Source organism: Paenibacillus sp. FSL K6-2441 (genome assembly GCF_037964765.1).
GTDB lineage: Bacteria > Bacillota > Bacilli > Paenibacillales > Paenibacillaceae > Fontibacillus > Fontibacillus phoenicis.
This window is the reverse complement of sequence record NZ_CP150174.1, coordinates 4,175,343-4,290,685: the sequence shown is the minus strand read 5'-3', so window position 1 is coordinate 4,290,685 and position 115,343 is coordinate 4,175,343. Positions and strand designations below refer to the sequence as shown.

Sequence of the window (115,343 nt, the reverse complement as noted above, 5' to 3'; positions counted from 1 at the left end):
ACATCCTCCAGCGTTGTATTTTCATACACCACACCTCCATGGGAGGTGACATACGCCAGCAATTCGTTTAAGTATTGAAGCGGATGGAATTGGGCCTGATTTTTCATCACGACGGCCCCTCTGGCTTGCAGCGGCAACTCGATCGTATCCCGCCATTCACCAGGCAGACCTAAGCGTTCATAAGCCCGCCATTCCGCTTCCAGCTTGTGGAGCTGCTCGTCCGAATCCGCATACAAATAAGCATCCTCCCGGCGGAACTTACACTCTATCTTCCGCTCCTTCACGGTTTCGCCGATCCAACGCAGCGCCTCCTCATTCGCTTCAAAATACAGCCGTGCGCCTTCCTCACCAAAATGGTTGATCAGCTTGTCGTAAATAAGGCCGTGCTGCGCCGTGATTTTTGCGGTTGTATACCCGGTTGTGCCGTCCAGGACCTTACCGGCCTCCAGGATGGTGACCTTTACACCGGCTTGCACCAGCAAATAAGCAGTGGTGATTCCAGTGATCCCGGCGCCAACCACGGCAACGTCGGTATCGATGTCCTCGGTCAGCTTGCTAAAGTCCGGCAACGGAGTTGTTTTGCGCCACAGCGATTCAGGGAATCGCGGAAGTCCGCCGGACATAAATGGGGTGTCCTCCATTGAGGCTTCCTCCTGTCATATGGTTTTTCCTTAAAAATGGGAGCCGTTTCGGATACATTATTTCCCGCTTAGGGACAGAAAAACCGCTTGAGATTCTCGGAAGGCCCTGTCGATCTCTGTCGCATGAAAAAGGAATGAAAAGCAAATAATGGAGAGAAGAGATGCAGACAGAATAGGAGTTGCTAATCATGCTGCGCCACTTATCCCGCGGCCGCTCCGGCCAGCAGAACAAAAGCAACAGACAACCTCGAATTACCGGGGATTTGCAGCAAATGCTGGACCGCATCATGGAGGAATCCGGAAACAGCCCGGATATTGTCATCCGTCATCTCAAGCTTGGCGGTCCAGTTCAGGCACCCGCGAAGGCGGCGATCGTCTATTTGAACGCCCTCAGCGACCAGCAAGCGATCAATAATTTCGTGATCAAGCCTTTAATGGAGCTGGATCCCGAGAAAGTTAACGTTTATCCCGCCGACCGACTCATCCAATACATTCTCGAGGATGCCTTGTCCTTGGGAGAGACCAAGGTAGTGAAGGAATGGAACGACATCATGCTGGCCGTTCTATCCGGTGACACCGTGCTGCTGGTGGACGGTAGTGATCAGGGAATCATTTCCGGCACGGCGGGCGGGGAATGGAGAGCGGTTAATGAGCCTTCCTCGCAGCTGGTTGTGCGCGGGCCCAAGGACAGCTTCGTGGAATCGATTGCGACCAACATCTCCTTGATCCGGAGGCGCATTAAGTCACCGGATCTATGGCTGGAGTCGTTGAAAATCGGCTCCGTGACCCACACCCACGTGGCGATGATGTATATGAAAAGCAGTGCCGACCCGAATGTAGTAGCCGAGATTCGCCGGCGGCTCCAGCAAATTCGCATCGATGGCATCCTGGAATCCGCTTATATCGAGGAGTTTATCCAGGATAAGACCATTACCGCGTTTCCGACGGTTTATAATACGGAACGCCCGGATGTCGCCGCAGGCAACTTGCTTGAAGGACGGGTGGTTATTCTCGTCGACGGTACGCCGTTTACGCTGATCCTGCCTACTGTCTTTGCCCAGTTCATGCAATCGCCGGAGGATTACGCTCAACGCTTTGACATCAGCATTCTGATGCGTGTTATCCGCTACATATGCTTTGTGATTTTGCTGCTAGGTCCGGCGGTTTATATTGCCTTGACGACCTTCCATTATGAGATGATTCCTACACTGCTGCTGGTCAGCTTAATGGCTCAGCGCGAGGGAGTGCCGTTTCCGGCTTTCGTAGAGGCCATCATCATGGAGGTCGTTTTTGAGATTTTACGTGAGGCAGGGGTACGGATGCCGCGGGCGATTGGGCAAACGGTGTCGATCGTAGGTGCGTTGATCCTGGGGCAGGCCGTCGTTGAGGCGGGGATCATCACGCCGATCATGGTTATTGTCGTAGCGCTGACGGGGATCGCGAGCTTCGCATTGCCCTCCTATAACCTATCTATTGCGGGCAGGCTGTTCCGGTTTTATTTTCTTGTGCTGGCCGGCTTTTTTGGGTTTTACGGGATCACGCTGGGGCTGATTATGCTGATCGCCCATATGAACAGCATCCGGTCGTTTGGCGTTCCTTATCTGACGCCGTTCAGCCCGTTTGTACCACAGGCTCAGAAGGATGCGATCCTGCGGCTGCCGATTTGGATGCACGGGTGGGAACCGTTAATGTCCTCAAGCCAGCAAGATATGAAGAAGATAGGGGAAATCAAACCGATGTCTCCCGACAACTCCAGCGGGTCGGCGAATTCTGGAGAGGAGGCGAGTCAGGGCGGCCCGCAGCAAGGCGGACAAGAAACGGAATCAAGGAAGCAGGAGGACCAAAATGAGAATTAGAGCGATGTGGTTACTTGTGATCCTGTGCGTCATGCTGCCCCTGTCCGGTTGCTGGGATGCGGAAGAGTTAAACCGGCGGGCGGTGGTGTCCGGGATTGGTATCGATCGCGGCCCTGGAAATAAGGATTATCTGGTGTCCTTTCAAGTGATTATCGCCGACGAGATTTCCGGAAAAATCGGCAGAGGCGGTACCCCAACGACGGTTTATACCGCCGAAGGACGATCCATTATGGAGGCCGTTCGCAAGGCTTCTCTTCAGGTACCACGGCTGATGTCGACCGCTCATGTTCGTATCGTGGTCATCTCGGAGGAGCTGGCCCGGCAGGGAATATCGGATATCCTCGATTTTCTCGACCGGGATTCAGATATTCGCCTAACCGCAAAAATTTTTATAGCGAAAAAAGGCATCCGAGCGCTCGACGTTATTGCCGGGCTGTCCCCCATGGGGAAAATCACCGCGTATACGCTTGCTCAAAAAGCTGAAATGACCTCCCGAGAGTACGGTGCCAATTATCCCGTTGAGGTTGATGATCTGATACGCGAGGTCCTCGTGCCTAATTCGGGGCCGGTAATCAACGGCGTTGATATTGTAGGGAGTGTCCGAGAAGTACGAAAGAAAAACAATCTGGAGGAAACAGATAACCTCGGGCTTCTGGTCATGTCCAATTTGGCGGTGTTTAAAGGAGATCAGTTGAAGGGATGGCTTAATGAGAATGAAAGCCGGGGATTAATCTGGCTTAGAGATAAGCTGCACAACACTTCGATTGTGATCACGCCGGACGACCAGGGGACTATCACGCTGGATGTTCGCAGAAGTAAAACTTCGATTCGGGCGATTCTTAAGGATGGGGAGGACCCTATCTTCGTTGTGAAGGTGATGGCCCAGCTGTCGGTTCGGGAAATGGACAGCCCCATCGATTTCCGTGACCTGGCAACTCTGGATGCATTGGAAAAGGATGTGAATCAGGAAATATTAAAGGACATCAAGGCTGCCGTTCAAACGGCACAATCCCTGAACAGCGATGTTTTATGCTTCGGACGGACGCTCGAGCTCCAGCATCCAAAGGTCTGGAAGCAATTGAAGGGACAATGGTCCGACATCTTTCCAAAGGTCGCGGTCGAATATCATATTGATTCGATCGTCCGCAATTCCCAAATGAGAGATCGTTCCTTCCAATATAATTTGAAAAAGAAAGAATAGGAGGCGGGATACGCTTGGAAGACACGAAGCTAAGTCCTATGCAACTTTTCGCCCTGCTTGTCTTGTTTCAACTCGGGACGGCCCTGGTTGTGAATTTGGGCATGGCAGCCCGCGAGGATGCCTGGATCGCCGTATTGTGCGGCATGTTGGTCGGGTGTCTGCTCTTTCTGGGGTATGCATTTCTGTACACCGCTTTTCCTGATAAACTGCCCACCCAATATATGCGATTGCTGCTAGGCAAATACTTGGGCGGGCTAATCGGTTTTGCCTATATACTGTTTTATATGAACAAAGCTAGCCGCGATTTGATGGACGGCGGGTTATTGGTTTTCGCCTCCACGTTGAAAGAGACTCCGCTGTTCATTATCAATACGGTGATGATGCTAACGATCATTTATGTACTGCACAAGGGCATTGAGGTGCTGGCCCGCACGGCGTTTATTTTGCTTTGGGTTGTGTTTGTGATCGGGATCATCATTTTGTTTCTGCTGCTGTTCTCGGGAATTATAGATTTCACCCGGATTCTTCCGGTGCTAAGCGATGGGTTTGGGCCGGTGCTGGAGTCCGTTTATCGCCAAAATTACCAGTTCCCGTTTGGTGAGATTATTTGTTTCACCATGGTTTTGCCGTATTTGAACAATGTAAAAGCAGGGGTCCGGGCAGGATTGATGTCCGTGCTGCTATCAGGGATGATTTTGTCGGGGACGGTGGTGATTACGATCTCCATACTTGGCGTGGACATTGCTGAGCGATCGATATTCCCGCTTCTAACGATGGTTGGTAAAGCCTCCATTGCCGACTTTATTCAACGTCTGGATATTTTAGTGGTGATGGTGTTGATCATTGGCGACTTCTTCAAAATCGCTGTCTATTTCTATGCGGCCGTTATCGGAGCTTCCGACTTGTTCAAGATTCCCTATCGGAAGGTCCTCTATCCGCTGGCCCTGATTGTGTTGTTCACTTCGATAACGATCGCTCGAACGTATAGTGAGCACGTCAAGAAAGGCGGCGATGTCCTCTATATCATGGATCCATTATTTTATGTTATTGTGCCCGCCGCTCTGATTGTAGCCGCCTTGATTTACCGATTCCGGTTCCGGCGGCATTCCGGAACGTAAATCCTCCGATGGGTTAGAAGAGTCTTTGTTCGCCGAGGTGGACGAAGACTCTTCGTTTTGCTGCGAGCTAGTCGCATGGCCTGAGGTTTGTCCGCCTCCATTCCGTTTGCGGCTTACGAAATGATAGATGTCCGGGATGATCAGGAACAGGAACAGCATATAGGCACAAATCCGTTCGGCAGGATCGGTTAGCGAGTAGCTCCAGTTGATTAAGAAGTTATTCCATGGAAGTCCAATCAGTATGTCCGTCCAAATGATATAGCCCATTGAAAAAGCCGCTATGAGGAGAGTAGTCAGGTATTTTCGAATCAACATAAGGTGCAGCTCCTCTCGGTAAAATGGTTAATGTAGTCTAGCTTTCATCCTATAGTATTAGGAAAAGCGCGTTGGAACATGCAGGAAATGGGGAAAGGAATTGACGTTTCATAAAATAAGACTTATACTAAATCTAAAAACAACTACAGGGATTGATGATAAATGAAAGCCTTAAATTTAACGACCCAACGCCAAGCGGTATATGATGTCGTTCGCAACGCCAAGGACCATCCGACGGCCGCGGAAGTCATGAACCGTCTGGTTGAGCAAGGATATAATTTTGCATATGGTACGGTTTACAACTCACTGCGGTATTTAACCGAGAAGGAATTGATTCGCGAATTGAAGCTGGGCGAAGCAGCCAGCCGGTATGATGCGAAGCTGGACGATCATCAGCATATCTTGTGCGAGGTTTGCGGCCGCGTGGATGAAGTGATGTCTCATGTGCCGGAGGAATGGAACCGTACGGTGGCTGAGGAAACGGGATATGATGTTCATCATGCACATGTCGTATTTGGGGGGGTGTGTCCGAATTGTCAGCAGAAGAAGTGATGCAAAACGGAATTTCGGGTAATACGGTCCCCTTCCGCCGCCCTTCCGGTGTTGAAGTTGCCGAGCCGGAGGGCTTGGAACTAGGCAGAGTGGCGTGCCCGGTTACACAGCGCGTCATTTTGATTAGTCCATTTCCGAGCGAGGTTCATGAACTGGTGCGCGAGTTGTCGGAGAGCTGCTTTGATGTCCTTGTATTCCATCATTTGGAGCAAGGCATTCGTAACGCTTTGGCGGCCGACCTGCTGATCTTTGATCTGACCTCCTATCAAGAGAACATAGACACAGCAGTGATCCGTTCGCTGGTGGGACAGGAAACCGGCGGCACCCCCTCGCTGTTGCTCGTTAGAGAGTCGATGCTCGGATACCTTGACCCGGCCTTAAGGAACCAAGAGCTTCTGGTTTGGCCAGCCCGCCCGGTCGAAATCGTGTACCATGCCCAGCGGATTATTCGCAATAGCGGCCCGCGGCCGTTGTCGTCGCGGCTGCTTACCGGCACGTCCCCGGCGATCTTCAAGGATTTGTGGATCGATCGCAAGAAAATGACAGTGTACCGGGGCGGCATCAAAATTGAGCTGACCAAGACGGAGTTCGAACTGCTGATCAAGCTGCTGGAACATGAAGGTACAGTGCTGTCCCGAGAAGAGCTGCTGTCGGAGGTATGGGGAACAACATTTCTTGGCGGCAGCAACGTCGTCGACGTGCATATCAAGAGTCTGCGCAAGAAGCTCGGCGACAATGCCTCGCGTCCGACCTACATTACCACCGTCCGCGGCGTGGGTTATCGGCTGGCGGATTAAAGCACACTCAATTCAGAAGAAAACCGTTTGTCGTCGGACAGACGGTTTTTCTAGTCCCCGTTTCTCTTGGTTAATAGGGAGATAGGGGAGCTAGTCTCTCCGCCGCCTTCTTTTGACGATTATCCCGTTGCATCAGGCAGTGGAGAAAGATAAAGTTGCAACATGCGCAGGAGCAGTAAGATGCTGTAAGAAAGTAGAAGTAAGATATTGCAAGAAAGTAGCAGTAAGATTTTACAAGAAAATCGATAGTTGCTGATAGTTTCGACAGGGGGAAGCTGTCTCTTTGCCACCCTCTTTTGATGATTATCCCGTTGAGTCAGCTGGTGGAGTGAAGAAAGAGAAGGAAGTAGACATGTCAGTACTTCTATTAGTGCCATTAGTAACTAGTATCTCATAAGTATCTCATTAGCACCCTTAGCACCACATTAGCTACAGTACACATTAGCACCTCGCTAGCACCTCACTAGTATCTCATTAGTACCTCATTATTATCTCACTAGTATCTCGGTAGCACTTTAATTTTAAGCCGCTGCTGCATAGAATGGCTTCTGATGGCGTGTGATTAATTGGCGGTAAGGGATCGCTGGAATGGATACGCACATCTGTAGCATATTATGACGCATTTCTTCCTCGGAAGGGGACATGCGCAGATGGCGGCGGACGGTGTATTCATTCAAATACGCCTGCAAATGTGTTAGCCCCAAGGCAATATACGTGCGCTTAAGCGAGTTCCACGCCGCTCTTACTTCTTTCCGCAAAGGCAAATACAGCCGATAAGCCAAATGGAACGACTGAACGGTGGAGGTATGGACATCGATATGATCATGGATGAACGCGGCGAGATCATGCCGGTCGGCACGTTGTCCTCTTTTATGCGATATCAGCTGGATCTTCACCCGCTCCGGCTCGCCATACTCCGTGACCGTGCAGCCGGCTACAACCGCGGTGGCATATGGCTGAGCAGCCGGATGATAACGCGACGAATCATACGCATACTGATCGCAGTTTACCTTCACGTCTCCAGAGAGCAGTTCCCGGGCATCGCATTCGCCGAGGGTATGACGGATTTTGTGCAGCATGAGCCAAGCGGTCTTGTAGGTAACTTCAATGACCTGACTCAACCGCAGCGCCGAGATGCCGTCGGGAAGCAGGAACAATTCGAGGGCTCGAAACCACTTCACAAGGGGCAGATGGGTTCTTTCAAAAATCGTGCCGACCAAAGGCGATGCCTGATAGCCGCATCGTCCGCACTCAAACAAAGGAAGGCGTCGGGAGGACAGGCGGGTGCACTCGCTATAAGCGCAGCGCGGGCAAATAAATCCGTTTGGCCACTTCATAGCGATGATTGCCTCAATGCAGTCCGCCTCACTTTGAAAACGGCTGCTAATAGGTTGAAGATCCGTATTCATCCCTAATTCCATGTCCGATTCCTCCAATTCAAATCCTCTAACTCAATAAACACGAACGTATGTTCTTTTTTCTTCTATTATACCAAACACATGTTCTTTTTGCAAGCAAAAAATTCCAGATGGGCCATCTTATTTTCGTAAAAATAGGAATGATCAGCTACCGGGTAACCTCGTCTCATCCCGATCATAGAGTCCTCTATTCTGAACAAAAGGGATAATGGTACAAAGAGGTAGCAAGAAGATCCTCTTCCTAGCTCCACCAATTCTGAGCAAAAGGGATAATCATGCAAAGAGGTGCAGCGAGAGGATCCCTTTCTCGATCCCCATTCTGATTGAAAGGGATAATGGTGCAAAGGGGAGGCTAGAAGAGCCCCTTCCTAAACCTCCCTATTTCTGAACGAAAGGGATAATCATCAAAAGAGGCGCGCGAAAGACCATACGGGGCAGGAGAGTACCACCAACCAGGGGGGATTGATCTTTTTTTGCATCTATATTCAAGACTTGGAGCAACGAGTATAATCTAGTATAAAAGCTTATTCATTATGTAAGAGAAGGAAGGTCGTCAATGCAAAAACGCGTTAGGTTAGCTCTATTATTGATCCCCATTCTTTTGGCGGTGGTTCCCTGTATTCTAGCGTTGGTCGTAAACGGCGGGGTTGAACCAACCTGGTACCTGATTACGGGCATATCTGTTGTGCTGGCGGTCTTGGCAGCTATCGTATTGATTCGAATGATTGCCGTCCCGCTGGAACGTTTGACGGAAACGGCCAAGCATATTAGTGAAGGGGATTTGACCCGGCGCTTGGACTATTTGAACCGGACAGATGAGATCGGCGCCATGGCAAACCAATATCAACGGATGGTAGACCATCTTCGGGGGATCATCACCAGCATTCGGGATACGACGAACCAGGTCGTTACCACGTCCGAACGGCTGTCAGCGGGTGCGAAGCAAACGGTGGACACGATCGGGCAAGTCAATGGTGCCCTCCAGGAGATTGCAGCTGGTAGCGAACGGCAGTTGTCGGAACTGGAAGGCGGAGCCCAAGGCATGGGAGAGATGTCCCGTCAGGCGAGTCAAATGTCGGAGCAAATCGTTAACCTTACCGAGACGATGGAGAAGACGACTGCAGCTGCAGAGGAAGGGAACTCATCCGTGCTGAGCGTAGTTGAGAAAATGGAACGAATTCAGCAAACCGTTGATGAGCTGGGAGAAGTCATCCAGACGTTAGGCGAGCATACGGCCAATATCGGTGGTATTATCGAAGTGATTACAGGTATTGCTCAGCAGACGAACTTGCTGGCGCTAAACGCATCGATCGAAGCGGCGCGAGCCGGTGAGGAAGGCCGGGGATTCGCCGTAGTTGCTTCGGAGGTGCGTAAGCTGGCGGAAGGGTCCGAGCAATCGGCCAAGCAAATTGCGGAGCTGATCGGCAGCGTGCAGGCGGAAGTCGAACGCGCGGTCGTCTCCATGGAGGAGGCCAAGCAGGGGGTTCACGAAGGGATTCTTGCCGTTGATACCTCCGGCCGCTCGTTCTCGCGGATTCGCAAAGCGGTTCGCAGCGCTGCGGACAAGATGGAAGGCCTCGTTGCGAGTGTCAAAGAGATGGCCACCGGCACGGAAGTGGCAAAAGATACCATTCAAGGGAATCGTCAGATATCCGAGGAACTCGCCAGCAAAACCCAGACGATTTCCGCCGCTGCGGAGGAACAGCTTGCTTCCGTTGAGGAAATTGCCTCCTCTGCCGCCCAACTGGCTCAAATTGCTGAACAATTAAAAGTAAAAGTGGACAAGTTCCAGATGGATCGGAAATCCTGATTCATCCACTGCATTGCTCTCCGGTTTACCGCCGGAGGGCTTTTTTTGTCTACATAGATTTTCCAAAATGGTACATTCTACATCATATCACCATGAATCGGCGGACCGGCAAGGAGTGTTCCCATGAAGACCAAGGAACGAAAACAAGAGAACAAAATCAGCCGAGATTTGGCGGAAAATATCAAGCAAGTGAAAAACGTATTCCAGGACTGTTCCGACGTCATCTACCGCGAGATTCAGCTCACCGAGGATATCCGCGGTTTGCTGGTATACATTGAAGGGATAGCTAAAGTTGAGGACGTTCAGCAGCATATGCTGCGTCCGTTGATCGAGGGATTGGCCAAGCACCCGCACGCAAACGGGGACATCTATCCGTTATCGTTCACGAGAATCTCGTTAAGCCAAACGCAGGCTGCTACCGACTGGCCGACGGTGATAAACGGAGTATTGACGGCAAACGTTGCTATTTTTGTTGAAGGCATGGACGAGGTGCTGCTGTTCAGCGTCAAGGGCGGTTCGCGCCGGAGCGTTCAGGAGCCGCAGACGGAAGCGGTGATCCGCGGTCCGCGTGAAGGCTTCACGGAGTCGCTAAGGATCAATACCGCCTTAATCCGGTTCAAAATCAAATCGGAAAAGCTGAAATTAATCGATATGGTGATCGGTTCGATGACAAAGACGGACGTCGCGATCGCCTATATCGAAGGTGTGGCCGAGGAATCGCTGATTGCTGATGTAAAGGACCGGCTCGAGAGCATCGATATCGATGGGATTCTGGAATCCGGATACATCGAGGAATGGATTGAGGATAATCCTTCCTCGCCGTTTCCGCAGATGCAATATTCCGAACGGCCAGACTCCGTTGCTGCGCAGCTGCTGGAGGGGAGGATCGCCATTTTTGTGGACGGCACGCCGTTTGTGCTGATTGCTCCTGTGACGTTATGGCAGCTTCTGCAGGCCAGCGAGGATTATTACGAACGCTTTTTCATCAGCAATATGATTCGCTGGATTCGCATCTTTTTCTTGTTTCTTGCCCTGTTTCTGCCCAGCTTGTATATCGCGGTCACGACCTTCCATCAGGATATGCTGCCTTCGACTTTAATCTTAAGCATCGCTGCTTCCCGGGAAGCGATTCCTTTCCCCGCGTTGGTGGAGGCCTTTATTATGGAAATCTCCTTTGAAGCGCTGCGGGAGGCCGGCATCCGTCTGCCCAAAACGGTTGGGCAAGCGGTCAGCATCCTGGGGGCGCTGGTGATTGGGCAAGCTGCAGTCCAGGCCGGCATCGTGTCCGCACCGATGGTTATCGTCGTCTCGCTGACCGGGATCGCTTCCTTCACGATTCCCCGTTTTAGTCTTGCGGTGACGGTTCGGATGCTGCGTTTTCCGATCATGCTGCTGGCCAGCGCCTTCGGATTATTTGGCATCGTGATCGGTGCGATTTGGATCGTCGTCCATCTAACGCAGTTAAAGTCGTTTGGCGTGCCTTACATGAAGGGGGTAGCCCCGTATGAGGCAAGAGATATGAAGGATATTTTCAGCAGGGTGCCGATCTGGAAGATGAAGGAGCGGCCTTCGGACGCAACCCGAGGGAACGTTCGTCGAATCGGAAAATCCCGTCCATTGGGGAGTGATTCCAATGAAGGATGGTGAACGTTCGTGAAAGCAAGCTTTGCCCGGGTTCGGGCGATTAGCGTGTTCGTCCTGCTTCCCTGCCTGCTGACGGGCTGCTGGGATCGCGTCGAAGTGAACGATGTTGCCTTTGTTCTGGCGACTTCAACGGATTTGGATGAAGGCCAAATTCGTTCGACCGCGCAAATCGCCTTGCCCAGTTCGCTCGGGGGTGCTGGCACCCAAGGGGGCGGGGGCGGAACGACCGGCAGCAAAACCTACCTGATGGTTTCCCAAACGGCGCCAACGCCATTCCAGGCGAATGAAAAGTTGCAAGACAGTTTATCGCGGGTGATCAACTTCTCTCACCGGAGGGTGACGATTATTGGAGAGGAGTTCGCCAAATCGGGAATTGCCGGGTCTATCGACGTCTTGGCTCGGTTTCCGCAAAATCGGCTAACGACCTACGTTGTGCTTAGCCGCGGGCCAGGATATAAATTGCTGGACGTTGAGGCCCCGATCGAGCAATCCCCTTCGGAAATGATCCGCGAGCTGGCCAAGTCGGCCATGCAGGACCCGATCTCTATCCAAAGCATGGCCAATGCGCTGCTAACCGAAGGAAGAGATTTTGCAATTCCGGTCATGGTGACGACGCCCAGTGTTCCCGAGAAGGTCGGGAATGGCCAAAGCCTGGTCAGGCTGGATGGATTAGGCGTATTTCACGACGACAGGCTGTCGGGTTATTTAACTGATAAGCAAGCGCCTATGGCGCTGATCGCGATGGGGCAGGCGCTGAATCCCAAATTCACGGTCGTGATGGGTGAACATCATCCGCAAGAATCGGCGACGATCGTATTAAATCAAATCCACAGGAAAATCCATCCTCATCTGGAGGATGGGAGCATCTCGTTCGACTTGGAGATCGAGGCGACCGGGTTGATCTTGGAAAATGTGACCCGGCAAAGTTTCGAACACACGATGATGTTATCGCTGGAGAAGCATGCCAATACGTTTCTGGATCAGGAGATCCAGTCGGTCATTAAAGAAACGTTTCAAAAGCATCGATCGGATATTTATGGATTTAGCACCGCCCTGAACAGCAAGTACCCTGCCGAATGGAACAAAATGAAACACCGCTGGCATGACCTGCTGCCGGAAGTCGAGGTCCGTGTCCGGACAAAGGTTCATCTGGAGAATAGCGGCGAATTAATCGACTCGCTGGGAATAAAGGAGGAGCTTCTCAAGAATGACTAGTTCCTACATTGGATTGTTGTTGTTGATTGCTTTCAACTGCTGGCGGGACCGGGAGGCACTCCGGGAAGGAGGGGCGCTGAGCCGCTGGGCGTTTTATTCGGTGATGGCCGCTTCCTTCGGGATCCTGATCTATGTGACATGGTCCTCCCAAGTCTTCTATCCCACAGAGTGGCTGGGACGGGTGTTACAGCCGCTGGTACCGTTTGATCATCATCATTGATAACCCTACCGAACATGGAGGAGTGTGCCTGTCATGAAAATTACCAAACGGCAAATCACTCTGCTTGGGGTCCTGTACATCGGATCGATATCGTATCTGCATACGTACACTTTAGCGACTCAAGCGGCTCACCAGCACGCCGTCATCAGCTATATAATGAGCGGGCTGATTTGCCTTGTGTCGTTGTGGTTGGTCTCCACGACGCTGAAGCGATTCTCTGATCGCAATTTGTTGCAGGCGATGGCCGGCAGGTTTCCTGTTTTCGGCAGGGCCCTGCTGGTCATCTACCTCTTGTTTCTGCTGTTTATATGTGCAAGAGACATCCGAATTATCTCGGATTTCACCAATACCGTGCTGCTCAATCGGACGCCGGTCCCGATTCTCGGATTGATGGTGACCGCAACGGCGGTTTACATCTGTCAGGGAGGCATTCGGGCCTTTTTGGGACTCAGCGAAATTTACATACCGATTTTTATCGCCTCCATGTTTATTGGTGTTTTGGTATTGATGCGTGATCTAAACTTCACATACTTAGTACCTTATTTCTCACCGGATTGGTCTGGGATTATGGAGGGAACCTGGTATGTCTTCCCCTATCAGGCTGAAATTCTGGTGCTTCCGCTCGTGATTTCCGGTAAATACTACAAGGCAATTGCAGGCTACGTCAGCTTGGTCATAGGCACCGTCTTGATGGTGGTACTGTTGCTGATAACGCAGATGGTTTTGGGGATCCCTTTGGTCGAAAGATTGATTCACCCCAGTTACGAGATGATCCGTCAAATTCAGATCACCGATTTTATCGACCGCTTCGATTTGCTGCTTTTGGGTTTCTGGTATCCGACGGCCTTGAGTAAGATCGCATTCGATCTCTATGTGCTGTGTTACACCTTGCAAATCGTCGTCCCCAAGCTGTCCGGCCGGCTGATGACAGCTCCCGCCGGCGCGCTGGCCTTTGCCTGCTCCGTCTGGTTCTTTAAAAATGCGCTGCAGCTCTTTCACTTTAACTTCGTGCTTCCGTTGATCGGCTTCATCTTTTACCTTGTCTTTCCGATCCTGTTCTTTGCGGTGCTGCGACCACGCCGAAATAAACCGGAACCGAAGGCAGGCTAACGGCCGATCGCCGAAATGGCAATTTACTTCGCTTTCTCCGTCGTATAAGCTGAAGGTAGTTAATAGGATAAACCTGGGAGGTATACGATGGCACGGAGACTGGAAGGGAAAAGAGTTGCGTTGACCGGGCCCCGTCGGGCAGAGGAACTAGGCAAGCTGGTTGAGAACATGGGAGGTATCCCGCTGTACCGTCCGGCACAGGGAACCGTGTTGCTCGACGATCAGGCGTTGCGAAGCGGTATTGTCGATTGGGTGGAGCATCCGCCGGATTGGTCGATTTTTACGACGGGGATGGGGTTGGATGCGCTGTTCGATATGGCCCAGGATATGGGCGTCGCCGATCAATTGTTGGAGCGCCTTCGAGAGGAGAACATTGCCGCTCGGGGCTACAAGACGGTTAACGCTCTGAAAAAACGGGGGCTAACCCCGATCGTCCGCGACGATGACGGCAGTACGGAAGGCCTCATTCGCGGGTTAGCGCAACATGAATTGCGCGGAGCGAGCGTGTTGTTGCAGCTGCACGGTGATCCGGCGCCCCGCCTGGTCGCTTGGTTAGAGGAGCAAGGGGCGAGCTGCCGCCAGTTGCTGCCCTACAAGCATATTGCGCCTCCCGAAGCGGAGTTAGAGAAGTTGTTGAGCGATATTTTGGCCGGGGAAATTGATGCTGTGACGTTTACAAGCGGACCGCAGGTGCGCTTTCTGATGGAGCACGCGGAGCGTCAGGGGCAACTTGACGCTTTGCTGGAGGTGCTGAAAGGCCCGGTATTAGCGGTGGCTGTGGGCAAAGTGACGGCAGCCGGTCTATACGAATCCGGGGTGCCCCGGGTGCTGGCTCCCAAGGAAGAACGGATGGGCAGCATGATGGTTGAGTTGGCCCGTTATTATGCGGGTGAAGCCGAACCGCTCTTTGCAGCCCCAAGCGGCGGAGATGAACAACGAGCCTAAATTGGGTAATGATAGGTATAGGTACTACAAACCTCAAATGAAAGGATGATGGGCAATGAGCGATTTACTGAAAAAAGCGATTTCGCTGGGTTGGGGTTTGACGATCATGAGCAAGGAGAAGATCGAAAGCATCGTCGATGATTTGGTAAAACGCGGAGAGCTGGCCCCTTCCGAATCAAAACAGCTGGTGGAGAAGCTGATTGAACGCGGCAGCGAAGAGCAAAGCAAGTTCAAAGAGCTGGTGAATGAGCAGGTTCGGTCCGCGTTGCAGAACATGGGCTTGGCCACGGCAAAAGAGGTAGAGGAGTTGACACGGCGGGTAGCGGAGCTGGAAATTCAGCTCGCCGAGCTGCAGCAGCCTTAAAGCAATGAGCAGCTTCGTTCGACATACCGGCCGTTATCGTGAAATCGCCATGGCGCTTGGGCGCCATGGCTTTGGCTATTTGGCCGAGGAGATCGGCTTGGCCCGGCTGATCCGGTTGCCTTCGCGGCCGCAGCACACCGGCGAGCGCGGTTCGCGGACCTTGGCCGAGCGAATTCGGCTCGTGCTGGAGGAGCTGGGCCCAACTTTCGTGAAGGTCGGCCAATTGGCCAGCACGCGCTCGGATTTGCTGCCGGAGGCGATCATCCAAGAGCTCGTCAAGCTGCAGGACCAGGTGCCGCCGTTTCCGGCGGAGGAGGCTCGCGCCATTTTGGAAGCGGAGCTGGAACAGCCGCTGGCGGGGCTGTTCCAGAGCTTCGACGAGACGCCGCTCGCGGCAGCTTCGATTGGCCAGGTGCATCGGGCCCGCCTCATAACAGGAGAGCCGGTCGCAATCAAAATCCAGCGGCCCGGCATCGCCCCGGTGATCGAGATGGATCTCGACATCCTGCAGCATCTGACGACGCTGGCGAACAAACGCTGGTCCTGGGTATCCCGGTATCAAATTCCCCAAATGGTCGAAGAGTTCGCCCGCTCGATCCGCGCGGAGCTGGATTACGGCTTCGAGGGCCGGAACATGGAGCGGATTCGCCGGCAATTCAAGGCGGATGAAGGAATATATATCCCGGCGGTCCATTGGCCACTCACGACCTCCCGCGTGTTAACGATGGAATTCGTGGAGGGGCAGCATCTCAACCGTCTGCTGGGGATTGATGCGCTGGGGTACGACCGTAAGGATCTGGCGGAGCGGCTGGTGAATGCGCTGCTTAGGCAAATCTTTGAGGGGGGCTTTTTCCATGCGGACCCCCATCCCGGCAACCTGCTGGTGACCAGCAAAGGGGAGCTCGCCTTCATCGACTTCGGTATGGTGGGGCGGCTTAGCGAGGAGATGAAGGATCATCTGTCCTCGCTGGTGATCGCCTTGATGCGGCGCAGCACGGAGGGGATGGTGCGGGCGATTCTGCGCATGGGCCTTGTCGGAGACGATGCCGATACGGCCGGACTGCGCATGGACCTGGATCGGCTTCGTGAGCGCTACTATGATATCCCGTTCGCAGAGATCCAGATCGGTCAGGCGTTACAGGATCTGTTTGCAACGGCCCAGAAGCATCACGTCGTGCTGCCCGCTGACCTCTTGCTGCTGGGCAAAGCGCTGCTCACCGTCGAAGGGGTGGCGTTGGCGCTCGACCCGGACCTTCGCATTCTGGATTTAGCGGAGCCTTTCGGGCGCAAGCTGATGCGTGAGAAATATGCCGCGCGCCGGCTTGGCAAGAAGCTGTTTGACGAAGCTTACGAGCTGGCGGATTCGCTTGTGGATCTTCCGCAGCAGATCCGCAATCTGTCGAGCGCACTAGCTCGCGGCAAGCTGAAGATGGATATGAACGTACCGGAGATGGAGCAGCTGCTCCGTAAGCTGGACCAGATCAGCAATCGCTTGTCGTTTAGCATCGTATTGCTGGCCTTCAGCATCATTATGGTTGGCCTCATCATCGGCTCTTCCCTTTCGCGGATGCCGACTTTGCTTTGGAACATTCCGGCAATCGAAATCGGCTTTGTGGTCGCGACGCTGATGTTCTTGTGGCTGCTTTACTCGATCTTCCGGTCGGGAAGGTTCTAAGGATGTGTTACAATAGGGAAGCTGAAGAAGATGAGGTGAAACCTGTTGACAACTTTTGAGAGTTTAAATGTATCGCCCCTCCTGGTTCGCAAGCTGCAGGGACAAGGCATCGTGAACCCGACGCCGGTGCAGGCGGCAGCGATCCCTGTGCTGCAGTCGGGCGAGGACGCGATCGTGCAGGCGCAGACCGGCACGGGCAAGACGCTGGCGTTTCTGCTGCCTATTTTGGAGAAGATCCGCCCGGAGCGCCCTGAGGCGCAGGCGCTGATCATTACCCCGACGCGGGAGCTGGCGATTCAAATTACTGCGGAGGCCCGCAAGCTGGCGGAGGCGATGGAAGGCCTCTCCGTCCTGGCTGCCTACGGCGGTCAGGACGTGGAGCGGCAGCTGCGCAAGCTGAAAAATGGTGCACAGCTGGTCATCGGCACGCCGGGCCGGCTGCTGGATCATTTGCGGCGGGGCTCGCTGACGCTGGGCGCCGTTCGCTACTTGGTGCTCGATGAAGCGGACCAGATGCTGCATATGGGCTTTTTGGCTGAGGTGGAGGAGATTCTGTCGCTCGTTCCGCGCAGCCGCCAAACGATGTTGTTCTCGGCAACGATGCCGGGCAATGTGAAGCGCTTGGCAAAAACGTATATGGACAAGCCGCGCGACATCCAGATCGCCGAAACCTCGCGCGTGACGCTGGACAGCATCCGGCAGATCCTGGTGGAATGCACGGACCGCACCAAGCAGAGCGCGCTGATCGAGTCGATCCGCAGCCAGCGTCCCTATCTGGCCGTGATCTTCTGCCGCACGAAGCGCCGGGCCAGCACGCTGAATGAAGCGCTGCAGGCCGCGGGCTTCCAGTCGGACGAACTGCACGGCGACTTATCGCAGGCGAAGCGCGAGCAGGTGATGCGCGCGTTCCGCAGCGCGAAGCTGGAGCTGCTGGTCGCGACGGACGTCGCGGCGCGCGGGATCGACGTGGAAGGGGTCACCCACGTCTTCAACTACGACATTCCGCACGATGTGGACAGCTACATCCACCGCATCGGGCGGACGGGCCGCGCCGGGGAGAAGGGCGTGGCCGTGACGTTCGCCGCGCCGAAGGATATGGAGGCGCTGCGCCTGATCGAGCGGGGCATCGGCCGCAAGCTGGAGCGGCAGCGATATGAGAAGAGCGGCGCCGCCGGGGGCGCCTCGCGCGCGCCAGGGCCGGGCCGCCGTGGGCCGGGCCGCCGCGGGCAGAGCGGCCGCGGCGGAGGGCGAGGGCGCCGGGGGCGGTAGCCGGCGCCCTCGAATTTCCATGTAACTTCTTACGCACTCCATCCGTTAACGTTAAAAGGATAGTAGAATACACAACAGGTGCCTGAGAAACGTCAATCCAGGCACCGCCACAGGGAGGAACCAGGATGAACAGCAAGAAAGGCGTGGTGACTGCGGCGATGGCGCTGTTGTTAACAGCGGTATTAATCGCAGGCTGCGGCAAACAAGCGGCCGACGCTCCGCAGACACCGGCACAGAACAGCACGAACACGGCCGCCGGCGCAAATAACGGTGCGGGGGACAATGCCGCCAACGACACCGACACCATGGACGACCAAGCTACGGAAGGCAATAACGCAGCAAACGGCGGCATTACCGGGAACGGGGATTCCAGCGATTCGGCACAGGCCCCTGACGGTTCCAGCGACAGCAGCGGAGGGGACCGCGCAGCGATGGGGGATCCGTACAGCGTGGCGGTGCTGATCAACAAGCAATTTGCTTTACCGGAGGATTACGAGCCGAAGGATCTGGTCTATCCCGACGTCCGGTTTACATTCAAAGAAAAAATCGAAAAACGCATGATGCGCAAAGAGGCGGCAAAGGCGCTCGAGGAGCTGTTCGCTGGAGCCGAGAAAGACGGTATCTATCTGGCCGGCGTGTCGGCGTACCGTTCACATAAGACCCAAACGGCGCTGTTTAACCGTTACGTGGAGAAGGACGGCGAGGAAGTCGCGAAGACGTACAGCGCGGTTCCGGGCCACAGCGAGCATGAGACGGGTCTGGCGATCGACGTATCGGGCAGCGATGGCAAATGCGCAGCGGAAAGCTGCTTCGGTGACACGAAGGAAGCGGCCTGGCTGGCGGATCATGCCACCGAATACGGCTTTATCATTCGTTATCCGAAAGGGAAGGAAGACATTACCGGCTACAAATATGAGCCATGGCACCTGCGTTATGTAGGGAAAGAAATCGCGGCCGACATCGGCAAACGCGGCATTACGTTGGAAGAATACTATGATGCCGTCCCGGTTTCGGGCCAGTGATTTCATGGGATTTTTCGAGATCATGAGCTCATCCAGGAAAGACGCCTGCGGGCGTCTTTTTTAGATTTTCCATCCAGCGAAGGAACCTAATAAAATTAACAGTTGACACCTGATAATGATTATCAGTATCTTTAAGAAGATGAAGTTTTTATGAATCTAAGATGAAGTCGTGATATAGACTCTTTTTACAATGATACATTGGTGGGTTTATTCAGTTGGACACGGAAAGGATGAGTGCCATGGTTTCCTTAAAAACTTCGCATCTAGACATTGCCTATGAGGATCGTCTGATTGTCGAAGACTTAAACATTTCGATTCCCGAGGGGAAAATCACGGCGTTGGTTGGCGCGAACGGTTCCGGTAAATCAACGGTCCTGAAAACGATGGCTCGGATCCTTCAGCCGAAGTCCGGCAGCGTGCTGCTGAACGGCAAATCGATCCATAAGCAGTCGACGCGGGAAGTAGCCAAGCAGCTGGCGATTCTTCCGCAAAACCCAACCGCCCCGGAAGGATTAACGGTCTATGAGCTTGTATCGTACGGGCGTTTTCCGCATCAGAAGGGGTTTGGAGGTTTGAAGGCCGAGGACCGGAAAATTGTGGAGTGGGCGATCGAAGCCACCCGCATGACCGAGTTCAGTGACCGGGCCTTAGAGCATCTGTCCGGCGGTCAACGGCAGCGGGCCTGGATCGCCATGGCGCTGGCGCAGGAGACGGATATCCTGTTCCTCGACGAACCTACGACGTTCCTGGATATGGCCCATCAGTTGGAAGTGCTTCAACTGCTTGAAGAGCTGAATGCCACATCCAACCGGACGATTGTAATGGTTGTCCATGATTTGAATCATGCCGCTCGTTACGCGCATTACATGATTGCGATCAAGCAAGGCCAGGCCGTCGCTTCCGGTACACCGGAAGAGGTTGTGACCTCCAAAGTGCTGCGCGACGTGTTTGGCATCGAGGCGGATATCGTGACCGATCCGCGGAGTGGCGTACCGCTGTGCCTCCCTTATGAGCTGTACCGGGCTGCAGCCGAAGGCAAAGTACGCAAGGGCAAAAATGATGGACCGGAAGAGGTTTCGCCCAAAGTCGTCTCGTTCCTGTAGTGGGGGAACCAAAGATGAACATCAATTATCAGCTGCTGGAGCAGCAATTGGCGATTGTAACAGAGCAGCGGACGGATGCCTTTTTCACGATGCCCGCTGAGATGCTGTTGGATCGCGGGCAGCTGGTGGCTTTTTTGGAAATCTACCAGGAGAAAATTAAGGGGCTTGATCTTCAAGTATCCGCAACCTATTTCGCTACGAGCTGGCGGGTGGTGTGTGCAGCGCTGCACTACATGGGGTCGGTGGCCTCGGGCAAGCTGCATTTTTCGCTCGAAAATCTCACCCTGCAACTCGTGATGGTCAACGGATTCCCTTGGGTTTATTTTGTGCTGAACGATAAGGCTGAACAGCCTTGGCCAACCGGTGACCGTCTGTCCTGGCAGACCCGCGAGCTGACCCGTTTTTATGGCGAAGTGCTGCGACCAGTCATGGAAAATATTGCTGCAGTCTCGAAGCTGCCGGTTGCGCAGCTGTGGGGCCAGCTGCCGTTAGGCGTGCAATATTACGTCCATGCCATCGCCGGGCGTCTGGAGGAGGAAACCTTGCGTTCTCGGCTTCTGGAGGAGTACGAGTTCGTGAAGGAGCTGCCAGCCGAGGTATTTGGCCTAAAGCGCAATCCGTATCGGATCAAGGAAGTGTTGCTGGATGATCCTTATCGGCCAGGCGAGAAATCGCCGATGAAACCAACTTGTTGCTTAGCCTATCGGACGGACACCGGCCATGGCTACTGTTACGGATGTCCCAAGCTCACCAAGCCGGAGCGGGAGGCCAAATACGCCGAGATCCGTCAGCAGCTTGCTGCGGCTCAAGCGCAATAAAGAGACGGCTATCGCAGGGGTAAGGATGCGCGCGGTTGTTGGTTTCTACATACGCAATATGAATAACGAGCACTTGGCGATCCTGAAGAGGCTTCAGGAGTTGTCTAAGTGCTTTTCTTTTTTCCGATCCCTCAACCTTCCAGCTTAATATCCCAAATCGAAGGGAAGTCTGATAAGGGTTCCCCAATTCTGAACCAAAGGGATAATCGTGCAAAGAGGCGCGCGAGAAGGAGCCATAGGGGCCTTTCGGATATTTTAAATTGAGAAATTTTACTTTCTTTTCCCTCTTGCAATGTGAAAAAAGTCACACTATAATAAGAACCATGAAGTGAAATATTTCACAACAACTCGAGTTTTATAAGTGACGATTTTCACAAGTTAAGAAATTAGCTATACACAATCAAACAGGTATTGATTATGGAGGAGGAAGAAATCATGAAAGTAGCAGTTATCGGATGTACCCATGCAGGCACGGTGGCGATCGTTAATACGGCCAAACTTTACCCGGATGCGGAAATTACCGTATATGAACGGAACGACAATATCTCGTTCTTGTCGTGCGGCATCGCTCTTTATGTCGGAGGGATGGTTAAGGATCCTCAGGGGCTGTTCTATTCCTCGCCGCAGCAATTGGCTGAGCTGGGTGTAAATACAAAGATGCGGCACGAAGTCGTATCGGTAGATACGGATGCGAAAGTCCTTCAAGCCCGGAACCTGGAGACGGGCGAAGTGTTTGAAGATCGCTTCGACAAGCTGATTGTCACGACGGGGTCGTGGCCGATCGTACCGAAATTTGAGGGCAGTGATCTGGAGAATATTTTGCTTTCGAAGAACTATAACCACTCCAACACCATCATCGAAAAAGCGCAGCAAGCCAAACATATCGTTGTTGTCGGCGCAGGCTACATCGGCGTGGAGCTGGTTGAAGCGTTCCAGCTTAATGGGAAGCAAGTTACGTTGATCGATGCGGAGGACCGTATTTTGAGCAAATACCTCGATCCGGAGTACACGGACAAGATCGAACAATCGCTCCGCGAACACGGCATCGAGCTGGCTTTAGGCCAAAAGGTCACGCGCTTTGAAGGCGAGAACGGCAAAGTAACGAAAGTCATCACCGATAAAGGCACATACGCTGCAGACCTGGTGATCATGTGCATCGGGTTCCGTCCTAACACGGAGCTGTTAAAAGGTCAGGTCGACATGCTGGACAACGGCGCGATCATTGTGGACGAATATATGCGCACCTCGAAGCCGGATGTGTATGCGGCAGGCGACAGCTGCGCCGTCTTCTATAACCCGACAGGCAAGCATGCCTATATCCCGCTGGCAACCAACGCCGTTCGCATGGGGACGTTGGTAGCGCGAAATTTGGTTGCGCCAACCGTGAAGTATATGGGTACCCAAGGCACTTCGGGGATTAAAATTTACGAGGATAACATCGCCGGGACCGGATTAACTTTAGCAGCGGCCAAGGACGCCGGTTTGGATGCAGAAGCGGTACTCATCACCGACAACTACCGACCGGAATTTATGCCAACCCATGAGCCGGTCATGCTGAAGGTGGTCTATGAGAAAAATACTCGCCGGATCCTGGGTGCACAAATCATGTCGAAGGTGGATCTGACTCAGTCGATCAACACGATTTCGGTATGCATCCAAAACGGAATGAAAATGGAAGAGCTCGCTTTCGTTGATTTCTTCTTCCAACCTCATTACAACAAGCCGTGGAATTTCTTGAACAGCGCAGGCTTAGAGGTGCTGCCGGAAGTTCCGAAGCGGGAAACTGTTCACGCCTAAGAAAAAAATATCAGCGAGTTCATTCGTGCGGGAGAATTCAAAGCGCTGGAGCCGAAGGAAGCCGCAAGAGCCATCTTTCTGGCGTTCCTGCACTTTCATCATCCTGCGCACTTCCGCCAATGGACGAATGAACGGATTGATGCAGATTTCGATGCCGTATGGCAGTTAATATTGGACGGGATCGCCGCACCATCCAAGTAAATGCACGGTTAACGTGTAGGTTAAAGACCCTTTCCGGGATTGCTCCGGAAGGGGTCTTTTGTGTTCATGATGCAACACCGACTTTGTGAAAACGTTAACGTGATCTATGTTATTTTTTCGAGGTAGACTCGCACGCTACAATAAACACGTCTTAATAACGACGAATGACCTGTGAAGTGTCGTTTAGAAGTGACATATAAAGGAGACAGGATCATGGCTTATTCAAAACCTGCGCAAATTGCCGAAGTATCCGTGGAATATGGCGTCAAAAAAGCACATTATCCGCTGCTTACCGTATTGATTCTTGGTTTTTTGGGCGGGGCGTTTATCGCGCTTGGCTTCCTTCTTGATATTCGCGTGATCAGCAGCGCTCCGGCGGAATGGGGCAGTATCGCCAATTTCATTGGGGCTGCGGTTTTCCCGATCGGGCTGATCCTCGTGCTGCTGGCGGGCGGTGAGCTGTTGACCGGCAATATGATGGCTGTGCCGTTAGCACGGATGGCGGGGCGGATTTCCACTGGTGACGTGTGCAAAAATCTCGTCCTCATCACTTTGAGCAATTTCGTTGGCGCTTTGTTCGTTGCTTATTTTTTCGGGCATGTGGTTGGCTTAACAGCCAGCGGACCTTATCTTGAGAAGCTGGTCGATATGGCCGGTCATAAGCTGGACGACAGCTTCCTGCAAGCGTTTGTGTCCGGGATCGGCTGCAACTGGCTGGTTGCTTTGGCGGTTTGGCTGTCTTATGGTGCAGACAATATGAGCGGTAAAATCTTGGGCATCTGGTTCCCAACGATGGCCTTTGTCGCGATCGGCTTCCAGCACGTTGTTGCGAATATGTTCCTGATTCCCGCAGCGATCTTTGAAGGGTATTACTCCTGGGGCGAATACTTGGGTAACTTTGTGCCGGTATGGCTGGGGAATTTGACCGGCGGGGCCATCTTCGTGGCTTCGGCGTATTGGACTGCTTTTCTGAAGGATAAAGGGTCCAAAGACGCACAGGTTACTGAGTTGGCTACGTCATCTGTAGCGGCGAGAGAACACGGATAAACCGGTTTGGTTGGGCTGGGCTGGGTTTGCTGTCTGCCGGAGCGCTTTTTACACCATTATCCCGATGAATCAGAAAGAATTTGTAAGGATAAAAGTGAGCCTCGACTAGCAGCAAACCAGCTAACCAGCAAACCAGCCGATCAGCTATGGGCTAGAAAGTTACCCTCATCATCCTTCATATCTTTATTAACCTCATTAACTCTCATCAACCGCCCCTTCCTTCGAATCTCTACCTCCCGAAAAGATACCTGAAGAAAGCGGATACCTGATCAAAATGGATACCGACCTAAGATGGATATCTAATCAAATACGGATATCTGAACGAAAGGGATACTTGTAAAGATGGATTATTAATCAAAGTTATACACCTGAACGAAGGGGATAATCGTGTAAAGAGGTGTGCGGAACACCCCCACACTCCGGCATCGGCCCCCGGCCCTGCCAACCTGCCATCCGGCCATCCGTCATCTTGACCGTCCTACCACCTCGCCATTTCGCATCCCACCATCCCGCCATAAGGAAATTCCCGCCTTGGGGTTTACTCCGGGGACGTTTATTCTTACAATAGGCTACAGACAGGAGGGGTGGAGCATGATCCATGAACCTAACGGGGTGTTTCCTGCGGTTTGTCCGCTGGATTGTCCCGATACGTGCAGCTTGCTGCTTCATAAAGAGAATGGAAAAATCGTCAAGGTGACCGGCAACCCCGATCACCCGATTACGCAAGGCGCGATCTGCAACAAGGTCCGCAATATGGCGGAGCGGGTCTACCATCCCGAACGGGTGCTGTATCCCCTGAAACGCGTTGGACGCAAGGGGGAAGGGAAGTTTGAACGCATCACCTGGGATGAAGCGATCCAAGAGATCGCGGATCGTTATAAGGGATTGATCCGGGAGTATGGGTCGGAGTCGATCCTGCCGTACAGTTTTTACGGCAATATGGGGATCTTGAGCGTCGATGGGATGGACCGGCGGTTCTTCAACCGTTTGGGCGCGACGCAGCTGCAACAAGGCATATGCAATTCCGCGGGCACTGCGGGATGGAGATATACGATGGGATTCGGCGGCGGGACGAGCCCGGAAGAGACGGTCAAGGCCAAGCTGATCATCGTGTGGGGTGGCAACCTCGTTAGCACCAACATGCACCAGATTGCCCTGATCGAAAAAGCCCGCAAACAGGGAGCACAGCTCGTCGTCATCGACGTGCACCGCAACCGGACAGGACAGCGGGCCGACTGGTTTATCCCGCTTTATCCGGGCACGGACGCAGCGTTGGCGCTTGGGATGATGCACGTGCTGTTCGAACGTGGCCTGGTGAACGAAGCGTTCTTGGAACGCTATACGGTTGGCCATGCCGAGCTGCGTGAGCACGTGAAGCAGTACACGCCGGAGCGTGTGGCGGCGATCACCGGCGTACCGGCCGAGTCGATCGTGAAGCTGGCCGTTCTGTATGGCGAAACTTCGCCCGCCTACATTCATATCGGCAACGGCCTGCAGCATCACGACAATGGCGGGATGACGGTCCGCACGATCAGCTGCCTGCCGGCGTTAACCGGCCAGTGGCTCGTGCCGGGGGGCGGCGCCTACAAATCCAACGGCGCTTACAGCAAGATGAACGCGACCGCGCTCGAGCGCCCCGATCTGCGGCCCAACCCGGGCGCGCGTACGGTCAGCATGAACCAGCTCGGTGACGTCTTGTTGACGCTTGATCCGCCGATCCGCGCCTTGTATGTCTACTGCGCCAATCCGGCGGTTGTAGCCCCGGATACAGGGAAGGTGGAGCAAGGTCTTCTACGGGAGGACCTGTTCACCGTGGTGCATGATCTCTTTTTGACGGACACGACCAAATACGCGGATATTGTGTTGCCGGCGACGTCCTCTTTTGAAAATACGGACTTGTACGGTTCTTACTGGCATCATTATATCCAGCTTCAAGAGCCAGTGATCGCTCCTCGGGGCGAAAGCAAAAGCAACGTCGAAACGTTTAAGCTGTTGGCGGCCGCGATGGGGTTTGACGACGATGCGTTCCGCGACACGGAAGAGGATATGATCCGGCAGGCTTTGGATTTCAAACATAATCCGTATCTGGAAGGCGTGACGCTGGAGAAGCTGAAGGAGCAGCGGTTCGTGAAGCTGAACATGGAACCGCAGCGAACCTGGCTCGACCATCTGCCGACCCCGTCGCGGAAGATCGAGCTGTATTCCGCCACGCTGGAGCGGGCAGGACTACCGCCGTTACCAACGTATGTGCCGCTGGTGGAAGGCTATGACGGTGAGCGCCGTCCCGGCAAGGACACGCCGTATCCGCTGATGTTTATCTCCCCGCCAAACCAAAGCTTCCTCAACTCAACGTTTGGGAATGTGGAGAAGTTAAAGGCGCTGGAGAAAGGTCCGGTGTTGCAAATTCATCCGGACGATGCCGCTGCGCGCGGGATTGCGGATGGGGACGAAGTGACGGTGTGGAATGACCGCGGCAGCTACGACGTTACGGCGTCCGTCACCGACAAGATGCTGCCGGGCACGGTGGTCAGCCAAGGGTTATGGTGGCAGCAGGAGGACGGGAAGCGTACGCGCGCGAACGCCTTAACCCCAGACCGGTTGGCTGATATGGGCGGCGGAGCGGTATTCTTTTCCACCGTGGTGGATGTTAAGCGCCGATAGATATGTACTTGCCTGAGTTGCGCTTTTAGGCGATACTATTATAATCTGGGCGTTGTACAAGCAAAATTTGCCGAACCATCTGATTTGATCGTGGGGGGCCCTGGTGGCCCTCCTTTTTTGTATATATGTAACTGTTGCAGCAGAGGGGGAATAACGATGAGATGGCTGCAGTCTTATCCGCGGGAAGTCAAGGTGTTTTTAATCGCAAGCTTGATCAGCTCGGCCGGCGGTTCGTTGATGTGGCCTTTGGTCACGATGTTCGTGTTTAAAGTGCTGGGGCGGACAGTGACAGATGCCGGTCTGGTTATCCTCGTCATGTCCGTCGGCGGGATTGCAGGTCAGCTGCTGGGCGGAGCGCTGTACCATCGTTTAGGCGTCAAGCGCTTGATCGTTGGCGGTCTTGCTTTGACGGCACTATTCCTGATGCTGCTGCCCTACGGAAGCGGGAATTGGCATTTGTTTATGCTGCTGATGCTGCTGGTTGGTTTTTTTAATGCCACGACGATGCCGGCCATCCAAGCGTTTATCGGCTTTCGTTTTGCCGAGCAGCGCGGGGAACTGTTTAATGTCATTTACGTCGCCAACAATATTGGTGTGGCTTTGGGGACGGCGATCAGCGGGTTTTTGGCACAGATATCGTATGACCTCAGTTTTATTTTGAATGGACTCACATCGGCGGGGTTTGCCTTGTTTTTTTGGTTTTATTTGAACAAAGTTCAAAAAACTCAAGGCGAGCTGCAAGTGCAGAAGCGCAAAAAAACGGTGGAAGGACAAAGCGTCTGGACGCTGATACGCTGGTATCCTGTTTACCTGTTTATGGGCGTGGGGTCGTTTTTTCTCTGGCTCGGGAACTGTATTTGGAACAACGGCGTATCGCCGTATATCATCTCCCAAGGCATGCCGGAGTGGAATTATAGTATTCTCTGGACGCTGAACGGTTTATTGATTTTTGTGGGGCAACCTTTTACTTTATGGATAAAGCGGACCTTTGCCGGTTCCCCGCAAGCCCAAATGACGGCGAGTGCCATATTCTACATGCTGGGTTACGCTACAATCTTAAGCTTTCATACGTACCCGAGCATGGTTGCGGCAATGGTGCTCACCACCTTCGGCGAAATGCTGATCTCTCCGGCGATTCCGTCGTTTATCTCTGACCGGACAGGGAAGGCGGCGCCGTTTTACCTCGGTTTGGTTGGCGGGATGGGAGCGGCTGGCCGCGTTGCTGGACCTTATGCGATGGGCATGCTGTTTGACTGGAACGGACTTACGCCGGTCGCTTGGCTGGCAGTGGGCATTGCGGCGCTATCGGTGGTATCCTTCTTGGTGCATGCCGCTGTGAACCGGGAGAGTGGACCGCAGCTGTCGGGTTTGGCTGAGTGAGTAGTAGAAAGGATGAAGTTCATGAATCACCGTGAAATCTGGACGCGTCTATCGGAAATGCGTGATGCGGCCGCTTTAATAGAAATTGACAAGATCACCTGGGATTATAACAACACGCCAGCGGAAAAAATGGAATGGGAGTCGAGGGAGCAGTATTTGCAGAGCTGCCCGCCGGGAAGCCAGATCGTGGCTGGGATTGGCGAGGAGATCTGCGGCTATATCGGCTTTAAGCCGGCGACCCCGCTGCCCAGCAACCAACATGTGCTTGAGATCAACATCGCGATTCACCCGAAGTACCAACGGCAGGGCATAGGGCGGGTGCTGATGGATGCCTTAGTGAAGTTGGCGGCCGAGCGGGGCGTGCGTAAGTTGTCGCTGCGCGTGCTCGCCAGCAATCCAGGGGCCATCGCTTTTTACAAAAGCTGCGGGTTTGTGGAACAGGGCCGGCTTGTTGAAGAATTTTTGATTAACGGAACGTATGTTGACGATATATTAATGTGGAGAAAGGTTTAGCCGATGAAGTCCCGATTCAAGCGCGGCGCGTGAAGCGTCCGTTAGTACTTAAGGCATTGAACTATTCGGAAGATATCGGTATATTTAGAAGAAGAAAATTCGGGGAAGAACTCGAATGGAAAGGTTGATACCCGTGGAAAACAACTTCACCCCTCCCAATTTTATTAAAAACATCATTTCGGAAGATTTGAAATCCGGCAAGGTGAAAACCGTAGTTACGCGGTTCCCGCCGGAACCAAACGGTTACCTACATATCGGACACGCCAAAGCGATCTGGATCAACTTCGCGTTGGCGGACGAGTTCGGCGGACGGACACACCTGCGGTTTGACGACACCAACCCGGTTAAAGAAGATGTAGAGTACGTCAACTCGATTAAGGAAGACGTAAAATGGCTGGGCTTCGAGTGGGAAGAGCTGCATTTTGCGTCGGATTATTTTGAAGAGATGTATAATCGTGCCGTGCTGCTGATCAAGAAAGGCAAAGCTTACGTTGATGATCTCAGTGCGGACCAAATTCGCGAGATGCGCGGAACGCTCACCGAGCCGGGGAAAAACAGCCCATATCGCGACCGATCGGTTGAGGAAAACCTTGACCTGTTCGAACGGATGCGGAACGGTGAGTTTAAGGATGGGGAAAAGGTGCTGCGTGCGAAAATCGATATGGCGTCGCCGAACATCAACCTGCGTGACCCTGTCATTTACCGGATCGTGCATGCAACCCATCATAACACCGGCGACAAATGGTGTATTTATCCGATGTACACGTTTGCTCATCCGTTGGAGGATGCGATCGAGGGCATAACCCATTCCTTATGCTCGACCGAGTTTGAGGATCAACGCCCGTTCTATGATTGGACGATCGCCGAAACGGAAATGCCGCACGTGTCCCGTCAATACGAATTTGGCCGGTTGAATTTGACGCAAACGGTGACCAGCAAGCGGAAGCTGAAAAAGCTGGTGGATGAAGGCATCGTTGACGGTTGGGACGATCCGCGGATGCCGACGATTTCCGGTCTGCGCCGCCGCGGCTATACACCGGAAGCGATCAAAGCGTTCGTCTACGAAACCGGGATTTCCAAAAATTTCGGGAACGTGGATCCGAAAATGCTGGAGCATTTTATCCGCGAGGATTTGAAATTGAAAGCTCCGCGGACGATGGCGGTGCTGGACCCGCTGAAGGTTGTAATCACCAACTATCCGGAAGGACAAATCGAATGGCTGGATGCGGAGAACAATCCTGAAAATCCGGACATGGGCAGCCGTAAAATTCCGTTCTCGCGGGAGATATACATCGAACGGGACGACTTCATGGAGAATCCGCCGAGCAAATATTTCCGTTTGTTCCCGGGCAACGAAGTCCGTCTGAAAAATGCTTACTTCGTGAAATGCAACGATGTGATCAAGGATGCGGACGGCAATGTGGTGGAGATCCACTGCACGTATGATCCGGAAACGAAGAGCGGCACCGGCTTCACCGGCCGTAAAGTGAAAGGCACCATCCACTGGGTGGAGGCTACTCAAGCGGTACCTGCCGAATTCCGGTTGTACGAGCCGCTGATCCTGGAAGAGGAAGCGGAGAAGACGGCAGACGTGGCGTTGGAGGAAACGGTGGAGGGCCTGGTTGATGAGGAGCTGCGCGATGCTGCGGAACCGGCCGCTGAAGCTGCCGAGGAGAAATCGTTCCTCGATCTCATCAACCCGAACTCGCTGACGATTGCTCACGGATTCGTAGAGCCTAACATGAAGGATGCCAAGCCGCAGGATAAATTCCAATTCTTCCGGCACGGGTATTTTAACGTGGATACGAAATATTCGAAGCCGGGTCAACCGGTGTTTAACCGTATCGTGTCGCTGAAAAGCTCGTTCCAATTGCCGAAGGCCTAAGCCATTAACGGCGGCAGAACCCTGCGTACAAAAAGGAGCCTTGCAGATCTCTGCTGGCTCCTTTTTTCTGTTTCACACCGAGCTTCGCTCGATAAACTGAAAGCTAAGCTCCTCCGAGACGGGTTGGCCTTCGCCGCCAGAAATTTGCGCGTGGACGATGGAAAACGCCCGTTCTCCGATCTCCGACAACCGGTTATCAATCGTCGTAATCCCAAGCAAGCTGGAGATCGGCTGGTTATCGAAGCCGATGACGGCGAAATCGCCCGGCACCTCGATCCCGCGAAGGCGTGCGGAGAGGATAAACCCCGCGGCGACTTGGTCACCTGTGATGAGCAAGGCGTCCGGGCGCTCGTTCATCGCGAGCAGCCGGTCCACCAGCGCCGCGCCATCCTCCCAATCGAGGTAGCCGTCCAGCACCCAATCCTCCCGGGCTTGCCCGCCCAAGGCCGCCAGGGTATCAGTGTAAGCCTTCAGACGGCTGCGACTGCTGGGGCTGTTACGGCGGTAGATTGTAAACGCGATGCGGCGTTTCCCTTTTTCCCAGAGATAACGGATCGCGGTTTGAAAGCTGGCATAGTGATCGATATACACCGAGGAGAGGTTGCGGCCGCTCACCCGCTCGCATAACGCGATCGGACCGTAGTCGGCAAAGACTTCGATATCGCGGAGGGACAGGGCTCGTGAACAGATGATCAACCCGTCCATCTGCTTGTTGCGAAGCATCTCCAGCACCTTGCGTTCCTCGTTCGGGCGGTAGCCGGTCTGGCACAGCATCAGCTGGTAGTTGTTTTTCAACGCCTGTTTGGCGACGCCTTCCATGATCCTGGCAAAATAGTAATGGTTGATGTTCGGCAGGATCACGCCGATGGTTTGCGTCATACCTTTAATCAAATGGACGGCGTTCATGTTCCGCGAATAGTTGAGCCGGCGAATGGCTTCTTCAACCGCCTCCCGCTTGGCTGAACTGACGTAGGGGTGGCCGTTCAGTACCCGGGACACGGTTGTGACCGAGACGCCGGCGGCTTCTGCGATCTGTTTGATGTTCGGCATGGCAAACCGCTCCTTCCCTGTATGAAATCAAAAAGGATGTTGCTATGGAATGCATTTCATATTTTACAATGGAGATGCAATAAAGAAAACAATGCCCTCAACCGGCGTCACCTCGTTTGGGAGCGAGGGCGTTACGGTATCCGGCATTGTTTTCTTTCGTATTTCGTAAGATCGGTAGGCAGCGCATATAGCTGGCCGGTTGTTATGGTTCATCATGTAGATCGTCCATTGCCGGCGAATAGCCGTGATGGCGGATTTGATACCACATCGCGGCGAACCCAAGCGCACCGATTAGTGTTAACGCGACGCCGGACCGGTACATCACCACCGGACCGAAATTTTGAAATATCCAGCCGCCCCAGAAGCCAGCAATCACGCAGGCAAGGCCGCTGGCAGCAAAGGTATAGACCGCTTGTCCCGCTGATCTCAGCGGCCGCGGCAACAGCAGAGCGATCAGCTTGGTGCCGACGTAGAAGAATCCGCCAAACGTTACGGAGTGCAGCAGTTGAATGAGCAAGATGTGCACCGGGAGTGTCGCTTCAGACATCAAATCCCAGCGAATCGCAAACAACAGGCTGACGACAGTGATGCAAGCGAGCAAATAGGATAATTTTCGCTTTATCAAGCGGTCCAGCAGGATCAATGCGAGAAATTCAAAAACGGTCGATAAGAACACGGCACCGCCGACCGCCAACCGCGTTCCGCCGAGATCGATCATAAACAGCGGCATAAAGATGGTGTTGATTGCATTAGGGATTGCTACCAGCATGCTAAAGAGGACGAACACCAGCAGGTACTTGTTCTTTAGCGCCAGACGCAGCTCCCCTCCCTTCAGCCAAGGGGTTTGAGACGCTTGGCGAATGGTGGGCAGCAACAGGGTAGCACCGATCGCCAGCATCAACGTTACGCTAAACAGCAGCGAGCTTCCCTCGTGGCCGACGGCATCGATGATGGGTCCGGCGGCCAGCGCGATGAACGTCCACCCGAGCGAGCCCCAAATGCGGTACGTTCTGAATTGCTTCGGCGTTTCTGCGATATAGCCGAGAGTCAAGGTATTGCTTTGCGAGAGCAGCGGGCTTAGGAAAAAATATAGCAGAATCATCGTCACGTACAACATCGAAAAGGTGTTGACCGTAAACACGAGATGTCCCATGATAAGTAAGCCCAGCAGCATGGCTAGCAGGATGGCACGTGGATTCTGCCTTTGGTCGCCCAGGGATTTCCAGAACGGGTGGGCCACCAAAGAAATGAAGGGACCGATGGCCATCAGGCTGCCAATCTCCAGCTTGTCCATCCCGATGTCCTGTAAATATAATTGAAAAAAGGCAGTGAAAATGACCAAGGTTCCGTAAATAAAAAAGTTAAGCAGACCTAACGGCAACAACGAAAAGGACGAATATCGTCTTTTTTCCTGCAAACGAGCCATTCCTTTCTATCCGGGTCCATATGGTCACAGGCGGGAAGCTTGTGACTATGATCCCAATGTAACACACAGGTGAAAGGGGATACAAACCAAGTTTTTTTGGTTTTACCATAATTTATGCATTGGGGGAAAACTGATGAACACAACCGCCATCATTTTAGCCGGTGGAAGATCCAGCCGGATGGGCAGCGATAAGGCGCTGCTTGAGCTTGGCGGCTTAACGGTGTTGGAGCGGTTGATTCGAGAGCTGGAGACAGTAGCTTCAAGAATCGTGATCGCAGGGGGGACGAAGGCGGTTTATGAACGGTTCGGCAAAGAAGTCGTGACCGACCGTTATCCGGGGGACGGACCGCTGGCTGGGTTGCATGCCGGGTTGGAGAGCTCGACGACCCGCTGGAACCTCGCGGTCGCTTGCGATACGCCGTTCGCGAATCGCGGCCTGTTCCGCGCTTTGCTGGAGCGGGCGGAGGCGGCGGAGGAAACGGCGGCCCGGGTTGACCGGGCAAGCGGCATGGCAGCAGACGCCCCGGGCGGCTTCGCAGCGGCCGAGGCGATCCTGGCCCGCACGGAGGGGCGGGCCCATCCGCTGCTGGCGGCCTATCGGCGCAGCGTGCTTCCAGGCTTGGAAGCACGGCTGCGGGCAGGCCGCCTCAAAATGACGGCTTGGACCGAGACGCTGTGCACCGAATATATCGAAGGGGAGGCCCTCGCCAACGCTTCGGGCCTCCCCTTGGAGTGGTGCACGTTTAATATGAACAAGCCGGAGGACTATGAGCAGGCCCGGACTTGGTTAGCGTCGGGCCGCTCTGGGGTTTAGCCGCCGATCTGGGACATCCGGCGGGCGGTTGGCGTATGGCTTTGTTGCTTACGCTCCAAAGCCAGCGCCATTTCATGGTTCTTCGGCTTGGCTCCCAGCGCCTTCAGGAACAGGGAGCGGATGCCTTCATGGTCGCCGGCTGCGGCATAGGGGCGCACGTGCAGCTCATCCGACCAATACAGGCAGGCCTTGATATGTCCGTCAGCGGTCAAGCGCAGCCGGTTGCAGCTGTCGCAGAAATGCTCGCTGACCGGATGAATTAGCCCAAACGTTCCGGCGGCACCCGCAACGCGGCGGCTTTCGGCAGGACCGTTACCGCGCGGACCTTCGACGCCTTCCACTTCCCAGCCCGCTTCCCGGCAGACGTCTTCCACGGCCGTCAGAGGCAGGTAGGTTTTACGCCAGGTGTCGCTGGCACTGCCAATCGGCATATATTCGATAAAGCGAACATGCAGCGGCTGATCTAACGTTAACGCGATAAAATCGCGGATTTCATCCTCATTGATTCCTTTCATCAGGACCACGTTGAGCTTAATCGGCTCAAAACCGACCTCGACGGCGGCCTGAATGCCTTCCAGCACCTTCTCCACCTCACCGCCGCGGGTAATCATCGCGAAGCGGTCCTGACGCAGTGAATCCAGACTGATGTTCACCCGTTTTAATCCCGCTTGCTTCAGCAGCTCCGCTTTTTTCGCAAGAAACATGCCGTTCGTCGTTAGTGCAATATCTTCAATGCCCGGAATGCTGGAGAGCATGGCAACAAGTTGTTCTAAATCTTTGCGCACCAGCGGTTCGCCGCCGGTAAGCCGAATTTTGCGGAGGCCCATCGGAGCAAGCGCCGATACTGTCTCGGCAATTTCCTCGTAGCTCATGATTTCCTCATGCGGTTGAAACACCATTCCTTCGGCGGGCATGCAATAGACGCAGCGCAAATTGCATCGGTCAGTGACGGAGATGCGCAGGTAATCATGTTTTCGCCCAAAGGGGTCAAGCAGCTGCTCCATGTGTACGCCTCCTCGTATAGTATCTTTAAAAAGCTCTTTTAGGTTCATTTCCATCCCCCCGGGGGATGGAAAACAGCCTCCAAATTTCCAGCTTGTTCTTTGAAAATTCCATCAGGGACTGGACTTTCCGGTATGCCTCTGGACAATGGAACGTAGGGTCCATTCGGGGAAATCCTTCTGCCTCCAGTAGCATCGTCTACTCCTTAAGTCTGTTTCTCCGGTACGCGTCTGAGCTTCTTACCCGCTGGCTGTTCCCTTCGGCATCCCATGCCCGGTTTTAGCAGATCCGGGGCAGCTCATGGCCCGAAGTGTGTCCTCATACGCGAGGGTGATAGATCTGCGCGTGCGCCGGAGGCATCCCGGAGCGTCCATTCCCTGAATCCCTAGCGAAAGGAGGAATTTCACTTGAAGCTTTTTGTCGGTATTGACGTGAGCTCGCAAGAGCTCGAAGCGTGTTTCATGAACGCTGACGGTGACAAGCTTGAGACACTCACCGTCAAAAACAATTTGAATGGCGCCTCGCACTTGCGTGACCAAATCGTCGCTGCAGCGGACAAGTTGGCCGTCACCGAGATTCACATCGGCTTGGAAGCCACTTCCGTCTACAGCTGGCACCCTGCCATGTACCTGCATCAGGATCCAGCGCTTCGAGAGCGCAAGGCCAAGGTGTTCACCTTGAACCCCAAGCTCATCAGCAAGTTCAGAGAAGCCTATGCGGATATGGACAAGACCGACCGGCTCGACGCCTGGGTCATTGCGGATCGCCTGCGCTTCGGCCGCCTGACGACCACCATCGTCATGCAGGAGCAGTATGTCGCCCTTCAACGCCTCACGCGCATGCGTTTCCACTTGGTCCATAACTTGGCTCGCGAGAAGCAGTACTTCTTGCAGAACCTGTTCTACAAGTGCAATGCGTTTACAACCGAGGTCGACAGCTCCGTGTTTGGCCATGCGCTCATGGAGATGCTCTCCGAGAAGTTCAGCCTCGATGACATCGCCGAGATGGACGTGGCCGATCTGGCCGACTATCTGCGGGACAAGGGACGCAATCGTTTCCCCGATCCCGAGCGGGTCGCCCGCTGCATTCAGCAAGCTGCCCGCGCCTCCTATCGGCTGTCCAAGGTCGTGGAGGATTCGATTGACCTGGTGCTCGGCACCTCCATCGAATCCATCCGCAGCATCCAGAAGCAGCTCAAGGATCTCGACAAAGCGATCGAGCGGGTCCTCGACGGCATTCAAGGCGCTCAGTGCTTGCTGTCAGTGCCCGGCATCGGCAAAGTCTATGCAGCCGGTCTGCTCGGCGAACTCGGCGATATTGAACGGTTCAAGGATCAAGCCGCCGTCGCCAAGTACGCGGGTCTGACGTGGCGCAGGCACCAGTCCGGCGTCTTCGAGGCGGAGGACACCGCCCGCATCAAATCCGGCAACCGATTCCTGCGCTACTACCTCGTTGAAGCTGCCAACTCGGTTAGGATGCGCGATGAAGAATTCGGTGAATATTACCGGAAGAAGTATCACGAAGTGCCCAAGAATCAACACAAACGCGCCCTCGTCTTAACGGCAAGAAAACTCGTGCGTCTGGTCGATGTGCTGCTACGCAGCGGCCAACTCTACACGCCTCGAAGGAAGGTGAATAGCGCCAAGGATTAACGCCTCCTTTGCCTTAGTCCTTCACGAATTCCCAGTAAAAATCTGGTATCTGACATGGTTTTTGGCTGGGTTTGGTTTGATGCGCCCTTTTTTCGTGACTCCGCGCTCAACAGGCACGGGAAATTTCCAATTCGATTAAATCAACAGCTTGACATCATACCGCTGGACTTTTCTCTTCAGGTGTTTCAAATTTAATATATATTCATCTAGGGGTCAATGCGTTGACACACACTGTTCAAGTATATTCTGTATCGGACAACGATACAATGAAAGTAAAGTGTAATAAAGATCACATTAAAGCGCTTACAATGAGAGGTATAATACAAGTGAGCGATACGTGATCCCCCTTAATCATGTGTCGGTATATGCTTTCGAGATGATTTCCCGCATGATGAAGGGAGTCATCTTTTTTTTCATATCATGGCATGGCAAGTTTGATTTACGATGTCGTTTTGAGGGAGATGAATTTGGATGGCAATGCTGTTCAAACCTTTGGTCTATACGCAGGAGCAGGTTGAGTGGTTGGAAACTCGCGGGATGGTATATCAACTATTAATGGATTTTCTGAGCCGCCCGCCGCGGATGTCCTTGATTGCTCAGTGGCGCCGTAAGGTAGCGCAGTACCCGAAGGCAGGGACCAGCAAGGGGGGGCGTAGACTGATTGCCTATCTGGAGAGCATTCCCGAAGCAATGTTTCGCAGTGTCTGCCATCAAGAAGCGAAGGAGTACGAGCGCTTGTTTTCGGGGCGGGAGGCGATCATTCCGTCCTGTGAAAGCTTGTTCCGCAGTCGCCATGAAGGTGGCGGCGCTTTGGCTTGTATCGCCCAAGTCCGCAAATTATATATGGATAATGCGATCGTATTCAATAAATTAAACGGGGAGCGCGACGACCATATCGCACTGGAGCTGGAATTTATGGCCGTGCTCGCGGAAGGCATGCTGGCGAAAGCCAATCTGCAGCAAAGCTGCCTGGCGCTGGCGGATGTGCAGATCCACTTCCTGGAGGAGCATTTGCTGAAGTGGGCGCAGCCGTTTGCCCAAGAGCTGATGCAAGCCACGCAAAGTCCGCTCTTTATCGGATTGGCTGAATTGCTGGATGAATTCCTGGTTCAAGATTTGTCGCAGCTTCGAGCCTGGCGGGAAAGTCAGCAGCCGGTGATGGGATAGAAAAAGGACCTCAGCCTCCGCAGATCGCGGGGTGGGGTCCTTTTTGTTGCCTGGCCAGGATATGAATTCTAACGCTTGCCACAGGTCTTATTTGGGCCAAAATCGCCGTATTGAGATTCTAACGCTTGGGACAGCGCTTATTCTCTCATTTCGTGGCCGAAAACTGTAGTTTTGACCGCAATAGCGTTGCTCATCGTCGTTAGAATCTCAACTTAGTCAGATTTGCCCAAATAACGTTCGTCATCAGCGTTACAGCCGGAATTGGATGCGGCTATTCGATGGAGCGCGCTAAATGGGAAAAGACGACGCAGGATATATTTCCCTACGTCGTCCTTGTGCTGTTTTAATCGAGTTCCTTGGCCGACATATCGCGGCGACGGAACTTCATCAGGAATTCGTAGACGATTGGCACGATGACCAGCGTGAGCAGCGTCGAGCTGATCAAACCGCCGATGACGGTGATGCCGAGGCCGCGCGAGATAATCCCTGCGCTGCGTTCCCAGCCGAAGACCAGCGGCAGCAGTGCGCCGATCGTCGCCAAGGCGGTCATCAGAATCGGACGAAGCCGGGTTGTTCCCGCTTCGAGCAAGGCTTCGCGGGTGGACAAGCCTTCGCGTTCCTTATGGATGACACGGTCAATCAAGACAATCGCGTTGGTCACGACGATCCCGATGAGCATGAGCACGCCCATCAATGCCGAGACGTTTAGTGTCTCTCCGCCGATCAGAAGGCCTACCATGGCACCGATCACGATGAACGGTAAGGAGAAGAGAATCGTAAATGGAGCCAAGCCTCCGCCGAAGGTGACGACGAGAACAAAATAGACGATGGCGATGGCCGCCAACATGGCGAGGCCGAGCTGGCCAAACGTATCGTTGATTTGTTCGGTGACGCCGCCGAATTTGACGGTAACGCCGTCCGGCAGATCCAGCTTGTCGATTTTCTCCTGCAGGCTGGTCGATGCCTTTTGTACGTCGGTAGAGGTGATTTTTGCGCTGACTTCAACGACCATCTTCCCGTCGATCCGCATGATGGAATCCGGGGAGGTGCCTTTTTCCACCTTCGCCACGTCCTTGATCGGGACTTGAATGCCCAGCGGCGAAGTCAGCGTTGCATTTTCGATATCGGTAATGCTGTGATAAGTCTCGCTGTCGGCTTCAATATATACATTGTATTTCTTGCCGTCGATGGCGACCTCGGTCAGAACCGGACGTTCCCGAACCGGGCTCAGCTTCATTGCCAGTTGGCCCGGCGTCAAGCCAAGGGAGCTCAACTTCTGTTGATCCGCAACCAAAGTGTATTGCTCATAGGTTTTGGATAGGCTGGTGTCGCCTTTTTCAAAGTTCTTCGTATCCTCTTGAATCAGGGAGAGGATTTGATCCGATACCGGCTTGATCTGCTCCAGCTCGTCTCCAAAGACATTAACGCTTAGCGTGCTGCCGCCCAGACCGCCGGTCATGAGCTCGGACATATCGTTCCATTCACCCTTCGGAAGCTCGGTCCGCAGGCCTTCGATCAGCTTTTCTTTGACATCGTTAAATTGTTTGGTATCTGGATCATAGGCGATATAGAACAAAGCTGAGTTCGAGGAACCCATCCCCAGCGGATTGTCGCCGCCAACGGAATATTGCATTCGATCGACGTTCGGCTGCTCCAGGATATATTTCTCAACTTGCAGCATATCCCTTTCCACATCCTCCAGTCGAGCTCCGGGTTCAGGGGAGTAGGTAACCATCACATATTTATCCTCTTGTTCCGGCAGGAAGCTGACGCCGACCAGCGGGTACAAGAACAAGCTGCCGATCAGCAGGACGACCGCAAGTCCGAAGGTGATCAGCTTATGGGACAGCGACCATTCTAGGATGCGGCGATAGCCGCGGGCCATGCCTCTTGGCTTCTCATCGTGGTCATGCTTCTTGTTAAGACCTTGGCGGAACAGCGTATGCGCCAGCGCTGGTACGAGGGTAATGGCGACCAGCAGCGACGCCAGCAGCGAGAAGACCATCGTGAGCGCAAACGGCTGGAACAATTCCCCGACCATCCCGCTGACGAAAGCGAGCGGCAGGAACACGGCGATCGTGACGATCGTCGAGGACATAATCGGGATGAACATCTCCCGTGTTGCTTCGATAATCAGCTTGCTTCCCTTTAGCTTCTCGCCCGTCAGGGACAAGCGCCGGTAAATGTTCTCGATGACGACGATTGAGTCGTCGACCACGCGGCCGATGGCAACGGTCATGGCACCCAGCGTCATCATGTTCAGTGTAATATCCATCTGCTTCAAAGCCAAAATGGCGATCAGCAGCGATAACGGGATCGAGATAATGGAAATGATCGTCGAACGAATGTTACGCAGGAAGATCAGGATGATCAACACGGCGAACAAGGCGCCAAACAACGCTTTGGACAGCATCGTGTTCACCGAGTCGGTGATCGGCTGACCTTGGTCCAGCAGGACCGTAAAGTTGATATGGTCGTATTGCTTGCTCAGCTCTTTGGCGGCTTCCTTGACCTCGTTGACAACGTCAACGGTGTTGGCATCGTTGGATTTGACGATCTGAATGCCGATCGATTCCTCCCCATTGGTCCGGGAGATCGATTCGGCTTTACCAACTGTTTCGATGTCAGCGATGTCGCCAAGTTTGACGGTCGGGAGGCCGGTTGGAACAGCTCCCATCGCTCCTCCAGCGTTAGCGCCGGCTGCTGCACCCGCACCGCCAGCCGCACCTGCGCTGCCTGCGCCGCCAGCCGCATCCGCACCACCAGCACCACCAGCACCACCAGCTGCGCCAGCAGCAGTACCAGCCGCTGTACCAGCGCCACTAGCCGCAGCCATACCTCCTGCGGCATTGGCGCCAGCAGAGCTAGGTACGATCGGAATAGCTAAGTTTTTCAAATCATCTACGGTTGTGATGTTCCCGTCAACAACGACGGCCTTCTCGGATTCCTCAAGGCTAAACAACCCCAGCGGCACGCGGAGCGCGGAACCTTGCACGATTCCTTTTACGGTATCTTCCGTCAGGCCGAGCTCCTTCAGCTTGGCTTCGTCAAATTTCAAACTGACCTCACGGACGAACTGGCCGGCGATTTGCACGGAAGCGACGCCGTCCAAATCCTCGAGCACAGGTTTGATGTCGTTCTCCGTAATCCGGGTCAAATCTTCGAGACTGCCGGATTCCTTATCCGACAAGCTGAGGGAAACGACCGGCATGGAATTCAGACTAAACCGGGTGATCTGCGGCTTCTGGGCATCATCCGGAAGCTGCACATCGTTTAATGCCTCGCGAACCGCCGCGGTGGCATTGTCCAAGTTGGTGTCGTAATCAAATTCAATAATGAGCGAGGCAGCGTTCTCCATCGAAGTGGAGGTAATTGTCTTTACACCGTCGACATTATGCAGCCGCGTTTCCAGCGGCTTGGTGATCTCCTCGACTACGCCTTCCGGCGCAGCGCCTGGATAGACCGCGGTTACGCTAAGGTAAGGCACGTTAATGTTTGGAATGGTCTCCTGCTTCATCGTTAGACCGCTGTACAATCCCATGGCAGTCACGATGACCGTCAGAAGCCAAATCGCGAACTTATTGCGCAGGGAAAACTGGATGATACTCTTCATATGCGGGTTTCTGCTCCTCTCTTTCCTATGAGTACTTCCTCATTTACGTGTGCTGGATATAAACCTGCAGCAGCTGCTTTAAATCAGCAGAATGCTGAGCCAGCTCCGGGATGGCGGCCAAATTGGCCAGCATGCCCTTAATAATGGCGCGGCGCGGACGAAGCTCCAAAATTTCACGCTCCAGAATTTGCAGGGTTTCCAGCGCTTCCTGCTGTCTGTCTGCATCGGTGATGGCACTAAGGTGATCACGGAGGCGTTTGACTGCGATGATCGGATGCTGCTGCAAATCCAGGCTGCCTGGAGCCCCTTCGGTCATGAGCCGCAACGCTTCTTCAGAAATCAACGGCTCAGGACGGTTGCTTAACTGATGTTGGGCTGCCAAGTCGAGCAGATCCATCAAGTGGCTCGCCATCTGTTCCGGCGAGGCGGAAACATGGGGCTCGAACAGTAACCGGATGTACATGCCGACCATGCCGTAAGCGATCGTTAACAGATCGCCCGTATACGGCTCGATCATCGGCCCGTAGATGGCCTCCAGCTTGTTCTTCCCGTGACGTAACAGCTTGGAATTGTGCGCCTTGACCGAAGCAGGTTCTTTGTAGGGCGTACCGTTTTTGTGCCAGTCCTGAAACTGCATGATCAAGAATTCACGCAGCTCAAGCACCAGTTCGAGCATGACAATGATCTGGCGCCACAGTTTCTCTCTTGGCGTCAATCCCTGCTGCAGTTCCACCTGCGTCAGATGGTCAAGCAGCATCTGGTAGCAGTAGTCGAACAAGCTCTGCTCCAGTTCCTCTTTCGATTTAAAGTGAAGGTAGAGACTGCCCTTGGACATCCCGCAAGCTTCGGCGATCTCCTGCATCGACGTGGCGGACGAGCCCTTGGTCGAAAATAGCTGCATGGCCGCACGTAAAATCAGCTTCTTTTTGTCGATGGATGGATGAGACAAATAAAAACTGAACCCCCTTCCTCTGACTCATGGGTTCTCGTTCTGACTCCATGGTCATTATCGATTATAGTATAAAGCCCAGGCGGATACAAATGAGCGTATGTACATTTTTCCTCCCACCAGTAGGAAGAATTCGAGCGTTCATGTAGAATATAATCACATGCATCAATAGGTAAAGAGGGAGTATAACATGAGACGGGGACTTCAAATCATTATCATCGCCGCAATATTATTTGCTTTCTATTATTTTGGATTTGGCGTCTTCGGTAAATTTGGGGGTACGCTCGTTAGTATCTTCCAAACGCTGACCGTCATTACGATCGGCTTCGCCATTTTTATGGAGAACCGCAATCCTTCCAGCACGGTGGCCTGGATTCTCGTGCTTGCTTTGCTGCCGGTCGTCGGGCTGGTGCTTTATTTTCTGCTGGGCCAAAATTACTTCAAGCGGCGTAAATTCGATAAAAAAGCGGAGCAGGATCGCCTCAGCTATGAGCGGATCGACCGCAGCGCTCACCCGCTGCCTCGGGATTTGTCGCAGTTTAGTCCCAGTCAACAGCGCTTGCTGCATCTGTCCCAGCGGCTGGCTCGCACGCCATTCTCAATGGCAACCCGCACGTACGTGTTGACCAACGGGGAAGAGACGTTTACGAACCTGCTGCGCGAGCTAAAGAAAGCCAAGCATCATATCCATATGGAATACTATATCTACCGTGCCGACGACATCGGACGGGAAATTCAGAAAACGCTGATAGAAAAGGCACGGGCCGGGGTTGAGGTCCGTTTTATGTTTGACGCGGTAGGCAGCATCGGCTTGCCCAAATCGTTTATCGCGGAGCTGCGCGCTGCAGGAGTGAAGGTTGGGATTTACGGGCCGATGCGTTTTTTGTCTTTGTCGAGCCGGGTGAATTATCGCAACCACCGCAAAATCGTCGTGATCGACGGCAATACTGGATTTATCGGCGGTCTCAACGTCGGCGACGAATATTTGAGCCGCAGCAAGACGTACGGCTTCTGGCGAGATACCCACATGCTGGTTAAAGGGGAGGCGGTCCGGTCGTTGCAAATCATTTTCCTGCAAGACTGGCAGTACGTCACCGGGGAGAAAATTATGGATCTCGCCTACCTGTCTCCTGAGCTGGAGCAGGGCTGCAGCGGCGCGGTGCAGATCGTGCCAAGCGGGCCTGACAACGAAAGCCGGACGCTCAAGAACATCTTCTTTGCGATGATCACATCAGCGAAGAAGTCGGTATGGCTGGCGACGCCGTACTTTATTCCGGATGAGGATATCCTGACCGCGCTGCGCGTGGCCGGCTTATCGGGGATCGACGTGCGTATCCTGTTCCCGGCCAGACCGGACAAATGGCTGCCGTTCCTGGCATCCCATTCGTACTTCCCATCGCTGCTGGAGGTTGGGGTGAAAATCTTCGAATACGAAAAAGGCTTTCTGCATTCCAAGCTGCTGATCGTTGACGGGGAAGTAGCCACGATCGGAACAGCGAACATGGATATGCGCAGCTTCCATTTGAATTTTGAGGTGAACGCACTCCTGGTGCAAAACGAAAGCGTAACTAAGGTTGTCAACAATTTCGAACGCGATCTTCTGTCGGCGAAGCTGATCGACAAGGACGAATTTATGAATAAGAAAATCCCGGTACGTCTGGCGGAATCCGCGGCCCGGCTATTATCTCCGCTGTTGTAACAGGGGTAATCCCTGTGTATTTCGCGGAAAAGGAGAGTGTACGGCATGGAACCCACATCGGAACGCAAAACCGAGCATATCCGGCTCTGTCTGGAGGAGCAAGTGAATGCGGAGGGCATCCTGAACGGCTTTGAAAAATACCGCTTTCGCCATAACGCCTTGCCAGAGCTGGATTTCGCCGAGATCAGCCTAAAGACGGCGTTTCTCGGCGCATCGTTGCGAACGCCGCTCCTGATCAGCTCGATGACCGGCGGCAGCCGGCTGGCCGGCGAGATCAATGCGCGCCTGGCCGAAGCGGCGGAGCGGCGCGGTTGGGCCATGGGCGTCGGCTCGGTCCGGGCCGCCGTTGAGCGGAACGAGCTAGCGCATACGTTTGCCGTGCGTCGGTTTGCGCCGACCATCCCGATCATCGCCAACTTAGGCGCGGTGCAGCTCAATTACGGCTACGGGCCGGAGGATTGCAAGCGGGCGGTGGAGATCGCCGGAGCGGACATGCTGGTGCTGCATCTGAACAGCCTGCAGGAGGTGTTCCAGCCGGAGGGAGATACGAACTTCGGCGGACTGCTGCGGCGGATCGAGGAGGTGTGCCGAGAGCTGCCGATTCCAGTTGGCGTAAAGGAGGTCGGCTGGGGCATCGACGGCGCTACGGCAAAACGGCTGCGCGAAGCAGGCGTCGCCTTCATCGACGTCGCAGGCGCCGGCGGCACCTCGTGGAGCCAGGTCGAGAAGTTCCGCGGCAGCGACCCCGTGCGCCGCGCGGCCGCGGAGGCATTCGCGGATTGGGGAATCCCCACCGCCGAATGCATCCGCGAGGTGCGGGCGGCGGTGCCCGACGCCGCCCTGATTGGCAGCGGCGGCCTGAACACCGGCGTGGACGCTGCCAAAGCGCTGGCGCTTGGTGCGGACCTGGCCGGGTTCGGCCGGGCGCTGCTCGAACCGGCAGTGCAGTCGGAGGAGCAGCTGGACGCGCTTCTGGAGCGCGTTGAGCTGGAGCTCCGCACTGCCATGTTCGGCATCGGCGCCGGGAGCATTCCGGCGCTGCGGAACACATCGCGGCTCGTGCGCCGCGAGTAGTGGGGGTGCATCGCGACCTTGAGGAAAGGGATGTTAGCTGATCGGCCGTTTTAATGGATTATCCCCCTTATTCAGGTATCCCTCTCATTCAGCTAGAAGTTGGTAGGGGATTACTTATCCCATGGGGTTCCGATTTGAACCGTGTGGGGTATCTTTGGGGGCTTTTTACGTAATTATCCCTTTCTGTCAGGGACGCCAGGAACATGGGAACCAAGGTTAAAACCCGCAACCCGACCGGCCCGACCAGTTAATGGTATCAAAAGAACGAATCTGATGTTCCGTGATGAGCGTTCCCTTCCTGAAGTTGTTTGCTCCCCTCTGGCTGATTCAGAGGGATAATGGTGAGAGGTCGGCCCAGGCAGGGGGCGTCCGCTGAACGGAGCTGGCCCGTCATGTTTCAAATCGTCCAAGATCATATTCCATCATCCCGTTTCATAATTCCAACTAATCTAGTAAGAATTTGTTGCAATCGGACGGAATCCCTATTATATTGAAGGAAACACCGGTCTGCGTGACGGCAACCTGACATCTTCCTTCGATAGGGAAACGGCGACCGGTAAATACATATCTGCTACAAACCTGGGTTTGTTGCGGGCTTTGATGTAAAGGAGAGGGAGATGGATATGAAACCTTCATTGTGGAAGTGGAGCACGAGAACGGTGGTAACCATCGGGATTGGCGCTGCGCTCTATGGAGCGACCAGTTGGATTGGCATCCCGATTGCGCCGGATACGCAGCTTCGGCCGGCGATCGCTTTGCTGGCGATTTTCGGTGCGTTGTTTGGGCCGGTTGTTGGCTTTATCGCCGGATTTATCGGACACGTGATCAACGATTTGATTACAAGCGGCACCGTTTGGTGGGGCTGGGCACTTGGCTCAGGCATTACTGCGGCGTTTATGGGCCTGATTTATTTGGCTAAGGATTTCAACGCTCAGGAAGGGCAGATGAAGAAGAACCACGTGGCCTGGTTTGTGGTGTATGGGATTGTGGGGATCTTCGTTTCCCTGGCGTTTTCCGGGTATTTTGATATCTTCGTGATGGGGGAACCCAACGATAAAATTTTGGTTCAGGTCATTTCCGCTGGGCTGGCCAACTTAGCCGTGTTTCTCATTCTGGGATTACCGGCGGTGCTGGCTTATGTGAGACGCAACCGCAGCAACTCGAATTTAAGCGTGGATAGATAGGAGTTTACTGAAAAAATGCAGCCTGTCATAACTTTCCGACATTTCAGTTTTCGGTACAAAAATCAAAGCGAACCTACGCTAAAGAACATCCACTTAGAGATCGCACGCGGGGAGAAAATATGGATCGCCGGCCCCAGCGGCTCCGGCAAGTCGACGTTAGCCCATTGTATCAATGGGCTAATTCCCTTTTCATACGGCGGTGAAATTTCGGGGCAGCTGCTGCTGGAAGGCCAAGATGCTTCGGCGATGACGATCTTCGAGCGCAGCCGCCGGGTCGGTACGATCCTGCAAAATCCGGATGCCCAGTTCGTTGGTCAGACGGTTGGCGAGGATGTGGCGTTCCAACTGGAAAACGAGGCGACTCCGCAGGATGTGATGAAGGAGGCTGTTTTTTCGGCGCTGGATCTGGTGGGCATGCGAGCCTTTGAAGCCCGGGGACCTCATGAGCTTTCCGGCGGGCAAAAACAGCAGGTATCGCTGGCCGGTGTATTGTCGACGCAAGCGGATATTTTGCTGTTTGACGAGCCGCTCGCGAATTTGGACCCAGCCAGCGGCGCCAAAGCGATGCGGCTGATTGACGAGATTCACCGCAACCAAGGAAAAACGGTCATCCTTATCGAGCATCGCGCCGAGGATGTGCTGCTGGAGCATATCGACCGCGTCATTGTCATGAACGAGGGGGAGATCACGGCGATTGGCATGCCGGACGAGCTGCTCGCTGCGGGGATCCTCCCTCAGTACGGCCTGCGCCAGCCGCTGTACTTGGACGCGCTGTGTCATGCGGGGCTGTCGTTGTCGAACTTCACCGGCTTGACTGACCCGGCGGCATTACGGCTCCAAGAACATGTGGTGATGCTGGATGGTAAGGGTGAAGGGAACGAGCAGGACGACAGTGAGCGGATGAAGGATGACAGACAGCGGACGGGTGGGAGTGAGCCTCAACTGCGGGAGCGGCTCGAGACCTGGGCGGCTTCGGTTCCGCTGGTTGTACGGGGCGGCGTCGGAGAGCCGCTGCTTGAGCTGCGGGGTGTGTCGTTTGCCTACGAGCCGGGCACGAATGCGGTGGAGGACGTCTCGCTGACCGTCCGTGCAGGTGAGACTGTGGCTCTGCTTGGCAGCAACGGGGCTGGCAAATCGACGCTGTCAGGGTTGATCACCGGCTTGCTTAAGCCGAGTAAGGGCGAGATGCGCCTGTCCGGCGAGGTGATCAATGACTGGTCGATTCGCCGACGCGGCGAAGCGATCGGCTATGTGATGCAACACCCGCATCACATGCTGACCCAGCACATCGTGCGGGACGAGGTTCGAATTGGCCTCGCGGCACGCGGTGTACCCGAACCTGAGCGAGGGCGGCGGGCGGATGAGGCGCTGCGGATTTGCGGGCTGTACCCGTACCGCAACTGGCCGGTTTCCGCGCTGAGCTTCGGGCAGAAGAAACGGCTGAGCATCGCGGCCATCCTGGCGCTTCAGCCGAAGCTCATGATCTTGGACGAGCCGACGGCGGGACAGGATTATCGGCATTATACCGAATTTATGGAATTTATTGCCCGGCTGGCCGCGGAGGGAATGGCGTTCTTGTTCATCACGCACGATATGCATTTGGCGTTGGAATATGCGGATCGGGCAGCAGTGATGGCCGGGGGCCGGATTATCGCAGAGGATACAGTGGCACGGATTCTCGCAGATGGAGATCTAACCGCTAGGGCGAACCTGCGGGAGACGAGTCTGGCCCGCTTCGCGAAGGCTCAGGGGCTCACCTCGCCTTCGCGCTTTGTGGAAGCTTTTATCGCAGCGGAAAAGAAGGTGAAACGAGCATGAACCAAACGAGCGGATTATACGTTGCCGGGGAATCTTTCTTTCATCGGATGGATGCCGCCGTTAAGCTGATCCTGCTCTTGACCTGGACTGTCGTTACCTTCCTGTTCATGGATTTGCGTGTATTTGTCGTCATGCTGGCCGGCGGGGTTACGATGCTGTTGCTCGCCCGGGTTCCTTTCCGAAAAATGGCGCTTTTGTTTTGGGCTCTGATGGTTTTTACTGTGATTAACAGCATTTTTATTCTGCTGATTACGCCTCGCTTCGGCACGACGCTGACCGGAAGTGATACGCCGTTCATCCCGCTGGGCTATGATACGATTAATGCAGAAACGTTGTTTTACGTGTTGACGCTGTCGCTGAAATATCTCACGCTGCTGCCGATCACGCTGCTATTTATCTTTACGACGCACCCCAGCCGTTTTGCAGCCAGCTTAAACAAGTTAGGCGTGCCTTACAAGCTGGCATATGCGGTCAGCATTGCTTTTCGCTACATTCCCGATTTGACAAAGGAATTCCGCACGATTCTCAATGCGCTGCAGATGCGCGGGCTCGGCATCTCCCGCGGCGATGGCACACTGCTGCAACGGGCGCGGAATTTAACGCAGGCGGTTGTGCCGCTGCTGCAATCTTCGCTGCAGCGGATCGAATCGGTGTCCGATGCCATGGACCTGCGCGGGTTCGGCACGAAGCCGCGGCGAACCTGGTACATGGGCACCGTTATGACGGGAAGCGATAAGCTGATCGCGCTGCTGTGCGTCGTGTTGCTGGCGACCGGCGTAGGTCTGAAGCAAAGCTTGCTTCAAGGCTTTTGGTATCCGTTTGGATAGATGATCGTGAGTGAATTAGGGTTCGGATGATTTGGAGACGGAGGGGGCCTATCTGTTCAGTGTGAAGGAGAAAGAACAGCAAACGCCTGTGGGCCATCTTTGGTTTAATGTGCTGGAGCAGGAAAAAGGTCCGGTAGCTTTTATCCTCGATATCTTGATCTATGATGAATTCCAGGGCCAAGGTTACGGCCAAGCGGCGATGACCGCGCTGGAGGAAAAGGTGCGCGAATTGGGGTTGAATAGGATTGGCCTTCATGTGTTCGGACATAACCAGCGGGCGTTTCGTTTGTATCAAAAGATGGGTTACACGGTCACGGACATACAGATGTTCAAAACCTTGGAGCGTTATCCTTGAAATATTCCCGGCGTATCGTTACTATGGTTGAAGGAAGTTGAGCAATTACACGAATGAGGAGTTGTCAATGATATGGCTTTGAAAGCAGGCATTGTGGGTTTGCCGAACGTGGGGAAGTCCACACTGTTTAACGCGATAACCCAGGCGGGGGCGGAATCCGCCAACTATCCGTTTTGTACGATCGATCCGAACGTCGGCGTCGTGGAAGTGCCGGACGAGCGGCTCGACAAGCTGACCGAACTGGTGGTTCCGAATCGGACGGTTCCGACAGCTTTTGAATTTGTGGATATCGCCGGGTTGGTCCGCGGTGCGAGCAAGGGGGAGGGACTTGGCAACAAGTTCTTGGCCCATATCCGCGAGGTGGACGCGATCGTTCACGTGGTTCGCTGCTTCGAGGACGAGAACATTACGCACGTGGACGGCAAAATCAACCCGATCAGCGACATCCAAACGATTAACCTGGAATTGATCTTGGCTGACGTGGAGAGCGTGGAGAAACGGATCGAACGCGCCAAGAAAAATATGAAGGGCGGCAACAAGCAATACGCACAGGAAGTTGAGGTTCTGGAACGGATCAAGGAGGCGCTGTATAACGATCAGCCGGCGCGCAGCGTAGAGCTGACGGACGAAGAGAAGTTGATCGTGCGCGATTTGCACCTGCTGACGTTGAAGCCGGTGCTGTATGCTGCTAACGTTAGCGAGGATGGCGTAAGCGATGCGGACAACAATCCTTTTGTGCAGCAGGTCAAAGAATTTGCTGCGGCTGAAGGCGCCGAAGTCGTTCCGATCAGCGCCAAGGTGGAGGCGGAGATCGCGGAGCTGGAAGGCGAAGACAAGAAGATGTTCCTGGAGGAGCTTGGTCTGAACGCTTCCGGTTTGGATCGCTTAATCCAGGCAGCATACCGTCTGCTTGGCCTGTATACGTATTTCACGGCTGGCGTTCAAGAAGTTCGCGCCTGGACGATCCGCAAAGGCACGAAAGCGCCGCAAGCCGCCGGCGTGATTCACTCCGATTTCGAGCGCGGTTTTATCCGTGCGGAGGTTGTCTCTTATGAAGACCTCGTTGCTGCCGGTTCGATGAGCGCGGCTCGCGAACGCGGCCAGCTGCGGCTGGAAGGGAAAGACTACGTCGTCCAGGACGGCGATATCATGCATTTCCGCTTTAACGTATAGTGCAACTCGAGTAACAGCGAAGGATCACTGCCTCAGGGGCGCAGAATTTATGCGAACCCTGGGGCAGTTTTTTTATTTGCATTTTTTTACTTTCGAATAGTAAGTGATTCACGAGGGAGTGTACGGTATACCTTCATAATAGAAAATGACCATATGGGAGAAAATTGCATTGTTTTCATAGATTCGAGTTTGTATACTTAATTCAAGTTTGATTCATTCTTACATTTAGGGGGAGTTTTTGTAATGAGTATGGATTATGCCTTGCACCGCAAGTCCCAGTTGGATACCCGGGAATTGCTGCTGCTGGAATCCGAGGTGAAAAGCCAGGGGAAAAACATGGTTGTGGCTTACATACTATGGTATTTCCTTGGTATTGTTGGGGGACATCGTTTTTACATGGGGAAAATCGGAACGGCCGTGACCCAGTTGATCTTGTCCCTGACGGTGGTTGGGCTGATCGTTACCGGGATCTGGTGGATCGTGGACGCTTTCCTGGTGCACACTTGGGTGAAACGTCATAACGCCGAGGTGGAGAACCGGATTATCGACCGGATTTTCTATGACCGCGGCAGATCTCCGGAGTATCCGATCTAATCATGTTGACCAAAAGCGATCTGACCACAAGCGAGCTGCTGCTCCTGAATTCAGAAATGAATAAGCGCGAAAAATCGCTGGGCCTGGCATATCTGATGCTGCTGGCCGGTCATTTGGGCGTGCATCGTTTCTACTTGAAGCGGATCGCCAGCGGGGTTATACAGCTGTGTTTATTCATCCTGGCGATTGGGCTTTACTTTGGGTTTGCCATTGCGTCGGCCATTGAAAGCGTGGATTCGCCCGATACGAGCTACTCCCTGTTTTTGCTTATCCCCGTCATCTTGTTTGGGTTGGCGCTGACCGTGTGGGTCATTGTCGATGCTTGCTTGCTGCCTGGCATGGTCCGGAATTGGAACGCAAAGCTGGAGCAGTCGCTGATCGAACAAATCGCTGCCCTTCGCTCGCCGGCAGGCTTTACGAAGCCCGGCGCGGATGGGTTAGGGGAGGGCAGCCGCCCGCTTGACATCTAGGAAGCGGCGTTTCATCCATTTCATGAAAAGGCGCCCTTGCGGCGTCTTTTTTTGAGATGGAAAGTTCCAAATTGGAAGTTGGAGGTCTGGGCGAATGTGGTCTAGCCAAAACATGACCTCCATGATATAATAAAAAGTCGTCTATCCCTGAAATAATAATCAGTGGATAAGCGGCTTTTTATAAGATCTTGTGATCGAATGAAGAGAGGTGATATCCCTTGTTGGACCGACTACAATCCTTGGCTGACCGTTACGAGAAGTTAAGTGAGCTGCTTTGCGATCCAGACGTGGCGAACGACTCGAAACGACTGCGGGATTACTCCAAAGAACAATCGGATTTACAGCCGGCTTATGAGGCGTACACCGAATATAAGAATGTAATCGGAGAGCTGGAAGCGGCCAAAGCGATGCAGGCCGAGAAGCTGGATGATGAAATGCGCGAAATGGTGAAGATGGAAATCGAGGAACTGACCGCGCGCCAGCAGGCTTTGGAAGAAAAAATTCGCATTTTGTTGCTGCCGAAGGACCCGAATGACGATAAAAACGTAATCGTGGAAATTCGCGGCGCGGCCGGAGGAGATGAAGCGGCTCTGTTTGCTGCCGACTTGTACCGGATGTACACACGGTATGCCGATTCTCAAGGCTGGCGCGTCGAAGTGATGGATATGAACGAAAGCGACCTGGGCGGATTCAAAGAGGTTATCTTTATGATTAACGGCAAGGGCGCTTACAGCAAGCTGAAATACGAGAGCGGCGCGCATCGCGTGCAGCGCATTCCGGCGACGGAATCCGGCGGACGGATTCATACATCGACCTCGACGGTTGCGGTGTTGCCGGAGGTTGAGGAAGTGGATATCGAGATTTTGGATAAGGATATCCGTGTTGATACGTTCTGCTCGAGCGGCGCGGGCGGCCAATCGGTTAACACGACCAAATCCGCCGTGCGGGTTACCCACATCCCGACCGGTATCGTGGCCACTTGCCAAGACGGCAAATCGCAGAACTCCAACAAAGAGAAGGCACTACAGGTACTGCGTGCCCGGATCTATGATATGAAGCGTCAGGAAGAGGAAGCGAAATACGCCGGCGAACGGAAAAGCAAGGTGGGTACTGGGGACCGCAGCGAACGGATCCGGACTTACAACTTCCCGCAAAGCCGGGTAACCGACCACCGGATCGGCCTGACCCTGCATAAGCTGGATCAGGTGATGAACGGCGAGCTGGAAGAGATCGTATCGGCGTTGACGATTGCTGAGCAAGCTGAACTGATGGAAAAAGGAGAATAACGTGTTGCACAATGAAGGATACCGGATGTCCGGTGCAATGACGATATGGGAAGCCCGTAAAGAGGCTTCTTCTTTTTTAGCGGCGGCGGGCGTGCGGGAGCCCGGGTCGAATGCGGAGCTGCTGCTCCGCCATGTGCTGGGCCTGACGGGCGCGGCGTATTTGGCCGCGCTGCGTGACCCGTTCCCGGCGGACAAGCGGGACGCCTGGGAAGCGGTGATCCGCCGCAAAGCGGCGGGTGAGCCAGCGCAGTATATTATCGGGGAGCAGGAGTTCTACGGATTGACCTTCCGGGTCAATCCGGCGGTACTGATCCCCCGCCCAGAAACGGAGCTGCTGGTGGAGCGCATCGCGTTGGAAGGCGATGCGCTGTGGCCCGGCGGCGCGCCGTACGCCGCCGACATCGGCACGGGCAGCGGCGCGATTGCCGCAGCCCTGGCCCACCTGCGCCCAGCATGGCGCGTCGCGGCGAGCGATATCTCGCCGGACGCCCTGACGGTGGCGCAGGACAATGTCCGGCGGCTCGGCCTCGCGGTGACATTCAAGCAGGGGGACCTGCTTGAACCTTTTGCCGGCGAGCCGCTGGACATCGTGGTGTCGAATCCGCCGTATATACCGGCGGAGGACATCCCGCACCTGCAGCCAGAGGTGCGGGACTATGAGCCGCGCGGCGCGCTGGATGGCGGTCCGGACGGGCTCGCGCCCTACCGGACCATGATGGCGCAGCTCGCGCTGCTGCCGCGGCCGCCTCGCCTCATCGGCTTCGAGCTCGGCCAAGGCCAAGCGGCCGACGTCGCGGCCCTGCTCCGCGCCGCCGGCCATTGGGACGAGATCATGACCGTCCCCGATCTCGCCGGCATCGACCGCCACGTGCTGGGGATCGCACGAGGGTAATCCTCTTTGCCGCAACGTTGCGACGTGATGGCGGCCGCACCCGGGCGTTACCCTATTCCGCTGATTCTATGAAAATGGGTGAATCACCTCAACCAAAAGCCGCTGATTTTGGAAGGATAGTTTCATAGAATGTGGTATCTCAAGCCGAAAGGAGGGAGATATCACATGGCGTTTACTTTGACGTTTCCGTACGCGCAAGCTGCCGGCGTCGGCCAAGGGTATTTCGTGGCCGCCGACCCGCTGGGCCCAACCGGGATCGTAACGGTTCAGGCTACAGTGGGTAACGTCGAACTCCGGATTACCCGGTATAACGCACCCGACTTTATCCAGACTGTAACGCAAGGCAGCACATTTTCCGTTCAGCTGAGTAACATTCAAACGATCGGTATTTATGCGCTGACGGCAGTGACGGGGACGATCACCTTGATCACTCCCGTATAACCTGCTCCCCCCTCCATTCCCTTTCTTATCCCGACCCCACTTGGGCGCCGGCGCACGCGTCGGCGCTCATTTTTTTGCGACATGTCTATCCGCCGCCCTCTTTTTAAGGATTATCCCGTTGCATCAGATCGTTGGGGACGCGAAACAATAGAGGCTGCGAGGAAAAAAAGGTTCGCTTCCTCTTTCTGAACGAGAGGGATAATCGTGCAGAGAGGCGTAAGGAAGAGTCCTCCTTTCTGAAGAAAAGGGATAATGGTACAAAGCGAGGCGAGGAAAATCTCTCCTATCTGAACGAAAGGGATAATCATGCAAAAAGGTGCCAGAAATGTACATAGGGGTACAATATAAGAGCCAGATTGGTGCTGGAGCCGGTTTAACCTGTGCGACGGCGTGTGCGTCGAGCTTTTGTGGCAAATGTGTCTATCTGCCCCCTCTTTTTATGGATTATCCCGTTGCATCAGATCGTTGGGGAACGCGTAACAATAATGACGACGAGGAAAACAACGCGTAACAATGGACGAAGAAAAAAATGTTTGGACCCCTCATTTCTGAGCGAAAGGGATAATTGGGCTAAGAGGAGCGAGAAAGAATCCTCCTTTCTGAACGAAAGGGATAATGATTCAAAGAGGAGGCGAGAAGGTGCAAAAGGGCAGGAGGAGACGTGAGAAATGCCGCCGCGGGGCAAAGTAAGTCTAAAAAGGTAACCTTTTGACGCTGTGACCCGTTATTTGGGTCGAAGGGCTCATTTGTAGTTGGGCCGGGTTTCTTTTAAAGTAAAGGTACGGGGTTTCTAGATCAAGAAAAGAGGATGTTCATGCTGAGCAAACTGAAAAAAATCGATTACTCCATCGTCGTGATCCTGCTGCTGCTCATGGCCATCAGCATCGCGGTGTTGTACAGCGCTACGTCAAACACCCAATATCATGGTTATCACCTTCGCATGCTTGTTTACTATGCGCTGGGGTTTGTTGCCTTTTTTGGAGTTTCGATTCTCGACTATCGGCTGCTTGTCAAATATGCGCCTTACTTGTACCTGTTTGGCTTCGGGCTGTTGATCGTCGTGATGTTCATTGGCAATACCTACTATAACGCAACTGGTTGGTTGACGATTCCGGTCATTAATCAGAGCTTTCAGCCGGCGGAGTTTTTTAAGCTGCTGCTGGTTCTTTTTCTTGGGTTTATGCTGCTGCGCAAGCGCAAACTTCGGTTAGCTTTCTGGCGGGACGTTGTGCCGATCTGCTTGCTGACCTTTATCCCGTTTGTTGCGGTAATGGCTCAAAATGACTTAGGAAATGCGCTCAGCTATGTCGTGATTTTGGCGGGCATGTTATGGATTGGGAATATTAAATATTGGCATGCGCTGATCGCGCTTGCGATCTTCGCCGGTTCGGTGATCGGAGGCATCACGGCGTACAAAGCGTATCATGATCAGGTGTATAACTTCTTTGTAGATATCGGCCGGGAGCACTGGATCAACCGGATCGATCCGTGGCTTATGCCGGAGAAAGCGTCCGAAGACGCCTCCTACCACACTCGGAACGCCAAGCTGGCGATTGCCTCCGGGGGCATGACCGGGGAAGGGTACATGAAAGGGGAGACGGTGCAGTCGGAACGGGTACCGCTCACCTACTCGGACTCGATCTTTGTGGTGATCGCTGAGGAGTTTGGTTTTATCGGGAGCTCGGCGTTGCTGCTGTTGTATTTTGTACTGATTCACCGGCTCATTCTGATCTCGCTTGAGACCCGCGAAACCAGCGGGCCGTACTTAATCGTGGGGATTGTGGCGATGCTGTTGTATCAGATTTTTGAAAATATCGGCATGTTCATTGGTCTCATGCCTTTGACAGGGATTACTTTGCCCTTCATCAGCTATGGCGGTACCTCGCTGCTGATTAATATGGCGAGCATCGGCGTGGCGATGAGCATCCGGATCTACGGGCAAGAGAAGGAAGAAGAGAAGCCCCCTGTGGCTTCGTCGGCACCTACGTCGCGTTATGCCTTGCTCAGATCTAAACGCCAGTCGGAAAATCGGGGATAACATTTTTACTAGATTCCTAGGTTTAGAAGTCTCTTAACCGGACATACTGATAGACATCAGCGGCTGAAATACCGGTTTGGTTAGGAGCAAGGAATCATGGGTAGACGTTCATTTTCCCGTAAGAAAATCGCACTTATCTTTTTTTCGATTGTTATGTTGATGATGTCCTGGGAAGGACAAATGGTTGATACAGCCGCGGCGGCGGGGTCGCAAGCGGTGATTTCTCAGATTCCGCAGGAATCGATTCGGCTGCGCATTCTTGCAAATTCGGATGGAGCTGCGGATCAACTCGTCAAACGTCGTGTTCGCGATGCTGTCGTTGAGCAAATGAACGGCTGGGTTGCACAGCTGGAGAATCCGCAGAGTCTGGAGGAAGCGCGCCAGGTGATCCGCGAGCATCTGCCGGCTATCGAGGAGCAAGTTGGTCAAACGCTTAAGCAATATGGCAAAAACTACGACTATCAAGTTGAGCTCGGCACCGTGCCGTTTCCGACCAAAATGTACGGCGGTGCCGTTTATCCAGCGGGCGACTACGAAGCGCTGCGCGTGACGCTGGGCGAGGGGAAAGGGAAAAACTGGTGGTGTGTGTTGTTTCCGCCGCTTTGCTTCATCGACGCCGGGAGCGGGGACGCGTTGGCTAAGGACGCGGGGGCGGTAACCACTGCAACAACAAAGGCCTCGGCTGCCGGGGCTGCGGGAGATGCCGTTCAGGTTGAACCGGAGGAGACGGAAGTGCGTTTCTTCCTGTGGGATATGCTGGTGAAGCTCTGGAACTGGATTGCCAGTCTATTTGCTTAATGATTTATATATTGAGAACTGTTTAACCGTTCGGGGATGCCGGGCGGTTTTTTTTGCGGCTATGCGCATGGCTGGGTTCGGGTATAATAGTAGAATATATTATTGAACAGTTTGGGATGAACGAGAATGAGCCGACAGGAATCTATGAAACCAAATCAAGCGGAACACAGCGGGGATCTTCCTGCTTTAAAAGAAGTGGCCTCCAAAACGACACGTTGGTGGCATGTCCAGCCTGGAACTGGAGCTGGGGCTGGAGTGCCGGATGATGTGGATGCGGAGGAAGCGGCGGCGCTGAAAGAAGCCGCCGCTGTACTAGCCTCCGGCGGGACGGTGGCGTTCCCGACGGAGACGGTGTATGGGCTTGGCGCGGATGCGCGGAATACGGCGGCGGTGGAGGCGATTTTTGCCGCTAAGGGCCGCCCGTCCGATAATCCGCTCATCGTGCACATCGCCGACGTGAGCCAGCTGGACGGACTCGTCACGGAAGTGAACGAGACGGCACGGCGGCTCATGGAGGCGTTTTGGCCCGGGCCGCTCACGCTGGTGCTGCCCGTGTCCGAAGGCGCCGTCTCACCGCGCGTGACGGCGGGGTTGTCCACCGTGGGCGTGCGCATGCCCGCCCACGACGTGGCGCTGCGGCTGATCGCCGCAGCGGGGTGCCCGGTGGCGGCGCCTAGCGCCAACCGGTCGGGCCGCCCGAGCCCCACGCTGGCGAGCCACGTGGGCGAGGACTTGTCCGGCCGCATTGACGGCATCGTCGACGGCGGGCCCACCGGGGTGGGCCTAGAGTCGACGGTCGTGGAAGCCGGCCGGGACGGGGTTGTCACCGTGCTCCGCCCTGGCGGGATCACGGTGGAGCAGCTCGCCCGCGTGGCTGGCGCGGGCGTGCGGCTGGACGCCGCCCTGCAGCCGAAGGCGAAGGCGGGCGGCGAAGCGGCCCCTGGCCCGGCGGCTGCGCCTCGCGCGCCGGGCATGAAGTACACGCACTATGCGCCGCAGGGCGTGTTGCATATTGTGCGCGGGTCCGCCGACCGGGTGGCGGACCGCATCCGGGCCGAGCTCGCGGCGGCCGCGGCGCGCGGGGAGAAGACGGGCGTGCTCGCCTTCGACGAGCGCCTCCCGTCCTACCGCGCCGACTGCGCGCTCTCGCTCGGCCGCGAGGATGAGCTGGAGACGGCGGCGCACCGTCTCTACGCTGCGCTCCGCCGCTTCGACGAATGCGGCGTCACCTATATCCTCGCCGAAGCCTGCCCCGAGGAAGGGCTCGGCTCGGCGGTGATGAACCGGCTGCTGAAAGCCGCCGGTCACCGGGTGATTGACGCCGGCGGAGATTCGGAAGAGGGCAGGGGGTGAGGTCATGATCCGCATCGGCCTGGCCGGCTGGGGCGATCATGACGATTTATACCCTGCCCGAACGCCGGCCAAAGACAAGCTCGCTTGGTACGCGAAGTATTTTAACGTGGTAGAGGTGGACAGTTCGTTTTACGCCGTACTGGGGGAAGAGGTCTATCGCCGCTGGTTGGCGGAGACGCCGTCCGATTTCACGTTTATCATCAAAGCGTACCAAGGGATGACCGGACATAGCCGGGGGAAATCGCCGTTTGGCGGTCCGGGGGACATGTTCCAAGCGTATCTGGATTCGATTCGCCCGGTGGTGGAGGCGGGCCGGCTCAAGGCCGTGATGTTCCAATTCCCGCCCTGGTTCGACTGCACGGCGGAGCATGTCCGGCAGCTGCGCGCGATCCGCAAATGGATGGGGAACCTACCGCTAGCGCTGGAGTTTCGCCATCAAAGCTGGTTCACGCCCGCTAACCGAGAGCGCACATTGGAGTTCATGCGCCAGGAGGGCTGGATCCATATCGTTTGCGATGAGCCCCAGATCGGACGAGGCTCGGTTCCCACGGTGCTGGAACCCACTGACCCCGAGTTAACGATCGTCCGCATGCATGGGCGAAATGCCGCAGGTTGGAGTCAAGCCAGCGCACCCAATTGGCGGGAGATTCGTACGTTGTACCGCTATTCGCTGGAGGAGTTGCAGGACTGGGTTGGAATGCTGGACCAGTTGTTCAGCCAAGGGACGAAGGAGATTTGTATGATCTTCAACAACAATTCCGGCGGAGATGCAGCGGCAAACGCTCTAGACATGATGGGCCTGCTGGGCCAATCGCCGCGCGAGCTTCCGCCGCGTCAGATCGATTTGTTCGGCGGTTGGGAAGATTAGTGGAATGAACGCTTCACCTGCTGAACTAAAGGGCGAGATTAAGTACGATTCGTACCGTAGAGGCTCGTTCGGCGCTTTTGGCAGTGATTAGCGGTAAAAACTGGCGTTATTTTTAGAGGTAAGGCCTTGTTTTGCGCAAATAGCGGTAAATCGTGGTGTTATTTTTGCGGATATCGGGAGAACGGCCGACTAGAGGGCGAATTAGCGACACAAAATACCGTTAATTGTCCGATCTCCCCCAAATGTTGAGAAAATAACGCCATCTTTTACCGTTAATTCCACGTTGGTGGGGGATCCGCGCCCCTCGATTCCCCCTTCTCACCCAAAGCCCCACGTGCCCCTTAAGTCATGAACCGGGACCTGTCCGCATATGGTTGTACAAAAGACGGACAAAGGGGACTTACGGTTATGGCAGAGGCTTATGAGCGGCTGGGAGAGCTGGTGACGATCCTGCTGATGGCGATTGCGCTGGGCATGGATGCTTTATCGCTGGGTGTCGGCATCGGCATGAAGGGAGTCCGGCGGAAAGATGCGTTCCGCATCGGGACGATGGTGGCTCTCTTTCACGTGTTAATGCCTCTGTTGGGAATTGCAGCGGGACAGTATGTCGGTGCGCTGCTGGGAAGCTTGGCACGGTATGTGGCAGGCGGACTTCTATTCCTGCTTGGGACGCATATGATCGTCAGCTCGATCAAAGGCAGCGGCGTACAGTCCATCAACCATCGGACTTGGTTAGGTGCGCTGCTATTTTCGTTAAGCGTCAGCATCGATTCGTTTTCCGTCGGGGTGTCGCTGGGCATGTTCCATGGAGACTGGCTCCTGACGGTGCTGGCCTTTGGATTTTTTGGCGGGATCATGTCCTTGTTTGGACTGGCGATGGGACGAGGCATGGGGCGTTCGCTGGGCGATTACGGGGAGGCGGCTGGCGGAGCAATCTTGCTGGCGTTTGGACTATTGTTTATCTTTTGAAACCGAGGCCTTTCGTGATAAAATAAGGTCCAAACGCGGGTAAGCCTTCCCGCTGAATATGGAGGTGAAAGGGCATGCGCATCTTGTTTGTATGTACCGGAAATACCTGCCGCAGCCCGATGGCCGAAGGGATGCTGCGCAAGCTGGCGCGGGACCGGGGGCTGGACGTGGAAGTCCGCTCGGCTGGCGTAGCCGCCATGAAAGGGGCCTCCATTTCCCGTCATGCGGAAGCGGTGTTGCGGGACAGGGGGATTAAAGAGACTTTCGAATCTACCCCTCTTTATGCCGAACTGGCGGAGTGGGCTGATCTGATTCTGACGCTGACGCAAGGGCATAAGCGCCAGGTGATTCATTCATTTCCGGAGACAGCCGATAAAATATTTACATTAAAAGAATACGTTGAAGAAGACGCCTCCATACTAGCTACCTTGGAGGAGTTCCGACGCCTTGCGGCGGATCGGGAGCTGGCGCGAGCGCTGGGGAAGGAGTGGCCTGCGGAGCAGCAGCGGCGACTGGATGAGCTGCATCTTCGGCTGCCCGCGTTCGATATTTCCGATCCGTTTGGCGGTTCGCGAGCAGACTACGACCGAACGGCGGCGGAGATCAGCGCAGCGCTGGAGAAGCTGATCGCCAAGCTGGAGCGCGGCGAGGGGCATTAAACCAGTTGCATTTGCTGCGCGGATGCTTTATTCTAATAGCAGAAGTTTTAGCTCCGATGTAACTGGCGACAAGAGTGGATCAAACCACGATGGAGCATCGGAGAATACGGCCGGTCGCCTGGGCAAAGAGCACGACGCACGTCAGTTGCGTTATGCTCTTTTTTTGTTGGTTGGGTTTGAACGAAGCGGACGGACATCCGTTTGCGGTTCGCCTTTCTCTGATATAATAAGGACAGTCTTTGTGACATGTTGTTTGGTTTGCGGAGAAAGGAGCTGGCATCACATGGAACAGGAAGAGCTCGGTACCCTGCGGGCACAGGTAGCAACAATTGCAGAGGAAGTAGCCGTTGCAGCTCATCTGAGTCCGGGGAAGCTGCTGGTCATCGGGGCCAGCACGAGTGAAGTGGCGGGCAAACGAATTGGCACGAGCGGAGCTGAGGACATCGCGGCTGAGCTGTGGGCGGGAATTGAACAGGTTCGGGCCAAATACGGCTTTGACGTCGCCTTTCAATGCTGCGAGCACTTAAATCGTGCGCTGGTGGTTGAACGGGCGGTGCTGGAGCGATTTTCCTTGACGGAAGTTGCTGCGGTTCCCGTGCCGAAGGCAGGCGGTTCGATGGCCGCTGCAGCCTATCGGCGTTTGTCGGACCCGTGCCTGGCCGAGACGCTTGAAGCCCATGCCGGGATCGATATCGGCGAAACGCTGATCGGCATGCATTTGCGGCGGGTGGCGGTGCCTTTTCGTCCTTCACTGTGCCTGGTTGGGCAAGCACGCGTTACAGCAGCGACGACCCGTCCGAAGCTGATCGGCGGGGAACGAGCCGTTTATACGCTGCCGCCGGATTCGGATTCCACGCTTTGCGATTAAGTATAGATTAGATTCTAAGGAGGACAACGGAAGATGGAAAATTTGAGAAAGCAAGATCCAGCGGTACTGGAGGCTATGAATCTGGAGCTCAAGCGTCAGCGCAACAACATTGAGCTGATCGCTTCCGAGAACATCGTCAGTGAGGCGGTTATGGAAGCGATGGGATCCGTGCTCACAAACAAATACGCTGAAGGTTATCCAGGCAAACGGTATTACGGCGGCTGCGAACGCGTAGACATCGTGGAAAATATCGCCCGCGATCGGGCCAAGGAATTGTTTGGCGCTGACCACGCCAACGTTCAACCGCATTCCGGAGCACAAGCGAACCTTGCGGTTTACCTGGCTGCCCTCAAAACTGGCGACACCGTGTTGGGGATGAACCTGGCGCATGGCGGTCACTTGACCCACGGCAGCCCGGTCAACGCTTCCGGTTTGTACTATAATTTCGTGGCTTATGGGGTACAAGAAGATACGTTCTTGATCGATTACGATGAAGTGCGCAAAGCCGCTTTTAAGCATCGTCCACGTCTGATCGTGGCTGGAGCGAGCGCATATCCGCGGATCATCGATTTCGAGAAGCTGGCTTCGATCGCCAACGACGTAGGTGCGTTGTTTATGGTCGATATGGCGCATATTGCCGGTCTTGTGGCTGCGGGCTTGCATCCAAACCCGGTTCCACATGCTCATTTTGTGACGACCACCACCCACAAGACGCTGCGCGGACCACGCGGCGGGATGATTCTGTGCAAGCAGCCTTGGGCAGCCGCGATTGACAAAGCGGTATTCCCTGGTACGCAAGGCGGCCCGCTGATGCACGTGATTGCTTCGAAAGCAGTGGCCTTGGGCGAAGCGCTTCAGCCTTCTTTTAAAACTTATGCCCAAAATGTAGTGAAGAACGCTAAAGTCCTGGCGGAAACGCTGATGTCCGAAGGCCTTAACATCGTATCCGGCGGCACAGATAACCACCTGATGCTGGTGGATACGCGCAACCTGAACATCACAGGGAAAGACGCCGAGCATGTTCTGGATTCGATCGGGATCACGGTGAACAAAAATGCGATTCCGTTTGACCCAACCAGCCCATTCATCACCAGCGGTATCCGCATCGGTACGCCGGCGGCGACTTCCCGCGGCATGGATGAGGAAGCGATGAAGGAAATCGGGCAGATTATCGCTACTGTGCTGAAATCGCCGAAGGACGAAGCGGTGTTGGATAAAGCGCGTAAGCAGGTGTCGGCATTAACGGATCGGTACCCGCTGTATCCGAACTTGCAGTATTAATTTGATCAACGACAGCGGCAGGCCGTTAGGCCTCATAACAAAGCCGGGAGCGTCTGCTCCCGGCTTATTGGCGTTTCACTTCTGGTACGTGGGGAATCTTCCGGCTGGAATGGCAGCTTGGAAGGGTGAGAATTTTTTCCAAATTGTCAAGAATGCCTGAGAGGAGAAGTGGGGCTTTTGGGCGTCAGACGGCTTATTTATGGGGGTGAGTGACGTTTTTATGACGGCTTTCTGACAAGTTGGCTTGAGGGTGAAAATGCCATCTTGGAGTGATATAATAGACAAGATTTGTGGAGCGTTCGAAGAATGGGAACGAACAAGCAAGTAAAGACTTAGCATTAAAACCGGAGGGACGAACGAAATATGAGAAAATTGGTGGTATGTGATCACCCTTTGATTCAACACAAACTGACTTTTATCCGCGACATGCGCACGAACACAAAGGATTTTCGTGAACTGGTAGATGAGGTGGCGACGTTGATGGCTTATGAAATTACGCGGGACATTCCGCTCGAGTCGATCAAAGTGCAGACGCCGGTCGCTGAGGCCGAGTCGAAGGTCATCTCTGGGCGGATGCTGGGGCTGATTCCGATTCTCCGCGCCGGGCTGGGTATGCTTGACGGAGTGTTGAAGCTGCTTCCTGCGGCAAAGGTGGGACATGTCGGCCTGTTCCGTGACCCGGATACGCTGCAGCCGGTTGAGTATTACATCAAGCTTCCTACCGATGTTCAGGAACGCGAGCTGATCGTCATCGACCCGATGCTGGCCACCGGGGGATCCGCTATTGCAGCGATCACCGCGTTGAAGAATCGCGGCTGCACGCAGATCAAAATGATGAACCTGATCGCCGCGCCGGAAGGGGTTAAGGCGGTGCATGATGAGCATCCGGACGTAGACATTTATGTAGCGGCTTTGGACAGCCATCTGAACGAACACGGCTATATCATTCCGGGCTTGGGCGATGCCGGTGACCGGTTGTACGGCACGAAGTAAGTCAAACGTCTGAATAGGAACTCCAACGTCTTAGGAGATGGTTGGGGCGAAGGCGTAGGGCATAGGGCCGGTTTAACGGCAAATTGTACCGTTAATTTTCTATTATTTGCGCAATGAAGAGAAATAACAGTAAATCCTACCTCTAATTTGGCCGATCTCAGCGAAAATGCGGAATTGCGCCGAAATTAACGGTAGCTTTTACAGCTAATCGAGGCACTTATGCCGGATATCCCAAAATTAACGGTAGCTTTTACAGTTAGTTGCTGCGAGACAGGCAGACGACAACAACTTATTTTGATTACCTCTATATGGAAGGAATTGAGTAGGGTGGGCAAGATTAAAGTAATGACGATCTTCGGCGTCAGACCCGAAGCGATTAAGATGGCGCCGCTGATTCTGGAATTGCAGAAGCATCCCGAACAAATCGAATCGGTGGTGTGTGTGACGGCGCAGCACCGCGAAATGCTTGATCAGGTGCTGGACGTCTTTAAGATCGTTCCGGATTACGATCTGGACGTCATGAAGCCAAACCAGACGCTAAACGAAATTACGATTCGTGTATTGCAAGGATTGGAAGGCGTCCTTAAGGAAGCCAAACCCGACATTGTGCTTGTACACGGCGATACTTTAACGACTTTCTTGGCAAGTTACGCCGCTTTCCTGCAGCAAATTAAGGTGGGGCATGTCGAGGCCGGGTTGCGGACGTGGAACAAGCTTTCCCCTTATCCGGAAGAGATGAATCGTCAGCTGACCGGCGTTTTGGCCGATCTTCATTTTGCTCCGACGGAATGGTCGGCTGGAAATTTGCGTAAGGAAAATAAACCGGAGTCAGCTATATATGTCACAGGCAACACGGTGACGGATGTGTTTCAATATACAGTACAGCCGAATTACACAAATTCTGTGCTGGACTGGGCCGCTGGAAAGCGGCTTATTCTCATGACGGCGCACCGCCGCGAGTCGCAAGGCGAACCGCATCTGAATATTTTCCGCGCCGTAAGAAGAATTGCCGATGAGTTTGAGGATGTAGCCATCGTGTATCCGGTTCACCCCAGCCCTGCGGTAAGGGAACCGGCCTATGCAACGTTGGGCGATCATCCCCGTATTAAACTTATTGATCCATTAGATGTGGTGGATTTGCACAACTTCTACCCTCATACGCATTTGATACTTACGGATTCGGGCGGTTTGCAGGAAGAAGCACCTTCCTTTGGTGTTCCGGTGCTGGTGCTTCGCGATACGACGGAGCGTCCCGAAGGGATCGAAGCGGGGACGCTGGAGTTGGTCGGCACAAATGAGGAGATGGTTTATGAACGGACAAAGGCGTTGCTTAGCGATCAGAAGCTATACGAATCAATGAGCCGGGCAGCGAATCCGTATGGTGATGGACAAGCATCTCAAAGAATTGTCAATGCGATTTGTCACCATTTTGGATTTTTGAAGGATCGTCCGGAGGAATTTCACAGAAAGTTCACAAACTAGCGAAAATTTGTTTTGATCGCGAGCCCAAAAAAGTATACAGTATTACTGTACGCTGTATGCGTTTTATTCAGGATTGCAAGGGCAAATTTAGCATTTCATGGCTTTAAATCACTAAAAAACCTCAATTGACAATAACTCTTCACAATTAGTAAAATAAATTGGGATTATTAGGGTGATTTGAGATGAAAGACCCGATTAAACCTGATAAAAACAACAACAGCGTATGGAAGGCTGTCGCTGTGGTAACCGCTTTAGGAACGAACTTTGCCGTGTGCGCTGTGGGAGGTTACTTCCTTGGCGCCTGGTTGGATAAGCTGTGGTTCAAGAATGGACTGGGCATCGGCCTTGGGGTTCTGATCGGCATTGCAGCGGGAATTATCGGCATTGTCGCTCTGATTAAGTCGGTTGTGGGAGGAAATGATGGATGAGCTCTCGAAATACAACCGCGCTCTGACAGCCGGAACCCTAGGTTTCTTGGCCCTGTGTTTTCTGGGAGGCGCTTTATTGCCGGAGTATCAAAGCATTATGCTTGGCATCGCGCTCGGCTCAGCAGTAAGCTGGATTAACGCGGTTTACTTAGGCCGCAAGGTCCGGCAGGTACTGGATGCCGCGGTTAACGGCGGTTCGAAGCGGTTGAACATGGGATTTCTGACCCGTGCAGCACTGGCGGTTCTAGCGGTATTTGCCGCGATGAAATATCCGCAGCATCTAAACGTGTATGCGGTTGCCGGCAGTCTGGTTTTTGCGCAATTTTTTCTTCTTTTTATAGGTATTCGTTTTTCTCGTAAGCCTTAAAGCTTGGTAGCATTTCAACTTGGAATGGGGGTGAGAAAACATGCATGAAGCTCCGGTCATAGAGTTGGGCGGTCTGCATTTGGACTTGTCCATCATCTTGATGCTGGTGGTGACCTGCACCATCGTGTTCGTCATCGCGCGTCTAGCGACTCGGAATCTATCCGTAGAGAATCCCGGCAAGCTGCAGAATTTCATGGAGTGGGCGGCTGAGTTCGTTCAGAACTTGATCTCCAGCACCATGGATCTGAAGAAGGGAAGACCTTTTCTCTCTCTGGCCATGACGATGATTATGTTTATCTTTGTCGCCAACATGCTAGGGCTTCTGTTTGGGGTCGTAACGGAGTATGATGATCCGGCGAAAGCTAAAATTTTCGGTCAGGAAATCACTTCGGTTACGAAGGTGCTTGCGGAAGAGCATGAGAAGCATCCGGGTGAGGAAGCTCACGCCGAGGTGGCATGGTGGAAATCACCTACGGCTGACCTCAGCGTAACGATGGGTCTGGCTTTGCTCGTATTCGTATTGTCCCACGGTTTGGGGATGGTAAGAAACACGAGAAATTATTTTAAACATTACGTTCAGCCCTATCCTTTCTTTCTGCCAATTAACTTGATTGAGCAGCTCTCGAAGCTGTTAACGCATGGCGTTCGTCTTTACGCGAATATCTTCGCGGGCGAGGTACTGATCTCCACCATTATGACTTTGGCCAAAGCGAGCGTGGTTGGTGCAATCTTCTCCGTTCCGCTGTTGATGGTTTGGGATGGATTCAGTATTTTCGTTGGTGCTATCCAGGCTTTCGTCTTTGTCATCTTGATGATGGTTTATATCTCGCAAAACCTGGAAAGTCACGAAGAGCATTAACCGGCAATGTTTGAAGCCCACTATAGCTAGTCTAAGTTTCAAGTTACGGATTGGAGAAAGACTTCAACCTGACTGAACTATAAAATTTGATTTTACTTAAGGAGGATATACAAAATGGGAGCAATGGCATTATTAGCAGCAGCTATCGTAGCAGGTTTGGGCGCATTCGGCGCAGCGCTGGGTAACGGTATGGTTATCAGCAAAACAGTTGAAGGGATCGCTCGTCAACCTGAAGCGAAGTCCACTCTGCAAACAACGATGTTTATCGGCGTAGGTTTGATCGAGGTACTTCCGATCATCGGCGTGGTCCTGGCATTTATGTTCTTTGGTCAGGCTTAATAAGATCTTTAGAAAAGAATTGGCGGGGAAGGCCACAGACGTCCTCGCCTTCTTTTTAGCCCAGGGCGGGCGATACGCGATATGCGGATAGGCTTCGGAAAGGAGTGACTTGAGTTTGGAATTCGTATGGGAAAACACCGTCCTCGCATTGATTGCGATCGGGATTTTATACTTCTTGTTGAACAAATACGCATTTGGTCCGCTGTTTTCCGTGATGGAGAAGCGTCGTGAACTCGTTCAGCAGCAGCTGAGTGAAGCGGCGCAAACACGTGAACAGGCAAATGCTTATGTGGAGGAGCAAAAAGCTGCCCTTCAGCAAGCGCGCAAAGAGGCGTATGAAATTATTGAACAATCCAAGCAAACGAGCAGCAAGCAAGCCGCTCAAATGCTTGAGGAAGCCAAGAACGAGGCGGCCCGCTTGAAAGAAGAAGCGGTACGCGACATTCAGAACGAGAAGAACCGCGCGGTGGAACAACTTCGCAGCGAAGTGGGCGCAGTGTCGGTGAAGATCGCATCCAAGCTGATCGAAAAGGAAGTCAGCGAAGAAGGCGTTCAAGGCGAACTGGTTGACAAGTACCTTAAAGAGGTCGGTGGCCGCTCATGAGCCGCGAGACCGTAGCCGCAAAACGGTATGCCAAAGCATTGTATGAGATCGCTGCGGCGGAAAGCCGGACGCTGGAGGTTGAAGAAGAACTGAAGGCGCTGGCGGCAGCTTTTCGGGCAGGGGATGACATTGAGCATTTTCTTGCCTCGCCGAAGATTACGGAATCGGCCAAATGGGAAGCGATCTCCAATGCGATTGAAGGCAAACTGTCCAAACCTGTAGTTTCGACGGTGAAGCTTCTGGTAGAACGTGGAAGAATCGGGCTCCTGCCGGAGCTGGTAGACGCTTACGTGAGCATTTCCAGCGAAGCGCTTGGACTTGCCAACGCGTTGGTGACGACGACTTATCCGCTCAGCGAAGAGGAGAAGCAGCAGGTTGCTGCGGAGTTCGGCGCCCTCTTAAATAAGAAGATTCGCGTCGAGAACGTGATTGACAAATCGTTGCTTGGCGGGATGAAAGTACGAATTGGCGACACGCTGTACGATGGAAGCTTGGCCGGGAAATTGGAACGGCTCGAAAAGTCTTTTCGAAGACAAGCACTGTAGATAGGGGTGAAACACTTGAGTATCAGACCTGAAGAGATCAGTACACTGATTAAAAGTCAGATCGAACAATATAAATCGGAAATCGAAGTAGCTGAAGTCGGCACCGTTATTCAAGTTGGTGACGGTATCGCCCGTGTTCACGGGCTTGAGAACGCTATGGCGAACGAGCTGCTCGAGTTTGAAAATGGCATTTATGGTCTTGCTCTTAACCTGGAAGAGAGCAATGTGGGTGTCGTAATCCTCGGCCCTTACAGCGAAATCCGCGAAGGCGATCAAGTGAAACGGACCGGCCAAATCATGCAGGTTCCTGTAGGCGAAGCTTTGCTGGGTCGCGTTGTGAACCCGCTGGGTCAACCGATCGACGGTAAAGGACCTATTGAAACGACGGAATTCCGTCCAGTAGAAAATAACGCTCCGGGCGTTATCGACCGGAAATCGGTTCATGAACCGATGCAAACCGGGATTAAAGCAATCGACTCGATGGTTCCGATCGGCCGCGGCCAACGGGAGCTCATCATCGGTGACCGTCAAACCGGTAAAACGGCGATTGCCATCGATACGATCATCAACCAAAAAGGCAACGGCGTGAAATGTATTTACGTAGCGATCGGTCAGAAGCAATCGACCGTTGTTAGCGTTGTTGAAACGCTTCGTCGCCACGGCGCGCTGGATTATACGATCGTGGTATCGGCTTCCGCTTCGGAACCGGCACCGCTTCTCTACATTGCTCCTTATGCCGGCGTAGCTATGGCGGAGTACTTTATGTACAAAGGCGAGCATGTGCTGATTATCTATGACGACTTGTCGAAACAAGCAGCAGCTTACCGCGAACTTTCCTTGCTGCTCCGTCGTCCTCCGGGCCGCGAAGCGTATCCGGGTGACGTCTTCTACTTGCACTCCCGTCTGCTGGAACGTGCAGCCAAATTGAGCGACGAGCTTGGCGGCGGATCGATCACGGCGCTTCCGTTTATCGAAACGCAAGCTTCCGACGTATCGGCGTACATTCCAACGAACGTCATTTCCATTACCGACGGTCAGATCTTCCTGGAGTCCGACCTGTTCTACTCCGGTCAACGTCCAGCGGTTAACGTGGGTATCTCCGTATCCCGGGTCGGCGGCTCCGCGCAAATCAAGGCAATGAAGAAGGTTGCCGGTACCCTGCGTCTGGACCTCGCCCAATACCGCGAGCTTCAAGCGTTCTCCCAGTTCGGTTCCGATCTGGACAAATCGACGCAAGCCCGGTTGACCCGCGGTTCGCGCATGATGGAAATCCTGAAGCAAGGCGTCAACCAACCGTTGGCTGTTGAGTTGCAAGTAGTCAGCTTGTATACCGCAGTCAAAGGTTATCTGGATGATATTCCATTGGCGGACGTTCGCCGCTTCGAAGCGGAATTCCTGTCCTTTATCCAAAATCAGCATGACGACGTTCTGCAGTCGATCCGCGACACCAAGGATCTGACGCCAGAGAACGAAACGAAGCTGAAAGAAGTTATTGAGCAATTCAAACGCGGTTTCGCGACTACGGCATAAGAATGTTCTTGCGGCAAACCGGCCTTGGCTAAGCGCAATGCCGGTTTACGCCTTTGTGTAAAAATACTTTGGCTCTGCCAAAGTTAAGCTCATGCTTACGAAGTTAGTTTTGGCTTCGCCAAAACTAAGCACATGCTTACGAAGTAACTTTGGCTCTGCCAAAGTTTTAAGGTGGTGAAATCATGGCAAAAGGGATGCGCGAAATCAAGCGTCAGATTAAAAGCGTTCAGAACACCCGGCAAATCACCAAAGCGATGGAAATGGTAGCCTCGGCGAAGCTGCGGAAAGCGCAGGAGAGAGCGCAAGCTGCTCGGCCTTACTCGGAGAAGCTGAAAGAGGTGGTATCCAGCATTGCGGCTGCCTCTCAAGGCGTCAGCCACCCGATGCTCGTGTCGCGTCCGGTTAAACGGACCGCTTATATCGTGATCACGTCTGACGGCGGATTGGTTGGCGGATATAACGCGAATATTTTGCGGAAAGTAACGGATTTGATCCGTTCTCGCCATGCCTCGACTTCGGAATACGAACTGTTCATTATCGGCCGCAAAGGCAGAGACTATTTCAAACGCCGCAATTATCCGGTTGTCCATGAAGTGACTGAGCTTTCGGACTCTCCGAGATTTGCGGATATTAAGTCGTTGACCTATGCAGCGGTGCAAGGCTTCGAAACCGAACGATTCGACGAAATTTACATTTGCTATAACCGGTTCATCAATGCGATTACCCAACTGCCAACCGTGGAGCGCCTTCTCCCCTTTGATTCGGTGGAGAGCGAGGCGCCGGTCAGCAGCTATGAGTATGAACCTTCGCCGGAAGGCGTATTAGAAGTGCTTCTTCCGAAATATGCCGAAACGTTGATCTTTGGTGCGCTTCTTGACGGTAAAGCCAGTGAGCTTGGTGCGAAAATGACTGCGATGGGCAGCGCGACCAAAAACGCGACGAAGATGATTAATGAACTTACCCTGACGTACAACCGCGCTCGTCAAGCGGCGATTACGCAAGAAATTACGGAGATCGTGGCCGGAGCTAACGCACAAGGCTGATCGTTCCGGGCAGCAATTTTAGGAGGGAAACGAAGATGAACAAAGGACGCGTTGTCAGCGTAATGGGTCCGGTTGTTGACATCGAATTTGAGCGCGGTCAACTCCCGGAAATCTATAACGCAATTAAAATTGAGAAGCAAGACGGCCAGTCTGCTTTGGTTCTGGAAGCTTCCAATCATCTGGGCGATAACCTCGTTCGTTGTATCGCAATGGCCTCGACAGACGGCCTTGTGCGCGGTACGGAAGCAATCGACTTAGGAGCGCCGATTTCGGTTCCAGTCGGTTCGGCGACATTGAGCCGCGTATTTAACGTGCTGGGTGAGCCGATTGATAACAAAGGCGAAGCCAACAGCGAATTGAGATACCCGATCCACCGCGAACCGCCGAAGTTCGAAGATCTGTCGACGCAAGCGGAAATGCTGGAAACCGGGATCAAGGTTATCGACCTGCTGGCGCCGTATGCCAAAGGCGGTAAAATCGGCTTGTTCGGTGGTGCCGGCGTAGGTAAAACCGTTACAATTCAGGAATTGATCCATAACATCGCGCAAGAACACGGCGGGATCTCCGTATTTGCCGGCGTAGGGGAACGTACCCGTGAAGGGAACGACCTTTACATGGAAATGACGGAATCCGGCGTTATCGAGAAAACGGCGATGGTCTTCGGACAAATGAACGAACCGCCAGGTGCACGTTTGCGCGTTGCCTTGACGGGTCTGACGATGGCGGAATACTTCCGCGACCAAGAAGGCCGCGACGTATTGCTCTTCATCGACAACATCTTCCGGTTTACGCAAGCGGGTTCTGAGGTTTCCGCGTTGCTCGGACGGATGCCTTCCGCAGTAGGTTACCAGCCGACGCTGGCAACTGAAATGGGTCAATTGCAAGAACGGATCACTTCGACGAAGAAAGGTTCCGTTACCTCGATTCAAGCGATCTACGTCCCTGCGGACGACTATACGGACCCGGCTCCGGCTACGACGTTTGCTCACTTGGACGCAACGACGAACTTGGAGCGGAAAATTTCCGAGAAAGGGATCTTCCCGGCCGTGGACCCGCTGGCTTCCAGCTCGCGGATTCTGACGCCGGAGATCGTGGGCGAAGAGCACTATGCCGTAGCCCAAGGCGTAAAACAAATCTTGGCTCGTTATAAAGAACTGCAGGATATTATCGCGATCCTTGGTATGGATGAATTGTCCGACGACGATAAAACACTCGTTGCCCGTGCTCGGAAAATCGAACGCTTCCTGTCGCAGCCATTCCACGTGGCTGAGCAGTTTACGGGGATTAAAGGGAAGTATGTGCCGATCGCCGAGACGGTCCGCAGCTTCAAAGAAATTTTGGAAGGCAAGCATGACGACCTTCCGGAAGCGGCGTTCCTGTTCGTAGGAACGATTGAAGAAGCTGTCGAAAAGGCCAAAACGCTGTAATTCGAAGCCGAATCCGGATGCTTCAGAAATGAACTGTCCCACGAACAGGAGGGATAAAACTTGAGCACCTTTTTATTGGAAATTGTTACGCCGGAGCATGTGGTGTTCTCGAAAGAGGTTGACAGCTTAACGGTCCGCGGCGTTGAAGGGGAGTTTGGCGTTTTGCGGGGCCATATCCCGCTCGTGACTCCGCTGCAAGTTGCTCCGGTGGTTGCGAAAACCGGCAAGGAAGAGACGTATATCGCCGTACACGGCGGATTCATCGAAGTACAGGGCGATAAGGTGATCGTGCTTGCCGAAAGTGCAGAGCTGCCGGAAGAGATCGACCTGGAGCGGGCCATCGCGGCACGTGAGCGTGCGGAACGCCGATTGGCGAATCGCAGCAACCAGGACCGTATCGATCATCGCCGCGCAGAGCTGGCGCTGCAACGGGCGGTGACCCGGATTAACGTGGTCAGCAGCCGCAAACAGCAATAGACTGCAAAATAACGGGCACCTCTTGAGGTGCCTGTTTTTTCTTTCAGAATGACGTCAGAATGATATTTTGGTAATAGATGCCGTTGGAAGCCTTTGCATTACAAAGAAAAGCTGGATTATTACGGCGATGCCAAGTATGATATATAAGGTCTATATTTTTACAGGATAGTAACCGATATATAAATACGTCCCTGTGCAACTTGGATTGATGTGTCAGCGTCAAAGGGGAAGATTAACCGTTTAGGTACTTGCTGCATAAATATAAACGTGATGGAGGATTTATTATGAATCCCGTCGACCAGGTAGCGGCTTCGGTTGGTGTAAACGGCTTGACAGCGATCCTCGTCTCCTTGGCCTGTGTGGTGCTGTCATGGTGGGCGCTGCAGAACTTGAAGCTGGATTTATTGATCCGGCACCCTAAGAGCCCGCAGGGCAAGCTGCTGCACCTGCTGTTGGCGATCGTATTAGGCCGTTTCGTAGCCGCTTTTATTATGGATTATTGGCAATATACCCAAATGCTGAAGTATATGTTTTGAGCATTAAACTGAGTGTTTGTGGGGTTCGTCTACAGACAGATCAGGAAGGAAATTGTCGAATAACATCATTTCATTGTGTCAACAATGGTGAATAAGGACTACAACTCGAGAGCATGTCCATAATCGGGGCAAGAAGCGATTTCTGTGCCAAAACACGCTTTTTCGACAAGATTGGAGCCTTGTGTGCCTTAAATGACCGGTGATATGATGAAATTTAGGGAATGAACCAGGTAAATCTTTTTCCAAATCGGGAAAAAAAGTGAAAATGAACGCGCGGAGGGAACCATGATGAGCAAATTTATCGTCCGCGGTGGCAATGTTTTGGCCGGGAACGTAAAAGTCAGCGGTGCTAAAAATTCAGTGCTACCGATCATTGCAGCGTCTTTACTGGGTGAAGAAGGAGTCAGCGTCATTCGCGATGCGCCCCCTCTTGACGATGTAATGACCATTAATAAAGTGTTAGAGTCGCTAGGAGCAGCCGTTACCTATGACCGAGAGGTCATTACTGTTGATGCGCGGCAAATCGCTTCTTGCGAGGCGCCTTATGAATGGGTGCGAAAGATGCGGGCGTCTTTTCTTGTCATGGGTCCGTTGTTAACAAGAATGGGATTCACCCGGATTTCCCTCCCGGGTGGCTGCGCGATCGGGACCAGACCGATTGACCAGCATCTGAAGGGCTTCGAAGCGATGGGTGCAGAGATCACCCTCGGCCACGGGTTTATCGAAGCCAAGACGAACGGCCGCCTCCGCGGAGCCAAGATTTATTTGGACGTTGCCAGCGTAGGTGCAACGGAGAACATTATGATGGCGGCAACCTTGGCGGAAGGCACGACCATTATTGAAAATGCGGCCAAAGAGCCGGAAATCGTTGATTTGGCGAACTACTTGAACAGTATGGGAGCCGTTGTCCGCGGAGCGGGAACGGGCATGATTCGGATTGAAGGCGTCGAACGGTTGCGTGGATGCGAGCATACGGTGATCCCGGACCGGATCGAGGCGGGTACGTTTATGGTCGCTGCGGCCATTACCGGTGGGAACGTCTTTGTTGAAGGTGCGATTGCCGATCACTTGGGACCGGTCATTTCCAAGCTTGAGGAAATGGGCGTTACCGTGGAAGTACAGGAGAACGGAGTACGTGTGATTGCAGACAAACCGCTGAAAGCTGTGGATGTTAAAACGTTGCCGTATCCGGGCTTCCCAACCGATATGCAAGCGCAAATGATGGCGTTGCTGCTCGTATCCGAAGGGGCTAGTGTCATTACCGAGACGGTATTTGAAAACCGCTTTATGCACGTGGATCAGTTCCGTTTAATGAATGCCGACATTAAGGTGGAAGGACGCAGCGCGATTATCTCCGGGAGCAATAAGCTCAGCGGAGCTAAGGTTTGCGCCACCGACCTTCGTGCCGGAGCGGCACTGATCTTGGCAGGACTGGCAGCGGACGGGACGACAGAAGTCAGCGGTACGCATCATATTGACCGGGGATATGTGGATTTGGCCGAGAAGCTGTCCGGCCTGGGCGCGGACATTTGGCGCATTTCGGTCGAAGAGACCGCTCCGGAAACCGAGAAAGTATCGGCTGCTGCCAAAGAGGAAATCCCGGTATTGAAAATTCAGCCCTCTTGGGCTTAAGGTGAAGTTCATAGATGTAAGATAAACCATGCCGTCGGCATGGTTTTTTCTTTAGCTGAAATGCTCCAGCACCACTTTGCCAATCGTTCTTCCGGTCTCGATGAGCGCATGGGCTTTGCGGAGATTGGCGGCGTTGATGGGGGATAGCTTTTCCGCAGCTGTCGTGCGGATCACCCCTTGATCGATCAAATCAGCTAGAGCGTTCAGCAGATGGTGCTGCTCAATCATATCCTCTGTATGGAACATCAGGCGGGTGAACATCAGCTCATACACGAAGGAGACGCTTTTCTGCTGCAACAGGGTGATGCCGCCCCCATGTTCTTCCAGTGTTTTTCTGCGGTATTCAAGCAAAAGATATAGTCAACATGTTCATACCCCAGCGCTTGGAGTTGGGGAACAAAAGGTTCAAAGTGATTGATGACCTCATCGGCACCAAGCTCCTTCACCCATTTCACCGATTCAGGACGGGAAGCCGTGCCGATCACCGTAAGTCCGGCATGCTTGGCGAGTTGCGTCGCGATAGAACCAACTCCTCCGGCGGCGCCAATGATCAAGAGCGTTTTTCCGGCATTCTGGTCGGCGTCTTTGGAGAAGCCTAAACGATCGAACAACGCTTCCCAGGCGGTAATCCCGGTCAAGGGCAGAGCTGCTGCTTCCGCGAAATCCAGCGAAATTGGTACCCATTCGATTTAACGAGTTTCGCCGGATTTGCCCGGGGATTACCCAACGGATGCTGACGCTGTAGCTTCGCGAGCTGGAGGAAGATGGCGTCGTTCATCGCGAGGTGTACCATCAGGTGCCTCCGAAGGTGGAGTACACCTTAACGGAATTCGGCAGAACCCTGATTCCCATCATTCAGAAAATGAAGGAATGGGGCGAAACCTACAAGAAGACGGCTCCGTTTCTGAACAAGATGGAAGGGCAAGGTTGACTTTTTCTATAAATATAGAAGTACTTGCAGAGGATTCGAGAAATCGGGTCCTTTTTTGTGTTCTATCAATTCCTCAAAACTCATATCTATAAGTATAGCGGGCAAACGATATAAGGGCAGAAAGCTAGGTTACTAGCTCGCTAGCACGGCAGCATGATGAGGGCGGGGGGAATCAATCGATGCAGGAACGATCTCAGGCAGTAAAAATCAATGTGGCACTTCGCCGAGAGGTAAAGCAAAATCAAGAAGAAAGCAGCAACCTTCAGATAGACAATAAGGCAGCGATCCGCCCTTTAGGGCATGACGAAGCGAAAACAACCACAGTGTCGGCACCCGTATCCATGATGAAGGTTCGTCCAAAATCGGAACAAGCAGTTGAATTGAAGCAGGAACGAGGGCAGGGAGGAGTCGCGAAGCAAGGAAGTGGGGGAAGCGAGAGGCCGGCAGATGCAGAATATGCGAGGGCTGGGATAGAGGGTGCCCGCGGGGTACCTTTGGCGGCACAACCGCTGCGAGCGGTGCCGCCGGAGACCCGCGTGCGCGTAAGCGTCCGCACGCGGCCGGGCCGAACCATCTCCCGCCTGGGCAGGAGATGGTTCGGCGGCACCGGCGCCGCCCCTGTGGCGGCGGCGCTGATCGCGCTGGCGCTGCTGCTGCCAGCGCTGATCGCGTGGCGCACGGCGCAGGCGCCCGCCGTGCGCCACGACCCGGCGGCGGCGCAGACGCCGTCTGCCGCCGTGCCGCCGACAGCGGAGCCGCGCCCGCAGGACGCGGCTCGCGCGGAGGCGCCGCCCGCGCAGCCGGACGCCGCTGACGCGGCGGCCGCGGGCGGGCCGCCGGTGCGCGTCTATCTCACGCGCACCGGCGTGGTCGAGACCGTGCCGCTCGAGCAATACGTCACCGGCGTGCTCGCCGCCGAGATGCCGGCGGACTTCGAGCTCGCGGCACTCAAAGCGCAGGCCATCGCGGCGCGCACCTTTATCGTCCAGCGGCTGGCCGCTGGAGAACCCTCAGGCACCGGGAGCAAAGATGCGGATGTCAACGACACCATTGAACATCAAGTCTATCTCCCCCGTGCGGAATTGGAAGAGTGGCCAAGCCGGGGGAAGGGCGCAGAGCTGGAGAAGCTGCGTCAAGCCGTCCGGCAGACCGCAGGAATCGTCATGACGTTCCGCGGACAGCCGATCACCGCTTCCTTCTTCTCTTCCAGCGGCGGATACACGGAGAACTCCGAGGAATATTGGTCGCTGAAAATTCCTTATTTGCGCAGCGTGCCTAGCCCATGGGATGCGGCGATCAATCCGAACAACCGCGAAACCGTGGAAATGCCGCTCACCCAGCTTTACGCCAAGCTGGGACAGAAAGTGCCGGAACCGGTGCAGACCGCATTAGCTGCGCTGGATCAGGGGGAAGCCCAAGCCAAAGCGGCGGCGTCGAAGCTGAGTGCCGACAAGCTGTTTAAGATCCTCTCTTGGACCACCGGGCGTCGGGTGAAAGAAATTCGCATCGGCGACAAGGTGTACACCGGCCGGGAAGTTAGGGAGAAGCTGGACCTTCGCTCCAGCCAGTTTACGCTGGCGGTGGCCGGCGATACCGTGAAGATCACCACCTATGGCTACGGCCACGGCGTTGGCATGAGCCAGTGGGGAGCGAACGGGATGGCGAAAGAGGGTTATACAACCACGCAAATCCTCAAACACTACTACACGGGAATCTCGTTTCAGCAGGTCTCCCATTTTCTCAAGTAGTGGCTTGAATGCGAAGTTTCTCTTTTTTCTGAAAAAAAGTATATAGACGAAGTATAAAAGAGTTCACCCCGGTAACACTGGTTACTGAGGTGATGAGCAAATGAATGAAAACCAGAAAAAAACAAGTCACGAGGAATCTCCTAAAATGGGACTGGGAGAACCGGTGAAGCCGGTATCCGCGTGGAAGAGATTATTGTCAAAGAGATGGGTTTACCCGGCAGCGTATGTGGCGGCAGCGGCAATTATACTAACCTTAGTGTGGGTCTACCAGGATGCGAGCAACAAGCCGATGGACTCGACCCCCGCCAGCGTGACCGACACCGTGAACCTGTCTGGCGAAGAGGAAGCCGCAACGGGAGAGGGAACGACAGAGGAAGAAGCAACCGAAGTCATCGCCTCCTCCGAAGATCTCGCTTGGCCGGTAGTGAATGCCGCCGAAGTTAGTGTGGTGAAGCCGTTCTATGAGAAGGATGGCACGGCCGAAGAACATCAAGCCGCCCTGGTGCAGTACAACGATACGTTTACGCCAAACACCGGGATCGACTTGGCGCGCGAAGACCGTAAGCCTTTCGAAGTCACGGCTGCCATGAGCGGGAAAGTGACGCGGGTTGAAGAAGTGCCGCTCCTCGGGTACGTGGTGGAAATTACGCACGCTAACAACCTGAAGACGGTATACGAAAGCTTAGGCGAAGTTAAGGTGAAGAAGGATGCCGAAGTGAAGCAAGGCGACATTATCGGCAGCGCCGGCCGCAACGAAGTGGAGAAGGATCTCGACAACCACGTCCATTTTGCAATTTATGAAAATGGCGAGCTGGTGAATCCGGAATCCGTACTTCCGAAAAACTAACGTTTTGCAATAACCCATCCATCCCATGTAAGGCACTGCCAGCCGATCCAAACATCGAGGACTACGGCAGCAGGCCTGACGGAGAGCGAAGAGCTCTCCGTTTTTTTGTCCTCATTCGCAATAAGGGTACAAAAAGGCCTTATTTACCGGAAATTCCGGCTTCCCGAGTAAATAAGGGAAAATATTGGCCTTATTTTTTTGATCCAAGCCTCATAAGGCTTGTTTTCCTGAGGATCGAGACAAATAAGAGCCTATTTTGTCCTTATCTCGTGCAGATCAAGCTCGAACGCCCAAATAAGGCCAAAAAAGTCCTTTATGAAGCATGAAGATGGTAACTCCATTACTCCGTTTTACGCACTTCACTTCACTTGTCCAACCGAGCTGCAGCTACTCCCTTAGTAACCAACGGTAAAATAAAAGGCCCCGCAAAGGCTTGTCACGCTTGGAAACAAAGAATATCTAAGCCCGCCCCTCATATAATGTACCAAACTATCTCGAGTTGAGGGAGGCGGGAGCGTGCACGATTACATCAAGGAACGGACGATAAAGATTGGACGGTGCATCGTGGAGACACGGCACACAGTTCGGACGATCGCCAAGGAATTCGGCGTTTCGAAAAGCACGGTGCACAAGGATTTAACCGAACGTTTGCCGGAGATTAATCCGGATTTAGCGGATCAGGTGAAGCACATTCTCGAATATCACAAATCGATTAGACACTTGCGCGGCGGTGAAGCAACGAAGATCAAGTATAAGAAAAAAGGTCAATCCAAACGTGAGGTGATTAGCTCCGTTAATTAATGAGTAATGAATTTATTTAGTTCACTCATCGAACGATAATCATTGAATCAATCCCCTAAAGTATGGTATTTTTAAATATGGTATAAGATGATGTGGATTTTCATCCATTTATCCCGAAATTTCGCGATATTCTTCGACTTTTGTCGATAAACAACACCTAGTCAGCGGGACGCTTCTGCCATATCACATGAGGTAGGACCGCTACGTCCTTTCCGTGATTTACAAAAATACGCTTTGGGGGATCGAATGATGGGCAAGGATATTGGGATTGATTTAGGCACGGCCAATGTGCTAATTCATATCAAGGGGAAGGGAGTAGTACTTGACGAACCTTCCGTTGTCGCCATTGACAGCGACGGGAAACGGGTACTGGCCGTCGGTGAGGAAGCTAGACGGATGGTAGGTCGTACGCCTGGAAATATCACTGCAATTCGTCCCTTGAAGGACGGAGTCATTGCCGATTTTGAAATTACGGAAACGATGTTGAAGTATTTTATTGACCGGGTGGGCGGGCGAAGCTGGTACAGCCATCCGAGAATTCTGATCTGCGCGCCAACGAACATTACGTCGGTCGAGCAGAAATCGATTCGCGAAGCAGCCGAACACAGCGGTGCCAAAGAAGTGTATTTAGAAGAAGAACCTAAAGCGGCTGCAATTGGGGCTGGCATGGATATTTTCGAACCGAGCGGCAACATGGTTGTCGATATCGGCGGCGGGACGACGGATGTGGCGGTGCTCTCCATGGGAGACATCGTCACGGCCTCGTCACTTAAAGTCGCTGGGGACAAGTTTGATGCTGCCATCATTAAATATATTAAAACGAAGTACAAGCTGTTGATCGGGGAACGGACAGCAGAGGATATCAAAATTGGAATCGGAACGGTGCACCCGAACGGACGGCAGGCGGAGATGGATATCCGCGGACGGGACATGGTGTCCGGACTGCCGCTGACCGTGACGATCACGGCGAAAGAAATCCAGGAGGCCCTGGCTGATCCGGTATCCTCCATTGTTGCCACCGCCAAATCGGTGCTGGAGCGCACTCCGCCGGAATTGTCCGCCGACATCATTGACCGCGGCGTGATTTTGACCGGAGGAGGCGCTCTGCTGAACGGGTTGGACGAGCTGCTTGCCGAAGAGCTTCACGTACCGGTGCTCATTGCGGAAGATCCGATGCACTGTGTGGTAAAGGGTACGGGGATTATGCTCGATAATTTGGACAAGGTGCTAAGAAGAAAGTTCTAATCGTCCGATAAAATAAAGAAGGAATGAATTGCCCGGAACAATAGGGCATTTAGAATACATAGCGTCTGGAGGTAAGTCATGCTAAGAGGTCTCTATACCGCAGCATCCGGCATGATCGCCGAACAACGGCGGCATGATACAGTTACGCAGAATATCGCCAATCTCAACACACCGGGCTACAAATCGGTGAATACCGTAGCGCGCTCTTTTCCCGAAATGCTGATTTCCTTGATGGGGGACAAGCAGTCCGGGAACAACAAGCAAATCGGGAAGCTGGTAACCGGGGTGTTTGCGGAAGAGAGCCTGCCGGCGTTTACGCAAGGGGATTTGAAGGAAACCGGAAAGAATACCGATTTTGCCTTGATCTCACAGCTTAGCTTGAATGACCCGGCAACGGGTGAGCCTTATGCGTTTGACGCTTCCGGTAAATTCGTCACAGAGGACGGCGAAGTGATCTATCAGCCGCAGGCCTTTTTCGCCGTTGCGGATAACGAGGGGAATGTACGATATACCCGGGACGGCAGCTTCACGGTGAATGCGGCGGGAGAGCTGAGAACGTCCACCGGTTATCGGGTGCTGGACACTGACGGCAATCCGATCATCCTGAATGCAGGCTTGTCCGTGGACACGTTGTCCAGCGATGAAGCCGGAAATTTAACGGCAGTGGATAACACCGGTGCCCTGGTGAATCTGGGTGCCTTGGGAATTACAGTGGTGGAACAGCCTTACCAGCTTGTCCGTGAAGGCAACGGCGTCTTCCGGGTGGCGGATGAAGAGGCGGCGGGAGTACGTGAGCTGGTGCCTGGAGCGGATGGGGCTGTGGTACGCCAAGGCTATCTTGAGGTATCCAATGTCGATACCGCCCAATCCATGGTGGATTTGCTGGCCGCGCAACGAGCTTATGAATCCAACCAAAAAATCATTCAATATTATGATAGAAGCTTGGATAAAGCGGTTAATGAAATTGGCAAAGTACAATGATCATGTGCGGTTGCTTTTGCTTAATACAGGAGGTGCGGCATGAATAACACCGTCATCAGCGCGATGGTATCGATGAGCGGCATTCAACAGCGTTTGGACTTGCTGGCCGATAATATCGCCAATGCGAACACAGTAGGGTATAAACGAAAAGAAGCCAACTTTGAAGACACGCTGACCCGGGTGCAGAACCAGACTTCCGATCTGAATCTGCCGGGCCGGGCTACACCGTCCGGGTTCACCCTTGGTTTTGGCTCCAGAATGTCGCAGGTCACCGTCAATTATGCCCAGGGCTCGATTCAAGAGACCGGCAATTTGACGGATTTGGCCATTCAAGGCAATGCGATGTTTAGTGTGTTGACGCCGGAAGGTGTCGTTGCCTATACCCGGGGCGGGGATTTTCACATTCAACCGGATCCGGATGATGCCGAGTCAGCCTTCTTGGTGAATCAACTAGGGTATGTGGTCTTAAACGCTGAAGGTGAACCGATCACGTTCCCGTCCGATGCCAAGCTTAGCATTGACGCTGAAGGGAATATCCTGGCAACCAATGGGGAAGGCACAACGGAAGTGGGACGAATCGCGTTGTTGACGGCGGAGCGGCCGGATGCACTCGTTCAGAAGGACGGGAACCTCTTTGTTCTAGCAGCGGGTCTTGACCCTGCCGAAGCGATGGTGGATAACTTGTCGCTCCCGCAGGAACAGCGGGCCAGCCTGCGCCAAGGGGCGCTGGAAGCTTCTAACGTAGATTTAACGGAAGCGATGGCGGAAATGCTCCAGGTGCAGCGCGCCTACCAATTGACAGCTCGTGCGCTAACCTCGGGTGAAACGATGATGGGTCTAGCCAACAACTTGCGCGGATAGGTGGGATGCTTCATGAGTGAAGACAGTCAACCGGTGAGCAAACGGCCGGCCTGGATCGTCATCCTGAAGATCGTGCTTGTGTTGCTCGTTCTTGTCGCAGCTCTGGCGGCAGGTATGGTCGTAGGGTATGTTGTGTTCGGCAAACAGGATATGTCCGATATTTGGAACTGGGCAACTTGGAAGCATGTACTTGATCTGGTCTTTGCTCCATAAGGCCAATCAGATCGCTTCTATATATATAGCTTCTATATATATAGAAGAAACAGAACGAAAATAACAAAAATGTCCACGAACTCTCGGCTGACGGGAGTTTTCTTTTTGTAGGCGAAAAATGTATAATGATGGGGGACTTAGGTGGGGAAAACCGTCAAAAGGGCTATATCCGTAATCGACCGGGAGGTCGTTTGCGGATAAGCCCCTTATCTTAACCTTCGCTTCTGCAGAGGCGAAGGATAACTACAGTGTGACCGGATACCCGCATTTTTATTCAAGTTGGGATGCGCACGATCCGAAACTCATGCCATAAACCGAAAGGAGACTTACATATGTTGAACACGAACCAAATTCAGGAAATCCTGCCGCACCGTCCTCCGTTTTTGCTGGTGGACCGCATTATTGAGCTGGAAGAAGGCAAACGCGCCGTCGGGATCAAGAACGTCACGATGAATGAGCCGTTCTTTACCGGGCATTTTCCGGGATACCCTGTAATGCCTGGCGTACTGATTACGGAAGCGCTCGCGCAGGTCGGCGCCGTTGCGATCCTTAACGTCGAGGAGAACCGCGGGAAGATCGGCTTCTTGGCTGGACTGGATGGATTCCGCTTCCGCGGGCAAGTGGTCCCGGGAGATACGCTGCGCTTGGAGGTCGAAGTGACCCGGATGAAGGGCTCCATCGGTAAAGGCCATGCCATTGCGAAAGTGGACGATAAAATTGTTGCCGAGGGAGACATCATGTTCGCCTTGTCTTAATCGGGCGTAATCGTAATCACTAAGGAGGAGAACCTATCATGACTGAAATCAGTAATGCCGTCCGTGAGAAGCTGGCGAGCTGGCTGCAGGACCCAACGATTGATGAAGCAACCAAACAGGAATTGCGTGATTTGGAAAATAACCCGGCCGAACTCGAGGACCGTTTCTATCGTGACCTGGAGTTTGGGACAGGCGGGTTGCGCGGCGTGATCGGCGCGGGGAGCAACCGCATGAACCGTTATACGGTAGCCCGTGCTTCGCAAGGGTTTGCCGAATATATTCTGGAAGCGCATGCGGGACAAGCCGGGGCACCTTCGGTCGTCATTGCGCATGATTGCCGTCACTTCTCGCCGGAGTTTGCGTTGGAAGCTGCTTTGGTGCTGGCCGGCAACGGCATCGTAGCCAAGCTGTTCCCATCGTTGCGCCCAACGCCGCAGCTCTCCTACTCTGTACGCGCTCAGAAGGCCACCGGGGGTATCGTCATCACAGCAAGTCATAATCCGCCAGAGTACAACGGCTATAAAGTATATAACTCGACGGGCGGCCAGCTCGTTCCGCATGAAGCGGAGCAGGTTATTGCTCGCATTCAGAAGGTCGCTTCCTTCGCCCAAGTCAAACGGTTAAGCCGCGAAGAAGCAGAAGCGAAGGGATTGCTCGTATGGCTTGGCGCCGACGAGGATGAAGCCTTTGCGGATACAGTGGTGAACACCAGTGTCAATCGCGAGCTCATGACTTCCGGAGCAGCTAAAGATCTGGTGGTTGTCTTTACGCCGCTGCATGGGACAGGGAACCTTCCGGTTCGCCGTGCTTTGGAGAAGCTTGGTTTTACCCAAGTGCATATTGTGAAGGAACAGGAAATGCCGGATGGTGATTTTCCAACGGTGAAGTCCCCGAACCCAGAAGAACGGGAAGCGTTCACGATGGCTATCGAGCTCGGCAAGCAAGTGGGCGCGGATATCTTGATCGGTACAGACCCTGATGCTGACCGAATGGGGGCCGTTGTGCGCACGCGGGACGGCGAATATGAAATTCTTACCGGTAACCAATCGGGCTCCTTGCTCGTTCATTATGTATTGAGTCAAATGAAGGAAAGAGGAAAGCTTCCGAACAACGGCGCGGTTGTCAAGACGATTGTAACCAGCGAATTTGGCGCTGCGATTGCCCGCCACTATGGGGCTGTGGTGTTTAACACGCTGACCGGCTTCAAATATATCGGTGAGAAGATGAACGAATTTGAAGCTTCCGGCGAGTATACTTATTTGTTCGGTTATGAGGAAAGCTACGGATATCTGGCAGGCAACTATGCGCGCGATAAGGATGCCGTCGTAGCCTCGATGTTGATCTGCGAAGCGGCAGCGTATTACAAACGCCAAGGAAAGACCTTGATCGACGTGTTGGAGGAGCTGTACCAACAGTTCGGCTATTACCGCGAAGCGTTAGCTTCCCGTACGTTGAAAGGCAAGGACGGCCTGGCCCAAATCGGGGCGTTGATGGAAGCCTTCCGCAGCAACCCGCCGCAGGAAGTTGGGGGCGTGCGTGTATCCGAAGTACTCGATTACTCGCAAGGCCTGGACGGATTGCCGAAGGAGAATGTGCTGAAGTTTTTGCTGGATGACGGTTCGTGGTTCTGTCTGCGCCCTTCGGGTACGGAACCGAAGATCAAATTCTATTTTGGCGTTTGCGGCACATCTGCGGAAGATGCCAAGTCGCGTCTGAACCGGATTCAAGAAGACGTTCTTGCCCGCGTCGATCAATAATCGGCAAGCAGGTTGGGGAAACAAATAACAGATGTGGATTCATGCATTTTTGAGGAGGTACCTTAGTGATTCGAAGTTGGCAGCGGTGGAATAACGCTTCCCGAAAATTGTTGTGGGTTTTGGTGATTGTCGGAATCCTGGCTTCTGTGCCGGTGATCGCGCAGCGGGTTCAAACGGAATCCTCCGCAAACAAAGTGGAGTTCGTCTTTAATTATCGAGGATTGTTGGATATCGCATCGTATCAGGCGAATCCCCAGGCGTATATGGATGAGCAGCTGGACCGTCTGAAAGAAGCTGGCGTGGGCACCATGGCGATGTTTGAAAGCACGCTGGACGAATTGGTAAAAGCGCGCCGGATTATGGTATTTAGTTCGCTGGAAGTTGCGAAGCTGAACGGTGCCGTCGTGACGAATAGCGGCAATTACACCTACCTGGCGTTTACAAGTGCGGAGAACGAAGCGCAGTTGAAGCCGATGATCGAAGCGGCATTCCGCCAGCTGGACGTGCCGGTGGCAAACTGGCAGTATCAGGATTATGGCGGTCTTGCGATCGGCATGGGCATGGAAGAAGCGATGATGAAGCCGATGCCGCTAGATCCGATTGCGTTTAACATGCTGCGGGAGAAAGGCTTTACGATTTTGCCGCGGCTTTCGGACAATATCCCTTATGATCAGGAAGAGATGGATCAACTGCTGGCCTTTTTCGCTGAAAACGGGGTAAATCGCATTCTGTTCGACGGCGAAGCGGTGAAAGGCTTTAACGAGGATCAGACGAAGCATAGTTTGCAGGGCTTTGCGGATTTGCTGAAAAAATACAACATCGGCATCGCGGCCATCGAAAATTTAAAGGCTCCGCAAAAAGGCTTTAACAAACTGGCTTACCTGATCGATTATAACGTGGTGCGCCTGCATTCCTTGTCGGATGCGGAGGCTTCCCAGGATAAGATGACGCTGGCCGACCGGTTCGTTCTGGCGACCAAAGACCGGAACATCCGGATGGTTTATCTCAACGCTTCTGCTTCCAAGGACGTGGCGAAAGCGTCGATTACGAATCCCATCGATAATCTGATTGGTTCGCTGCAAGCTCCGGGGAATGCAATGAAGCGGATCAAAAACAACGGATTTGAGCTGGGACAAGCTGAGGCTTTCACGATTCACGACGCTAGCTGGCAGAGATACCTGAAAGCGCTGGTTGTCCTTGGAGGCGTAGCGTTTGTAGCGTTGCTGATTTCCTGCTTCCTGCCGTCGCTTACACTGGCAGCTTTTGTGCTCGGCCTGGTAGGTTCGGCTGGACTGTACGTGCTGAAGCCGGTCTTGCTTGAGCAAGCCTTGGCTCTGTTCGTAGCCATCAGCGCGCCGACAATTGCGATGGTATTGGCGATCCGCAAGGTGCAGGAGCTTCAAGAGAAGCATCCGAATCTCTCGGGCGGACGGCGGCTGACCCATACGATTGTGTTGTATATCAAAACATCGTTGCTGTCCCTATTCGCTGTACCGTTCGTGATCGCGCTCTTGAACAACATTACGTACAGCCTGGTGCTGAATCAATTCCGTGGCGTCAGCCTGCTGCATTTGGCGCCAATCCTGCTGATCGCCGTATATGTTTTCTTATACCGGGGGAACTCGGTTTGGGAGGAATTGCGCAAATGGCTTAGCATGCGGATTACGGTGCTTTGGGTAGTCGTTGCTGCTGTACTTGGAGTGGCGGCGCTGTACTACCTGTCCCGTACTGGGAATTCTGGAACGTTGCTTCCGGGTGAAGCGGCCTTCCGTTCTTTCCTGGAGAACACCTTTGGTGTTCGGCCGCGGAACAAAGAATTTTTGCTGGCGCATCCGCTCTTTATCGTTGGTCTGTTTGCCGCGTTCCGCTATCGCTGGGCGATGTTCGCGATGATTATCGCGGTGATGGGCCAATTGTCGATGGTCGACACGTTCGCACATATTCACACGCCGGCCGTGCTTTCGTTGATCCGCGATGTTCTGGGTCTCGGACTTGGTCTTGTGATCGGTTTGATTGCCGTTCTGGTTTGGCAAATCATTGAAAGGTGCTGGGATAAATGGTCGCCACGACTGCTAAAACCATAGTTCTGTCGGGGTATTACGGGTTTCGCAACAGCGGGGATGAAGCGGTGCTTCAATCCATCCTGACCGCGTTGGAAGAAGAAGGACTTACCTCGGGCGTGGACATTAAGCCGGTTGTGCTGTCCATCGATCCGGAGTGGACAAGCCGCACGTATGGTGTGGAAGCTGTACACCGGATGAAACTCGGAGAGGTAAGGAAGGCTATAAAGAGCAGCGACGGATTGATCAGCGGAGGCGGCAGCTTGCTGCAGGATGCGACGGGGATCAAGTCAATCCCGTATTATCTGGGTATCATCAAGCTGGCGCAATGGCTCGGCAAGCCGACCTTCGTGTATGCTCAGGGCATCGGACCGGTGAACCGCAAGCTGTTCCGGCCTTTGATCGCTTCGGTGTTCCGGCGCTGCGACTATATTTCCGTGCGCGATACGGAATCGGCCAGCCTGCTCCGGGACATGGGGCTGCGCGGCAAAGACGCCATCCAGGTCGTGCCCGACCCCGTGATGGGGCTGACGCTTCGGGAGCCTGCGGATCGCTCCTCGGAAGGGCACCGCGAGGAAGGCGAGTCCGCTTCCGAGCTGCCGGTCGTTGGCGTATCGGTTCGCTTCTGGAACCCATCGCGAACCGATCTCACGCAGCTGGCCGAGGGGCTCTCGCTGCTCTGCCGCCGCAAGCCGGTGCATATCCGCTTCCTGCCCTTCCATTTCCCTGGCGACGACGAAGCTTCACGCTTCGTGATGGAACGGCTGGGAAATGTGGCGGAACGCGGCTGCACCGTGAGCATCGCGCCAGAGGCGGAGCACCCGCAGGATATGCTGCGGGAGGTCAGCCAGTGCAGCCTGCTGATCGGCATGCGGCTGCACAGCTTGATCTACGCCGCCTCGCAGAACGTCCCGCTGCTCGGCGTCTCGTATGACCCGAAGATCGACCATTTCTTAGGTCGCATCGGAAGCGTCCCGGTCGGGACCGCGGAGGAGCTGGATCCGCGGATCTTGGCCGCGGAAGGGGAGCGCCTCCTGCAGGAAGCCGGGACGTGGCGCAAGACCCACGCCGCGCAAATCGCGGAACTGAAGCGGGAAGCAAGGGTACCCGCGCGGCGGATCGTTGAATTTTTACGAAAGTGATGGGTGAACAGGTGATGACGATGATCAAGGAAGGTATCCCGACGGTTTCGGTCTTTGGCGTTCCCGTCTGCAAATGGGGGATGAAGGAGACAGTCGCCTATTTGACGGATGTGGTCACCGCCAAGACGCCGCATCATGTGATTACGGCCAATCCGATCATGATGATGGCGGCGATTGAGAATCCGGAATATAAAGCGATGATGAGAACCGCCGAATTGATTGTGCCGGACGGAACGGGCCTGGTCTGGGCCGCGCAAAAAGGCGGTGATCCGGTGACAGAACGCGTGCCGGGGTACGAGCTGCTGCACGAATTGATGAAGCAAGGGGAACGCCGCAGCTGGAAGGTGTACCTGCTTGGTGCAGCGCCGGACGTCGTGAAGGAAACGGCTCGCCGATTGGCCTTGCAATATCCCGGGACGACGATCGTGGGATATCGCGACGGCTACTTCGGTCCGAATCAAGACCAAGAAGTGATCGATGAAATCGTCAAAGCCGCGCCTGATCTGCTGTTTGTTGCACGGGGGGCAGACACGCAGGAGCCTTGGATCGCCAAATACAAAGACGTCCTGCGCGTCCCTGTCATGATGGGCGTCGGCGGCAGCTTCGACGTGATTTCCGGGCGAACCAAACGAGCTCCGATGGCCTTCCGGAAGCTTCGGCTGGAATGGCTGTACCGGTTGTTGAAGGAACCTACCCGCTTCCGCAGAATGCTGGCGCTGCCGAAATTCGCCGTACGCGTGCTGCGGGAGAAAGAAAACCTTACGAAAATGGGCTAAAAGTCTCGATTTCCATGAATTACTGTGATTTTTTGCGCAAATGCGGGGTTGGTGTTTCTCCTTAATCGGAGTATAATCATTCCGGTGCAGAACAATTGGAGGTCGAAATTGAATGTTGATGATCTATATCATCGGGTTTATCGTTTCACTTGGCTTGGCTTTGGGCCTAACGCCGCTCGTAAAGAAATTCGCTGTTAAGGTCGGCGCCGTGGATGTGCCCAATGCGCGCAAAGTGCATACACGAATTATGCCGAGACTCGGTGGTTTAGGGATATTTTTATCTTTTGTCATCGCGTTTTTTCTGCTTCTTCCATTCTTACCTGACGTATTCACGGTACGCGAAGTGAACTTCATCAAAGCTTTCCTGGTAGGCGGAACGATTACCGTGTTGCTGGGCGCTTTGGACGATCGCTTCGATTTGCCGGCGAAACTGAAATTTCTGATTCAAATCGCGACGGCCTGCGTGGTCGTGTTCGTGTTCGATATCCGGATTGAATTTGCGAATATTCCGTTTCACACGTATGCTGCAGTGGAGACGTGGGTGGCCATTCCGTTCACCATTCTGTGGATCGTTGGCGTGACGAATGCCATTAACCTGATCGACGGATTGGACGGATTGGCTGCAGGGGTCTCTGCCATTGCGATCGGGACGATTGCGGTCATGGCGTTCCTGATGGGCAATGTGATGGTGGCCCTGCTCTGCTTGTTGCTTCTCGGCAGCATTATCGGATTCCTGTACTTTAACTTCCACCCGGCCAAAATCTTCATGGGCGACTCGGGCGCCCTGTTCCTGGGCTTTAGCTTAGCGCTGTTGTCGCTGCTCGGCTTTAAGCAGATTGCGATTGTGTCGTTCCTGACGCCGCTGATCCTGATCGGCGTGCCGCTCTCGGACACGATGTTCGCCATCGTGCGCCGCTGGATGCAAAAGAAGCCGATCTTCTCGCCGGACAAGGGGCACTTGCACCATTGCCTGCGTGAGCTCGGATTCAGCCACCGCCAGACGGTGCTGATCATTTACGGCATCGCCGCTTTCTTCGGCGTGCTGGCCGTCATTCAATCATCGGCCGCCATGTACAACGCGAACTGGGTGACGTTTGTCGTCATCTGCGTGATGGTCTTCTTCCTGCAAATCGGTGCCGAAGTCATCGGCCTGATCGGCAAGACGAAGCGCCCCGTGCTCGACTTCCTCGCCCGCCTTCGCATGAAGGTGTCGGAAGAGCGCGGTACGAAATAATAGCATTCCTAATTGCAGGGCAATTATGCATTTCTTTACTTGTTCATAGGACAACCCCTGGCGGTGATGAGCCGCGGGGGTTGTTTTTTTGTGCTTGATTCAGCCGGGTACCCTCCCTGTTCGGCCCGAAGCACCTTCAACCGCTCTGCACCTCTTATAGTCCCCCTGATCTAGCGGACTCCAGAGCCGTTAATTGCGCTTGATTGCTGCCAATTGGATTCTAACGGACCGTGGAAGAGACCTTATTTCGTGCTGCTTCGGAAGTTTTACGTCAGAATGAGCTCAATAAGGTCTCTGTAGTCCGTTAGGACGGGAAATGAGTGGGAAATCGACGAATAAGGTCATTACGGTCCGTTAGCGAGACGGATGAGGGTTGCCGAGGCAGTGCGCTGAGGAGGAAGGTTACTATTCCTGAAAGGCAGACTGAGCGAACGGGATAATCTAAGAGCGATCTATGCCGGAGCAAGCCACGCCGAAACGGCATCTTTTTGTGCCCCAGGATTTTTGTTGGATTCTCTTTCATGTTTTCCTAAAATTCTTCCAACTTTCGACCGATAACATATGTAAGTGACGCTTATGGGCAGTCCCTGCAGAACTTTGACGGGGACATCAACACACACTACATGACAAAGGAGAGATTAATCCATGCAACGCTTGAAGAAGCCCTTCATATGGTTGATGCTTACAGCATTGATCATCACATTGTTGCCATCGGGGTTCGTTCCTACGGCCAATGCTGCTCAGGGCAACTATTTTATTCCGGATGACTTAACTCTGAGAAATACGACTACGTTAACACTCACTCCCGGTCCAGACCAAGTCGCTCGGGATAGCCGAATGTATACAACAACGCTTCCTACGATGACTTTTACCGGTACTTATTCTCAGGTTACTGAGGACTCCCTAAAGGTTAAAGTTGAACGTTTGACCTTTAAAGTTACAAATCAGGCTACGGGTGAGGGGGTCTGGGAGACAGATAGTTCTCAATTTAAAAATGGGAATATCTCTAGGGATACCTCGTCATCTTTCCAGGATAAGTTCAAAGTTACCAACTTGCCGTTATTCCCAGGGTTTAACCGAATTACGTTATCGGGTTCCCAGAATGGGATAACACGTGAATCGACATTCTATGCTTTATTTGATCAAGTTCCTTACGTACAAGATTTGAAATTGTTAGGATCCAGTTATGGAACCATTTACTTAAACGAGGGTTCGGAGGTTGTTGCAGATAAAGAAAACGTCTCGATCTCCGGTGAAGTGAAGAACGCGACGGAAGTAACCGTTAGTGTGAATGGGGGCACGGGTTTAGTCACTACATTAACACAAACGGGCAAATTCTTTTCGCCTGCCCTTAATTTGAAACCAGGCCTTAACAAAATTACAATTACTGTTAAAAGCGGCGCGGATTCTGTTACAATTGAGCGCTCCGTTTATTACTTTGATAAAAATAAACCGTTCGATACGATTGCCGTCCAGTATAACGGTGCTGAATATGATGTGAACAATAAAGTGGCAACCATCACAGAAGCCACAACACCGGCACTGCCTGTGTCTGGAACACTCAAGTTCTCGATGTTATTAAATGATACTGGTAATGCCTTTGGTGCATCGCAAGGTGCTGGAAAAGGCAATGTGACACTGACGGATTTCTTCAACACGACAAATCCGCCGTTCACGGCATTTACTGCCACAGAAACGGAAATTCCTGCACCAGACGGTGTATCCCGTGCATACAGATTAGTTGAAGTTAGTGTGCCATTCACCTTTGGAAGTGGAGACCAAAAGTTTAATCTTAGCGTGCAATATGATGGAACTTATTCGACATCTCTGAATATCAACTTCAAATACCTTCCAGGCGAGATTGGTGTTACCGGATTGAAATATATGAAGGACAGTTCAACGCCGCCAGCCAACATCAATGATCTTCCAGATCTGGATGGTACTCAAGCCGATAAAGATAATTTTTACATTTTGGTTACGGCAGACCAAGCGTTTAACAGTAGTGATCTTAAAGCAGTCTACTTGCCAAGAGGGACTACTGGACCGACAATTACTCCTGTAACTACGGGGACAGCAACACAGCATGTTTTCCAAATCACAGGATTTTCCAGTGGTACACAACAAGTGAAATTTAGCATTGGTACCTCCAGTGCATCCAAAATTGCTACTATTACGTATGCAACGAAAAACTACATCTATGTTGAAGGCTTGTATGATGGTCAAACGATTTCGGTAGATTCAAGTAAAGCGAACCTTTACGTAGATATTAATGGGGAGTACCGCGACTTTGAAAACCTGTCAAATCCACAGTTTTTTGTGAATGGGGTTTCTAATGATAAGTTGACGCCTCCTATTGCCTTTAATCCAACGACGGCTGCGCCTACTTTCTCGATTCAACTGCCGATCGATGTTAACGGCCCCTTATATTATGGTGAGAACCGTATTAAATTCAGCGGGGTATCCATGGATGGTAAGGGGAATTCCAGAACGGTTGTTAAAGAGTTGAGACTGTACATTCTGGACACAAATGTCTCGAACATCACTGTTTTCCGTCCGAAGATTTTTGATCCAGCAGTAACGTTTACAGGTCTGGATCTGAATGATACGAGCGGAGCTAACACACAGCTGACCCAAATTCTTGCGGGCTCGCCTGAGTTTAAGTTGGTTGGAGAGATTTATGAAACTAGCGCCAAGAATTATGATCTGATCATTCAAGGGGCAGGAGCCAAAATTATTAACTTGATGCGCGGCTCCGAAAGCGTCTTTAATTCTCAAACTGACGCACCTACTGCGGATCTGACTTCAACGGCGATGACAAGCACTCAAATTATTACAGGAACCATTGTTCGGAGCGGTAAACCGGACGTTGGTTATGACATGGCTGTATTTAACGGCAAGTTTGTATTGAGAATTAAGGATATTGCACTGGATTCGCTGGGAAGTCAGGTATATAATCTGGAGCTTATCAATTCTACGGGAGCCCGGACTTTGCAAAGACTGGAGATTTCTCGCGTATTGGCACCATATCGGATTCTATCTCCGGTTCCGACGGTAGGCGATCAGATCATCGTTAACAAGAACTTTGTTCGGTTCGATATTGAGGCTGAAGGTGCAACCCGAGTCATTATTGATAAAGGGGAAGCCATTCGTCGTACGGACCTGCCTGAAAATGCACCGGCAAGATTTATCTATGATTTTGTAGGGCTCAAACCGGATAAGACGACCAAGATCAAAATTCAAATTATACGTGGAACCGAAACGCTTAATGACACTATAGAGGTTTATTATACGAGTGCTGTTGCTGTGGATTCGCAGTATATGACGGAGAAACCGGCCACGAAGTATTCGGCGTTTAATAAAGCGTTGGAGTTAACTTTCCCTAAAGGTACCGTATTAAAAACAGCAAATGTACCTGAGGGTAGCGTAACTAAATTTTATCCGGACAATAAGTTGTTATTTGGGATTGCAGATCCTAAGAACGGGATCTTGGAGCGCCGGAACGATTACGGAAACTTCTTTAACATTGATAAGGACGAAAGAACACCAAATGGCTTAGCAACCTTGACTTTGCCAGAGGACTTGTCTGAGTTGTTCAACTCAACGGCCAAAACAAGCAATTTCACTAGAGTTTCTGATGTTTACTGGATTAACGGGGGTTACGGCGAGTATGGAAGCGGAGATTCGTATAAGCCGGCGACAAATGGTTTGCCGCCATATTCGATTTTGCCGCAGTACTCCGATTCCCAAAACTTCCGGGATCTCTTGCTACGAGAACCAGAAAGAAAGCTTGTACCTTCCCAACGCGGCACGTTGAAGCTAGCCTTCAACAAGAGCGTCGTGGATGAGGCAGGAACTACGGTAACGGTATTCCGATTCACCGAAAATTCGGAATGGGAGAATATCGGCGGGACTGTCGATACGAAGAACAATACCATTACCGTGCCTTTTGATGATTTTGGCTACTATGTTGTCATGAAGCAAAGCCGTGGATTCAGCGATATCACGAACCATCCATGGGCACGGAATATGCTGAATGCTCTGTATTCGAAGGGAATTATGGCAAATCTGCAGCCGAATACGTTCGGAGCCGACGATCTGACGACTCGCGGGGAATTTGCTACATTGCTGGTCAAAGGCCTTAATATCCCATTGAATTATGACAATAAAGTTCAAACTTATTTTGACGTTGTACCAAATGCCAAAACAGATACCTGGGAGTTCAAGTATATTGAAACGGCCTCCCGTGCAGGGATCATTACAGGTATTACTGAAGGATACTTTGGGGTTGAGGAGCCGATCACCAGAGAACAGGCAGCCATGATGATTGCTCGTGCACTCAAACTGAAGCTTCCGGCTAATGATAGTAAGTTGAATGCAACGTTGGCTAAGCAATTCCTGGATTCGGGAAGAATTGATCCTTATGCACGTCCAGCCGTGCAAGCTGTTTACAAAGCGAAAATCATGGATGGACAAAGTGTTACGACGGCAGGCAGCAAGAAAGCATCCGTCAATTTCAATCCGAAAAACAACATGACGAGAGCTGAGGCAGGGAAAGTTGCGGTTGAACTTCTGAAGAAAAGCTCGTCTATCTTCCCTAAAAACCTAAGCTAATAGGCGTTCAATGACTGGAGGCGGCCAAGGTTAACCAAGGCCGTCTCTTTATTTCCAATTACATCTTTTTGTGTTTTCCAGAGCTTTACGTTAAAATAAGCAGAGTAATAGACAATATGCAAAAGGGTGAACTTGAACAGATGAAACCGATCCTATCGAAACCGCAGTTGGGTTATTCCAAAGCTAAGCGCAAATTTGAGGATAGATCCAAAGTATTGGAGAAGCGCATTGAAGAAACGGCTAAGCTTCAAGAAGTAACCCAAGAGGTTATGGAGAGCCTTGTAATTGAGACGGGCTTCCATGACGCATTCACCGAGCTACGTGCAGCCGAAAACGAACTGATTGAATGGTCTCATAACACGATGAAGCATGAGAAGACATACAAAGATAACAAAAAAGCCATCGACGAGATGTATGAGAAACTGAATACCGATCCGCAAATGCGGGCTCGTATTATCCAATTGGCCATGAGAGTAAGGTAACTTGCGGCCGCTTGGGTACGAGATTTACCCATAAGGCGTCCAAAATTGGACGTCTTATTTGTCGTGCGCTCACATACAATGGAGATAGCGCGAAAATGGGAAAAGTTGCTTAATGACTGACATATTTCGGCATGTTATACTAATTTCCGTCAGGCGGTAAGGGAGTAAAAAAGGCGTAACACAGGGGAATCTTAGAAAAAGTTACAATCTCGCAATTTTTTTTAAATCCCCCGCAACTTTTTGAAACCTGCTGCGTTTAAGATGTAGAGCATTGGCAATGGCGACTGTTTTAGACATGGCAAGGTCTCCCTCATAGGGAAACTTGTCTATCTATTAGAAAAATTAGCTTTACGGCTCTGGGGACCCATTGTATAATGTTTAGGTAGGATTAGGAAACTAGTCTATTTCTACATTCTATTCATTCTCGTTTACAAGTTTCTGCAGTTCTGCTGCAGACCTAATTTATAGGAAACCTGCTCAAGCTCTGGAAAGGGGGTGCAATGGCTAATGAGTAACACGAGCTATTCATTTAAAGAAAATTCTCATGTGATAGTTAATCAAGGAGGAGAAAAAAAGGTTATGAAGAAAATTTTGTCCGTAGCTTTGTCTACAGCAATGGCATTCTCCATGTTTGCTTCCGTAGCATTCGGTGCTGATGCCAAACTGACTCCAGAGCAACAATTTAACGCTCTGAAAGAAGCAGGTATCGTATCTGGCTTCCCAGACGGCCTGTCCCACTTGGAAAGAACGTTGACTCGCGCTGAACTCGCGAAAATCATCGTTAACTCCCTGAGCCTGGAACCAGTTGACGCTACTTCTTACAACGATAAGAACTATGCGAACCACTGGGGCCGTCCTTACATTGAAGCTGCTACACAAGCTGGCATCCTCAATGGTAAAGACGCAGTTAAAAAACTGTTCGATCCGAACGGCGCAGTAACTGTACAAGAACTGGCTAAAGTTCTGGTAACTGCTCTGAAACTGGAAGTTCCTGCTGACGCTAACAACACGGCATCCGCATGGGCGAAAGGTTATGTAGCAGCAGCTGTTAACGCTGGTTACCTGGCTGACGGCATCAACTACCAAGCTCAAGCAACTCGCTCCCAAGCAGTTGTAGCAGCTTATGCTATCTACGAAGCTGCTCAAGTTCCAACTGTTAAATCCTACAAAGTATTGGACAGCAAGAACGTTGAGTTCACGCTCTCCAATGGCGAAGTAGTGAAAGTAACGTTGGAAAAAGAATTGGTAGCTGGTAAAAATGAGGTTAAATTCACTCATAATGGTCATGAGTACAATGAAAGTGTAGAATACACAGTGACCGAAGCAACTAAAGTGGAAAGTGTTTCCGCTGACAACCTTAAAGAAATTAAAGTTGTTTTCGACGGTAAAGTCGATAAAGAAACAGCTGAAAATGAAGCAAACTACAAATTGAACAGAGTAATTGAAGATGCAGTTCTTTCTGAAGACGGAAAAACTGTTGTGTTAACTTTGGCTAAAGAGTTCAAATCCGAAGGCAATAACTTGGAAAATCAAAAGGAAACTAAGTTGACTGTTGATGGGGTTAAGAGCTCTGATAAGTCCAAGACTATCAAACAAGAAGTTACTTTCACTCCTGTCGATGTAACGACTCCTAGTGTTAAAGAAGTCGTTGGTCTTGGTACAAAGGCTTACAAAGTAGTGTTCTCTGAACCAGTTGATCGTGCTGATGTAGTTAAATCTTCTAACTATAAAGTTGACGGTAAAGCAATTACTGCATTTATCGACTATGTCGACAGCAAAACGGTAGTTGTTAACACTGAATTGGAACTGGGAACTCATAAACTTGTAGTAAGCGATGTTCAAGATTTCTCGGGTCTGAAAGTCGTTCCTTTGGAAACAGAGTTTACAGTTGCTGAGGATAAAGAAGCTCCAAGTATTGTATCTGCAACGGGTGGAGACTTCACCAAAGTTACAATTAAATTCAATGAACCAGTAAAATCGATTGGCAAAGTGTACAACACAGTTTCTTCCAAAGGTTCTAAAACGCCAATCAGCTGGACTAAAGGTTCCGATGAAATCACAGTTGAATTTGATAAAGCTAACGCTTTGAGCCTTGGTGAGAACAACATTGTTATTGAAGGCGTTACAGACTACAGCAATAACTCCGCAACACGCGAAGTTAAAGTTAGCCCAACACCTGATGCTGAACGTCCAGAAGTTAAAGGTGCTTCTGAAGAGGCAAATGCAAGTGGTAACTCTGTAGTAACAATTGAGTTCAATGAAAATGTTGCTTCTAATGCTGGTGCTACTGCAAACTTTACTTTCCGTGACAAGGATGGCAAGGTAGTTGTAGGCAAAGGCTTGGACGCTAACGGACATCCAATTGTTGCCGGTACTGTTGACGGTAAAAAAGTTAAATTTACATTAGCTGGTCGTCTTGACAACGGTGACTACACAATTGATATTACTGGTGTTCAAGATACGGCTTATGTTCCAAACACAATTTTGCCAACTTCTGTTGGTTTCTCCGTAAACAAAACCGCAACTTTTGAAGCTAAAAAGTTCTGGGTTGAAGTTCAAACTGGTACAAGTGCAAAACGTGATGTATATTTCTATGTAACTTTCAGCAGACCAGTTGCTACTGAAGGTAACGGAAGTGCTTTGACTGCAGCGAAGTACAATTATAGCACTGACAATGGAGTAACTTACAAAGCATTGCCAACTGATTCGACTGTTGAACTGATCACTCCTGAAACTGTTAAAATCACTGTACCTTACACTGCAGATCATGCAATCATTGGAGGAGCTAATAAGCTTCGCGTTTCTCTGATTGCAGATAAAGATGGAAGCTATGCATACGAAAACAATGCTTATATTGGTGAAATTGCTGTTACTTCCGCTCATGTAGTAGGTGCAACCGACGTTAAGGCGTTGGATAAGAACACGGTTGAAGTTAAATTCGATGGGAAATTGGTTAACATCGATGCAAGAGAGTTTGGTGTTAAATCCACTGTAACATCTGATGTATATGACGTTTCCCTTGCAGGTTATAAGTATGATGGAAATGATACAATTGCTACGTTCAAGGTTAGCAAAGACTTGGCGTATGGAGTAGGTACTGCAACCCTGGATGCGCACTTTATTTCGAGAACTGCTGGTACAAATACTCAAGCTCCAACTGCAAATACTCAAGATGTATTTGGTTTCAAAGTAGATACTACTGCAACATCTCCGATTAAAGATGGCATTAAGCCTGTCATCGTTGAAGTTGATGGTAAGAAGTTCACAGTAGCTGCTGGGGCTGGTACAAATGTGTATGTTGCAACCTTGACCTTCAGTGAAAATGTTGTTGTTGCTGCTAACAGCAGCGTATTCACTGTAACTGTAAATGGCGCTGATGCTACTAATATTTCTTACACTCAATCGGCACCAAATCAAGTTCAAGTAACATTCACAAGCCCAATTGCACTGACATCTGGTTCGTATGTTGGAATTGCCCTTTCTGACAGTAACGAAGGTGCTAAGGTAATTAAAGATAACGCTGGTAATGCAGTTGCTGGTGTTACTGTTTACGAAGTACAATAATAGTTGTAATTAGTAAGCTGTACCGAAAGAGAGCCTAAAAATAGGCTCTCTTTCTTTTTTTGCTTCTATTATAAGGTGAGTTTTATAATAGTTGCTCGCGAAAATAATTAGAATTTTACTTACAGAAAACTGTATGGAGAAAAATAATCTTGTAGAACAACTTTCTAAAAAGTAGTCAGTAACTTTGAAATGACGATATAGTAACGTACTGAAACATTTTTCTCAATCAAACGTTATTATTAAGAGAACTATATTTTATGAGGAGGTAAAAAGTTGAGTAAGAAGCCAGTAACAGCAGTTATATTGTGCATAACCATGTTAATTAGTGGCGCTCATGGAGCCCTGGCCGCAACAAGCGCAACAACGAAGACTACTGTTCAACCAACGAAGACAGTTGTACATACTTTGGCTAATTTAAACTCTATAAAGATCACGGCAAAAAGTACAATGCGCCTGACTGATGTTAATATTCTGAATCTTGACGAGGAAAATATACTTACTTACACATTAACAATTCAAAATGGCGATAATAAGACATTAGATTTGTTGGATTATTGGTCCAAAGTTAAAACTACTAGTGGCACGACGTACAGCACATCTCTTATGACTAAGGACAAGTCAAAGAAAACACTGTCTGCGGGATCTTCTACTACTTTGACCTATGTTGCTAAAGTAGGTAAGAATGTAACCATTAGCAATTTGGTGTTCCAAGTGATAAAATGGGATTTTAATCAGGCAAATTATGAAAGTATAAAGGGTCAGTTTAAGATCCCTGCTGCATATTTAACATCAACACCGTCCAATCAATCTAAGACATTAAAAATGTTCGATACACCAGTTAAGGCGAAGGTAAACCAATTCGCTTCCTTTACCTCTGGTGATTATAACTATGTCAGCGTAGGGTTGAATCTACAAAACATTGGCTATAACCTGTTCCAAGATCCTAAAATTAAGTTTGTCATTAAAACGGCAAATGGAGCAAGCTATCCGATGTCTGCAGATCCAACCAGCTCGGATTATAAGATTCAGCCTCAGGACAATAAAACTTTAAATTTGATGGCTGAAATTCCTAAGAGTATCAAGCTCACTAATTTAGAATTGCAACTAATCCAAGAGGATGAAACCTCGAAGCTTAATTTACCAATCGCAACCATGCAATTACCGAATGCAACAAGTCAGTCCTTAGCTGTTCAACCGAATATCGAGAAGTTTATCGCCTTAGGGAGCGGCAAAATAGCCGTTAAGGTTAGCGGCGCAACGTTGTTGCAGAGCTTTGATGAACATAGTTTATCGATTCGTTTTAACTTTAGAAATACGACGGGAACGACGGTTACTATCCCTAAATATCAATTCCAACTTCAAACTAAGGATGGATACCGCCTTCCGATTACCACTCAGGTTCCAGACAATTACGTACTAGAACCTCTTGAAGAGAAGACCATGAATTTAAGTGTAAGCGTGCCTGCAAATGTGAGTGCACAGAATGCGCAGCTCTTTATGAATCTGCCTGTTGCTTCAGATTCGAAGGATAACTTTAGTTATCCGGCCGGGATATTTGCTTTACCGGAGGTTCAACCTCTGCAGAATATGATCGGTCAGAAGCAATTTATTCAGACTCCAAACGGCATTTTAGGTGTCACGCTTAGCTCGATCCAAAGATTGCCGTGGAGTGATGGCGACCTGGTTTCCGCAAAAATCACAATCAATAACACCGGATTTAAAACCATCTTGCTTCCGGAATTGTCAGGACAAGTGAAGCTTGATAGTGCTATTCTTACTTCAAGCACAAACTTCATTACCTCACAGAGCGTAGGTTTATTAGGGCCAAATACTTCAACGGATGTTTATGTGGTGACTAAGGTGCCAAGTTATTTGAGCTTCAGCCAGTTGCAAATTGCCCTATTGGAGAAGCTGGGTGAAAATAGCACTTCTGAGTGGGTGCAATTTGTCAATGGGGGTTCGTTGCCAGAGCTTCCAACTATCGCAACCGGATCAACTTATAGTTTGGAGACTCCTGGGCGTAATGAAGAATTAAAGGTACTTCGTTCGTTTGTTTATAGTGGTACTTCCTCCAATCTAGTTTACACTGAGTTGGAAGCCCAAAATAAAGAAGATCGTCAAATCGATCTGTCTCAATTTGCGGGTGCTTTCGTAGGATCTGAGGGTCAGACATATAAGGCAACGGTGAGCCAGATTGAAACTTCTGCGGGTCCTGGAGAGAAGAGCATCGTGGCATTCTGGGCAAAAGTACCAAGAAATATTTCGACTTCGGATATGAAGTTGGTCGTTGGTGAAGGTATCACTGACAACAAAATGACACCGATTAAAGGTGAACCAACTGGTTATGTCAACGCAGCTGCATTGGAGCTTCAGTTAACAACTCCAAGTATCAAATCCAATTTAACTAACTTGGATTTGTTCCCATACTCGTTGACTGTAAAAAATGTTAGAGCCACCTTGACTGGTTCGACGTCAGTGAATGTTGTATTTGATTACAATCTCACGAGAAACATGGACTATGCGATTGGCGAATTTGGTCATAAATACTTAATCGAACTCGTTGACTCTTCAGGCCGGGCTTTCGAGAAAGAATTTGTGCCAGAATCTGACCTTAAAGTGACCAATGGTGGAAGTGCAAGCTTCTCTTTTGATGATGCTGCTTTCCAAGATAGAACTTCTGGAAGCTTCCAATTTAATGTGTACGATGTATTCCAGGGTCAAAAACTTAAATTAGGCAGCCAAGGCTATTATTATATTTCTTCTTCGAATCGCTAACATCCATATGAAGCAAGCCCAAATCCCTCTCGGATTTGGGCTTGTTCCTTTCTACCAAAACCTCTATCATAGACAATAACAGAGTCATAGAGGAGGAACATGATGAAGACGGGTTGGAAAATCGCAACGGCCGTGGTATTGATTGGCGGCAGTGTTTGGGCAGGATCGCTGCTGAATATGCAGGCGGAAGGGGCAGGGACAACGCCAGGGACCGCAGATGATCCCGTGGTTACGAAGAGCTATGTGGATCAAGCCATTCAGCAAGCTCTTGGGAATGGAGGCTCCAGTTCACCAAGCGCACCTTCCACTGGAGATTCTGACAGCAGTTCCAGCAACGATGGGATTAAAATCGTGAATGTTAAACCCGGCAAGATTCTTATCGCTTCTGCAGGGGCGGAGTTTATCGTTCGCGCTGGTAAAGCTGTAGTATATAGTGCGGATGCCAATGGTGTCGCGGACCTCACTGACGGGAAGGATATTCCGAATGGCGGGACGGTTACGAACAACCACCTGTTGTCTTTCCCAAGGGAAGGCCGTGGGATTCAGGTTCAGGAAGGCGACACCCACAACTTAACTGTCATGGTGCGGGGCGGATACCAAATTAAATAGCCTAGGCCGCCCGGTTGCCATATGGCAAGATTGGGCAGCACAGACAATACTTCCTGAGCGTAACGAAGGTTAAGTGAGGCTATGCTACTTCTGAAACCAATTTTTCAGGAGGTGTCTGGATTATGGCAAGAGGCAATCGGAAAATCGTACCGGAAAGTCGTCAAGTCTTACAACAATGGAAATATGAAATCGCCGCTGAGTTTGGTTTGCCCGTAGGATATGGTGCGACAGGAGCGGGAGCGGATACAGAATTCGCCGGTGAATTGGGTGCTCTTGGCGGCGGGCAAAGCCATGGCGGAAGCTGGGGACATTTAACTTCCCGCGAAAACGGCTCTGTCGGCGGAGAAATTACGAAACGCCTCATCGCCCATGCTGAACGGAACTTTATCCTATAAATTATTCCACAAAAGTCATGAATTATTTTGACATGACTTGGCAAATGCGATACTATTTCCTTTGAGGATGTTAATCCAACCTTTTCCGATTTGGGAAAGGTTCATTTTTTGATTGGGCTGTATATTGTATTGGATAGACAGGCTATAGCCATACTATCCAAGGGAGGTTGAAACTATGTCCGTACAAGGGCGACACCTATTTACTTCCGAGTCTGTCACTGAGGGGCACCCGGATAAAATTTGTGACCAAATTTCCGACGCGGTACTTGATGCTTTTTTGGCAAATGACCCTTATGCTCGGGTAGCCTGTGAAGTGTCTGTAGCCACCGGGTTGGTGCTGGTAATCGGGGAGATCAGTACGAAATCCGAGTATGTCGATATTCCAGCGATCGTTCGTAAAACGGTTAAGGAAATCGGCTATACGCGTGCTAAATATGGTTTTGACTACAGTACCTGCGCCGTTCTGACATCGCTGAATGAACAGTCGGCTGATATCGCGCAAGGCGTAAACGCCGCTCTGGAAAGTCGCGATCAGGCTCAAGTCGATCAAGAGACGGAAAATATCGGGGCCGGCGATCAGGGGTTAATGTTCGGGTTTGCTACGAACGAAACGCCGGAGCTGATGCCGCTTCCGATCGCTCTGTCGCATCGAATTGCACGCCGCCTCTCCGAAGTGCGTAAACACGGTACGCTTGATTATCTTCGTCCCGACGGCAAAACCCAGGTGACGATTGAATATATTGACGGCAAACCGAAACGTGTAGACACGATTGTCGTGTCGACGCAGCACGCTGAGGAAATCACTTTGGAACAAATCCAAAGGGATATTAAAGAACATGTGATTCTCCCTGTTGTTCCGGCAGAGTTGCTGGACGGGGATACAAAATATTTTATTAACCCGACAGGCCGTTTCGTTATTGGCGGTCCTCAAGGGGATGCCGGTTTGACCGGACGTAAAATCATCGTGGATACGTATGGCGGTTATGCTCGTCATGGCGGCGGCGCTTTCTCGGGCAAAGACCCGACAAAGGTAGACCGTTCCGCAGCGTATGCCGCTCGCTATGTTGCGAAGAACCTTGTTGCTGCAGGGCTGGCCGATAAGGTGGAAATCCAATTAGCGTATGCGATTGGCGTTGCCAACCCGGTATCTATTAACGTTGACACGTATGGAACTGGTAAGGTGTCGGAAGAGAAGCTGGTGGAGCTCGTGCGTCAGAACTTCGACCTTCGCCCGGCGGGAATCATCCGTATGTTGGATCTGCGTCGTCCAATTTATCGTCAAACCGCGGCTTATGGTCATTTCGGCCGTACGGACATCGATCTGCCTTGGGAAAGAGTGGACAAGGCCGAGTTGTTGAAGGCACAAGCAGGGCTGTAATTGTATATTGTTTAAGACAAGGATATTCATCTATTTGGGTGAGTATCCTTTTTTTATTCCCTGAATTCTAAACTCGCTGCTACCTTTTGCCGTTATTAATTATAGGTATGTCTTGAACTCGTATCATTTTTTACTTTACATATATGATTGCAACCGGGGAAGGGGAAAGGAAATGAAAAAGAAACTCTCGTTATGGATTGTTATTGCGATGATATTTAATATGTTCATAGGAGTATGGGGAGAGGACGTTGCGAGCGCGGCAAGTGCCACTGCACCATTACCTACTGTGGTTCCCGCGAACGGTTCTACGAATGTTCCAGTCGATACCAAACTGCAGATCAGCGTTCCTGGGGCGAGAATCAAGACGAACGGAACGCAGATGTATACGATATCTACAAGTTTGGGCGGGGTGACAGATAAAAAAGAAATTACCGTTACGGAATCTACTTATAGAGATTCTATTATATTGACGCCACCAACTTTATTGCAATATAACACAGTGTACACCGTTTCTTTGCCTGAGGATGCTTTTACTATCGAAGGAAGCGGTGAAACTACGGCAGCCTATAGCTGGTCTTTTACGACAGCCAAATCTTCAACGACGGCACTATCTGCATCCTTTAGTCCGAGCAATGGGAGTACGAATGTCAGCATTAACACCAAACCAACGATTACGTTTAACCGAAATATTAGATTGAATCCTGGTGTTGCAAATGGGGGAATTACGCTTAAAAAATCTAGCAACAATGCAATCGTACCTATTACGGTGTCGGCGAGTTCCAATCTTGTGACAATCTATCCAACAAGTTCAACGCTGGAGGCGGGTACTAGTTATTATATTGAAATTGCGGGGAACGGGATTTACGATGCTCAGAATACATTAATTTATTATGCAGGAATAAGTGGAAGTAATCGTTGGAGCTTCCAAACTGCTGCTCCTGATAAAACTGCACCCGTACTCCAAAGCGCAACGATGTATAGCAACACAGCTATTCGATTATTGTACAATGAGCCATTGCTGTCCACTTCAAATTTGCCCACTTCCTATTTCACAGTGACGGTGAATGGAGAAACACGTCGGATTAGTTATGTTACCGTATCCGGGGATGCTGTATATGTAAACCTAGAGACTGGTGTAGCTGTCGGGCAGGATGTGAAAATCAGTTATACGGGTAGCACTTCGGGGATTCGGGATGTGGCCGGAAATGCTGCGGCTGCCTTCACCGGAAAAGTAGTTACTAACGGGATTGACTCGGTTATGCCGAAGCCAAAAGACGGGTATGCAACAAGCAACACGGTCACGTTGTATTTTAGTGATTCACTTAAGAGCCCTTCGAGTTATGCTTATCAACAATTCACGGTTACGGCTAATGGAAGTTCCAGGGGGATAAGTAGTCTATCCCATAGCGGCTCAACCATTACGCTGTATTTGTCCAGCTTGATTTCGAACGGTGATGTTGTCAAAGTATCCTATACACCAGGTTCTTATCCACTGCAGGATTACCGCGGTTTTGATATCGCGGGCTTCACCGATTACTTTGTTCGCAACACATATGATTCAGTGGCACCTGTATTTCAAGGGGTTGAGGGTTCTGGCAACAAAGTGATCTTAACGTATAATGAAGCATTGCGTACCAGCCCGACACCGTTAAAAAGCCAATTTTCGATACTGGTTAATAATGCACCGGTATATGTCACAGGTGTTGAAATTGTATCCAACCAAGTGATCCTAACCTTGGCTTCGTCATTTACAAAAGATCAGAACGTAACGTTATCTTATGTATCGGGTACAGGTGGCATCGCGGATCTAAATGGAAACCTGGCGGGTTACATCAACCTGCAGCCGGTAACATACAGTACCGTAGTTGAGGGGGTTCGTTCAGCCACGGTCACGGGAGATACGCTAACCATAACGTTCAATTCTACATTAAAGTCGGCGTCATATGTTCCGGTTAATCAATTCTACGTAAATGTGGATAACGTGAACCGTGGGGTTCAATCCGCGACTATTAGTGGCAATACGGTCATCCTGAAACTGAGCTCTGCTGTAACAGCCGGGCAGGTCGTAACATTGTCCTATCTGACAGGTGCGGCACCTTTATATGATAATCTGGGCAACATGATAAAAAGCTTTAATAATTTATCGGTACAAAACTTAATGGGTGGTCAGTCTACAACGCCAAACGGGGTCCAACCGGATTATCTGACCGTCATGAGTAATGCTCAGTTCGGAGTTAGTGGATATCTGTTAAACGTGAATACGGCCCAAGCTACTGACAGCCGGTCGCGTTTAGGCGCAGGAACAAAAAAATATACAATCGATAATACCAAGCTGCAGACGGCCTTTAGATATTTAGTAGACAGCAACGCTTCAGTCCGCAAAGTGGTATTTGAGGTACCTTCTACCGAGAAAGCAGCAGAAGTGGCTGTTCCACTTAGTGCACTGATGGATGTTTATAGTAGAGGAAAAACGGCTTCGTTTATGGTCAAATATAATCATGTGATGTATGAATTGCCGGTGGAAAAGATTCCGTTTACCGAAATTTCCAGGTTGCTTAATGTCAGTGCATTAAACTCAGCTTATCTTACCATTCAACTGGAGACGGTCACGAAAGCACAATTACCGGGGACGAACTACAGTAATGGCGTCACAACAACCCCGATGACGGACCCGGTGCAAATCTATGTGTCAGCATTTAACGGAGTGAATTCGCAAAACGCGGTAGAGGTGTCCCACAACGGACAACTTTACTTCCGAGCGACAAATACTTCGCCTAATGGTCAATTTTTGCTTATGAAATATGACGTAAATACACAAACCGTATCTTTTGTTCCGTCTAAAACAACAACTAGCGGCAGTGCAATCATCTTTAACGGGAAGATTAACGGCAATGCTGTAGTTGGTCCGGCGGTGGGCTACAGTTACTTCTCTGACACGACCAAGCATTGGGCTCGTGCGGACATTAATGAGTTGGCCAGTCGCTTGATCGTAACGGCTGCTTCGGGGTCGAAGTTTGAACCGGAGAAAAAAATTACCCGTGCTGAATTTGCGGTCTACATTGCAAAAGGCCTCGGACTGACTGGAGATGAATCCTATGCCCGTCGCTTCCCGGACGTTTCTTCTGGGACGACAGCGGCGTACATCGGGGCTGCGGCGAAGGCCGGGATTATCAACGGTAACGCGGACGGCACGTTTAAGCCGAACAGCAACATTACGCGGGAGCAAATGGCGCTGATGATGGTGCGGGCGATGGAATACGCCGGCTACAATACGTCGATGACCGGTGCGAGCACGGCAACGCTAACGAAGTTCAAGGACGCGGCCAAGATCCAGTCCAAGGACACGGTGGCCAAAGCCGTGAAGGAAGGCATCATTCAAGGTGTGACGACAAATACGTTCCAGCCGCAAGGCAATGCGACACGTGCGCAAGCGGCGGTCATGCTGAAACGTGTCCTGGATAAACTGAACTACATTTAATCCACAACGTTTCCCGGCACTAGGGGAGGAACCCAGGTGTCGGGATTTTTTTTGACTGAGGAGGGGGTGTAGGCGGCCAGATCTCTTGCGGGGATTATCCCGTTGCATCAGTTTGAATCCGGTTGTGGAGAAGAGGGGAGAGATGCTCAGTTGAAGCTGCCCCAGCAACCGTTACTTTGGGTGAAGCGGCGCTCCAAGGGAACCGAAAAATCTCAAGCTCTCCCTTCTGAACGAAAGGGATAATCGTGTAAAAGAGGTGCGAGAAGGGGCGTGCAGATTGTAAATGTGTTTGTGAGTAAGTGCGTATGTGCATAAGTGCGGTGTTCGGAGTTGAGCAAGGCGGAGCGAGGCCTTCCTTCGGGGAAAGTTTTGCTCACAAGTTATCTACCAAATCCACATTATCCACAGAAGTTAAGCACATGCGATAAGAGGAACGAACAAAAGTTATCCTAGTTTTCCACAGAATTTATCCCCAATATCCACATTACCCACATAGATATTCCACAAAAGTTAAAGAAATTGATAGGTTCCTTTAACAATCTTGCTAAATTTCGTAACTTTTCGGCTCAAAAGTAGTCTATTAATAAGGGACTAGCTTTATAGAAGCGCGTTAGAAGCATGAACAGATGGGAGAGTTGTCTAACAAAATGGTAGTCAGAAGAGACGAAACCGGAACAAACCAAATCCAAGTGAATATGGATCTGGAAGTTGTCGAACGTCAAAACTCGAAGTTGGCCCACCTGGTGGCAAAGAGCGGCAAACGCATCGCACTTGTCACGCTGGCGGGATTGATATGGATTCAGCCTGTGATTGGCATTGGACCGATCGCGGGACCGGCTTTGACTGCGGAAGCAGCAGCAAGCCAAACGGTGAAGCTTAGCGAAGAAATGATCACGTCGGGGGCCAAGCTCGTGAAATACGAGTACACGGTGACCCGGTCGGGCAAACCGGTGAAGGTGCTGACCGATGTAATTGAGGTGGATTTGACGAATCCTTACGTCCAGCTGGACGTGATGACCGGCAAAGGGGGACAAGTAACGACGAGACAAAGCGTGGAAGGGATGGTCAAGGAAACCGGGGCTGTCGCCGGGGTGAACGGTGATTTCTTTGCGACCGGCGGCCAAGGCGTTCCGATGGGACCGGCGGTGTCGAAAGGGACCGTTGTTACCAGCCCGGCTCAGCTGCAGGGGATGTATGCTTTTGCCGTGCGCAATGACGGGACCCCGCTGATCGACCGTTTTGGCTTCAGCGGTACGGTGTTCGCCGAGGACGGTTCGACGTTCCCGCTTGCGGGCATCAACCAGGAATCCTATATGACTGAGCCGGACAAGGCCTATAGCCACGTGAACAAGATGTTTATTTATACGAGTGCCTGGAAAGCGGAGGAACGTCCAGCGGCCAGCGCAACAACCCCAACCGAGGTACTGGTGCAAGGCGGCGTGATTACGCAAATCTCCATCAAAGCGGCGATTCCGGGACCGGTGCCGGCGGATGGGTATATTTTGCGTGCGCATGGCACGGCGGCGGACTATGTAGCCGCTCACCTGCAAGTCGGTCAGCGCGTGGATACAGTCTATCAGCTGCAATCTTTGACTGACGGGCAACTCGTAGACCCGGCGGATCTGAAAATGATGATTGGCGGCCACACGCTATTGGTCGACCAAGGCAAAGCATCGGCGTTTACCCGTTCAACGACATCGATCAGCGGAGGCAGCGCCGTGGCACGGACCGCAGTAGGTTACTCCAAAGACGGGAAAACGGCCTATATCATTACCGCCGAGAAAAACAGCAACAGCACCGGCCTCACCTTGAAGGAGCTGCAAGGCTTCATGACGGGAATCGGTGTCTGGAAAGGCTTGAACCTGGACGGCGGCGGCTCCACAACGATGGTCACGCGGCCGCTGGCGGAAACGACGCCGCAGCTCACTTTTACGACGTCCAACGGGGCGGCGGGGCAGCGCGCGGTTGCCAACGGGCTTGGCGTATTTACGACGGCACCGCAAGGTTCGCTGCTTGGTCTCAAAGTCAGCGGCTCCTCCACGTTGTTCATCGGGCAAACTGTGCCGTACGCTTTGAAAGGATATGATACGTACTACAATCCGATCGATACGAGCGGCATCCAAGCTTCGTGGCAAGCCAGCAACGGCAACGTGGTATGGACCGACAGCGGCTTTAAAGGCGTGAAGGCGGGCACCGCCAAAATTACCGCCACCAGCGGGCAAGCCAAAACCAGCATGGACGTGAAGGTGCTGGGCGGCACGGATCTGGAAAGCCTGACGCCGGGCACAACGTTTGCTCCGCTGCAAGCAGGAACCAGCGTAACGGTCGCCGTAACCGCCAAGCTGAAGGATGGACGTACGGTTGACGTTCCAGCGGAATCGGTGAAATGGACGTTCAGCGGTATGAAAGCCAGCGTACAAGGCGGCGTGCTGACAGTCCAATCCGTGAACAATGGGGCGAAGTTTGCGTATGCGACGCCATCCTATGACGGCTTTAACGGAACACCGGTCGTGCTGTCTGCTTCCACCGAAACGATCTGGGAAAGCTTCGAAAACGTCGCCTACCCGATTTCCTTCACCGGTCTTCCGGCTGAAGCGAAAGGATCGGTAAGCATTGTGCAAGGAACCGGCGAGCGCGCCAACTCCAAGGTGTTGAAGCTAGATTACGATCTGACCGGCGGTTCCGGCAGCAAGTTTGCTTATGCCCAATTTAACGGCACGAGCGGCAGAGCGATCCCGGACAACGCAACGACCTTGACGGTGGATGTGCTAGGCGATGCGAGTCTGAACTGGGTGCGCGCCGAGTTGTCTGACGCGGACGGCAAGCCAGTTTACATCGACCTCGCGCGTCCGATGGATTACACCGGCTGGAAGACGCTGACGGCGGATCTGACCGCAAATAACATCAAATTCCCGGCAAAGCTGAAGCGGCTTTATGTCGTAAACGTCGAAGAAGGCCAGGACGAACGGGCGCTGACAGGCAGCGTATCTTTTGACAATGTACGGTTTACGGCTCCTGCATCCGGCGGCAGCAACCAAGATTTCCCAAGCGCGAAGGCAGTGATGGTAATCGGCCAGAAGTCGATGACGGTAAACGGGAAGAAGCAAAACCTGGAAGTTGCGCCATTGCTCAAAGACAACACGACCTACGTGCCGATCAAGTACGTGCTGGACGTCTTTGGCGGGAACGCAGCTTGGAACGGGGCAGCCAAAAAAATCACGGTAACCCGCGGTGCTACGGTATTGGAGCTGACGGTGGGGCAGAAGACATTTTTGCTTAACGGGGTCTCTTCCAAAGCGGAGGTTTCTCCAATTATTGTTAACGGAAGGACTTTAGTCCCATTACGTTTGGTCTCCGAACAGCTTGGAATTGGCGTAAATTGGGAGAAGAAAACCAAATCCATTACCCTCGAATCATGATATGATTAGTCTGGGACTATACGGACTAAGAAACGGAGAAGGATTGTGTGGATTTTCAAGCGGATGCCATAGATCGCGTTATTAATAACGCCGTAAGCGTATTGAAAGACAGCAAGCTGCAGATCCTGGAAATACTAGATTCGGCCCGCAATGAGCTGAAGATGCTCAACAACGAGCTGCAAAATGTCATGAAGGAAACGGCGGAAACGGTAGAGAAGGTAGACCAGCTCGAGATCAACTACCGAAAATCCCGCATCCGGCTGACGGAAGTCAGCCGGGACTTCGTGCGTTATACTGAAGAAGATATTAAGCAAGCCTATGAAAAAGCAACCCAGCTCCAGCTCGACCTGCTCATTTACCGGGAGAAGGAAATGTATCTGAAGGCTCGCCGCGACGAACTGCAGAAGCGTGCACGCAACGTGGAGAAGTCGGTGGAGCGCGCCGAAACGATCAGCTCGCAGATGAGTGTTGTGCTGGAGTATTTTTCCGGTGAATTAGGACAAGTGACCCGGATTTTGGAATCTGCGAAGAACCGTCAGTTGATCGGATTGAAAATTATTTTGGCTCAGGAAGAGGAGCGCAAACGGATCTCCCGCGAGATTCACGACGGTCCTGCCCAGCTGCTGGCGAATCTAGTGCTAAGGACGGAAATTGTAGAAAGAATGCTTGCTAAGCAGGAATTTAAACTAGTACAAGACGAAATAGTAGATTTGAAAGCGCAGGTCCGCTCGAGTTTGGAAGAGATGCGGAAGGTTATTTTTAATCTGCGGCCGATGGCATTGGATGATCTGGGATTGATTCCGACGCTGCGGAAGTATGTACATGACTACGAAGAAAAGACGAAAATTAGAGCGACCTTTGAAACCCGGGGCAAAGAGCACCGGTTGTCCTCTCCGATGGAGGCAGCGATCTTCAGGTTGGTACAGGAAGCGCTGACCAATGCGGCGAAGCATGCTTTTCCAACTTATGTGGGCGTTGAAATCACGTACCAGGCACAAATGATCCGGATTGTGGTAACCGACAACGGGTTAGGCTTCAAAGTGGACCAGCTGGAACAGAAGACGAAAGAGCATACGCACTTTGGATTGATTGGCATGCGGGAGAGAGTGGAGCTGCTCGAAGGCCGGATGGAAATTGAATCGGCGGCCAACTTGGGCACGAAAATCATCATTCATATCCCAACCAACTCAGATAAGAGAAAGGAGTACCAGGATGGATAGTCTTACTAGTGGAACCAGACAAGTGATTAAAGTTCTCCTGGCGGACGATCACCAGTTATTTCGTGAGGGTCTGAAGCGGATTTTGAATATGGAGAAAGACATCGAAGTCGTTGGCGAATGCGGCGATGGCGCCCAGGTGCTGGAAAGCTGCTTGCAGCTTCAGCCGGAAATCGTACTGATGGACATTAACATGCCATTGCTGAACGGCGTGGACGCTACGGCCGAGTTGCGCGAATCGCTGCCGAATGTGAAGGTCATCATTCTGTCGATTCATGACGATGAGAGTTATGTTTTTGAAACGCTGCGCAAAGGGGCGACGGGTTACCTGCTCAAGGATATGGAGGCGGAGTCCCTGATCAATGCGATTCGCACGGTAGCGGAGGGCAATGCGTTCATTCACCCGAAGGTGACGGGCAAATTGATTCAGCAGCTGCGCCGGATGGAATACCTGAGCGAAACGGGAGCGATTGCCGAGGATACCGCGATCCGCGAAGCAGGCGTGAAATTTGTAGCCGGCGACGACAACCCGCTGACCCGCCGGGAGGCCGAAGTGCTTCGCTTGATGGCGGAAGGCCGCAGCAACAAGATGATTGGCGAGCATTTGTTTATTAGTGAGAAGACGGTTAAGAACCATGTCAGCAGTATTTTGCAAAAAATGGACGTCGACGATCGTACCCAAGCGGTGATTAATGCGATTAAGTTCGGCTGGGTAACCCTGTAAGACAGCAGGGGGATTCCAAATGGTGCTTACCGTCCTGCAGCTGGGTTTTGGAGGCTTGGCGGGAAACGGACAGGAGGCTGTCTGCGGCCGGGGTTACCATTTTATTCATGATCTTGAAAAGTGAGGCGAAGTTGCGGTTACATCCAGTGTCTTGACTGCTTTGGTGTCCCGGTTGCATCATGATCGCCTCTCGAACGAACGGCACCGGCCAATATACATAGTGGGTGGAAGGCTAACGGATTTGTTGATATACCTTGCTCTGCGGCTCCTTCTGTGCGAGCCCAGTAACCGACCTCTTGGCGGCGGCATATATTGTCGCTATAAGGGAGGTGGGTACGGTGGTTTCTTATATTGGCTGGATCCTTCTCAGCTACGGCTTGGCTGCGGCGTTGGTCCATGTTTTGCACGGAATGGTTCGGCAGGGAAAACGGAAGGATTGCAGGGTTCATTATATTTTGGTGACGAGCAATCATGAGAACCAATTGGAATGGTATTTGCGGGCGCTCTCGTGGTATGCGCGGCTGCGTGGTTTATCCCTGCAGGTCACGGTGTTGGACGAAAGCTCGCAGGACGATACGCTGGCGATCTTGCGGAAGCTCGAAAAGCAAGGCGGGATAGAGCTCACCGTCATCGGTTTGGCGGTGGTGCAGCAAGAGGATGTGGAAGCGCATGCGGCCATGGTGGCCGAGGACGCGCCGGTCTGCATCGACCTTCGCGTACCGCGGGAGGCGGACAAAATTCCATATGTCCATGTGTAAACAACATAGGATCAGGCAGGCGCATAGCAATGCGCAGATTAAAGTGTGAAGCACACTCTTTTATGGCGAGATGCCGAGGAGTGTGCTTTTTTGTATTTTTACGGGTGAGATGGGGAGTGAGGTGATGGCGCATGGAGTTGGATTGGGGGAGCAGGAGAAGGGGCATCAAGGAGTGACATTGGAAGTGATAGGGGGTGATCAGTAGTGTAAAGCGGATGGGGCGGCGGGGAGTGAGGCGGTCAGCCGTTCTAACGGAACACAGGGACGTTATTAGCCTGGAAATACGAGATTGGTGATTTTAACGGAACGAGGAGACCTTATTTGCACTATACATGGGAGTTTTGTTTCTCTTTTTGGTCGGATAAGGTCTGCTGGTTCCGTTAGCCCGGGAAATAGCGGGGAAATAGGCAAATAAGGTCGCTCAGTTCCGTTACGAATGAAAAGGGATCTCCGGGTCATCAGGGCAACTCAATAGGGAAACTTATATAGGGCCCAAGATGCGACAGAAGGTGTGAGGATTTTGGTGAAAGAAGTCGAAGTATCGGAGATATTTTGAAATTGAAAAAACTAAGATCCGAAAAAGAGGAATTATCCGAAAACTGTTGAAATATGGATAAAGATGTTAGAAATTAGGAGGACGGTGGAAATTGTGAGAGGGAGTCTGTATGCCGTACGCACTAAATCTGGATGGCAGCTTCGTGTTAGCTTAGATTTGCACGTTGACTTGTTGTGGTGGGTCGATCGAGAGGCGCACGCAATGTATTTATTATCCGAAGGATTACCGTTCGGCTGGGCGGTTGAGGCTAGAGATTCCTTCAAGACGTTCAACGCGATGGATCGGTGGACCAAGCGGGAATGGGACCTTTTTTTGATGCGGATCTTGCAGGAGGAGATTAAAGCGGAGGCTAAGCTGACCCATCCGGCTGAGCGGCTAGATAAAGATGCTTTGATAGGACGGCATCGGGGGTGGCTGATGAAGGCTGGCCAAATCACGGCATGGGGACGAATGTTTAACCATCGCGGGAATGACGAGGAGCATGAGGATCTTAGGACGGAAATGAGGTTGATGGATCGGGTCGGCGGGAGACAGGGGAAAGAACTGTCAGCTGACTTGGGCGGCGCGGGGGTGGCGAAACCACGGCGAGAGGAGATGCGCGGCGAGCTGGCTGAGCTCGCCGATGCGGCGCAGCGCCTTGCCGCTGCGCTGGAGGGCCGCTCGCTGCTGGAGGCCGAGCTCCAGCAGCTGCTGGCGGAACGCCTGCCGGGCCTTGCCCCGGTCTGGCGTTCCGCCCTCCAGCACGCGCACCTGCAAGGGCGCGTGCAGCTCACGGCGGGCGTGGCCTCCGCCCGCCAAGATCCGGGCCCGCGTTGGCGCCGGGCCCGAACCCCCGCTGCCGGCGCTGCGGCAGCGGGGTGCATCGCC

At 52.5% G+C, this 115,343-nt stretch carries 93 protein-coding genes, 3 pseudogenes and 1 riboswitch (2 of these 97 cut by a window edge); of the genes and pseudogenes, 87 read left to right on the top strand and 9 right to left on the bottom strand.

Annotated features, from left to right (window positions below):
- Positions 1-641, bottom strand: partial view of an FAD-dependent oxidoreductase gene (locus NSQ80_RS19760; RefSeq protein WP_009223680.1) — the start only. 928 nt of this gene lie to the left of the window's left edge; the window shows 641 of its 1,569 coding nt (coding positions 1-641); its start codon is at positions 639-641; its stop codon lies off the left edge, out of view.
- Positions 642-829: 188 nt separating this feature from the next.
- On the opposite strand from NSQ80_RS19760, the gene NSQ80_RS19755 reads away from it, so the two are divergent.
- From NSQ80_RS19755 to NSQ80_RS19745, 3 genes are read left to right on the top strand one after another with little or no spacing between them, the layout of a single operon-like run.
- Positions 830-2,497, top strand: coding sequence for a spore germination protein (locus NSQ80_RS19755; RefSeq protein ID WP_009223681.1), 1,668 nt, complete (start codon positions 830-832; stop codon positions 2,495-2,497).
- On the top strand, positions 2,487-3,698 hold the full coding sequence (locus NSQ80_RS19750; protein ID WP_339300548.1) for a Ger(x)C family spore germination protein: 1,212 nt from the start codon (positions 2,487-2,489) through the stop codon (positions 3,696-3,698). The genes NSQ80_RS19755 and NSQ80_RS19750 overlap by 11 nt, the downstream gene beginning before the upstream one ends.
- A 14-nt stretch (positions 3,699-3,712) precedes the next feature.
- Positions 3,713-4,816 (top strand): spore germination protein, encoded by a 1,104-nt coding sequence (locus tag NSQ80_RS19745; protein ID WP_260070956.1) that lies wholly within the window; start codon positions 3,713-3,715, stop codon positions 4,814-4,816.
- Here NSQ80_RS19745 and NSQ80_RS19740 read toward each other — a convergent pair.
- A complete protein-coding gene (locus NSQ80_RS19740; protein ID WP_009223684.1) occupies positions 4,733-5,131 on the bottom strand; it encodes a hypothetical protein in 399 nt (132 codons plus the stop codon). The two genes, NSQ80_RS19745 and NSQ80_RS19740, sit on opposite strands and share 84 nt — an antisense overlap.
- Before the next feature lie 162 nt (positions 5,132-5,293).
- Here NSQ80_RS19740 and NSQ80_RS19735 point away from each other — a divergent pair, with 162 nt between their 5' ends.
- Both NSQ80_RS19735 and NSQ80_RS19730 read left to right on the top strand, forming a co-directional pair.
- A complete protein-coding gene (locus NSQ80_RS19735) occupies positions 5,294-5,683 on the top strand; it encodes a transcriptional repressor (protein WP_009223685.1) in 390 nt (129 codons plus the stop codon).
- Complete coding sequence (locus NSQ80_RS19730) at positions 5,665-6,480, top strand: response regulator transcription factor (protein ID WP_232282228.1); 816 nt, start codon at positions 5,665-5,667, stop codon at positions 6,478-6,480. Before NSQ80_RS19735 ends, NSQ80_RS19730 begins: the two co-directional genes overlap by 19 nt.
- Positions 6,481-7,001: 521 nt before the next feature.
- On the opposite strand, the gene NSQ80_RS19725 is transcribed toward NSQ80_RS19730, so the two are convergent.
- Complete coding sequence (locus tag NSQ80_RS19725; RefSeq protein WP_339300546.1) at positions 7,002-7,901, bottom strand: IS1595 family transposase; 900 nt, start codon at positions 7,899-7,901, stop codon at positions 7,002-7,004.
- Between the two features lie 553 nt (positions 7,902-8,454).
- Here NSQ80_RS19725 and NSQ80_RS19720 point away from each other — a divergent pair.
- The 18 genes and pseudogenes from NSQ80_RS19720 (at position 8,455) to NSQ80_RS19635 (ending at position 30,577) form a co-directional block, all read left to right on the top strand.
- Complete coding sequence (locus NSQ80_RS19720) at positions 8,455-9,708, top strand: methyl-accepting chemotaxis protein (RefSeq protein ID WP_260071045.1); 1,254 nt, start codon at positions 8,455-8,457, stop codon at positions 9,706-9,708.
- Positions 9,709-9,831: 123 nt separating this feature from the next.
- A complete protein-coding gene (locus tag NSQ80_RS19715) occupies positions 9,832-11,355 on the top strand; it encodes a spore germination protein (RefSeq protein WP_260071044.1) in 1,524 nt (507 codons plus the stop codon).
- A 6-nt stretch (positions 11,356-11,361) separates the two neighbouring features.
- Positions 11,362-12,567 (top strand): Ger(x)C family spore germination protein, encoded by a 1,206-nt coding sequence (locus NSQ80_RS19710; protein WP_260071043.1) that lies wholly within the window; start codon positions 11,362-11,364, stop codon positions 12,565-12,567.
- On the top strand, positions 12,560-12,787 hold the full coding sequence (locus tag NSQ80_RS19705; protein ID WP_009223691.1) for a hypothetical protein: 228 nt from the start codon (positions 12,560-12,562) through the stop codon (positions 12,785-12,787). The genes NSQ80_RS19710 and NSQ80_RS19705 overlap by 8 nt, the downstream gene beginning before the upstream one ends.
- Before the next feature lie 33 nt (positions 12,788-12,820).
- Complete coding sequence (locus tag NSQ80_RS19700; protein WP_260071042.1) at positions 12,821-13,897, top strand: endospore germination permease; 1,077 nt, start codon at positions 12,821-12,823, stop codon at positions 13,895-13,897.
- 87 nt (positions 13,898-13,984) lie between these two features.
- Positions 13,985-14,842 (top strand): uroporphyrinogen-III synthase, encoded by an 858-nt coding sequence (locus NSQ80_RS19695; protein ID WP_339300541.1) that lies wholly within the window; start codon positions 13,985-13,987, stop codon positions 14,840-14,842.
- Between the two features lie 55 nt (positions 14,843-14,897).
- Positions 14,898-15,206 carry a phasin family protein gene (locus NSQ80_RS19690; RefSeq protein WP_009223694.1) on the top strand — a complete coding sequence of 103 codons (309 nt, stop codon included), beginning with the start codon at positions 14,898-14,900 and terminating at the stop codon, positions 15,204-15,206.
- A 4-nt stretch (positions 15,207-15,210) separates the two neighbouring features.
- Positions 15,211-16,881, top strand: coding sequence for an AarF/ABC1/UbiB kinase family protein (locus NSQ80_RS19685; RefSeq protein WP_323078025.1), 1,671 nt, complete (start codon positions 15,211-15,213; stop codon positions 16,879-16,881).
- A 45-nt stretch (positions 16,882-16,926) separates the two neighbouring features.
- Positions 16,927-18,045, top strand: a pseudogene (locus NSQ80_RS19680) (DEAD/DEAH box helicase); the annotation flags it as partial.
- A gap of 230 nt (positions 18,046-18,275) precedes the next feature.
- The gene (locus NSQ80_RS19675) at positions 18,276-19,172 is read left to right on the top strand and encodes a M15 family metallopeptidase (protein ID WP_009223697.1); all 897 of its coding nucleotides are present in this window, start codon (positions 18,276-18,278) and stop codon (positions 19,170-19,172) included.
- A 239-nt stretch (positions 19,173-19,411) separates the two neighbouring features.
- On the top strand, positions 19,412-20,275 hold the full coding sequence (locus NSQ80_RS19670; RefSeq protein ID WP_009223698.1) for an ABC transporter ATP-binding protein: 864 nt from the start codon (positions 19,412-19,414) through the stop codon (positions 20,273-20,275).
- Between the two features lie 14 nt (positions 20,276-20,289).
- Positions 20,290-21,093, top strand: a complete 804-nt coding sequence (locus tag NSQ80_RS19665; RefSeq protein ID WP_009223699.1) for a hypothetical protein — start codon at positions 20,290-20,292, stop codon at positions 21,091-21,093.
- A 435-nt stretch (positions 21,094-21,528) separates the two neighbouring features.
- Entirely contained in the window at positions 21,529-22,890 is a 1,362-nt protein-coding gene (locus tag NSQ80_RS19660; RefSeq protein WP_339300538.1) for an FAD-dependent oxidoreductase, read from the top strand.
- A gap of 414 nt (positions 22,891-23,304) precedes the next feature.
- Positions 23,305-24,138, top strand: a complete 834-nt coding sequence (locus NSQ80_RS19655; RefSeq protein ID WP_009223701.1) for a formate/nitrite transporter family protein — start codon at positions 23,305-23,307, stop codon at positions 24,136-24,138.
- Between the two features lie 591 nt (positions 24,139-24,729).
- On the top strand, positions 24,730-26,799 hold the full coding sequence (locus NSQ80_RS19650; protein WP_339300536.1) for a molybdopterin oxidoreductase family protein: 2,070 nt from the start codon (positions 24,730-24,732) through the stop codon (positions 26,797-26,799).
- 156 nt (positions 26,800-26,955) lie between these two features.
- Complete coding sequence (locus tag NSQ80_RS19645) at positions 26,956-28,179, top strand: MFS transporter (RefSeq protein WP_260071036.1); 1,224 nt, start codon at positions 26,956-26,958, stop codon at positions 28,177-28,179.
- Positions 28,180-28,200: 21 nt separating this feature from the next.
- Entirely contained in the window at positions 28,201-28,692 is a 492-nt protein-coding gene (locus NSQ80_RS19640) for a GNAT family N-acetyltransferase (RefSeq protein WP_339300533.1), read from the top strand.
- Positions 28,693-28,807: 115 nt separating this feature from the next.
- Positions 28,808-30,577 (top strand): glutamine--tRNA ligase/YqeY domain fusion protein, encoded by a 1,770-nt coding sequence (locus NSQ80_RS19635; protein ID WP_339300531.1) that lies wholly within the window; start codon positions 28,808-28,810, stop codon positions 30,575-30,577.
- A 72-nt stretch (positions 30,578-30,649) separates the two neighbouring features.
- Here the strand turns inward: NSQ80_RS19635 and NSQ80_RS19630 are convergent, their stop codons facing one another.
- Together NSQ80_RS19630 and NSQ80_RS19625 are read right to left on the bottom strand one after the other, a co-directional pair.
- On the bottom strand, positions 30,650-31,627 hold the full coding sequence (locus tag NSQ80_RS19630) for a LacI family DNA-binding transcriptional regulator (protein WP_009223706.1): 978 nt from the start codon (positions 31,625-31,627) through the stop codon (positions 30,650-30,652).
- A 202-nt stretch (positions 31,628-31,829) separates the two neighbouring features.
- Complete coding sequence (locus tag NSQ80_RS19625; protein ID WP_323078020.1) at positions 31,830-33,053, bottom strand: MFS transporter; 1,224 nt, start codon at positions 33,051-33,053, stop codon at positions 31,830-31,832.
- Positions 33,054-33,186: 133 nt separating this feature from the next.
- Between NSQ80_RS19625 and NSQ80_RS19620 the strand changes: the two genes are divergently transcribed.
- Positions 33,187-33,867 carry a molybdenum cofactor guanylyltransferase gene (locus NSQ80_RS19620; RefSeq protein ID WP_339300528.1) on the top strand — a complete coding sequence of 227 codons (681 nt, stop codon included), beginning with the start codon at positions 33,187-33,189 and terminating at the stop codon, positions 33,865-33,867.
- Here the strand turns inward: NSQ80_RS19620 and moaA are convergent.
- The gene (gene moaA, locus NSQ80_RS19615; RefSeq protein ID WP_339300527.1) at positions 33,864-34,871 is read right to left on the bottom strand and encodes a GTP 3',8-cyclase MoaA; all 1,008 of its coding nucleotides are present in this window, start codon (positions 34,869-34,871) and stop codon (positions 33,864-33,866) included. The genes NSQ80_RS19620 and moaA overlap by 4 nt on opposite strands.
- A gap of 405 nt (positions 34,872-35,276) precedes the next feature.
- Between moaA and NSQ80_RS19610 the strand changes: the two genes are divergently transcribed.
- Positions 35,277-36,521, top strand: a complete 1,245-nt coding sequence (locus NSQ80_RS19610; RefSeq protein WP_016310842.1) for an IS110 family transposase — start codon at positions 35,277-35,279, stop codon at positions 36,519-36,521.
- A gap of 471 nt (positions 36,522-36,992) precedes the next feature.
- Positions 36,993-37,688 carry a molecular chaperone TorD family protein gene (locus tag NSQ80_RS19605; protein WP_339300525.1) on the top strand — a complete coding sequence of 232 codons (696 nt, stop codon included), beginning with the start codon at positions 36,993-36,995 and terminating at the stop codon, positions 37,686-37,688.
- Between the two features lie 343 nt (positions 37,689-38,031).
- Here the strand turns inward: NSQ80_RS19605 and NSQ80_RS19600 are convergent, their stop codons facing one another.
- Together NSQ80_RS19600 and NSQ80_RS19595 are read right to left on the bottom strand one after the other, a co-directional pair.
- Complete coding sequence (locus NSQ80_RS19600) at positions 38,032-41,301, bottom strand: efflux RND transporter permease subunit (protein ID WP_339300523.1); 3,270 nt, start codon at positions 41,299-41,301, stop codon at positions 38,032-38,034.
- A 43-nt stretch (positions 41,302-41,344) separates the two neighbouring features.
- Entirely contained in the window at positions 41,345-42,250 is a 906-nt protein-coding gene (locus tag NSQ80_RS19595) for a TetR/AcrR family transcriptional regulator (RefSeq protein ID WP_009223711.1), read from the bottom strand.
- 190 nt (positions 42,251-42,440) lie between these two features.
- On the opposite strand from NSQ80_RS19595, the gene cls reads away from it, so the two are divergent.
- From cls to murA, 34 genes are all read left to right on the top strand, one after another.
- On the top strand, positions 42,441-43,949 hold the full coding sequence (cls, locus tag NSQ80_RS19590; RefSeq protein ID WP_009223712.1) for a cardiolipin synthase: 1,509 nt from the start codon (positions 42,441-42,443) through the stop codon (positions 43,947-43,949).
- Positions 43,950-43,994: 45 nt separating this feature from the next.
- Positions 43,995-45,023 (top strand): type 2 isopentenyl-diphosphate Delta-isomerase, encoded by a 1,029-nt coding sequence (gene fni / locus NSQ80_RS19585; protein WP_339300521.1) that lies wholly within the window; start codon positions 43,995-43,997, stop codon positions 45,021-45,023.
- Positions 45,024-45,646: 623 nt separating this feature from the next.
- Positions 45,647-46,207 (top strand): ECF-type riboflavin transporter substrate-binding protein, encoded by a 561-nt coding sequence (locus tag NSQ80_RS19580; RefSeq protein ID WP_311202278.1) that lies wholly within the window; start codon positions 45,647-45,649, stop codon positions 46,205-46,207.
- A 15-nt stretch (positions 46,208-46,222) separates the two neighbouring features.
- A complete protein-coding gene (locus tag NSQ80_RS19575) occupies positions 46,223-48,025 on the top strand; it encodes a DUF3744 domain-containing protein (RefSeq protein WP_339300519.1) in 1,803 nt (600 codons plus the stop codon).
- A complete protein-coding gene (locus NSQ80_RS19570; protein ID WP_009223717.1) occupies positions 48,022-48,852 on the top strand; it encodes an energy-coupling factor transporter transmembrane component T in 831 nt (276 codons plus the stop codon). The genes NSQ80_RS19575 and NSQ80_RS19570 overlap by 4 nt, the downstream gene beginning before the upstream one ends.
- 31 nt (positions 48,853-48,883) lie before the next feature.
- Positions 48,884-49,207 (top strand): GNAT family N-acetyltransferase, encoded by a 324-nt coding sequence (locus NSQ80_RS19565; protein WP_009223718.1) that lies wholly within the window; start codon positions 48,884-48,886, stop codon positions 49,205-49,207.
- 72 nt (positions 49,208-49,279) lie between these two features.
- A complete protein-coding gene (gene ychF, locus NSQ80_RS19560; RefSeq protein WP_009223719.1) occupies positions 49,280-50,380 on the top strand; it encodes a redox-regulated ATPase YchF in 1,101 nt (366 codons plus the stop codon).
- Positions 50,381-50,623: 243 nt separating this feature from the next.
- The gene (locus NSQ80_RS19555; RefSeq protein WP_339300516.1) at positions 50,624-50,974 is read left to right on the top strand and encodes a TM2 domain-containing protein; all 351 of its coding nucleotides are present in this window, start codon (positions 50,624-50,626) and stop codon (positions 50,972-50,974) included.
- A 2-nt stretch (positions 50,975-50,976) separates the two neighbouring features.
- Positions 50,977-51,444, top strand: a complete 468-nt coding sequence (locus NSQ80_RS19550) for a TM2 domain-containing protein (protein ID WP_260071023.1) — start codon at positions 50,977-50,979, stop codon at positions 51,442-51,444.
- 218 nt (positions 51,445-51,662) lie between these two features.
- Positions 51,663-52,730, top strand: coding sequence for a peptide chain release factor 1 (gene prfA / locus NSQ80_RS19545; protein WP_009223721.1), 1,068 nt, complete (start codon positions 51,663-51,665; stop codon positions 52,728-52,730).
- Positions 52,731-52,755: 25 nt separating this feature from the next.
- Positions 52,756-53,622 (top strand): peptide chain release factor N(5)-glutamine methyltransferase, encoded by an 867-nt coding sequence (prmC, locus tag NSQ80_RS19540; protein WP_339302192.1) that lies wholly within the window; start codon positions 52,756-52,758, stop codon positions 53,620-53,622.
- Between the two features lie 165 nt (positions 53,623-53,787).
- Complete coding sequence (locus NSQ80_RS19535; RefSeq protein ID WP_157273313.1) at positions 53,788-54,063, top strand: hypothetical protein; 276 nt, start codon at positions 53,788-53,790, stop codon at positions 54,061-54,063.
- Between the two features lie 814 nt (positions 54,064-54,877).
- Positions 54,878-56,101, top strand: coding sequence for an FtsW/RodA/SpoVE family cell cycle protein (locus NSQ80_RS19530; protein WP_260071021.1), 1,224 nt, complete (start codon positions 54,878-54,880; stop codon positions 56,099-56,101).
- A gap of 96 nt (positions 56,102-56,197) precedes the next feature.
- Positions 56,198-56,899 carry a stage II sporulation protein R gene (gene spoIIR, locus NSQ80_RS19525; protein ID WP_260071020.1) on the top strand — a complete coding sequence of 234 codons (702 nt, stop codon included), beginning with the start codon at positions 56,198-56,200 and terminating at the stop codon, positions 56,897-56,899.
- A 255-nt stretch (positions 56,900-57,154) separates the two neighbouring features.
- The gene (locus tag NSQ80_RS19520) at positions 57,155-58,252 is read left to right on the top strand and encodes an L-threonylcarbamoyladenylate synthase (protein WP_339300513.1); all 1,098 of its coding nucleotides are present in this window, start codon (positions 57,155-57,157) and stop codon (positions 58,250-58,252) included.
- 4 nt (positions 58,253-58,256) lie between these two features.
- Complete coding sequence (locus tag NSQ80_RS19515) at positions 58,257-59,120, top strand: DUF72 domain-containing protein (RefSeq protein WP_009223729.1); 864 nt, start codon at positions 58,257-58,259, stop codon at positions 59,118-59,120.
- A gap of 408 nt (positions 59,121-59,528) precedes the next feature.
- Positions 59,529-60,089: a manganese efflux pump MntP family protein gene (locus NSQ80_RS19510; protein ID WP_028538175.1), complete on the top strand. Its 561-nt coding sequence runs from the start codon at positions 59,529-59,531 to the stop codon at positions 60,087-60,089.
- Between the two features lie 74 nt (positions 60,090-60,163).
- Entirely contained in the window at positions 60,164-60,748 is a 585-nt protein-coding gene (locus NSQ80_RS19505; protein ID WP_016314175.1) for a low molecular weight protein arginine phosphatase, read from the top strand.
- Between the two features lie 48 nt (positions 60,749-60,796).
- Positions 60,797-60,879: riboswitch (ZMP/ZTP riboswitch) on the top strand.
- A gap of 152 nt (positions 60,880-61,031) precedes the next feature.
- Positions 61,032-61,616, top strand: a complete 585-nt coding sequence (locus tag NSQ80_RS19500; protein ID WP_339300509.1) for a TIGR01440 family protein — start codon at positions 61,032-61,034, stop codon at positions 61,614-61,616.
- A 33-nt stretch (positions 61,617-61,649) separates the two neighbouring features.
- Complete coding sequence (glyA, locus tag NSQ80_RS19495) at positions 61,650-62,897, top strand: serine hydroxymethyltransferase (RefSeq protein ID WP_028538174.1); 1,248 nt, start codon at positions 61,650-61,652, stop codon at positions 62,895-62,897.
- A gap of 363 nt (positions 62,898-63,260) precedes the next feature.
- Positions 63,261-63,890: a uracil phosphoribosyltransferase gene (gene upp / locus NSQ80_RS19490; protein WP_260071016.1), complete on the top strand. Its 630-nt coding sequence runs from the start codon at positions 63,261-63,263 to the stop codon at positions 63,888-63,890.
- A gap of 327 nt (positions 63,891-64,217) precedes the next feature.
- Positions 64,218-65,372 (top strand): UDP-N-acetylglucosamine 2-epimerase (non-hydrolyzing), encoded by a 1,155-nt coding sequence (gene wecB, locus NSQ80_RS19485; protein ID WP_311202277.1) that lies wholly within the window; start codon positions 64,218-64,220, stop codon positions 65,370-65,372.
- Between the two features lie 182 nt (positions 65,373-65,554).
- A complete protein-coding gene (locus tag NSQ80_RS19480) occupies positions 65,555-65,800 on the top strand; it encodes an AtpZ/AtpI family protein (RefSeq protein ID WP_260071015.1) in 246 nt (81 codons plus the stop codon).
- Positions 65,793-66,167, top strand: coding sequence for an ATP synthase subunit I (locus NSQ80_RS19475; protein WP_260071014.1), 375 nt, complete (start codon positions 65,793-65,795; stop codon positions 66,165-66,167). Before NSQ80_RS19480 ends, NSQ80_RS19475 begins: the two co-directional genes overlap by 8 nt.
- 40 nt (positions 66,168-66,207) lie before the next feature.
- Positions 66,208-67,026 (top strand): F0F1 ATP synthase subunit A, encoded by an 819-nt coding sequence (atpB, locus tag NSQ80_RS19470; RefSeq protein ID WP_260071013.1) that lies wholly within the window; start codon positions 66,208-66,210, stop codon positions 67,024-67,026.
- 114 nt (positions 67,027-67,140) lie between these two features.
- Positions 67,141-67,365, top strand: coding sequence for a F0F1 ATP synthase subunit C (gene atpE, locus NSQ80_RS19465; RefSeq protein WP_009223739.1), 225 nt, complete (start codon positions 67,141-67,143; stop codon positions 67,363-67,365).
- A 115-nt stretch (positions 67,366-67,480) separates the two neighbouring features.
- Entirely contained in the window at positions 67,481-67,969 is a 489-nt protein-coding gene (gene atpF / locus NSQ80_RS19460; RefSeq protein WP_260071011.1) for a F0F1 ATP synthase subunit B, read from the top strand.
- Positions 67,966-68,514 carry a F0F1 ATP synthase subunit delta gene (locus NSQ80_RS19455; RefSeq protein ID WP_260071010.1) on the top strand — a complete coding sequence of 183 codons (549 nt, stop codon included), beginning with the start codon at positions 67,966-67,968 and terminating at the stop codon, positions 68,512-68,514. Before atpF ends, NSQ80_RS19455 begins: the two co-directional genes overlap by 4 nt.
- 15 nt (positions 68,515-68,529) lie before the next feature.
- Positions 68,530-70,044, top strand: coding sequence for a F0F1 ATP synthase subunit alpha (gene atpA / locus NSQ80_RS19450; protein ID WP_339300503.1), 1,515 nt, complete (start codon positions 68,530-68,532; stop codon positions 70,042-70,044).
- Positions 70,045-70,226: 182 nt separating this feature from the next.
- Positions 70,227-71,087: an ATP synthase F1 subunit gamma gene (gene atpG, locus NSQ80_RS19445; protein WP_009223743.1), complete on the top strand. Its 861-nt coding sequence runs from the start codon at positions 70,227-70,229 to the stop codon at positions 71,085-71,087.
- Between the two features lie 35 nt (positions 71,088-71,122).
- On the top strand, positions 71,123-72,514 hold the full coding sequence (atpD, locus tag NSQ80_RS19440) for a F0F1 ATP synthase subunit beta (RefSeq protein ID WP_009223744.1): 1,392 nt from the start codon (positions 71,123-71,125) through the stop codon (positions 72,512-72,514).
- A 60-nt stretch (positions 72,515-72,574) separates the two neighbouring features.
- Entirely contained in the window at positions 72,575-72,991 is a 417-nt protein-coding gene (locus NSQ80_RS19435; protein WP_009223745.1) for a F0F1 ATP synthase subunit epsilon, read from the top strand.
- Positions 72,992-73,275: 284 nt separating this feature from the next.
- Entirely contained in the window at positions 73,276-73,527 is a 252-nt protein-coding gene (locus tag NSQ80_RS19430; protein WP_009223746.1) for a DUF1146 family protein, read from the top strand.
- A 288-nt stretch (positions 73,528-73,815) separates the two neighbouring features.
- Positions 73,816-75,159, top strand: coding sequence for a UDP-N-acetylglucosamine 1-carboxyvinyltransferase (gene murA, locus NSQ80_RS19425; protein ID WP_036644207.1), 1,344 nt, complete (start codon positions 73,816-73,818; stop codon positions 75,157-75,159).
- 51 nt (positions 75,160-75,210) lie between these two features.
- Here murA and NSQ80_RS19420 read toward each other — a convergent pair.
- Positions 75,211-75,836: pseudogene (locus NSQ80_RS19420) on the bottom strand (zinc-binding alcohol dehydrogenase family protein); the annotation flags it as partial.
- A gap of 8 nt (positions 75,837-75,844) precedes the next feature.
- Here NSQ80_RS19420 and NSQ80_RS19415 point away from each other — a divergent pair.
- The 27 genes and pseudogenes from NSQ80_RS19415 to NSQ80_RS19285 all read left to right on the top strand — a co-directional run.
- Positions 75,845-76,090, top strand: a pseudogene (locus NSQ80_RS19415) (winged helix-turn-helix transcriptional regulator); the annotation flags it as partial.
- Between the two features lie 179 nt (positions 76,091-76,269).
- The gene (spoIID, locus tag NSQ80_RS19410; RefSeq protein WP_339300498.1) at positions 76,270-77,838 is read left to right on the top strand and encodes a stage II sporulation protein D; all 1,569 of its coding nucleotides are present in this window, start codon (positions 76,270-76,272) and stop codon (positions 77,836-77,838) included.
- Between the two features lie 100 nt (positions 77,839-77,938).
- Complete coding sequence (locus tag NSQ80_RS19405) at positions 77,939-78,685, top strand: M23 family metallopeptidase (protein WP_009223750.1); 747 nt, start codon at positions 77,939-77,941, stop codon at positions 78,683-78,685.
- 516 nt (positions 78,686-79,201) lie between these two features.
- Positions 79,202-79,486, top strand: a complete 285-nt coding sequence (spoIIID, locus tag NSQ80_RS19400; protein WP_009223751.1) for a sporulation transcriptional regulator SpoIIID — start codon at positions 79,202-79,204, stop codon at positions 79,484-79,486.
- 246 nt (positions 79,487-79,732) lie between these two features.
- On the top strand, positions 79,733-80,731 hold the full coding sequence (locus NSQ80_RS19395; protein WP_009223752.1) for a rod shape-determining protein: 999 nt from the start codon (positions 79,733-79,735) through the stop codon (positions 80,729-80,731).
- A gap of 78 nt (positions 80,732-80,809) precedes the next feature.
- A complete protein-coding gene (locus NSQ80_RS19390) occupies positions 80,810-81,712 on the top strand; it encodes a flagellar hook-basal body protein (RefSeq protein WP_339300493.1) in 903 nt (300 codons plus the stop codon).
- A gap of 39 nt (positions 81,713-81,751) precedes the next feature.
- Positions 81,752-82,573: a flagellar hook-basal body protein gene (locus tag NSQ80_RS19385; RefSeq protein WP_339300491.1), complete on the top strand. Its 822-nt coding sequence runs from the start codon at positions 81,752-81,754 to the stop codon at positions 82,571-82,573.
- Positions 82,574-82,585: 12 nt separating this feature from the next.
- A complete protein-coding gene (locus tag NSQ80_RS19380) occupies positions 82,586-82,786 on the top strand; it encodes a DNA-directed RNA polymerase subunit beta (RefSeq protein WP_036644212.1) in 201 nt (66 codons plus the stop codon).
- Positions 82,787-83,118: 332 nt separating this feature from the next.
- Positions 83,119-83,541 carry a 3-hydroxyacyl-ACP dehydratase FabZ gene (gene fabZ, locus NSQ80_RS19375; RefSeq protein WP_009223756.1) on the top strand — a complete coding sequence of 141 codons (423 nt, stop codon included), beginning with the start codon at positions 83,119-83,121 and terminating at the stop codon, positions 83,539-83,541.
- Between the two features lie 38 nt (positions 83,542-83,579).
- Positions 83,580-85,298: a phospho-sugar mutase gene (locus NSQ80_RS19370; protein ID WP_339300487.1), complete on the top strand. Its 1,719-nt coding sequence runs from the start codon at positions 83,580-83,582 to the stop codon at positions 85,296-85,298.
- Positions 85,299-85,363: 65 nt separating this feature from the next.
- The gene (locus tag NSQ80_RS19365) at positions 85,364-87,382 is read left to right on the top strand and encodes a DUF5693 family protein (RefSeq protein WP_339300485.1); all 2,019 of its coding nucleotides are present in this window, start codon (positions 85,364-85,366) and stop codon (positions 87,380-87,382) included.
- Positions 87,355-88,500 (top strand): polysaccharide pyruvyl transferase CsaB, encoded by a 1,146-nt coding sequence (csaB, locus tag NSQ80_RS19360; RefSeq protein WP_339300483.1) that lies wholly within the window; start codon positions 87,355-87,357, stop codon positions 88,498-88,500. The genes NSQ80_RS19365 and csaB overlap by 28 nt, the downstream gene beginning before the upstream one ends.
- Before the next feature lie 14 nt (positions 88,501-88,514).
- Complete coding sequence (locus tag NSQ80_RS19355; RefSeq protein ID WP_260071701.1) at positions 88,515-89,276, top strand: WecB/TagA/CpsF family glycosyltransferase; 762 nt, start codon at positions 88,515-88,517, stop codon at positions 89,274-89,276.
- Positions 89,277-89,388: 112 nt separating this feature from the next.
- Positions 89,389-90,510, top strand: coding sequence for an MraY family glycosyltransferase (locus tag NSQ80_RS19350; protein ID WP_260071700.1), 1,122 nt, complete (start codon positions 89,389-89,391; stop codon positions 90,508-90,510).
- Positions 90,511-91,155: 645 nt separating this feature from the next.
- Positions 91,156-95,121, top strand: coding sequence for an S-layer homology domain-containing protein (locus NSQ80_RS19345; RefSeq protein WP_339300481.1), 3,966 nt, complete (start codon positions 91,156-91,158; stop codon positions 95,119-95,121).
- 140 nt (positions 95,122-95,261) lie between these two features.
- Positions 95,262-95,603 (top strand): hypothetical protein, encoded by a 342-nt coding sequence (locus NSQ80_RS19340; protein ID WP_028538158.1) that lies wholly within the window; start codon positions 95,262-95,264, stop codon positions 95,601-95,603.
- A 507-nt stretch (positions 95,604-96,110) separates the two neighbouring features.
- Positions 96,111-99,167, top strand: coding sequence for an Ig-like domain-containing protein (locus NSQ80_RS19335; RefSeq protein ID WP_339300478.1), 3,057 nt, complete (start codon positions 96,111-96,113; stop codon positions 99,165-99,167).
- A 273-nt stretch (positions 99,168-99,440) separates the two neighbouring features.
- On the top strand, positions 99,441-101,942 hold the full coding sequence (locus NSQ80_RS19330; protein WP_339300476.1) for a hypothetical protein: 2,502 nt from the start codon (positions 99,441-99,443) through the stop codon (positions 101,940-101,942).
- A 102-nt stretch (positions 101,943-102,044) separates the two neighbouring features.
- Positions 102,045-102,551: a hypothetical protein gene (locus NSQ80_RS19325; RefSeq protein WP_339300474.1), complete on the top strand. Its 507-nt coding sequence runs from the start codon at positions 102,045-102,047 to the stop codon at positions 102,549-102,551.
- 122 nt (positions 102,552-102,673) lie between these two features.
- Entirely contained in the window at positions 102,674-102,946 is a 273-nt protein-coding gene (locus NSQ80_RS19320; protein WP_009223767.1) for an alpha/beta-type small acid-soluble spore protein, read from the top strand.
- Between the two features lie 175 nt (positions 102,947-103,121).
- Entirely contained in the window at positions 103,122-104,324 is a 1,203-nt protein-coding gene (metK, locus tag NSQ80_RS19315; RefSeq protein ID WP_339300470.1) for a methionine adenosyltransferase, read from the top strand.
- Positions 104,325-104,496: 172 nt separating this feature from the next.
- Positions 104,497-107,802 carry a SwmB domain-containing protein gene (locus NSQ80_RS19310; protein ID WP_339300468.1) on the top strand — a complete coding sequence of 1,102 codons (3,306 nt, stop codon included), beginning with the start codon at positions 104,497-104,499 and terminating at the stop codon, positions 107,800-107,802.
- 647 nt (positions 107,803-108,449) lie between these two features.
- On the top strand, positions 108,450-111,221 hold the full coding sequence (locus NSQ80_RS19305; RefSeq protein ID WP_339300466.1) for a stalk domain-containing protein: 2,772 nt from the start codon (positions 108,450-108,452) through the stop codon (positions 111,219-111,221).
- Between the two features lie 47 nt (positions 111,222-111,268).
- Complete coding sequence (locus NSQ80_RS19300) at positions 111,269-112,441, top strand: sensor histidine kinase (protein ID WP_085170136.1); 1,173 nt, start codon at positions 111,269-111,271, stop codon at positions 112,439-112,441.
- Entirely contained in the window at positions 112,434-113,162 is a 729-nt protein-coding gene (locus NSQ80_RS19295; protein WP_339300462.1) for a response regulator transcription factor, read from the top strand. Before NSQ80_RS19300 ends, NSQ80_RS19295 begins: the two co-directional genes overlap by 8 nt.
- Before the next feature lie 338 nt (positions 113,163-113,500).
- A complete protein-coding gene (locus NSQ80_RS19290) occupies positions 113,501-113,920 on the top strand; it encodes a hypothetical protein (RefSeq protein ID WP_009225331.1) in 420 nt (139 codons plus the stop codon).
- Between the two features lie 757 nt (positions 113,921-114,677).
- Positions 114,678-115,343 carry the 5' portion of a hypothetical protein gene (locus NSQ80_RS19285; RefSeq protein ID WP_339300459.1) on the top strand. 189 nt of this gene lie beyond the right edge of the window, so the window shows 666 of its 855 coding nt (coding positions 1-666); it begins with the start codon at positions 114,678-114,680; its stop codon lies beyond the right edge, outside the window.

Bases quoted from the DNA above. Each gene is read 5' to 3' on its own strand.
- NSQ80_RS19755 (WP_009223681.1), top strand. From the start codon at position 830: ATGCTGCGCCACTTATCCCGCGGCCGCTCCGGCCAGCAGAACAAAAGC.
- NSQ80_RS19750 (WP_339300548.1), top strand. From the start codon at position 2,487: ATGAGAATTAGAGCGATGTGGTTACTTGTGATCCTGTGCGTCATGCTG.
- NSQ80_RS19740 (WP_009223684.1), bottom strand. From the start codon at position 5,131: ATGTTGATTCGAAAATACCTGACTACTCTCCTCATAGCGGCTTTTTCA.
- NSQ80_RS19735 (WP_009223685.1), top strand. From the start codon at position 5,294: ATGAAAGCCTTAAATTTAACGACCCAACGCCAAGCGGTATATGATGTC.
- NSQ80_RS19725 (WP_339300546.1), bottom strand. From the start codon at position 7,901: ATGGAATTAGGGATGAATACGGATCTTCAACCTATTAGCAGCCGTTTT.
- NSQ80_RS19720 (WP_260071045.1), top strand. From the start codon at position 8,455: ATGCAAAAACGCGTTAGGTTAGCTCTATTATTGATCCCCATTCTTTTG.
- NSQ80_RS19715 (WP_260071044.1), top strand. From the start codon at position 9,832: ATGAAGACCAAGGAACGAAAACAAGAGAACAAAATCAGCCGAGATTTG.
- NSQ80_RS19705 (WP_009223691.1), top strand. From the start codon at position 12,560: ATGACTAGTTCCTACATTGGATTGTTGTTGTTGATTGCTTTCAACTGC.
- NSQ80_RS19700 (WP_260071042.1), top strand. From the start codon at position 12,821: ATGAAAATTACCAAACGGCAAATCACTCTGCTTGGGGTCCTGTACATC.
- NSQ80_RS19695 (WP_339300541.1), top strand. From the start codon at position 13,985: ATGGCACGGAGACTGGAAGGGAAAAGAGTTGCGTTGACCGGGCCCCGT.
- NSQ80_RS19690 (WP_009223694.1), top strand. From the start codon at position 14,898: ATGAGCGATTTACTGAAAAAAGCGATTTCGCTGGGTTGGGGTTTGACG.
- NSQ80_RS19685 (WP_323078025.1), top strand. From the start codon at position 15,211: ATGAGCAGCTTCGTTCGACATACCGGCCGTTATCGTGAAATCGCCATG.
- NSQ80_RS19675 (WP_009223697.1), top strand. From the start codon at position 18,276: ATGAACAGCAAGAAAGGCGTGGTGACTGCGGCGATGGCGCTGTTGTTA.
- NSQ80_RS19670 (WP_009223698.1), top strand. From the start codon at position 19,412: ATGGTTTCCTTAAAAACTTCGCATCTAGACATTGCCTATGAGGATCGT.
- NSQ80_RS19665 (WP_009223699.1), top strand. From the start codon at position 20,290: ATGAACATCAATTATCAGCTGCTGGAGCAGCAATTGGCGATTGTAACA.
- NSQ80_RS19660 (WP_339300538.1), top strand. From the start codon at position 21,529: ATGAAAGTAGCAGTTATCGGATGTACCCATGCAGGCACGGTGGCGATC.
- NSQ80_RS19655 (WP_009223701.1), top strand. From the start codon at position 23,305: ATGGCTTATTCAAAACCTGCGCAAATTGCCGAAGTATCCGTGGAATAT.
- NSQ80_RS19650 (WP_339300536.1), top strand. From the start codon at position 24,730: ATGATCCATGAACCTAACGGGGTGTTTCCTGCGGTTTGTCCGCTGGAT.
- NSQ80_RS19645 (WP_260071036.1), top strand. From the start codon at position 26,956: ATGAGATGGCTGCAGTCTTATCCGCGGGAAGTCAAGGTGTTTTTAATC.
- NSQ80_RS19640 (WP_339300533.1), top strand. From the start codon at position 28,201: ATGAATCACCGTGAAATCTGGACGCGTCTATCGGAAATGCGTGATGCG.
- NSQ80_RS19635 (WP_339300531.1), top strand. From the start codon at position 28,808: ATGGAAAGGTTGATACCCGTGGAAAACAACTTCACCCCTCCCAATTTT.
- NSQ80_RS19630 (WP_009223706.1), bottom strand. From the start codon at position 31,627: ATGCCGAACATCAAACAGATCGCAGAAGCCGCCGGCGTCTCGGTCACA.
- NSQ80_RS19625 (WP_323078020.1), bottom strand. From the start codon at position 33,053: ATGGCTCGTTTGCAGGAAAAAAGACGATATTCGTCCTTTTCGTTGTTG.
- NSQ80_RS19620 (WP_339300528.1), top strand. From the start codon at position 33,187: ATGAACACAACCGCCATCATTTTAGCCGGTGGAAGATCCAGCCGGATG.
- moaA (WP_339300527.1), bottom strand. From the start codon at position 34,871: ATGGAGCAGCTGCTTGACCCCTTTGGGCGAAAACATGATTACCTGCGC.
- NSQ80_RS19605 (WP_339300525.1), top strand. From the start codon at position 36,993: ATGGCAATGCTGTTCAAACCTTTGGTCTATACGCAGGAGCAGGTTGAG.
- NSQ80_RS19600 (WP_339300523.1), bottom strand. From the start codon at position 41,301: ATGAAGAGTATCATCCAGTTTTCCCTGCGCAATAAGTTCGCGATTTGG.
- cls (WP_009223712.1), top strand. From the start codon at position 42,441: ATGAGACGGGGACTTCAAATCATTATCATCGCCGCAATATTATTTGCT.
- fni (WP_339300521.1), top strand. From the start codon at position 43,995: ATGGAACCCACATCGGAACGCAAAACCGAGCATATCCGGCTCTGTCTG.
- NSQ80_RS19580 (WP_311202278.1), top strand. From the start codon at position 45,647: ATGAAACCTTCATTGTGGAAGTGGAGCACGAGAACGGTGGTAACCATC.
- NSQ80_RS19575 (WP_339300519.1), top strand. From the start codon at position 46,223: ATGCAGCCTGTCATAACTTTCCGACATTTCAGTTTTCGGTACAAAAAT.
- NSQ80_RS19570 (WP_009223717.1), top strand. From the start codon at position 48,022: ATGAACCAAACGAGCGGATTATACGTTGCCGGGGAATCTTTCTTTCAT.
- ychF (WP_009223719.1), top strand. From the start codon at position 49,280: ATGGCTTTGAAAGCAGGCATTGTGGGTTTGCCGAACGTGGGGAAGTCC.
- NSQ80_RS19555 (WP_339300516.1), top strand. From the start codon at position 50,624: ATGAGTATGGATTATGCCTTGCACCGCAAGTCCCAGTTGGATACCCGG.
- NSQ80_RS19550 (WP_260071023.1), top strand. From the start codon at position 50,977: ATGTTGACCAAAAGCGATCTGACCACAAGCGAGCTGCTGCTCCTGAAT.
- prmC (WP_339302192.1), top strand. From the start codon at position 52,756: ATGTCCGGTGCAATGACGATATGGGAAGCCCGTAAAGAGGCTTCTTCT.
- NSQ80_RS19535 (WP_157273313.1), top strand. From the start codon at position 53,788: ATGGCGTTTACTTTGACGTTTCCGTACGCGCAAGCTGCCGGCGTCGGC.
- NSQ80_RS19530 (WP_260071021.1), top strand. From the start codon at position 54,878: ATGCTGAGCAAACTGAAAAAAATCGATTACTCCATCGTCGTGATCCTG.
- spoIIR (WP_260071020.1), top strand. From the start codon at position 56,198: ATGGGTAGACGTTCATTTTCCCGTAAGAAAATCGCACTTATCTTTTTT.
- NSQ80_RS19515 (WP_009223729.1), top strand. From the start codon at position 58,257: ATGATCCGCATCGGCCTGGCCGGCTGGGGCGATCATGACGATTTATAC.
- NSQ80_RS19510 (WP_028538175.1), top strand. From the start codon at position 59,529: ATGGCAGAGGCTTATGAGCGGCTGGGAGAGCTGGTGACGATCCTGCTG.
- NSQ80_RS19505 (WP_016314175.1), top strand. From the start codon at position 60,164: ATGCGCATCTTGTTTGTATGTACCGGAAATACCTGCCGCAGCCCGATG.
- NSQ80_RS19500 (WP_339300509.1), top strand. From the start codon at position 61,032: ATGGAACAGGAAGAGCTCGGTACCCTGCGGGCACAGGTAGCAACAATT.
- glyA (WP_028538174.1), top strand. From the start codon at position 61,650: ATGGAAAATTTGAGAAAGCAAGATCCAGCGGTACTGGAGGCTATGAAT.
- upp (WP_260071016.1), top strand. From the start codon at position 63,261: ATGAGAAAATTGGTGGTATGTGATCACCCTTTGATTCAACACAAACTG.
- NSQ80_RS19480 (WP_260071015.1), top strand. From the start codon at position 65,555: ATGAAAGACCCGATTAAACCTGATAAAAACAACAACAGCGTATGGAAG.
- NSQ80_RS19475 (WP_260071014.1), top strand. From the start codon at position 65,793: ATGGATGAGCTCTCGAAATACAACCGCGCTCTGACAGCCGGAACCCTA.
- atpB (WP_260071013.1), top strand. From the start codon at position 66,208: ATGCATGAAGCTCCGGTCATAGAGTTGGGCGGTCTGCATTTGGACTTG.
- atpE (WP_009223739.1), top strand. From the start codon at position 67,141: ATGGGAGCAATGGCATTATTAGCAGCAGCTATCGTAGCAGGTTTGGGC.
- NSQ80_RS19455 (WP_260071010.1), top strand. From the start codon at position 67,966: ATGAGCCGCGAGACCGTAGCCGCAAAACGGTATGCCAAAGCATTGTAT.
- atpG (WP_009223743.1), top strand. From the start codon at position 70,227: ATGGCAAAAGGGATGCGCGAAATCAAGCGTCAGATTAAAAGCGTTCAG.
- atpD (WP_009223744.1), top strand. From the start codon at position 71,123: ATGAACAAAGGACGCGTTGTCAGCGTAATGGGTCCGGTTGTTGACATC.
- NSQ80_RS19430 (WP_009223746.1), top strand. From the start codon at position 73,276: ATGAATCCCGTCGACCAGGTAGCGGCTTCGGTTGGTGTAAACGGCTTG.
- murA (WP_036644207.1), top strand. From the start codon at position 73,816: ATGAGCAAATTTATCGTCCGCGGTGGCAATGTTTTGGCCGGGAACGTA.
- spoIID (WP_339300498.1), top strand. From the start codon at position 76,270: ATGCAGGAACGATCTCAGGCAGTAAAAATCAATGTGGCACTTCGCCGA.
- NSQ80_RS19405 (WP_009223750.1), top strand. From the start codon at position 77,939: ATGAATGAAAACCAGAAAAAAACAAGTCACGAGGAATCTCCTAAAATG.
- NSQ80_RS19395 (WP_009223752.1), top strand. From the start codon at position 79,733: ATGATGGGCAAGGATATTGGGATTGATTTAGGCACGGCCAATGTGCTA.
- NSQ80_RS19390 (WP_339300493.1), top strand. From the start codon at position 80,810: ATGCTAAGAGGTCTCTATACCGCAGCATCCGGCATGATCGCCGAACAA.
- NSQ80_RS19385 (WP_339300491.1), top strand. From the start codon at position 81,752: ATGAATAACACCGTCATCAGCGCGATGGTATCGATGAGCGGCATTCAA.
- NSQ80_RS19380 (WP_036644212.1), top strand. From the start codon at position 82,586: ATGAGTGAAGACAGTCAACCGGTGAGCAAACGGCCGGCCTGGATCGTC.
- fabZ (WP_009223756.1), top strand. From the start codon at position 83,119: ATGTTGAACACGAACCAAATTCAGGAAATCCTGCCGCACCGTCCTCCG.
- NSQ80_RS19370 (WP_339300487.1), top strand. From the start codon at position 83,580: ATGACTGAAATCAGTAATGCCGTCCGTGAGAAGCTGGCGAGCTGGCTG.
- csaB (WP_339300483.1), top strand. From the start codon at position 87,355: ATGGTCGCCACGACTGCTAAAACCATAGTTCTGTCGGGGTATTACGGG.
- NSQ80_RS19355 (WP_260071701.1), top strand. From the start codon at position 88,515: ATGACGATGATCAAGGAAGGTATCCCGACGGTTTCGGTCTTTGGCGTT.
- NSQ80_RS19350 (WP_260071700.1), top strand. From the start codon at position 89,389: ATGTTGATGATCTATATCATCGGGTTTATCGTTTCACTTGGCTTGGCT.
- NSQ80_RS19345 (WP_339300481.1), top strand. From the start codon at position 91,156: ATGCAACGCTTGAAGAAGCCCTTCATATGGTTGATGCTTACAGCATTG.
- NSQ80_RS19340 (WP_028538158.1), top strand. From the start codon at position 95,262: ATGAAACCGATCCTATCGAAACCGCAGTTGGGTTATTCCAAAGCTAAG.
- NSQ80_RS19335 (WP_339300478.1), top strand. From the start codon at position 96,111: ATGAGTAACACGAGCTATTCATTTAAAGAAAATTCTCATGTGATAGTT.
- NSQ80_RS19325 (WP_339300474.1), top strand. From the start codon at position 102,045: ATGAAGACGGGTTGGAAAATCGCAACGGCCGTGGTATTGATTGGCGGC.
- NSQ80_RS19320 (WP_009223767.1), top strand. From the start codon at position 102,674: ATGGCAAGAGGCAATCGGAAAATCGTACCGGAAAGTCGTCAAGTCTTA.
- metK (WP_339300470.1), top strand. From the start codon at position 103,122: ATGTCCGTACAAGGGCGACACCTATTTACTTCCGAGTCTGTCACTGAG.
- NSQ80_RS19310 (WP_339300468.1), top strand. From the start codon at position 104,497: ATGAAAAAGAAACTCTCGTTATGGATTGTTATTGCGATGATATTTAAT.
- NSQ80_RS19305 (WP_339300466.1), top strand. From the start codon at position 108,450: ATGGTAGTCAGAAGAGACGAAACCGGAACAAACCAAATCCAAGTGAAT.
- NSQ80_RS19295 (WP_339300462.1), top strand. From the start codon at position 112,434: ATGGATAGTCTTACTAGTGGAACCAGACAAGTGATTAAAGTTCTCCTG.